The organism is Sphingobacterium sp. BIGb0165, assembly GCF_024810095.1.
In the GTDB taxonomy this organism is placed as follows: Bacteria; Bacteroidota; Bacteroidia; order Sphingobacteriales; family Sphingobacteriaceae; genus Sphingobacterium; species Sphingobacterium detergens.
This window is the reverse complement of sequence record NZ_JANUEB010000004.1, coordinates 1-115,343: the sequence shown is the minus strand read 5'-3', so window position 1 is coordinate 115,343 and position 115,343 is coordinate 1. Positions and strand designations below refer to the sequence as shown.

107 protein-coding genes and 1 pseudogene are annotated in these 115,343 nt (G+C 41.7%); 33 read left to right on the top strand and 75 right to left on the bottom strand.

Annotated features, from left to right (window positions below; genetic code table 11):
* Nucleotides 1–265: 265 nt before the first annotated feature.
* From M2408_RS09850 to M2408_RS09825, 6 genes are all read right to left on the bottom strand, one after another.
* On the bottom strand, nucleotides 266–1,045 hold the full coding sequence (locus tag M2408_RS09850) for a DUF4476 domain-containing protein (protein ID WP_259181328.1): 780 nt from the start codon (nucleotides 1,043–1,045) through the stop codon (nucleotides 266–268).
* A gap of 140 nt (nucleotides 1,046–1,185) precedes the next feature.
* Complete coding sequence (locus tag M2408_RS09845; RefSeq protein WP_259181326.1) at nucleotides 1,186–1,713, bottom strand: TlpA disulfide reductase family protein; 528 nt, start codon at nucleotides 1,711–1,713, stop codon at nucleotides 1,186–1,188.
* Nucleotides 1,714–1,914: 201 nt separating this feature from the next.
* Nucleotides 1,915–3,921, bottom strand: a complete 2,007-nt coding sequence (locus M2408_RS09840) for a BCCT family transporter (RefSeq protein WP_259181325.1) — start codon at nucleotides 3,919–3,921, stop codon at nucleotides 1,915–1,917.
* Between the two features lie 68 nt (nucleotides 3,922–3,989).
* Complete coding sequence (locus M2408_RS09835) at nucleotides 3,990–4,838, bottom strand: mechanosensitive ion channel family protein (protein ID WP_259181322.1); 849 nt, start codon at nucleotides 4,836–4,838, stop codon at nucleotides 3,990–3,992.
* Between the two features lie 351 nt (nucleotides 4,839–5,189).
* Nucleotides 5,190–6,377, bottom strand: a complete 1,188-nt coding sequence (locus M2408_RS09830; protein WP_259181320.1) for a DUF1501 domain-containing protein — start codon at nucleotides 6,375–6,377, stop codon at nucleotides 5,190–5,192.
* A gap of 16 nt (nucleotides 6,378–6,393) precedes the next feature.
* Nucleotides 6,394–7,767 (bottom strand): DUF1800 family protein, encoded by a 1,374-nt coding sequence (locus M2408_RS09825; protein ID WP_259181317.1) that lies wholly within the window; start codon nucleotides 7,765–7,767, stop codon nucleotides 6,394–6,396.
* A gap of 162 nt (nucleotides 7,768–7,929) precedes the next feature.
* Between M2408_RS09825 and M2408_RS09820 the strand changes: the two genes are divergently transcribed.
* The 3 genes from M2408_RS09820 (at nucleotide 7,930) to M2408_RS09810 (ending at nucleotide 9,147) form a co-directional block, all read left to right on the top strand.
* Entirely contained in the window at nucleotides 7,930–8,199 is a 270-nt protein-coding gene (locus tag M2408_RS09820; protein WP_244211652.1) for a thioredoxin family protein, read from the top strand.
* Nucleotides 8,200–8,270: 71 nt separating this feature from the next.
* Nucleotides 8,271–8,534, top strand: a complete 264-nt coding sequence (locus M2408_RS09815) for a DUF2024 family protein (protein WP_259181315.1) — start codon at nucleotides 8,271–8,273, stop codon at nucleotides 8,532–8,534.
* Entirely contained in the window at nucleotides 8,491–9,147 is a 657-nt protein-coding gene (locus M2408_RS09810; RefSeq protein ID WP_259181313.1) for a MarR family winged helix-turn-helix transcriptional regulator, read from the top strand. The genes M2408_RS09815 and M2408_RS09810 overlap by 44 nt, the downstream gene beginning before the upstream one ends.
* 188 nt (nucleotides 9,148–9,335) lie before the next feature.
* On the opposite strand, the gene M2408_RS09805 is transcribed toward M2408_RS09810, so the two are convergent.
* The 5 genes from M2408_RS09805 to M2408_RS09785 form a co-directional block, all read right to left on the bottom strand.
* On the bottom strand, nucleotides 9,336–11,507 hold the full coding sequence (locus M2408_RS09805) for an alpha-galactosidase (RefSeq protein WP_259181311.1): 2,172 nt from the start codon (nucleotides 11,505–11,507) through the stop codon (nucleotides 9,336–9,338).
* A gap of 82 nt (nucleotides 11,508–11,589) precedes the next feature.
* Complete coding sequence (locus tag M2408_RS09800; RefSeq protein WP_259181308.1) at nucleotides 11,590–13,281, bottom strand: RagB/SusD family nutrient uptake outer membrane protein; 1,692 nt, start codon at nucleotides 13,279–13,281, stop codon at nucleotides 11,590–11,592.
* A 30-nt stretch (nucleotides 13,282–13,311) separates the two neighbouring features.
* Nucleotides 13,312–16,725, bottom strand: coding sequence for a TonB-dependent receptor (locus M2408_RS09795; RefSeq protein ID WP_259181307.1), 3,414 nt, complete (start codon nucleotides 16,723–16,725; stop codon nucleotides 13,312–13,314).
* Nucleotides 16,726–16,730: 5 nt separating this feature from the next.
* Nucleotides 16,731–17,714, bottom strand: a complete 984-nt coding sequence (locus M2408_RS09790; protein ID WP_259181305.1) for a FecR family protein — start codon at nucleotides 17,712–17,714, stop codon at nucleotides 16,731–16,733.
* 60 nt (nucleotides 17,715–17,774) lie between these two features.
* On the bottom strand, nucleotides 17,775–18,344 hold the full coding sequence (locus M2408_RS09785; RefSeq protein ID WP_259181304.1) for an RNA polymerase sigma-70 factor: 570 nt from the start codon (nucleotides 18,342–18,344) through the stop codon (nucleotides 17,775–17,777).
* Between the two features lie 317 nt (nucleotides 18,345–18,661).
* Here M2408_RS09785 and M2408_RS09780 point away from each other — a divergent pair, with 317 nt between their 5' ends.
* Nucleotides 18,662–19,111, top strand: a complete 450-nt coding sequence (locus M2408_RS09780) for a DUF6265 family protein (protein ID WP_259181302.1) — start codon at nucleotides 18,662–18,664, stop codon at nucleotides 19,109–19,111.
* Nucleotides 19,112–19,120: 9 nt separating this feature from the next.
* The gene (gene bla, locus M2408_RS09775) at nucleotides 19,121–20,008 is read left to right on the top strand and encodes a class A beta-lactamase, subclass A2 (protein ID WP_259181299.1); all 888 of its coding nucleotides are present in this window, start codon (nucleotides 19,121–19,123) and stop codon (nucleotides 20,006–20,008) included.
* Nucleotides 20,009–20,160: 152 nt separating this feature from the next.
* Here bla and M2408_RS09770 read toward each other — a convergent pair whose 3' ends face one another.
* The 8 genes from M2408_RS09770 to M2408_RS09735 all read right to left on the bottom strand — a co-directional run bounded on the left by M2408_RS09770 (nucleotide 20,161) and on the right by M2408_RS09735 (nucleotide 28,321).
* Complete coding sequence (locus M2408_RS09770) at nucleotides 20,161–22,569, bottom strand: outer membrane beta-barrel family protein (RefSeq protein WP_259181298.1); 2,409 nt, start codon at nucleotides 22,567–22,569, stop codon at nucleotides 20,161–20,163.
* A 98-nt stretch (nucleotides 22,570–22,667) separates the two neighbouring features.
* The gene (locus M2408_RS09765) at nucleotides 22,668–23,780 is read right to left on the bottom strand and encodes a M56 family metallopeptidase (RefSeq protein WP_259181296.1); all 1,113 of its coding nucleotides are present in this window, start codon (nucleotides 23,778–23,780) and stop codon (nucleotides 22,668–22,670) included.
* 4 nt (nucleotides 23,781–23,784) lie between these two features.
* Nucleotides 23,785–24,153, bottom strand: a complete 369-nt coding sequence (locus tag M2408_RS09760) for a BlaI/MecI/CopY family transcriptional regulator (protein ID WP_259181294.1) — start codon at nucleotides 24,151–24,153, stop codon at nucleotides 23,785–23,787.
* Between the two features lie 194 nt (nucleotides 24,154–24,347).
* On the bottom strand, nucleotides 24,348–24,566 hold the full coding sequence (locus M2408_RS09755) for a DUF4287 domain-containing protein (RefSeq protein WP_259181291.1): 219 nt from the start codon (nucleotides 24,564–24,566) through the stop codon (nucleotides 24,348–24,350).
* 67 nt (nucleotides 24,567–24,633) lie between these two features.
* The gene (estT, locus tag M2408_RS09750) at nucleotides 24,634–25,482 is read right to left on the bottom strand and encodes a macrolide hydrolase EstT (RefSeq protein ID WP_259181289.1); all 849 of its coding nucleotides are present in this window, start codon (nucleotides 25,480–25,482) and stop codon (nucleotides 24,634–24,636) included.
* A 99-nt stretch (nucleotides 25,483–25,581) separates the two neighbouring features.
* Nucleotides 25,582–26,382, bottom strand: a complete 801-nt coding sequence (locus M2408_RS09745) for an AraC family transcriptional regulator (protein ID WP_259181288.1) — start codon at nucleotides 26,380–26,382, stop codon at nucleotides 25,582–25,584.
* A gap of 369 nt (nucleotides 26,383–26,751) precedes the next feature.
* Nucleotides 26,752–27,813, bottom strand: coding sequence for a serine hydrolase (locus M2408_RS09740; RefSeq protein ID WP_259181286.1), 1,062 nt, complete (start codon nucleotides 27,811–27,813; stop codon nucleotides 26,752–26,754).
* Nucleotides 27,814–27,868: 55 nt separating this feature from the next.
* Nucleotides 27,869–28,321 (bottom strand): hypothetical protein, encoded by a 453-nt coding sequence (locus M2408_RS09735; protein ID WP_259181283.1) that lies wholly within the window; start codon nucleotides 28,319–28,321, stop codon nucleotides 27,869–27,871.
* Between the two features lie 313 nt (nucleotides 28,322–28,634).
* Between M2408_RS09735 and M2408_RS09730 the strand changes: the two genes are divergently transcribed.
* Together M2408_RS09730 and M2408_RS09725 are read left to right on the top strand one after the other, a co-directional pair.
* Nucleotides 28,635–29,582: a sensor histidine kinase gene (locus M2408_RS09730; protein ID WP_259181282.1), complete on the top strand. Its 948-nt coding sequence runs from the start codon at nucleotides 28,635–28,637 to the stop codon at nucleotides 29,580–29,582.
* Nucleotides 29,579–30,292 (top strand): LytTR family DNA-binding domain-containing protein, encoded by a 714-nt coding sequence (locus M2408_RS09725; protein ID WP_259181281.1) that lies wholly within the window; start codon nucleotides 29,579–29,581, stop codon nucleotides 30,290–30,292. Before M2408_RS09730 ends, M2408_RS09725 begins: the two co-directional genes overlap by 4 nt.
* A 252-nt stretch (nucleotides 30,293–30,544) precedes the next feature.
* On the opposite strand, the gene M2408_RS09720 is transcribed toward M2408_RS09725, so the two are convergent.
* The 8 genes from M2408_RS09720 to M2408_RS09685 form a co-directional block, all read right to left on the bottom strand.
* Nucleotides 30,545–31,411 carry a hypothetical protein gene (locus M2408_RS09720; protein ID WP_259181280.1) on the bottom strand — a complete coding sequence of 289 codons (867 nt, stop codon included), beginning with the start codon at nucleotides 31,409–31,411 and terminating at the stop codon, nucleotides 30,545–30,547.
* Nucleotides 31,412–31,674: 263 nt separating this feature from the next.
* Nucleotides 31,675–32,385 carry a DUF4998 domain-containing protein gene (locus tag M2408_RS09715; protein ID WP_259181279.1) on the bottom strand — a complete coding sequence of 237 codons (711 nt, stop codon included), beginning with the start codon at nucleotides 32,383–32,385 and terminating at the stop codon, nucleotides 31,675–31,677.
* Between the two features lie 33 nt (nucleotides 32,386–32,418).
* On the bottom strand, nucleotides 32,419–33,702 hold the full coding sequence (locus tag M2408_RS09710) for a DUF5000 domain-containing lipoprotein (protein WP_259181278.1): 1,284 nt from the start codon (nucleotides 33,700–33,702) through the stop codon (nucleotides 32,419–32,421).
* A gap of 17 nt (nucleotides 33,703–33,719) precedes the next feature.
* Nucleotides 33,720–35,624 (bottom strand): RagB/SusD family nutrient uptake outer membrane protein, encoded by a 1,905-nt coding sequence (locus M2408_RS09705; protein WP_259181277.1) that lies wholly within the window; start codon nucleotides 35,622–35,624, stop codon nucleotides 33,720–33,722.
* Between the two features lie 2 nt (nucleotides 35,625–35,626).
* Entirely contained in the window at nucleotides 35,627–39,028 is a 3,402-nt protein-coding gene (locus M2408_RS09700) for a TonB-dependent receptor (RefSeq protein WP_259181276.1), read from the bottom strand.
* Between the two features lie 203 nt (nucleotides 39,029–39,231).
* Nucleotides 39,232–40,404 (bottom strand): FecR family protein, encoded by a 1,173-nt coding sequence (locus tag M2408_RS09695; RefSeq protein WP_223583145.1) that lies wholly within the window; start codon nucleotides 40,402–40,404, stop codon nucleotides 39,232–39,234.
* A 108-nt stretch (nucleotides 40,405–40,512) separates the two neighbouring features.
* Complete coding sequence (locus tag M2408_RS09690) at nucleotides 40,513–41,034, bottom strand: sigma-70 family RNA polymerase sigma factor (RefSeq protein WP_259181275.1); 522 nt, start codon at nucleotides 41,032–41,034, stop codon at nucleotides 40,513–40,515.
* A gap of 311 nt (nucleotides 41,035–41,345) precedes the next feature.
* Nucleotides 41,346–41,582 (bottom strand): hypothetical protein, encoded by a 237-nt coding sequence (locus M2408_RS09685; RefSeq protein ID WP_259181274.1) that lies wholly within the window; start codon nucleotides 41,580–41,582, stop codon nucleotides 41,346–41,348.
* 260 nt (nucleotides 41,583–41,842) lie between these two features.
* Between M2408_RS09685 and M2408_RS09680 the strand changes: the two genes are divergently transcribed.
* The 5 genes from M2408_RS09680 to M2408_RS09660 all read left to right on the top strand — a co-directional run bounded on the left by M2408_RS09680 (nucleotide 41,843) and on the right by M2408_RS09660 (nucleotide 48,877).
* Nucleotides 41,843–42,451, top strand: a complete 609-nt coding sequence (locus M2408_RS09680; RefSeq protein ID WP_259181273.1) for an RNA polymerase sigma factor — start codon at nucleotides 41,843–41,845, stop codon at nucleotides 42,449–42,451.
* Between the two features lie 75 nt (nucleotides 42,452–42,526).
* Nucleotides 42,527–43,693: a FecR family protein gene (locus M2408_RS09675; protein WP_259181271.1), complete on the top strand. Its 1,167-nt coding sequence runs from the start codon at nucleotides 42,527–42,529 to the stop codon at nucleotides 43,691–43,693.
* Nucleotides 43,694–43,845: 152 nt separating this feature from the next.
* On the top strand, nucleotides 43,846–47,268 hold the full coding sequence (locus M2408_RS09670) for a carboxypeptidase regulatory-like domain-containing protein (protein ID WP_259181270.1): 3,423 nt from the start codon (nucleotides 43,846–43,848) through the stop codon (nucleotides 47,266–47,268).
* A gap of 10 nt (nucleotides 47,269–47,278) precedes the next feature.
* Nucleotides 47,279–48,082, top strand: a complete 804-nt coding sequence (locus M2408_RS09665) for a hypothetical protein (protein WP_259181269.1) — start codon at nucleotides 47,279–47,281, stop codon at nucleotides 48,080–48,082.
* 3 nt (nucleotides 48,083–48,085) lie between these two features.
* Complete coding sequence (locus tag M2408_RS09660) at nucleotides 48,086–48,877, top strand: hypothetical protein (protein ID WP_259181265.1); 792 nt, start codon at nucleotides 48,086–48,088, stop codon at nucleotides 48,875–48,877.
* A 133-nt stretch (nucleotides 48,878–49,010) separates the two neighbouring features.
* Here the strand turns inward: M2408_RS09660 and M2408_RS09655 are convergent, their stop codons facing one another.
* Nucleotides 49,011–51,794 carry a glycoside hydrolase family 78 protein gene (locus M2408_RS09655; RefSeq protein WP_259181264.1) on the bottom strand — a complete coding sequence of 928 codons (2,784 nt, stop codon included), beginning with the start codon at nucleotides 51,792–51,794 and terminating at the stop codon, nucleotides 49,011–49,013.
* A gap of 150 nt (nucleotides 51,795–51,944) precedes the next feature.
* Between M2408_RS09655 and M2408_RS09650 the strand changes: the two genes are divergently transcribed.
* Nucleotides 51,945–52,769 (top strand): AraC family transcriptional regulator, encoded by an 825-nt coding sequence (locus M2408_RS09650; protein ID WP_259181263.1) that lies wholly within the window; start codon nucleotides 51,945–51,947, stop codon nucleotides 52,767–52,769.
* 75 nt (nucleotides 52,770–52,844) lie between these two features.
* Nucleotides 52,845–54,140 carry a serine hydrolase gene (locus M2408_RS09645; protein WP_259181262.1) on the top strand — a complete coding sequence of 432 codons (1,296 nt, stop codon included), beginning with the start codon at nucleotides 52,845–52,847 and terminating at the stop codon, nucleotides 54,138–54,140.
* A 44-nt stretch (nucleotides 54,141–54,184) separates the two neighbouring features.
* On the opposite strand, the gene M2408_RS09640 is transcribed toward M2408_RS09645, so the two are convergent.
* The 23 genes and pseudogenes from M2408_RS09640 to M2408_RS09530 form a co-directional block, all read right to left on the bottom strand.
* The gene (locus tag M2408_RS09640; protein ID WP_259181261.1) at nucleotides 54,185–54,763 is read right to left on the bottom strand and encodes a hypothetical protein; all 579 of its coding nucleotides are present in this window, start codon (nucleotides 54,761–54,763) and stop codon (nucleotides 54,185–54,187) included.
* A 62-nt stretch (nucleotides 54,764–54,825) separates the two neighbouring features.
* Nucleotides 54,826–55,341, bottom strand: coding sequence for a hypothetical protein (locus M2408_RS09635; RefSeq protein WP_259181260.1), 516 nt, complete (start codon nucleotides 55,339–55,341; stop codon nucleotides 54,826–54,828).
* 209 nt (nucleotides 55,342–55,550) lie between these two features.
* On the bottom strand, nucleotides 55,551–56,420 hold the full coding sequence (locus M2408_RS09630; protein WP_259181259.1) for a hypothetical protein: 870 nt from the start codon (nucleotides 56,418–56,420) through the stop codon (nucleotides 55,551–55,553).
* A 114-nt stretch (nucleotides 56,421–56,534) separates the two neighbouring features.
* Entirely contained in the window at nucleotides 56,535–57,092 is a 558-nt protein-coding gene (locus tag M2408_RS09625; protein ID WP_259181256.1) for a T6SS immunity protein Tdi1 domain-containing protein, read from the bottom strand.
* 129 nt (nucleotides 57,093–57,221) lie between these two features.
* Nucleotides 57,222–57,665, bottom strand: a complete 444-nt coding sequence (locus M2408_RS09620; RefSeq protein WP_259181253.1) for a DUF4274 domain-containing protein — start codon at nucleotides 57,663–57,665, stop codon at nucleotides 57,222–57,224.
* Nucleotides 57,666–57,732: 67 nt separating this feature from the next.
* The gene (locus M2408_RS09615; protein WP_259181251.1) at nucleotides 57,733–58,128 is read right to left on the bottom strand and encodes a hypothetical protein; all 396 of its coding nucleotides are present in this window, start codon (nucleotides 58,126–58,128) and stop codon (nucleotides 57,733–57,735) included.
* 5 nt (nucleotides 58,129–58,133) lie between these two features.
* Nucleotides 58,134–58,385 carry a hypothetical protein gene (locus tag M2408_RS09610; protein WP_259181250.1) on the bottom strand — a complete coding sequence of 84 codons (252 nt, stop codon included), beginning with the start codon at nucleotides 58,383–58,385 and terminating at the stop codon, nucleotides 58,134–58,136.
* Nucleotides 58,386–59,009, bottom strand: a complete 624-nt coding sequence (locus M2408_RS09605; RefSeq protein WP_259181247.1) for an SMI1/KNR4 family protein — start codon at nucleotides 59,007–59,009, stop codon at nucleotides 58,386–58,388. It lies immediately after the preceding gene.
* A 108-nt stretch (nucleotides 59,010–59,117) separates the two neighbouring features.
* Nucleotides 59,118–59,714: an SMI1/KNR4 family protein gene (locus M2408_RS09600; protein WP_259181245.1), complete on the bottom strand. Its 597-nt coding sequence runs from the start codon at nucleotides 59,712–59,714 to the stop codon at nucleotides 59,118–59,120.
* Nucleotides 59,715–59,819: 105 nt separating this feature from the next.
* Nucleotides 59,820–59,972, bottom strand: a pseudogene (locus tag M2408_RS09595) (Imm70 family immunity protein); the annotation flags it as partial.
* A 179-nt stretch (nucleotides 59,973–60,151) separates the two neighbouring features.
* Nucleotides 60,152–60,835, bottom strand: coding sequence for a hypothetical protein (locus M2408_RS09590; protein WP_259181243.1), 684 nt, complete (start codon nucleotides 60,833–60,835; stop codon nucleotides 60,152–60,154).
* 78 nt (nucleotides 60,836–60,913) lie between these two features.
* Nucleotides 60,914–61,474, bottom strand: a complete 561-nt coding sequence (locus M2408_RS09585) for a T6SS immunity protein Tdi1 domain-containing protein (protein ID WP_259181242.1) — start codon at nucleotides 61,472–61,474, stop codon at nucleotides 60,914–60,916.
* A 9-nt stretch (nucleotides 61,475–61,483) separates the two neighbouring features.
* Nucleotides 61,484–61,897 (bottom strand): immunity 70 family protein, encoded by a 414-nt coding sequence (locus M2408_RS09580; RefSeq protein WP_259181240.1) that lies wholly within the window; start codon nucleotides 61,895–61,897, stop codon nucleotides 61,484–61,486.
* 28 nt (nucleotides 61,898–61,925) lie between these two features.
* Entirely contained in the window at nucleotides 61,926–63,029 is a 1,104-nt protein-coding gene (locus M2408_RS09575) for an Imm5 family immunity protein (protein ID WP_259181238.1), read from the bottom strand.
* Nucleotides 63,030–63,175: 146 nt separating this feature from the next.
* On the bottom strand, nucleotides 63,176–63,718 hold the full coding sequence (locus M2408_RS09570) for a YcxB family protein (protein ID WP_259181236.1): 543 nt from the start codon (nucleotides 63,716–63,718) through the stop codon (nucleotides 63,176–63,178).
* 176 nt (nucleotides 63,719–63,894) lie between these two features.
* Entirely contained in the window at nucleotides 63,895–64,296 is a 402-nt protein-coding gene (locus tag M2408_RS09565) for an immunity 22 family protein (protein WP_259181235.1), read from the bottom strand.
* A gap of 47 nt (nucleotides 64,297–64,343) precedes the next feature.
* Nucleotides 64,344–64,493, bottom strand: a complete 150-nt coding sequence (locus M2408_RS09560) for a hypothetical protein (protein WP_259181232.1) — start codon at nucleotides 64,491–64,493, stop codon at nucleotides 64,344–64,346.
* A 121-nt stretch (nucleotides 64,494–64,614) separates the two neighbouring features.
* Nucleotides 64,615–65,004, bottom strand: a complete 390-nt coding sequence (locus tag M2408_RS09555) for an immunity 22 family protein (RefSeq protein ID WP_259181231.1) — start codon at nucleotides 65,002–65,004, stop codon at nucleotides 64,615–64,617.
* A gap of 472 nt (nucleotides 65,005–65,476) precedes the next feature.
* Complete coding sequence (locus M2408_RS09550) at nucleotides 65,477–65,656, bottom strand: hypothetical protein (RefSeq protein ID WP_259181229.1); 180 nt, start codon at nucleotides 65,654–65,656, stop codon at nucleotides 65,477–65,479.
* An 80-nt stretch (nucleotides 65,657–65,736) separates the two neighbouring features.
* Nucleotides 65,737–66,846: a glycoside hydrolase family 105 protein gene (locus tag M2408_RS09545; RefSeq protein ID WP_259181226.1), complete on the bottom strand. Its 1,110-nt coding sequence runs from the start codon at nucleotides 66,844–66,846 to the stop codon at nucleotides 65,737–65,739.
* A 91-nt stretch (nucleotides 66,847–66,937) separates the two neighbouring features.
* Entirely contained in the window at nucleotides 66,938–68,956 is a 2,019-nt protein-coding gene (locus tag M2408_RS09540) for a RagB/SusD family nutrient uptake outer membrane protein (protein ID WP_259181225.1), read from the bottom strand.
* Nucleotides 68,957–68,975: 19 nt separating this feature from the next.
* The gene (locus M2408_RS09535; RefSeq protein WP_259181223.1) at nucleotides 68,976–72,203 is read right to left on the bottom strand and encodes a SusC/RagA family TonB-linked outer membrane protein; all 3,228 of its coding nucleotides are present in this window, start codon (nucleotides 72,201–72,203) and stop codon (nucleotides 68,976–68,978) included.
* Nucleotides 72,204–72,783: 580 nt separating this feature from the next.
* The gene (locus tag M2408_RS09530; RefSeq protein ID WP_259181221.1) at nucleotides 72,784–73,242 is read right to left on the bottom strand and encodes a DinB family protein; all 459 of its coding nucleotides are present in this window, start codon (nucleotides 73,240–73,242) and stop codon (nucleotides 72,784–72,786) included.
* A 201-nt stretch (nucleotides 73,243–73,443) separates the two neighbouring features.
* Here M2408_RS09530 and M2408_RS09525 point away from each other — a divergent pair, with 201 nt between their 5' ends.
* On the top strand, nucleotides 73,444–73,740 hold the full coding sequence (locus tag M2408_RS09525; protein WP_259181219.1) for a hypothetical protein: 297 nt from the start codon (nucleotides 73,444–73,446) through the stop codon (nucleotides 73,738–73,740).
* Nucleotides 73,741–73,871: 131 nt separating this feature from the next.
* Here M2408_RS09525 and M2408_RS09520 read toward each other — a convergent pair whose 3' ends face one another.
* The 5 genes from M2408_RS09520 to M2408_RS09500 are packed head-to-tail and all read right to left on the bottom strand — an operon-like array spanning nucleotide 73,872 to nucleotide 82,084.
* Nucleotides 73,872–75,788, bottom strand: a complete 1,917-nt coding sequence (locus tag M2408_RS09520; protein ID WP_259181218.1) for a TlpA disulfide reductase family protein — start codon at nucleotides 75,786–75,788, stop codon at nucleotides 73,872–73,874.
* Nucleotides 75,781–77,145, bottom strand: coding sequence for a RagB/SusD family nutrient uptake outer membrane protein (locus M2408_RS09515; RefSeq protein ID WP_259181217.1), 1,365 nt, complete (start codon nucleotides 77,143–77,145; stop codon nucleotides 75,781–75,783). Before M2408_RS09515 ends, M2408_RS09520 begins: the two co-directional genes overlap by 8 nt.
* Before the next feature lie 29 nt (nucleotides 77,146–77,174).
* Nucleotides 77,175–80,420: a TonB-dependent receptor gene (locus M2408_RS09510; RefSeq protein ID WP_259181215.1), complete on the bottom strand. Its 3,246-nt coding sequence runs from the start codon at nucleotides 80,418–80,420 to the stop codon at nucleotides 77,175–77,177.
* Between the two features lie 39 nt (nucleotides 80,421–80,459).
* Complete coding sequence (locus tag M2408_RS09505; protein WP_259181213.1) at nucleotides 80,460–81,512, bottom strand: FecR family protein; 1,053 nt, start codon at nucleotides 81,510–81,512, stop codon at nucleotides 80,460–80,462.
* Nucleotides 81,513–81,556: 44 nt separating this feature from the next.
* Nucleotides 81,557–82,084 (bottom strand): RNA polymerase sigma-70 factor, encoded by a 528-nt coding sequence (locus M2408_RS09500; RefSeq protein ID WP_120257189.1) that lies wholly within the window; start codon nucleotides 82,082–82,084, stop codon nucleotides 81,557–81,559.
* A gap of 296 nt (nucleotides 82,085–82,380) precedes the next feature.
* Between M2408_RS09500 and M2408_RS09495 the strand changes: the two genes are divergently transcribed.
* The 3 genes from M2408_RS09495 to M2408_RS09485 all read left to right on the top strand — a co-directional run bounded on the left by M2408_RS09495 (nucleotide 82,381) and on the right by M2408_RS09485 (nucleotide 84,991).
* On the top strand, nucleotides 82,381–82,629 hold the full coding sequence (locus M2408_RS09495; RefSeq protein ID WP_259181209.1) for a hypothetical protein: 249 nt from the start codon (nucleotides 82,381–82,383) through the stop codon (nucleotides 82,627–82,629).
* Between the two features lie 70 nt (nucleotides 82,630–82,699).
* A complete protein-coding gene (locus M2408_RS09490) occupies nucleotides 82,700–83,770 on the top strand; it encodes an AraC family transcriptional regulator (protein ID WP_259181208.1) in 1,071 nt (356 codons plus the stop codon).
* A 69-nt stretch (nucleotides 83,771–83,839) separates the two neighbouring features.
* Nucleotides 83,840–84,991 (top strand): iron-containing alcohol dehydrogenase, encoded by a 1,152-nt coding sequence (locus tag M2408_RS09485; protein WP_259181206.1) that lies wholly within the window; start codon nucleotides 83,840–83,842, stop codon nucleotides 84,989–84,991.
* An 85-nt stretch (nucleotides 84,992–85,076) separates the two neighbouring features.
* On the opposite strand, the gene M2408_RS09480 is transcribed toward M2408_RS09485, so the two are convergent.
* The 8 genes from M2408_RS09480 to M2408_RS09445 all read right to left on the bottom strand — a co-directional run bounded on the left by M2408_RS09480 (nucleotide 85,077) and on the right by M2408_RS09445 (nucleotide 90,121).
* Nucleotides 85,077–86,915 carry a glycoside hydrolase family 2 protein gene (locus M2408_RS09480; protein ID WP_259181202.1) on the bottom strand — a complete coding sequence of 613 codons (1,839 nt, stop codon included), beginning with the start codon at nucleotides 86,913–86,915 and terminating at the stop codon, nucleotides 85,077–85,079.
* Nucleotides 86,916–87,154: 239 nt separating this feature from the next.
* Nucleotides 87,155–87,337 carry a hypothetical protein gene (locus tag M2408_RS09475; protein ID WP_259181200.1) on the bottom strand — a complete coding sequence of 61 codons (183 nt, stop codon included), beginning with the start codon at nucleotides 87,335–87,337 and terminating at the stop codon, nucleotides 87,155–87,157.
* Nucleotides 87,324–87,530: a hypothetical protein gene (locus tag M2408_RS09470; protein WP_259181198.1), complete on the bottom strand. Its 207-nt coding sequence runs from the start codon at nucleotides 87,528–87,530 to the stop codon at nucleotides 87,324–87,326. The genes M2408_RS09475 and M2408_RS09470 overlap by 14 nt, the downstream gene beginning before the upstream one ends.
* Nucleotides 87,531–88,075: 545 nt before the next feature.
* Nucleotides 88,076–88,222 (bottom strand): DUF5675 family protein, encoded by a 147-nt coding sequence (locus M2408_RS09465; RefSeq protein WP_259181196.1) that lies wholly within the window; start codon nucleotides 88,220–88,222, stop codon nucleotides 88,076–88,078.
* A complete protein-coding gene (locus tag M2408_RS09460) occupies nucleotides 88,219–88,605 on the bottom strand; it encodes a DUF6266 family protein (protein WP_259182122.1) in 387 nt (128 codons plus the stop codon). Before M2408_RS09460 ends, M2408_RS09465 begins: the two co-directional genes overlap by 4 nt.
* A gap of 55 nt (nucleotides 88,606–88,660) precedes the next feature.
* Nucleotides 88,661–89,041, bottom strand: coding sequence for a hypothetical protein (locus tag M2408_RS09455; protein ID WP_259181194.1), 381 nt, complete (start codon nucleotides 89,039–89,041; stop codon nucleotides 88,661–88,663).
* Between the two features lie 151 nt (nucleotides 89,042–89,192).
* Nucleotides 89,193–89,471 carry a helix-turn-helix transcriptional regulator gene (locus M2408_RS09450; protein ID WP_259181192.1) on the bottom strand — a complete coding sequence of 93 codons (279 nt, stop codon included), beginning with the start codon at nucleotides 89,469–89,471 and terminating at the stop codon, nucleotides 89,193–89,195.
* Complete coding sequence (locus M2408_RS09445; protein WP_259181190.1) at nucleotides 89,468–90,121, bottom strand: hypothetical protein; 654 nt, start codon at nucleotides 90,119–90,121, stop codon at nucleotides 89,468–89,470. Before M2408_RS09445 ends, M2408_RS09450 begins: the two co-directional genes overlap by 4 nt.
* 89 nt (nucleotides 90,122–90,210) lie before the next feature.
* Between M2408_RS09445 and M2408_RS09440 the strand changes: the two genes are divergently transcribed.
* On the top strand, nucleotides 90,211–91,359 hold the full coding sequence (locus tag M2408_RS09440; RefSeq protein WP_259181188.1) for an NAD(P)-binding domain-containing protein: 1,149 nt from the start codon (nucleotides 90,211–90,213) through the stop codon (nucleotides 91,357–91,359).
* 142 nt (nucleotides 91,360–91,501) lie between these two features.
* Here M2408_RS09440 and M2408_RS09435 read toward each other — a convergent pair whose 3' ends face one another.
* Nucleotides 91,502–92,449 (bottom strand): NADP-dependent oxidoreductase, encoded by a 948-nt coding sequence (locus tag M2408_RS09435; RefSeq protein ID WP_259181187.1) that lies wholly within the window; start codon nucleotides 92,447–92,449, stop codon nucleotides 91,502–91,504.
* 88 nt (nucleotides 92,450–92,537) lie between these two features.
* Here M2408_RS09435 and M2408_RS09430 point away from each other — a divergent pair, with 88 nt between their 5' ends.
* Nucleotides 92,538–93,380, top strand: a complete 843-nt coding sequence (locus M2408_RS09430; RefSeq protein WP_259181185.1) for an AraC family transcriptional regulator — start codon at nucleotides 92,538–92,540, stop codon at nucleotides 93,378–93,380.
* 152 nt (nucleotides 93,381–93,532) lie between these two features.
* Here M2408_RS09430 and M2408_RS09425 read toward each other — a convergent pair whose 3' ends face one another.
* The 6 genes from M2408_RS09425 to M2408_RS09400 form a co-directional block, all read right to left on the bottom strand.
* On the bottom strand, nucleotides 93,533–93,706 hold the full coding sequence (locus M2408_RS09425) for a hypothetical protein (protein WP_259181184.1): 174 nt from the start codon (nucleotides 93,704–93,706) through the stop codon (nucleotides 93,533–93,535).
* The gene (locus M2408_RS09420) at nucleotides 93,693–93,929 is read right to left on the bottom strand and encodes a hypothetical protein (protein WP_259181182.1); all 237 of its coding nucleotides are present in this window, start codon (nucleotides 93,927–93,929) and stop codon (nucleotides 93,693–93,695) included. The genes M2408_RS09425 and M2408_RS09420 overlap by 14 nt, the downstream gene beginning before the upstream one ends.
* A gap of 356 nt (nucleotides 93,930–94,285) precedes the next feature.
* Nucleotides 94,286–94,690 (bottom strand): DUF5675 family protein, encoded by a 405-nt coding sequence (locus tag M2408_RS09415; RefSeq protein ID WP_259181181.1) that lies wholly within the window; start codon nucleotides 94,688–94,690, stop codon nucleotides 94,286–94,288.
* 1 nt (nucleotide 94,691) lies between these two features.
* A complete protein-coding gene (locus tag M2408_RS09410; protein WP_223583110.1) occupies nucleotides 94,692–95,336 on the bottom strand; it encodes a DUF6266 family protein in 645 nt (214 codons plus the stop codon).
* A gap of 613 nt (nucleotides 95,337–95,949) precedes the next feature.
* Nucleotides 95,950–96,396: a helix-turn-helix domain-containing protein gene (locus tag M2408_RS09405; RefSeq protein ID WP_259181178.1), complete on the bottom strand. Its 447-nt coding sequence runs from the start codon at nucleotides 96,394–96,396 to the stop codon at nucleotides 95,950–95,952.
* Nucleotides 96,359–97,549, bottom strand: coding sequence for a hypothetical protein (locus M2408_RS09400; RefSeq protein ID WP_259181176.1), 1,191 nt, complete (start codon nucleotides 97,547–97,549; stop codon nucleotides 96,359–96,361). Before M2408_RS09400 ends, M2408_RS09405 begins: the two co-directional genes overlap by 38 nt.
* 274 nt (nucleotides 97,550–97,823) lie before the next feature.
* Here M2408_RS09400 and M2408_RS09395 point away from each other — a divergent pair, with 274 nt between their 5' ends.
* The 4 genes from M2408_RS09395 (at nucleotide 97,824) to M2408_RS09380 (ending at nucleotide 99,998) form a co-directional block, all read left to right on the top strand.
* Nucleotides 97,824–98,225 carry a hypothetical protein gene (locus M2408_RS09395; protein WP_259181174.1) on the top strand — a complete coding sequence of 134 codons (402 nt, stop codon included), beginning with the start codon at nucleotides 97,824–97,826 and terminating at the stop codon, nucleotides 98,223–98,225.
* 50 nt (nucleotides 98,226–98,275) lie between these two features.
* A complete protein-coding gene (locus M2408_RS09390; protein WP_259181170.1) occupies nucleotides 98,276–99,286 on the top strand; it encodes an AraC family transcriptional regulator in 1,011 nt (336 codons plus the stop codon).
* A 119-nt stretch (nucleotides 99,287–99,405) separates the two neighbouring features.
* Entirely contained in the window at nucleotides 99,406–99,720 is a 315-nt protein-coding gene (locus tag M2408_RS09385; RefSeq protein ID WP_259181168.1) for a hypothetical protein, read from the top strand.
* Nucleotides 99,721–99,773: 53 nt separating this feature from the next.
* Nucleotides 99,774–99,998, top strand: coding sequence for a hypothetical protein (locus tag M2408_RS09380; protein WP_223583104.1), 225 nt, complete (start codon nucleotides 99,774–99,776; stop codon nucleotides 99,996–99,998).
* Nucleotides 99,999–100,069: 71 nt separating this feature from the next.
* On the opposite strand, the gene M2408_RS09375 is transcribed toward M2408_RS09380, so the two are convergent.
* Genes M2408_RS09375 through M2408_RS09360 form a run of 4 tightly spaced genes read right to left on the bottom strand, consistent with a single transcriptional unit; the run spans nucleotide 100,070 to nucleotide 106,420 of the window.
* Nucleotides 100,070–101,269, bottom strand: coding sequence for a hypothetical protein (locus M2408_RS09375; RefSeq protein WP_259181161.1), 1,200 nt, complete (start codon nucleotides 101,267–101,269; stop codon nucleotides 100,070–100,072).
* Between the two features lie 50 nt (nucleotides 101,270–101,319).
* Nucleotides 101,320–102,693, bottom strand: coding sequence for a RagB/SusD family nutrient uptake outer membrane protein (locus M2408_RS09370; RefSeq protein ID WP_259181159.1), 1,374 nt, complete (start codon nucleotides 102,691–102,693; stop codon nucleotides 101,320–101,322).
* Nucleotides 102,694–102,702: 9 nt separating this feature from the next.
* Nucleotides 102,703–106,029: a SusC/RagA family TonB-linked outer membrane protein gene (locus M2408_RS09365; RefSeq protein WP_259181156.1), complete on the bottom strand. Its 3,327-nt coding sequence runs from the start codon at nucleotides 106,027–106,029 to the stop codon at nucleotides 102,703–102,705.
* Between the two features lie 16 nt (nucleotides 106,030–106,045).
* Nucleotides 106,046–106,420 (bottom strand): hypothetical protein, encoded by a 375-nt coding sequence (locus M2408_RS09360; RefSeq protein ID WP_259181155.1) that lies wholly within the window; start codon nucleotides 106,418–106,420, stop codon nucleotides 106,046–106,048.
* Between the two features lie 1,019 nt (nucleotides 106,421–107,439).
* On the opposite strand from M2408_RS09360, the gene M2408_RS09355 reads away from it, so the two are divergent.
* The 9 genes from M2408_RS09355 to M2408_RS09320 all read left to right on the top strand — a co-directional run bounded on the left by M2408_RS09355 (nucleotide 107,440) and on the right by M2408_RS09320 (nucleotide 115,292).
* Complete coding sequence (locus M2408_RS09355; protein WP_259181152.1) at nucleotides 107,440–107,721, top strand: hypothetical protein; 282 nt, start codon at nucleotides 107,440–107,442, stop codon at nucleotides 107,719–107,721.
* Nucleotides 107,722–107,785: 64 nt separating this feature from the next.
* The gene (locus M2408_RS09350) at nucleotides 107,786–108,232 is read left to right on the top strand and encodes a hypothetical protein (RefSeq protein ID WP_259181150.1); all 447 of its coding nucleotides are present in this window, start codon (nucleotides 107,786–107,788) and stop codon (nucleotides 108,230–108,232) included.
* Nucleotides 108,233–108,798: 566 nt separating this feature from the next.
* Nucleotides 108,799–108,999, top strand: coding sequence for an HNH endonuclease (locus M2408_RS26345; RefSeq protein ID WP_409049487.1), 201 nt, complete (start codon nucleotides 108,799–108,801; stop codon nucleotides 108,997–108,999).
* A 113-nt stretch (nucleotides 109,000–109,112) separates the two neighbouring features.
* Nucleotides 109,113–110,291, top strand: coding sequence for a hypothetical protein (locus M2408_RS09345; protein WP_259181148.1), 1,179 nt, complete (start codon nucleotides 109,113–109,115; stop codon nucleotides 110,289–110,291).
* Between the two features lies 1 nt (nucleotide 110,292).
* Nucleotides 110,293–111,393 (top strand): hypothetical protein, encoded by a 1,101-nt coding sequence (locus tag M2408_RS09340; protein WP_259181145.1) that lies wholly within the window; start codon nucleotides 110,293–110,295, stop codon nucleotides 111,391–111,393.
* Between the two features lie 135 nt (nucleotides 111,394–111,528).
* Nucleotides 111,529–112,794, top strand: a complete 1,266-nt coding sequence (locus M2408_RS09335; RefSeq protein WP_259181143.1) for a DNA cytosine methyltransferase — start codon at nucleotides 111,529–111,531, stop codon at nucleotides 112,792–112,794.
* 3 nt (nucleotides 112,795–112,797) lie between these two features.
* Nucleotides 112,798–113,880: an HpaII family restriction endonuclease gene (locus tag M2408_RS09330; protein WP_259181141.1), complete on the top strand. Its 1,083-nt coding sequence runs from the start codon at nucleotides 112,798–112,800 to the stop codon at nucleotides 113,878–113,880.
* A gap of 31 nt (nucleotides 113,881–113,911) precedes the next feature.
* Nucleotides 113,912–114,925: a LacI family DNA-binding transcriptional regulator gene (locus tag M2408_RS09325; protein WP_259181140.1), complete on the top strand. Its 1,014-nt coding sequence runs from the start codon at nucleotides 113,912–113,914 to the stop codon at nucleotides 114,923–114,925.
* Nucleotides 114,926–115,010: 85 nt separating this feature from the next.
* The gene (locus M2408_RS09320) at nucleotides 115,011–115,292 is read left to right on the top strand and encodes a very short patch repair endonuclease (protein ID WP_259181138.1); all 282 of its coding nucleotides are present in this window, start codon (nucleotides 115,011–115,013) and stop codon (nucleotides 115,290–115,292) included.
* Nucleotides 115,293–115,343: the final 51 nt, after the last annotated feature.

Below are 115,343 nucleotides of genomic sequence, written 5' to 3'. Positions count from 1 at the left end.
CTATCTTTTACAAGGTACCGCTCACATTTGGTTCACATAATTTCTATCAAACTACATTCCAAAGTGTAAACGCATGTATTAAAATCAATGTAATATTAAGTCATTGGTCATTAGGAACAAACTAGCGTTTTAAATCCGCCGGACGTCAACTTAAATCCGTTGGATATCAACCTAAATTCGTCCAGCCCCCGCTGATGGGATTGAGGTGCTTATAAAAAAAGCCCAACAAATATGCTGGGCTCACTGTATACCTTGAGAATTAGTTTTACCTCATTCTTTGCTGCTTTTCAATGAAGTCAAGCAGATCATTTTTATTACCCAGGAAAGTAAAGTTTCCTGTCAATGTGGAATAATTTCTTTTGTCCGAACAATTTCCGTAGGCGGCCTTGGCGACTTTCAGTTTTCCATCATCCCATTGAAAACGTTTCATGATTTCACTAATCTGTTCAACGCGAAGTGTTGTCTCAGAAAAGATCGGGTTAATTATTTTGAATTTCGCATCGTCAAAAGGTTCCCTGTTCATGAGACTGAATAAACGATCCAATTCTGCCCTGCTGATCGGTGTAATGGAATTTATCGGAGGAATCCCCATATCCGGATTATCGCCCAGATGAATAGGTCTGCCCGGTGCACCGTAAGCATAAGCCACGCCATTACCGTTGTCTACCGACGACATGTCTATTGGAATTTGAGCAAATAGATTAATAAGTTGGCTACGGCTCCGTGTATTGCGCTGGCTTCCGACTTTAAAAATCATCTCCACAAAATCACCGTTTTCATTGCGTACTGTAATCTGTCTCCGTTCCATTTCCCGCTGTCCTCTTCCACTTATCAGGGTGCTAATCGCATACAATTGATCCGAAAGTCCATCAATGGTCACTTGCAATTCCGGCCGATCATTATAGGTTACCCCATTCAAAGAAAGGATAAAGGGCTGACTGTCGGAGACAACTGTAATTCTTCCCATATTGGAAGGACGATATTGGGCTTGTAGATTAATTCCGATCAACTGAACCAGAAAAAAAACGAGGGTATATTTCAACATAAAATACAGATTATTTAAGACTATGACTCTTTCGTTCGTGCAAAGATTAATTCACCCCACAATTTTTTAATAAATTTATTTAATCAATTATAGCGCTGCATCGTGTAGCCCACTAGTAGCGCTATTTAAAGCTGTTATTCTTACTTTTTACTATATTTTTTTATAACGTTAGTGAGTACGGTTTCTGTCAGTTCGTGGTCTTCCAAGGTAGGAAATCCTTCCCAACGGACAATACCATCAGGATCTAGCAAAATGCAATGTGGTATCCCCTGTACTTCAAGTTCTTTTTTCAGCTTGCCTTTAGTATCTACAGCACTGTAATAGTCAATTTTAATTTCTTTGGCATTTTGAACTACAGTAGCCGCTTCGTCTGAAACACCAATTATCGCGAGCTTGTCCCCATATTTTTTATGCCACTCATTCAATTCCGGAATGACCCTGCGGCAAGGTCCGCACCATGTCGCCCAGAAATCAATGAGCACAAATTTGCCCTTTGTGTCCGGCGCATCAGACAGCCACTGCTCTACCTCCAGCTTTGGTGCCTTCTTATTCAAAATAGATTTTGCCCATAATTTTTTATTATTGTTGCTCTCCTGTGCATGACCAATGGTACATAACAGACAAAGGGACATCAGCGCAATAGCTTTTATTTGTGTTTTTACATTCATAAAGTTGATCATATATTTTCTACGCTAAATATAGGATTAATATCTCCTATTATTAAACCAAAAAAGTACTTAACGACACCTGTGTTGAACCCTCTACGTCGATATCGTTAAGTACTGATGTCAGTGCTTTTTGTAATAAATAAGTGCTCTTTACTTTTTCAACAGGCGAAATCCAGCGACGGTAAAAGTATCACCATCGTTTCAACTCATTTTCTTGTTTGCATTACTGCTGATAAACATTTCATTTTTCTCTTCTGAAATAATTTCCAAAAAGCGTTCATAATGTTTGAGTACATCGCTGATCAACTCGTTTTTAGTAAAGTATTGTACATCATACCCCTCACGCGCATCGCCAAAATAAGATTTAGGAAAATAGGTCTTCTTATCTGGAAGATCCGGAAGGTTTTCCTCCTCCATCACATAGTCAGAAACCACTTTAACCTGGTTTTTGACACCATATATAAAGTTGTTGACCAGATCATAGCGAATTTCAATTTCCACTCTTTTGGGATTATCCAATAGTTTTATCTTGGCTTCAATATCGTTCTGTTTAAATTCTGCCTGCAGCTCTTCGAAGGCGATCCCTACCGTAGTTTCGATAAATTGATCGACAGATTCGCGGCTTTTGAACGAAACAATTTGTTTTAGTCGATCCTTCCAAAACTCTCCAGACCAAGGCACTGTGCTTACCGAAAAATCCCGTTCATAATAGCTACTGTCGATCACCAAGGCTTTTACCAAGCTGACACAGAAAAGCAGCATAATAATGGAGAATGGCAAAGCCGTAATCAGTGTCATGGTCTGCAAGGCCTGCAATCCCCCTGTATTCAACAACATCAACGCTAGGATGGCCAACAAGGCTCCCCAAAAGACCATCTGCCATTTTGGTGACTTAATAGCATTCTTGGTGGCGATACTGTTCATCACAAATATTCCAGAATCTGCTGATGTCACAAAAAATATGATAATGATCAGGATGACCAAGTAGTTGACCAAGCCTGATAAGGGCATATAATCCAAAAATTTAAACATCAGCGCATCCGGATTATCCGCTAAAGCACTCAGTGCTCCTTTGGCGATATTGATGTCAAACCAGATGGCGCTATTACCAAAAACAGACATCCATATAAAGTTGAACAATGTTGGAATAATCAGCACAGCGGCAATAAATTCACGTATCGTCCGTCCTTTTGAAATTTTTGCAATAAATAATCCCACATAGGGAGACCAGGAGATCCACCAGGCCCAGTACAAAATTGTCCAGCTGTAGAACCAAGGTAAAGTAGCTTCATCATAGACATGGGTATCAAATGTCAGACTAAAAAAATTATTGATATAGTTGCCGATTCCCTCCGTAAAACTACCGATCAGATAAACCGTTGGGCCAAGCAGGAGGACAAACAATAACAGCACGACCACCGTAATGATATTGATCTTACTCAATATCTTCACGCCCTTATCCACCCCCGAGGTTGCCGATATAATGGAAAGCAAGGTCAAAACGCCGACAATAATGATCTGATAAGTAAAACTACTTTCAGGGACAACACCCAGTGTCTGAAGACCTGCATTTACCTGAACCACACCAAAGCCCAAGGTTGTCGTAATACCAAAGAATGTACTACACAGTGCAAATACATCAATGGCATTACCCCATTTACCATTGATTCTGTTTTTCAATAGCGGATAAAAACAACTGCGCAAGGAAAGCGGGAGCCTGTAGCGGTAGGCAAAATAAGATAGCGCCAATCCCACCACCCCGTAGATAGCCCAAGCATGGATACCCCAGTGGAAGAAAGTATAGAGCTGCGCATTCTTTGCGCGGTTGATATAATGATTTGTAGCAAATACTTCAGTCGAATAATGTTGCATGGGCTCAGCCACACTAAAATACATCAGTCCAATCCCCATCCCGGCGGCAAACAACATGGAGATCCAGGAAAAGAAAGAATATTCAGGTTTACTATCATTGCTACCCAGTTTGATATTTCCAAACTTGCTGAACATCAGGTAGACCAGAAAGATCACAAACAAGGTCACCCCCCATACGTAGACCCAGTTGAGGTTAATAAAGATAAATTCCTTGACAGTATCTAAGATATGTACTGTCAATGTTGGGAGAAATACCGATAACAGGCAGATCCCGATAATAAAGATCAGACTGGGGATAACAATTCCTTTTTTAAAAGTCGATTTGGATAAGAACACTAAATTTTATTTATATAATAGAAATAAACGGAGATTAAATCATAATCTCCGTTTGTGATTTTTAACGATTATGCGTTGCTTCTGATGTGAATGTCGCGTTGCGGAAAAGGGATTTCAATTCCGGCCTTATCCAAGGCCTCCTTACTATCGATAATCAGTTGTTCCTGCATGGTCCAAAAGTTTGCGTTTGAAGTGGAGACCCTCACGGAGAGATTGATCGCGCTGTCACCAAGCTCAGTCACCACCACCTGTGGTGCGGGCTCCTTAAAAGCGAATTCATTTTTCTGGGCAACATCGAGTAAAATTTCCTTGGCTTTTTTTAGGTCGGAATTATAGGCAACGCCGATATCAAACCAAGTACGTCTCGTACCGAGCTGGGTAAAATTGGTCACGCTACTGTTCGATAAAACTCCATTTGGAACAACCACTTGTTGATTTTGCGGCGTGGTCAATTTGGTATTGAAAATATCTATTTCATTAACGGTTCCAGATACATTCGCACTCGATGAAATATAATCACCTACACGAAAAGGCTTTAGCAACAAAATAAGAATCCCACCAGCAAAATTGGACAATGATCCCTGTAGCGCCAGACCGATGGCCAATCCGGCAGCACCGATAATCGCGACAAAAGCTGAAGTTTGTACCCCTAACTGGGTGACTACAACGATAAATAATAATATATTTAAGATCCAACTGATCAGATTGCTTAAAAATCGTCGCAGAGAAATATCCATCTGGCGCTTTTCAAAGCCTTTATCAATCATTCGCTTGATCAAACGGATGATCCACGAACCTATCAAATAAATGAGTAAAGCGGAAATTACGGCAGTAATAACACGAGGAGCCCAAGCAATCGCTGAGGAAATAAAGTTATCCCAATGTTGCTGGACATCGTTCAATTCTAAATTGTTCATAGCACTAATATTTATTAAAAATGTAAAGTAAGGGGCTCAATATAATCAAAGATTAATTATTCTTCAAACAACAGCCATTTTATTTACATTTTCAACAATCAAAGCGCATAATTGTTTACAACAATTATGAAATTAATAAGACTCCATTACCGTTAAACCAAGAGTATAGAGACAATAGATACATAAAAACGATCTTATCAATATAATCTATGTATTATTTAAAAAGCGACAGAAACCCACGATAGATCCGTTATTTGACAACAGCAAATTTGAGCTTCCGAATACGGAGCTCTGGTCTAAAAAAACAAGATTGAAGCATATGCGGTAATGGCAACCTACAGGCTTTTACCTTTAAATAAAATCATAAACACCATTCTTCCAGCCCAATATTTTGGAAGAATCTGCGCCTAACCAGTTTTTCAATAGCGTGGCATACACTTTTCTGAAATCCTCCGAATACACCAGATCTCCTGCATTAAGATGCTCCAGATCAGGCAGTGCATTGCGCAGCCCCTTTTCCTTTAAACCACCTGAGATAAAAAAAAGTTGATTTGCTGTACCATGATCCGTACCATTACTCGCATTTTGTGCTACCCTACGACCAAACTCTGAAAAGGTCATCAGCATCACCTGCTGAAAAAGACCATTTTTCTTGAGATCATCTACAAAGGCTTCTACTGCATCATTGATGGTCCGAAATAAGCCCTCCTGCCGTTGCCGCTGATTGATATGCGTATCAAAACTACCGATCTGAAGATAGTAGACCTGTGTATTAATATCCGATTTGATCAGGGAGGCGATTGTTCTGAAATCCTTTCCCAGTGCCGAATCAGGATATGGTGCCGTCGTAGACTTTACTTTGCTCTTTTCAAAGATATAGTCCGCATTGTTGATGGTTTCCCCCAATGTTTGATAGAGATAACCTACGGTTTCGTCTTCATGCTGATGATCTTCATAAAGCGACTTAAAGTATTCTTCCTGACTGGTCTGATAGAGCTTTTTAGGATCTGTAAAGGCAAAAGCCTTTTTGTGTTTTCCTTTGAGGGCGAGGCTTAGCATATCATTGACCTCCAGTGCCTGTGTGGGGTGTGTGCAGTCGTAGCAAGCCTCATCCAGGTACCTCCCTAGCCATCCACTCTCCAGATATTCGTCGCTGCGGCTTGCACTATGCCAGATATCCATGCTCCGGAAATGAGACTTGTCAGGATTGGGATAACCGACATTATTGAGCACCGCCAATTCACCATTATCGAATAGTTCTTTGAAAAAGCCCAAAGCAGGGTTAATACCAGCTTCATCCGTGAGTGGAAGCGCATTCTCCACGGCAATAGTCTGCCGTTCACGAAAATAGATATCGTTACGCCGGGGGATGATCGTATTCAGTCCATCATTTCCACCGCTCAACTGTAAAATAACCAAGACTTTCTGCTCTCTTTCCAAGGCATTGGGCAAAGCCATTGCCTTTAAGAAATTGGGCAGTAACAGAGATGCTGTTGCCAGGGAGCCTACTTTAAGAAATTCACGTCTTTTGATGATCATGGTTGTATTTTTTAGGTTAACAGAGCTGATATTCGGGCATACTCATTGTTTCAATAATTGACATTCTGCTATTTCCGGCAGCGTATTTTTTGAGTATAGGCTGTTTGAATGAAGGTTCATGCTGTAATAATAGTCCTGTAGGCTCCTTGCCCGCAAATGCAGCTTCAACCGCTGTCCAGGCGATCGTCATATTCGTATTTTTGAATCCTTTGCTGAGCTTTCGGTTTTGTTTTAAGCCCATATCCAGGTCGTCATCCTGTTGTGGGCTGAGCTCAAGCGGACGCAAGCCGCTCCATATCTGCGGTATCTGCATCCGCAGCAAGAGCGTTGAACTATCGATCCAGGCCTTTCCTGAAGGCCATCCGGCTACGTTCGGTGGGTATAACAAGAGCTGTCCCAATAGTTTTTGATAAACAATCAGGTTTTCGGGATTCTCTATTTTCATCGGCAACATACGCATAATACCAGCCATCAGTTCTATTGGCGATTTTATTTTGCTGCCAATATTTTTTGGTTCGTAAAACCAAGATGAGGTAAATATGTGATCTAGTAGCTGCTTGATATCGTAGCCCGAATCATAGAATTGTTTGCTCAGCATATCGACCAATTCATTATCTACCTGTTCATTGACCAGAAAACGATACAACTTCGCTGTAATAAATCTTGCCGTTGCCGGTTGCTCCAGGATGATATCCAGTACCTCATTTCCGTCAAAATTTCCGGTTTTCCCTAAAAATATTTTTGTCCCGGGGTCATGAAACTTCTTTCTTTCCATAAATCTGGCCTCCTTATCATAGGACCAACCTGTAAATGCACGTGCAGCTTCCCGCACATCCACTTCGGTATAATGACCACGCCCCATCGTGAAGAGTTCCATGACCTCCCTTGCAAAATTTTCATTCGGATGCCCTTTTTTATTCTGCTGATTGTTGAGAAAGTTAAGCATAGCCGGGGCTTTGGAAACGGCAAACAGCAGATCCCTAAAATTTCCCAGCGCATTTTTTCTGATCTCATTGAGAATATGTGCGCTGAAAGTTGAGTTGACCACGCGGCTGGCAAAATGCCCGTGCCAGAAAAAAGCCATCTTCTCACGCAGCTGATCCTCCGAATGAACCATGGCTGTCAGAAAATTAAGGTTGATCTCAATATTCCGTTGTCGGTTTCGCTGCTGTATTTGTTTTTTCGCTACAGCATCCAATGTTGAAAGTGCGGCATAATCAGCGTCCGTGTCCGTACTCTTGAAACTTATTGGTTCGAAGTCGCGCACCCTCGCATAGCTTTGCCAAACTTCGGCGATCGACTGCCGTTCGAAAGTGGCGATCTGTTCAAGGCTAATTCCAAATCCAGCACGATTCGCCAAATGTTTATTTTTGATAAATTCAGAAACCATTTTATTCCCGTTTATTGCTAATTAACAACTTAAATTACAAATGTTTTTGAGGCGAGGCAGACATTTAACAAACCTTAAGGTAAATTAACAATACCCACCAGTTTGTGCTAAATTTCGACATTCTGGATCAGCTACAAGTTAGGACACCTAACTAAGTTTGTATTGACAATAAGGTCATCACTTAATGATTCAATTATCATGAAAAAATCAATTTTTTATCACGCCGGCTGTCCGGTTTGTGTCAGCGCAGAACAAGACATTATTGGCCTTATCGGCGAAGCGAATGTAGAGGTTGTCAATATTGGCGAAGACCGGGCACGTATCGGTGAAGCGGAAACAGCAGGGATCCAGTCAGTACCAGCGCTGGTCACACCCAATGGAAATGTTTTACATATCAACTTCGGCGCCTCCCTGGCAGATGTAAAGGGCTAGTTGCAAAGGCTGCAAGAGCACCACTACCTTGCAGCCTTTTTTCTTGTTTTCAATCTTAAAAAATTAAAAAAATGAAAGTAACAGTTTGGGATACCTATGTAAAAAAACAAAATGGCGAAACAATGCATTTTGATATTATTGCGCCAGAATACATCCGTGAGGAGGCCATTATCCATCAAATGGGGAAAGAATACCTGGCCACAAAACAACATGCAGATTTGCAGTTAACCGCAAAGGAATGCCGCTTATGCCATCAGGAAATCGCCAGTGCGGAGATGCTGGAGAGCCTCCATGCAAAAGGTTATTTTATTATCGAAATGGAAGGTTGTGATTAGCTCCTCCAAAACAGCAGTCAGCACTCCGACAGCGATCGACCGTAAGATCGCATCTGCCCTGGAGAAAGTATCGCAGGTGATACGCACGCTTGCCTGGAAGAAGGCGACCGAACAGTCCTTCAATCCGATACAGCTGCAGATCCTTATTTTCCTGCTCCAGCATCCGGAGCAGCAGGTTAGCGTAAGTCTACTTTCCGGCACGTTTAATATCTCCAAAGCCAGCATCAGCGACACCATTAAACTACTGGAACGTAAAATGCTGATTGAAAAAGTATACGACCCTTCGGACTCTAGAAAGTTTACGATCCAGCTACTTGCGAAAGGCCGAACAAGCGCATTGGAGGCCGCTCTTTTTGACAGGGCACTGCTGTCGGGCATCGGAGAAATGGCTGCTACAGATAAAGAAAACCTCTTTTCCTCCCTTTCGCAGCTCCTACACAAGCTATACTGTGTCAATGTCATCAGTCATCAGCGGATGTGTCAGACCTGCCAGCATTACCGAAAGAAAGAAAACCTTCACTACTGTAACCTGCTGCAGCAGTATATGGCTGTTGCAGCATTACAGATTGATTGTCCCGAACATCTGGCCCTAAATAGTAGACAAAAGGCTTGAAACATAAAAAGCCCCTCCAAAAATAGAGGGGCCATGCAGCCTGTTAAAAGTACACCCTACTGTAACAGATACCACGTCTATTCTTTTGCTGGAATCTTCACCCACAGCTTCAGGATATAATCCCTATTCTAAGCGATCAACATAGTCGTTCATACCCCTGTGCTCAAGCGATACCGCATCCAGGGGATTTACTCCACCGTAAACCAACGGTAGCTCTCAGCCGGTATGGTGATAGTCATTGTTGTTTTAGCCAGATGATCTAAAGAGGCTGTTTTTACCGTCCTGTCATCAAAAGTTATTTTCGCAGCTCCCTTTAATCCCGTGTAGTAAAGAGGGATCTCAATGGTCCTTGTGATGGCAGTTTTCAACGGATTAAACAGCATCCCTAATCCCTTGTTTCCTTTTTCAGCTGCATTCACATGCAAAAAGCCATCCCAATCGCGACCATCCGCACGACGCAGATGGATCAGATCGGCATTGAGGATCGTACGGTATTTTTTATACCATTGGATGACATCAATCACTGTCTGCTTGGTCTGCTCCGTATCATAGAGACGAGGACCACGGTAGCAGGCCTGTACACCAGCACCATAGTATTGCATCATCAGCTGTTTATAATCCTCCTGATGCTCATCCAGCGGTTCCAATACCGCCTCTTTTCCACCACCCTGATAAGCTGTCAGGGGTACAAACCCCCAGCCCATGGATGGGTTCTGTTCCCAGAGTGCATCAAAGATATTCTGTCTGTTGAGGATACGCTGATTTTCACGGGGCAGTGAAAAGTTCACTTCCCGATACCCTATTCCCGTCTTATTGGAACCGTCCAAAAAGTACCAGTCCGGGGAATTAATATATACGCCGCGGGCATTCAGCCAATGATACAGCTGCTTTTGCATATTAAATTGCACCCATTGGCTATCTTCAAGCCCATGATGACCGGGGTGGCTCGTTGAAGCGCACTGATCCCCCGGAAAAGGACCATCATTTTCCCAGATATCAAATCCTGTTTTTTCAAAAAATGTTTTGATCCGTTGGGCATAACCTATCCCCCAGTTTGAGCCAAAACAAGGAGCATTTCCGAAAAACGTCCCCCCCGTCTTTCCTGTCTTCGGGTTGATAATATCATCCGCTTCGCTGATCTTGCGCGAACTAAATAAAGAATAAGCCCCTATTTTAATATTTTTGCTGTGCGCATAATCTGCCAGCTTTTTCAAGGCCGCAAGGTTACCGGCTGTTGTATCCTCCATATTTACATGGCTGCCAAAGCTCAGGATGAGTGCTTCATATCCTGTGGCAGCGCACTGGTCAATGGCGGTGTAAACCTGCTCATCTTTTTTGCTGACCAGGTGCATAAAGATTGGATTGGCAGTTGTCCATGGTGCAATGGTCCGATACATCTTTCGGATGGCCAGGCCACGGCGCTCCCGATCATAACTATCCATCAGCAGTTCCCAGGAACGGATCGAACTGAAGTTGTCCTTTGCAGCAAGCTTAATGCCTACGCCCACCGTCGGGTACACCTCCATGATCGCCGGCGTTTTTAAGTCGTAATTCACCTGTGAGGTATAGGTAGAGTCCGCTTTCCAGTGTAAAGACTGGTCACTCAAGTGATAACGCATGGCATTATTGAAAGCAAAATTACTTTCGACGTAAAGGCCGTGCTGTTTTTTCATATCCTCGACCGAACCCACCACAGCACTTTCTTCTTCAACAAGCGCCAGCTTCTCATTGATCACCTGATTGATCTGCACCGTTTGGTTACCACTGTTCTGAACAGTTACCCATTTACTTATCAGTGGGATCCCATCGTAGATGGCATAATGTACTTTTACTTCAATTCCAGATAATGCTGCGGCGGCCGGAGCAGCATAGGTAAAAGTCAGGACCTTGCCTTTTCCTGCAGCCTTGTGTGTAGACCACCACTTGTCCCCCTTCCAGGGCAGCAGCGGATCCAGTTCACTAATCTCATGTTTGACATAACTAAAATCTTCAGGTTTTGCCGTAAATGTGGGCATCCATTCTGGTCGCAGGTAAGCGCGTTCCTTCTGCCCATCCACCCCACCGACATTATACCACTTGCCGTTGAGCTGCAGCTGAGCTTCAGGCTGTACGGCACGAATCAGCTGCTGTCCTGTAGTTAAGTTGGTAAAATCATAGCAGAAGGCATTCGGCTTGATCCAAAAAGAGCGGCGCACGAGCCCATTGTCCAAGACAATATTCTGGCCGTCGACCGCAATGCGGGATTGGTACGGTGCAGCACCACTGATTAGCCAGTCCTGCGGCTTATTCTCCTTTTTCTGTGCGAATCCATTTTCCGCGGCTATGAACGCTAATGCAACTAAAAGTAACTTAAATCTCATGTTCTGTATAAATTAGGAAAGTAATCGTCGTTTCAATATCGCCCTGCAGTTATTGGAGCAGGGCAATAGTAATCGATTGGGTTTATAATCCTGCCAATGGATCAAATATACCATTTCCCCAGCCCTTTGTCTGCTGCAATTTCGCATTGCCTTGCATGGTCGCTGTAGATAAAGGTAGAAAATACATATTCTGTTTATAGATCATCGGTGAAAAATCACGTTCGGTCAAGGTATACGTATACCCTCCCGGTGCTCCTGCCTGCTGATGCAACACCAAAGCGAAGCGTTTCTGTTGGCCCACCATGATCTGATCCATGGCTTTCCATCTGCGGAGATCCCAGAGGCGTTTCTGTTCAAATGCAAATTCAATGTAACGCTCATCCCGTACCGCCTGACGCATCTCTGTCTGTCCCATTGCAGGGTTCAGTCCGTAAAGCTTGCCAGCCAGTTCGGGATCCCCGGCTGTCGTTTCGGCAATTCCCGCCCGTTTACGAATGGTTTTGAGTACATCAAAAGCTTCGGCTGGACGGCCTGTCTCCAGGGCCGCTTCAGCCATATTCATCAGCACTTCGGCATAGCGCATTTCGATAAAATCCGTTCCCGATATCTGCGAATTGGTGATATCCAAAGATTCGTCGATCGCTTTACGTGAATAATAACCTGTCAGTGAACCATTTTGCTTACCATAGGCGTAGCCATTTTGTGCATTATCATAGAGCGCCATTGTTGTTCCCAGGTAACTGGCCCCATTGTACACGATGGTCGTATAAAAGCGGTCATCCCGATTTTGCCAGCTCAGGGATGCATTACCGTTAAATTGTGGACTATTCCACTGTACTTTCTTGCCGCTTTTGAGCGGAAAGGCATCCACGAGTTTCTGGATCGGATGACAGCCGCCCGTTGCATTGGCCGTAAAATCAATGGGCCGAACCGCAGCATCCCGGTTTTGGCTGCGTCCGGGTTGTAGGTAGCGGATGGCAAAGACCACCTCTTTGTTCATCTCGGCCAGAAATAAACTTGCGTTGTTATATTTATCCACCAAGCCATAGCCATTGGAATTTAAAAACGTTAGTGCCTCCTTATTGGCTTTGTAAGCTGTCTCCCAAGCAGATGTCATATTATTGGGATTAAACTGTGGGCTGGCGCGAAACAGCAGCACACGACCTTTCATGGCCAAAGCCGCGGCCTTGGTAACCCGTCCCAGATCATCTGCAGCTATATATTTTGCAGGAAGCTCATCGGCCGCCTGGTTCAGTTCATTGACGATAAAATCAAAACAGTCCTTTGTGCTGTTGCGCTCCACGAGCAGATCCTCGGTACGCTCCTGCGGTGTTAAGATCAGAGGTACACCACCATAACGTTTCACCATCTCAAAATAGGTGTACGCCCGGATAAAGCGTACCTGTCCTTTCAGCACCTTACGTGTTTCGGGGACAATGGTACTCTGAGGCCCATCGATTTCCTTCAGGAAAATATTCATTTTCCGAATATCGCTATAGGGCCAATATCCAGGTCCACCATTATCAATAGTTGTTGTTCCGTCGATCCAACTTGTTTTTCTAGACGCTTCATCCGTAGCGTCTGCAAGACCGACATCCCAACCCGGCAGTGTCATGTATATATTGTTGACAAAGGCAGTCGCCAATTTGGGATCCGACCAGACCACAGGCTCACTGATCGCCGATAGATCATTCTTATCCAACACCTTGCTGCACGAACTCATTACGAGTACCCCAGCGGCTAATAAGCTATATAATGTGTTAAAATTTTTCATTGCTCAAAAAAGATTAATTGATCATTAGGGTTAAAATTTGAATGACAAGCCTCCAGTAATACTCTTCATAATCGGATACTGGTATACGCCATAGTCACCCGCTATTGCCTCCGGATCGGCAACCTTGATGCTGTCAAATGTCAGCAGATTGGTTCCCGATACGTACACCCGCAATCCGCCAATTCCCAGGCGTTTAGTCAGTGATTCACTGAGCGTATAGCCAATCTCCAGATTTTTCAAACGCATGTAATTGCCGTTCATCAACCAGAATGACGAAGCGTCCCTGCTGGCGCCAAGACTACTGGCACCGATGCCACCTACCCGAGGATATCTCGCATTCGGCGTCTCCGGCGACCAGCTATCCGTGAAAATACGGAGTACAGCCTGTTCGTCCCATAGGTCCGCTCGATTGGGAAACATAATTTCGCGGTTGGCCACGCCTTGGAAAAATGCATTAAAATCAAGTCCTTTCCATTTGCCACCCAAGGTAAACCCGTAGATGATTTCCGGATTGATGCTTTTTTTACTTAAGACCACATTATCCGCACTGGTAATATTACTGTCGCTATTTTTATCCTTGAGCCTTACATCGCCCAGGCTATAGGCAAATCCATTATAGGTAGGCAGCCCTGCAAGGTCAGCCTCTGTACGAGCGATCCCTTCCGATTGGTAGCCCGTAATGAAATCAATCGGTCTTCCCACACGCTGTTGATAGTCAAATGCTCCGGCCAGGACATCCCATTTTTCCACTTTATTGCGTGCAAAACTGAAGTTTCCACCCACAAAATAACTCAGGTCTTTATTGATCTGCCGATCATGACGCAGTGAGAGCTCTATCCCGTAGTTGTTGACAATACCATAGTTTTCCCTTGGCAAAAGTGCACCAAAGGTATTTGGTGTAGACGCTATCCGGGAACCCAGAATATCATAGGTATGTTTTCGAAAATATTCCAGGGAACCGCTAAGTCCGCCTTTCAAAAAACTAAAGTCAACTCCAGCGTTGGTAATACGGGTCTTCTCCCAGGTAATATCATAATTCGGCAAAGCACCAGGCATAATTCCTGCTGTGGCACCACCGAATATAGCACCTGGTGTGATCGAATAACGATTGATATAACCATATTCGGCCACATTGTCGCCACCGTCATTACCCAGTAATCCATGGGAAATACGGAGTTTGAGGTTGTCCACAAAGGTCCATTTGTCCTTAACAAAAGATTCCTCCGATAACACCCAACCTACTGCAACAGAAGGGAAAAAGCCCCAACGTCCCTTGGGTGCAAATTTTAATGACGCATCGTACCTGAAGTTTGCCTCCAGAAGATAGCGATTGTCATAGCCGTACGTAAAACGTCCTACATAGCCCAGTCGTCCTGTTTCGGTTTCACTTCCCGTCGCATCCTTATTTTCCGCGGCTGCATCACCAATGAAGAGCTGTTCGATCGAAGTCGACAGCATTTTATTGCGGAATCCGTAGAGATAAGCTGTATTACCCTCGCTCTGTTCATACAGGAAAAGTCCGGTCAACGCATGCTTACCAAATACGCGGTTATAATCCAAGGAGAGATTCAGGGTATAGGAATTATTCTGATTAAAGGATGCATAGGCACTATTTTCCCAGTCGCCCAGCTGCAAAGTCCGGATTACCTTGTCCGTTGTGATATGGTTGTGCCCACCTGTTGTTTCAAATTCGGCCACATTATATTTCTTACGGACGGTTTTATTATAATCATAGTATTTCCGGTAGTTCATCGTTGCATTGGCTTTCAGCCCTTCGATACCCGGTATTTTATAATCCAGGCGCAAAAGCCCATTGAACGTATTGCGGTTCCATTTGCTAAAGCCCGCATTGTCAATTAGTGCAATGGGATTCCATTGCTGGTAGGCACGCACATAGTTATCCCCGATTTTCCAGGGCATCATCGGTGGTTTGTTGAGCAGGCCACGATAGAGGTCAAACATTCGGTCATCATCCCCGCCGTCATAGGGCCAATAGGGTCTTGACCGCCCTTGCAGAGAGGCATCCAGGTTGAGCGACACACTCAACCTTTCGGAGATCTTCGCATCGACATTCGACCGCAGGTTATAGCGGTTATAGTCCAGGTTGTTGAAAGCCCCGTCCTGATAATAATAGCCAATGGAAGAGAAATAACGGATATTTTCGCTGCCACCATTCACAGTCAGGTCATGCTTGGTATAAACGGGATCATGCCAAGCTCCTTTAAACCAGTCGTAATTGGTCTGATTGTCCTTAAAATATTGGATTTCATCATCCGTATAATAACTTGGGTCCGTCAGTGGGAGATTATTGAATTTGGCTACCCTATTTCTATAGATCGAATGTTCATAAGCGTTCATTCTTTCGGGCACGCGGGTATAGGTATCTTTTCCCACAAAAGAGGAATAGGTGATTACGGGAGCCTGTGTACTGCCGCGTTTGGTGGTGACCAAGACGACACCATTTGCTGCCCGGGCCCCATATACAGCTGCCGAGGTGGCGTCCTTCAGAATGGAAATCGTTTCGATCTCTTCAGTACTCAGGGCTTGAAAATCATTGAGCGTACGTGGGATACCATCGATAACATACAGCGGAGCGGTACCATTGGTGGTACTTTTACCGCGGATCACAATGTCCGAACCCGAACCAGGGCCGCCACTGCGCTGGCTGGCAAATACACCATTCACACGCCCAGCAAGGGCGTTGGTGATATTGGAAGTTGGGAAGGTATTCAGATCCTTGCCCGATACGCTGGAAATGGAGCCTGTGATATTACGTTTCTTCTGATTACCATAACCCACAACAATCACCTCATCCAGGCCAACGTTGGAAGATGATAATACGATTTTTAGTTCACCTAGACTCTCCAGAATAAGTTCTTGCCGGTCGTAGCCCACCGAGCTAAAGACCAAGCGGTCACCAACAGCTGCTTTTTCTAATGCGAAACTACCATCCTCGGCCGTCTTGGTACTGGTTGCCTTGCCTAGTACGGCGACGCTGACACCACTGATGCTTTCCCCTTTTTCGTTTCTGACGGTCCCCTTGATCCCCTGCTGTTGCGCAGTGATGTTATTTGCTGCTTCCATCGTATATAGGTTTGTCGTACGACGTTCGCGGGGCGCAATGGAGTACAGCTCATTATTTAGTTTGGTGACTGTGGCCTCAGGAATCAATTCTTGCAAAAATTGCATAAGCTCCCCTTTTGACTTTGGCGTTTCAGATCCATTTGCCGAAATCTCTTTAAGCAAATCCGGGCTGTAGCTAAATTTTACGTTGAATTTTCGTTCAATTTTATTCAGCAACTGGATGATCGATTTTGACGTTTCCACACGTTGCATGGCGACTCCCCCGCGCCAGCTGCTCCCCCAGGCCAGGGCAGCAGGAGACATTGCCAGTGCCGTAAGGACAAATGTCGGCCCAGCAATTCCTTTCAGAATTTTACTCATAATAATTAGTTTAATTGGTTGGGTTCAATAATATATTTGCCGTCGATGAGCTCCACGGTACAGTTCAATGATTTACCTAAAGTATTCAACGCCAGGTCCAGGTCATTCCGCGGTATATAGCCCGTAAATGTCATCCGCGATAAATTGGTATCCGCAATTTCGATGGAACAGGAATATTGACGCGCTATTTTCCGTACCACATCTTTCAGTGCATCATTATCAAAGGCCAGCAAATTATTTTTCCAGGCATTATAGAAGACCGTATCGACCGATTTTTTTTCCATGCGCTGCTCCAAAGAGCTGAAAAGAGCTCTCTCCCCCGGTTGCAGTCGCAACCGCTGATCCGCAGTATTCACTTCGACACTACCTTTATTGAGCACCACATAAGCTTTATCCTTCCAGGCACTAACATTAAATTCGGTACCCAATACCTTAACATTCATGCCGGCAAGGGTATGCACTATAAAAGGTTTTTTCTTGTTATGAGCGACACTGAAGTAGCCATCCCCTTTGATCCAGACCTCACGGATAGAATCTATACCGAAATGGTTGGATACTTCGAGTTCTGAACCCTTGTCCAGCGTGACCGCTGTCCCATCCGGAAGCTGATAGATTTTCTTTTCGTCGGATGCGCGATAGACCGTTTTGATACTTTTGGGGATCTGCTGTACCGTAAAGAGATAGTATATTCCTGATAGCATCAACAATGAGGCAGCCACCGCCCACCACCTTCCAGGTCTGAAACGTGGATCTGCAACTGGCTGAGCTGGAATTTCCGTTTCGACAATAGCTGCAAAAATCCGGTCAGAAGCATCCGTTGTCAGTACATCTTTTTTGGAAATAAATGGGGCAATCTGCTTATATTCAGGAAAGGCATCCCTATACTGTTCCTCTATGAGGACGGAAAGCAATACATCTATTTCAGCCTGGGTACACTGCCCATGGATAAACTTAATATAAAGCGCGGTTACTTCTTGGTTGGTCATCATATTTACTCGGTTATATAGAGCTAATACAACCAAGTCACCTAGAGGGACGATCCCCTTTTTTTATTTTTTTTGAATATAATGATAAAACACTAACAATAAGCTTGTTAAATTTGCATTTACTTCCAGGTAATGGCGAATAAACTTAAGTGATTTTACCATTTGATCCTTGACCGTATTTTTGGAGATGTGCAGTTGCTCAGCAATTTCCTCATGGCTCAAATTCTCTTCGCGGCTCAGTCTAAAGATACGCTGCCGCTGACTAGGCAGCTTCTCTACCGCTTGATCGTAGATCCCTTTCAGTTCTTTATAATGGACGAGTTCTTCGACGGCATTGCTTTCGATCGAATAGTTGTAGAAAACATCGTTCAAATAAGTCTGCTGTACGACAAAAGACTTTAGTTTGTTGTAGATGGTATGTTTGGCAATAGTGAAGATATAAGACTTGATATTTTTATCGCCATCGATTGACTCCCAGTTGAGCCAGAGTTTCATAAAAACATCCTGCACCAATTCTTCGGATAATTCCCGCGACCTAAAAAAACGTAAAGCATAACCAAACACATCGTCTTTGTATTGGTCAAAAAGAGCCTTAAAGGCATGTTCTTTACTTAGGTGATCGATACTACCCATTGTTTATAAAACAGTTCTGTCGGCGAAATATAGGAGATTTAATCAAATTGCAAAAGATTAAAAGTCGTGCAATCGATTGTTTAAAATTTTATCAGATATAAGATATATCCTAGCTTTCAGCTCCGTTCCCATCTCGTCGGCAGGTAGATTCAGATCGTTTGTGAGCAAAAAAATAGGGTTACAAAGGTCTACTATTTAATTTAATATTCTCATAACCAGAATTTTTTATTAAATTTAAGCTAATATTAGCTCTATTTAATGGCTTGTGATCCCCTTGATTTTTACACCTATATTTTTAAATCAAAATAAAGAAAATAATGAAAATTTTAGTCGCAGTAGTAATTGCTTTTGTTTTTATACAATGCACAAGCAGACAAAATGAAAAATCGGAAAATTTTGATTGGTTATTGGGAAAATGGCAACGTACCAACGAAGCGGCCGGTAAAAGAACGTTTGAGAATTGGGCGAAAATCAACGATTCCACCTACACTGGTTTTGCTTTTACATTACAAAAAGACGACACCATCAATCAAGAAAAAATGAATATTATAAAGACCGATGACAACTGGAAATTGCGTGTAAAAACACCCGACGAAAAGGATTTTATTTCGTTTGAAATGAGTACTATAAACGTTGGTCAATTTGAATGTAAAAATGACTCCCTGCCATTCCCAAACAAGATTAAATATTGGCGAGATGGCGAACAATTAAAAGCAACTGTATCAGGGGATAGCCTGCAAATTCCATTCGAATTTAAGAAGCTCTAAACAATTCTGATGAAAAATATATTCCTGATCTTTACCTTGATGGTCATCAACGTTCAGCTCAAAGCACAATCGACGCAGCAATTAAAGAAACAACTACAAGAAATTATCGCTCAGAAAAATGCGACAGTTGGAATTTCAATAAAAGGCATAACAGATAAAGATACCTTAAGCATCAACGGAAATTTGAAAATGCCGATGATGAGTGTCTTCAAATTTCATATTGCACTTGCTGCGCTTAATCAGGTCGACAAGGGCAAATTAAAGATCGACCGAAAATTTTTCATCAGAAAAGATGAACTGCTTGAAAATACATGGAGCCCCATGCGGGATGATTATCCCAATGGGAATATCTACCTAACCCTGGATCAACTCTTACGGTATACGGTATCCCACAGTGATAATAATGGCTGCGATATCTTATTAAATATTCTTGGCGGTCCAGAAAAAGTGCAGGATTTTATTACCCAACAAGGTATTAAAGATGTCACCATCAAAGTCAATGAGCAGCAAATGGCAACCTGGGACAATCTCTATATTAATACCACTACACCGATAGCCACCACGCTACTTCTCGAAAAATTCTATCAAGGTAAAATACTAAAAAAAGAAACCAGCACCTATCTCTATCAGATCATGGTGGAAACATCCAGAGGAACTACCTGGATGAAGGCCGGCCTTCCGCAAGGAACAGAACTTGCACACAGAACTGGAATCTCGAATACAAACGAGCAAAATCTCAGAGCTGCCATGAATGATATCGGTATTGTGAAATTGGCCAATGGGCATCATTTTACGCTTTCGATATACCTAATGAATATTACGGAAAAGAGAGAAGACAGCGAAAAATTAATTGCTGACATCACCAAAGCGACCTGGAAATACTTTACCGACAAATAGCGCCTGTTCAGTTACGCTTCTGAAAGAGCTATCGCTGTAAATTTTGCAGGTGCATATATACCCCGCCCTAGCCCTACTACAAAAGCAATTATGAGTAAAATTAAGGTAGTAAAGCTGTTGGTAAGTCGCTCAACCAACAGCTAAAGCTTATACTAATCTTCTTTTAAGACACCACGCTGTTTTTCTTCCTCGGCGCCATTGCTTTTCTGTCCTTTTTTTATTGTTGTGCCGAACGTATAGCTTAGGTTTAATTTGATCATCCGTGTTTCAAAATTATTCCGCCAATGCTGCTGGACAATTCCGCTGTTTTGTTGATACTCATTCTTGTATGAGTTGAAAATATCCAAACAATTGAGCTGAACAGCAGCACGTTTATTGAGAAACTGCTGCCGCAGCCCCACAGTCAGGTAGGCAAAAGACGCATTGGTCACCGTCCGGTCCATACTTTTGCCCCGATAGTTGAACAGAAACATAAATGAGAAGTTTTTACTGAGAAGAAAGCTATTGTAGGATGTTGCCGAAAGACTTGCCAATCCATTACTATGTAACCAAAGGCCATTTATTTCGCCTTTAAAAGATCTTTTCGACAGCGTTGCATTTGTACTTGTGTACCACCATGGAAATACCTGTTTACCATACATCGCCTGCATGGTCATATATCTTCCATAATCGGCGTTACCCGGTAAGGTTGTAATACCACCTTGATCGATCGGAACCGACAAGCTTGTAAAATCATCCTTCGTATAGCTGTATGTAAGACCAAAAAACAATGCATTTTTATAACCGTACCATAGGTCCGCATTGTAGGATAATGCTGGTTTAAGTAAAGGATTTCCCTGCTGAAAATTGGCATTGCTAATAATACGTACCAATGGATTGAGGCTTTCATAATTCGGCCGTTCTATCCTTTTGTTTAGTCCCAGACTAAGGCTATTCTCCGAAAATTTATAATCGACATGCAACGAAGGCAATAGCTCAAAATATTTGCGGTTAAAAGCCTGCGTTTTCTCGACTTGCTCACCCCGACCATCGGTATATTCGCCCCTTAGCCCCAATTGATAAGATATTTTGTTTTTTGTGGCACCATATAACAGATAGAGCGCCGAAATACTTTCCTGATAGTTGAATATGTCCTTTTGTTGTGTTGAGGCATCCTGATATGCATTCATATTATCCGAATGCATATAACTTGTCTTCATCCCAATTTCCAGTTGTTGTTTATTTTTAAGCGGATGCGTATAGTCTGCCTTTAAAGCATAGATGGAAAAAATCCGATCTTGCGCAACCAGGCTCGTGAAATCAGCTTGCGGATTGAATGTTGTCGTCAGGTTATCCTGATTGTTGTTGTTCATGTAATGGACATAATCCAGATCGACGGCCAATTCACGTCCGAGTGTATCCACCTGATGTTGCAACCTTAATCCCGACGCAAAGTTAGTTGCCCGAATATCCACTTTGTTGGCAAATTGCGATTGGACTTCAGTTTCTCCTTGCCCATCTGATTTTATCTGCGCCGCACCATCGCGGTCAAAGAACTGAAAACCAGGTTTAACCGAGGCCGACAAGGTCGTTTTTTTGGACAGGTACATGTCCAATTCCAGATTTGGCGTATAATTGGCATTACTTCGTGTACTCTGAATTTCGGACATTGATACTCCCGTTTCCGCTCCATTTTTATCCAAAAATGAAGAGCCGATATAGGTATCAAAAAAATACTTGTTGTAATTGTAGTCCATGTTCAGGAGCAGGTTATAGAAACTGCGTTTATAATTAATGCTCCCGCCAGCATTGGCCTTTCCAAATGTACCCTTTCCGCCCCCCGCATAAACGTTACCATTCAAACCTATTTTTGTGTTACGTTTTCTTATGATATTGATAATGGCAACATTGCCGGCAACATCATATTTGGCCGAGGGCTGTGCAATAAGTTCCACCTTTTGGACATTGTTGGCGGATAGCCCTTTTAACATCCCTGCTAAAGCTTCTGCCGGGACTGTTGTCGCTTTACCGTCGATATAGATCTGTACAGATTTGCCATTCAGACTGATTCGATCGTCGGGTGTGACCGTTACCCCCGGTAATTGGTTCATTACATCCATTATTGGAGCACCCGCCCCCATCCCATTCAGGTTGACAATGATCCTGTCTACGCGACGTTCCACAAAAGCCGCTTTCGCTGCGACATCCACTGTCGTTAACCGCTTGGACATTGCGCGCATCTGGATGACACCAAGTGATATATGCTCTTTACCTGTGATATCAATAGGTTTAGAATAGAATGTGGTATAGCCCAACAGCTTCCCCTCGAGCAAGTAGCTTCCCTTTGCCACTTCGAACATAAAGTAACCCTTTTCGTCAGCAAGAACAGTAGCGATGGAGACGGAGTCCTTCCCGCTTTTTAAGGTGAGCTGTACAAAGGGTAACACAGCATTGTGCTCATCCAATACTACAGCCGTTATCTTGCTAAGTTTGGATTGGGCAGCTACATATACGCTACTGCATAACAATAGGAAAACTGACAGGCAGCAAACAGGTAAAGACCTAAAGAAGAGCAAAGTCATAATTTGGATATTTGATTACCCAAACATACAACTAATACTTTAGTTGTTAAACTAATAAATTAGCCAACACAACTAATTTATTAGACATAAAACATATATCACTGATTATCAGTTGAAAAATTTACATTAATTTGATAAGCAGATCTTACCTTTCTACCGTTTTGCTGTGCCGGATACCATTTGGGACTTTGCTTGACCGCTCTTAAAACCGCATCATTACTCAGTTCATCCAGACCTTTTACAATCTTTTCATTACTAATACGCCCATCCGCTTCCACAATAAAGTGTAGGGTCACCTGTCCCTTTTTGTCCGATACCCCACTTAAGTTTTTTATCAGCATCGTGCCAAATGCCCCCTGTCCACCTGGAAAACTTGCTTTCTGCACATATTCATCCCGATCAACCCGATTAAAACAGCTTGTACTGGAACAAAGGACCAGCATGACAGCGATGAGCGGAAAGCTAAGACCATATTTTATAAAATGATAGGGTGATGATCTCTTGCTATCCAACATCTTTACACGTGACTTCAATAGCGAGGGATTGCTTAGACTATTTACCAAGGATGGGTCCACATGAAAGTTGCGCAAAAATAACATCATCGCATATTCCTTTTTACTTCCTACGAGTTTAACTGTATATGCATCTGCGAGATATTCATGAACCAATTTTAAGCTTCTTTGATAGCAGTAGATTAGCGGATTGAACCAAAAAAACAGTCGGATCAGCTCCACTATCAGCAAGTCAAGTGTATGCAGCTGCCTGATATGCACATTTTCATGCGCTTCAATCACCTTATAGTTTGGTAGCTCCGGATTGATTACTTTCGTTCGCCAAAACGAAAAGGCCCTATCCCCTGCGGGCAATTTCAATTGCTTGCTAATTGCACAAAATTTGATGACCAGTAGGATCGCCTGAGCGATCACCCCTATCCAATAAATTAAGAATAACCATCCCATGCTGTCATGCAGTGTAGTTGTAACCTGTCCCTCATTCGCTGCGGCTAAGGTAATCGTCCATACATCTACTTTTGAAAGTTCAAAAAAAGTGGAAATATCCAGGATTGGAATCGTTAAGGAGAGAAACAGAGCAGACAGCAAGTAGATCCGATTTAACTGAAAAAAGGTTGTACGGAAGAACAATAACCGATAAAAAAGATAAAATATGCCAAGCAGAATGCTGGCCGAAAGCAGATAGAATTGTCCTTCCATATTATTAATCCTCCATTTTATCAATCATCTTCAGCAATTGCTCGGCATCCTTCATATCCACCTTTTTTTCACGGACAAAAAACGAAAACATATCCTGTACTGAACTGGAGAAATAGTTGTCCAATAACTTCTCCGTCTCGTATAGCATGTATTCTTCCTTTGTAATGAGCGGATAATAACGATGTGTTTTCCCAAATGCTTCGTAAGCGATTACCCCTTTGTTTTCTAAAATTCTGATGATCGTAGAAACCGAACTGTAGGCTGGTTTAGGATCTGGCAGTTCACTGATAATTTCTTTAACAAAGGCTTTTTCCAATTTCCATAGTACCTGCATCAACTGACTCTCTACTTTGGTTAAATCTTTAATATCCATCCATTTATTTTTTATTAAACAAATATCAGCTAAAAACTTAGTTGATGCAACTAAGTTTTTAATTTTATTTAAAAACTTCCATCCGAGCCAGGAAATGCCTAAAAAATCTACTGATAACGGATTGCAATGTAAAATACTAAAGCACTGTTTAGAATGGTCTTTGATTCAGTGGAAAACGATCATACAATTTATGTTTACTCACGTTTCCCCGTAACATAGGCATACATCGCAGTGGCATGTCCATGACCTAATTCGAAATCCTCTTTTAGCCAATTAACGATTTCGGTTGCCTTTATTCCTTTTTTTAATTTTCCCTCCTCAGTAAACCCTTTTTCAATAGCTAGCTTTTCAAAATCAACGCGGGACTTTCCCGTCTTTTCTTCAATATTTTTAATATAGGTTTGAAATGACATAATATTTTATTTTTTGTTAATTTATACTTTAAAGTCCACATTTTTCGAAATTTCCTTCAACAATCGACTACTTCAGGAATTCGCTCAATCTGTTTATGATAATATCCCAATCATTATCATTAAGTTCATGTCCGGTACCATTTAATTTCAAAAGTTCCGAATTTTTAATCTCCGATAATAGTTTGTCCGTATGTCCAAAATGCCATATTTTATCATCAGAACCATGAATAATCAATGCTGGTGATTTGATCTCACTTAACCGATCATAATAGACCTCCCCTCCTTGTAGTAAGGCATGGTTAAACATACTGCGGTAATTTATGGATCTATGAAAATCCGCCCGAATTCTTTTTTCTTCTTTTGCATAGTTTATTGTTTTTTTGCCAGCCATCAGATGCGAACTTTCCAGCATATAATTTACTGTAGCCTTTTCATCATCCCAATTTACATGTGTTGCTTTGAGCTGAAAGTCGATCACCTTCTTATCCATTTCGGGAACTTTGGGATCAGGTGTACCCCATGGTCCAGTAGACATTAAAACGAGTGAACCAATCCGTTCAGGATACTTGATCGCTATAATTTGGCCGATCAAACCTCCTAAAGAAATTCCCATTATATTTGCTTGTCTGATATGATATCCATCTAAAATATGAATTGCATCATCGGCAAGATCCTCAATACTGTAAGAGATGGAACCTGGTTTTCCTGTTGTTGATTTTCCGACATCTCTGTTATCGTAACGAATGACAAAAAAACCTTTTTGGGATAATTTTTCACAAAACTCCTTATCCCAATATAATAGCGAAACAGTTGCCCCAGCTATTAATAAAATCGCTGGATTTCCCGGTTGTCCAAAATGCTCTGTATAAATGGAAATTCCATTCTTGATAATTGTTTTTTCAGGATGTGATTTCATACAACTATTTATTAAAATGATAATGAGTAAAAAATTCCGATTCTTTTCATTCCCAAAAGTACCATCAGCTTACAAATTAGGATTGTATAAATTCGACATTTATTCTTTTACGAATAATGACAAGTCCTCAGAAAAATAGGCTACCGGCTTTTTACCGGTAAAAGCTCTAAATTCTCTAATCATATGTGATTGGTCAAAATAACCAGCCTGCAATGCTACTTCGGTCAATGACAAATCTTGATTAATGGCATTCTCAATACTTTTTTCAAAACGGACAATTCTTGAGAAATTTTTAGGAGAAAAGCCTGTCAATAACTTAAAGTTACGTTCAAACTGCCGCTGAGATAGAAATTGTTGTCCGAGAACTTCTGTAATTTTCATGCTCCCCTTATGAAAAACAATATGCTGTATTGCAGCAATGGTATCCTCTAGCCTTGGTGAAAATTTATTTATCCTTTGTTCTAGATATTCCGTGATAACAGCGACTCTTTCTTGTGTATTTACACAGTTCAAAATCTTTTCCTCTAAAAAAACACCATCCTTCCCCAATAATTCAGCTATTTCAATATTTTGATTCGTAATTTCGGATGTAGGAAGGCCAAAGAGAAATGGTATAGCATAAGGTTGAAAATAGATTCCGAAGACACCTACTTTTTGTTCGGCGGACAGCTGGCAAAAGGTATCTGTTTGCGACTGAAAACCGCTATTGAACAAATTGGTTACTTCATGATTTTTGGAAATTTTCATTCCCGGAATATATTGAAATGCTAATTTCGGATATATCGACGCTACAGATGAATGCTGGTACAAAGACGTTACTTCAAAATCGGCTTCAAAATTCCAGAAAAAGCAAACAAAATGCTTGATACTTTCCTTAGGATATACTTTTTCGTAGTTCATCTTATCGTATTTAGAACGTGAGAATTTACGAAAATTAATCACTAGAAACAAAGGGAATAGCTCAAAATGGATATGGAGGAGCGCCGATACTTACATTTCCGGCAAATGCCAAGGGATCTGATTTAAGTTCTTTGATAGGCATAAAGAATGTGATTCCTAAAGGTGGAAAAGGTGGAAGCATAAAGTTCGATATTATTGTGGAAAGGAGATAAATTGTCATATAAGCCGTATATACAGCCCATGATAGTTAATAAATCCCAAAAATAACCCAGTGAAAAGCACTGGAACCATGACGGTTCCAGTGCTTTTCTGTATTCATGTAAGATACACTTGCTTTGGTTTCCCTTGGTTTTTTGTGACAGTTAGTTACTATTTTACAAGACTGCTATTCATTACAATCTGTCTGATTTTTTTTTCAAAAAAGTAAACGATATCCGTATTTCTATCATACGTATTTTCCAAGATGATTAAATTCAGTTTTTTAGCAGGCACATAAATCTTAAGGCTTACAAAGCCTAATCCCCTTCCTCCGTGTCCAATATATTTTATTGGTTCTTCTTCGTTGATGTTCACTCCATATCCGTATTTCGATTTCTTTTCACTAAAGGTAAAATCAGGATCAATGTTTGTCGAATTTACCATAGCAACATAAGATGTTGTTTTCAGTATTTTGCCATTATGAAGTTTTGTGTCCCAAATGTTTAAATCAGTCACATTGGAGATAATGCCTCCGGTCGGTATGAAATTTGACCAGGATTCATTGGTAAAATTCAAGGTTTTAAAATCTACGAAACTAATGGAGTCTTTTGATCGCACATATCCATTGATAAGCCCCTGGTTGGTTTTGCCTATTTCATAGCAGTAAGTATGTTTCATTTTTAACTCCTTAAATAAACTATTTGCTACGTCTACATATTTTCTTCCAGTAGTGCTTTCAATCAATCGTCCCAATAATCCATAAGCCGGATTGCTATAGTAAAAGTCTGTACCCGGTTTAAATGCCAATGGCTTGTCGAGACTCACAATACCTGCTGACATATTCAGTAACTGATGTACCGTAACTGTATCAGCCCATTGTTGTTTTAGGTCAGTCAGATAGGTTCCGATTGGTTTGTTTAAACTTATATTACCCTTTTCAACCTCTTTTAAAATTAAAACTGCTGTGATTTGTTTGCTATTCGACTGAATCCTGAAATTGTCTTCTAAGCTTATTGGCACCTTGCGCTCCATATTGGAATATCCAAATGCTTTCGCGTATTTCGTCTTTCCATCTTCTGTGATCAGAATAACGCCATTAAAAGTTCTTGGGTTTGCAGTTTGAATTAAACTGTCAATTTTGGAAGAATAGTCGTCTATTCGTTGACCATAAACACTAGAACTAAGAAATAGTGTCGCGAAAAAAAAGGCTAAAAAATTAATTGTTAGTTTCATCGTTTTTTTATTTAGGATAGGCTGTATAATTGCCGCTAGGACTATTTTTACAAAACTAATTTATACAAAGTTTCGAAAGTCCAACTTTACATGTGTGTTCTGTATTTTGAAATACTGTACTGCGCAATATATTCCATGCAACAATTGGAAGCAGACTGATGTAGTCGGCCAATAATCGTTTGGGATATTCAATCGCATTGGCAGCCTGTGCTGCAATATTGGTGGTATTGATGCTAACAATTCTTAAAATACGCTTTTGTTTGTTGTCAGGCTCTATTCCTTTGATATGATCTTCTAATTCCCCTATCGTAGATTGTCCCTCGCTCGTATAACATCGATCTACGTGTATCTCCAAAGCAAATCTAAGCATGACGGAATCCCAGTTGTCCTGTTCGTCCAATGTATCGGGGATTTCCTGCTGATCGACAACAATTTGTGCGGATAGGGAAAACTGTTCGGATAATCTTCCGAACACAAAAACAAAAAGACATAAAGCTAGCGTTTTCATAAACTGTCATTATATTACAGCAACAAATATAAATCGAACAGCATGTGGTTGTATCGGTGATTCAACACATAGAGCAATACTTTTAACAGGCGGTATAATTCATGCCACAGGATGATCTGTTGACCCAAATTACCTTTTTGCTGAATAAATGATACTGTTTATTGAAATACCGCCAATATTAGTTCGGATCTCTTTTGAGATCGGTCTGATATCACTATTTTTAGACTCTTATATCTACAGATCAGATATGTTCAACAGGAATATTTTTTTTTGGTACCAGCTATCGGGATGGTTCATTGTTTATATACTATTTATGCTATATACCTATCTACGTATAGGTGATGCACTTTACGCTGTGGCCATCGCTACCGTAGCTTTCCTTTCGTTTGCGACCATTGTGTACACTTACACCTTATTTTTATACCCTAAATTGTACCATGCAAATAAAGTATCGTTTTCCATCACATTGCTGCTCACTTTTGCGCTGGTATCATTTATCAGAATATTTGTGGAAACTCACTTTGTTGCTCTACTTTTTAGTGGTAATTCTTTTTTTAACAGCAGTACGGCTCATATTTCTTACGTATTGGTGACCAATTTCATTGCGCTGGTGCTGGCGGTCTTACTCAAACATGTTTCTATGTCCTTCATCATTATGAAAAAACAGAAAGAGATGGAAAGAAAACAGCTGATCACTGAAATGAAATTGTTGAAAGCCCAGCTGCAGCCACACTTCCTCTTTAATTCACTGAATAATATTTATTATGAAACCTACAAGGAAAGCCCAAAAGCAGCGCTGCTGATCGAGAAACTCTCGCAGATTATGCGTTTCTTTCTAGAAATCAACATGAAGGAGAAAATCCCAATAGAAACAGAGATCTTGTTTATAAAGAATATCATGGATCTGGAACAGGTACGTTGCTATAATCCGATCGCTATTGAAATAAATAGTAATGAAGAGGCGGGAATATTTGTACCACCCATGCTGATGGTTCCTTTAGTTGAAAATGCGCTCAAACATGGCATAGACAAAACAAGCCCTGATAACTATATATTTATTGAAATACAGATAAGAGCACAGCACATTTCTTTTCTTATCAGAAACAGACTTCATCCTGATCCATATAAAGTTAATCAATCGGGAACAGGGCTAAAAAATCTGGAAGAAAGATTGACGCTGCTTTATGCAGATAATTATAAACTATATAGCTCCCAGAAAGGGAGCGAGTTTATAGCAACCTTAATGATCCCGAAAACATGAAAATAAAATGCGTAATAGTAGATGATGAGCCTAATGCAGCCAAGCTTTTGGAAGATTATGTCAGCCGGATTCCATTTCTGGAACTTTGTGGTGTTTATTTTGAAAGTGAAAAAGCAGTCCTAAATATCGGTCACAACAATATTGATCTTATTTTTCTGGACATTAACCTACCGGGACTCAATGGACTGGAACTGGCAAGTATGCTCCCTCCGAATACTAAAATTATTTTTACCACTGCTTATTCGGAATATGCAGTTGATAGTTATGAAAAAAATGCGGTTGATTATCTCTTGAAACCCATCTCATTCAACAGGTTTCTTTCAGCCATTACAAAAGTGAAGGATCAGTTTGCACAGCCGGATGCCAGTGTTCCCACGCTTCAATCCGAAGATCAGCAGGATTCATTTTTTATAAAAATAGGCTATGAAACAGTGAAGATCAATTTTCGTGATCTGAAGTATATTGAAGGCTCCAGAGAATATGTCTTCTTGCACACCATCCAGGGCAAGCAGATGTGCTATAAAAGAATGAAGGAACTCGCCGAACGCCTGCCGGAGTCCTTTGTAAGAGTGCATCATTCTTTTATTGTCAACATCAATCATATCAGCAAAATCGATGCACTACACATCTTTATCCAGGAAGACAAGATCCCTATCGGGACAACTTACAAGGATATTTTTGCTGGTATTATTAAAAATAGATCCATTTAGCGCAACAACAGGACCATGTTTGCTGTGAAAACGGAAATGGAAATTGTCAATAAACAAGGGCCAGAACTATTGAAAAAAGCATCCGAAGAATAGAAACAATCTGTTTAAGGATATAGCCGTGGAAATCCTGCGGCTATTTACTTATATATTGATAATTAACTTTCCCATCTTTAGATACATCTCTTCATCGTCAAAGGGACTGATCGCCTTCGCTTACCACAAAACAGTCAGCCTTGCCTGCAATCTGCACCCTTAACTAACAGGCTCGGCATGCACCCAATAATGAAAAACATCACTCTCTTCACGCTTCCGGTACAACAAGGCAATATTGGATTTCTTTGTTTTCCAGATTTTCAGCACTTTATCTTTCGGTATCGATGATTTAAAAAGTTGCTTAAACTGTTGGTTTAAAACCGCTTCATCACCTTCAAAAGCTGCTTTCCCATACAACTGCGTGATATAGGCTGAAAGCGCCGCACGTTCGTTATCAGCCAGGTCAGGATTCGGTTTCCTAAAATCTGTGGAATCAAATGTGACCGTGAGTGTGGAAGATAATACATGATCGCTATTTCTATTCAGAACCTGAAACTCATAACCCAAGGTGCCATTGCTTGTGTAGCCTGTATTTTGACCTAGATTTTTAACCTGATCCCAACTGACATTCAAAAAATCAGCTGAGGCCGCAATATTCACGTTCATCGAATCCCTTACCAGCCTATTATTGTCCTTATAACCCGATAAAAAGATTTTATAAGTACCAGGAAGGTAGAAATGATGCCCCCATTCCGATGTAAAAGAAAAACCACCCCCAAACCTGCGTAAAAGGCTAAACTTCTGATAGTTACCATCAATTTCCCAGATAAGTGAATCCAGGTCGTTATACATCAATGGTACCGCAATCGATTCATTGGGTCCTTTATATGTGCTGTCCTTTAAGGTGAAGATCACCATATCATAAATACCTGCATTTTTAGTGTTTGCAACAAGATGCAATGGTCGCTGGCTTACTGTCTCTTCTTTGGTTTCCTTATCATCGTCTTGGCCCAACTGTTCGTATTTATCTGAACAGCTAAAGACAAGTAAAGTCGAAAAAGCAAAAACACTTAAATATTTTAACATAGAAATATAAATTACACAATAATTAACCGGACCGTAAGATCCGACAAACCTATAAAATATTTCATTAATTAAGTAATAAAAAAGTATTAATTAAACAACAAAACGCTAGTTTAACAGGATAACTTGAAAATAATTGGTATCAGCAACAAAAGATCAAAACAGCTACTAGCTATAATTTACATAAAAAACAGCATCGCAATAACAGCTAGTAGGATGCTGTTTCAGTAAATTGAAACAGCATCCTACTAGGTTAATCTGCAAGGCTAATAACTGACCACCTTCTCATTGGTCTGGAAATTATCCAAGGAGAACATGGACTTTTTATAATAGCTGACAAAAGAAATACTTCCTTTGGGCTGGATGTCAGTGGGAAACTCCACAGCGAAATCCAATGGCGCCAAGAAAATTGAATCACGCTTATTATCTGATCTATCAAAATATACCCGCGTCCCCTGTAATGGCGAAAAACCGCTACCTACGGTCTCAACGAAAAATAGAGCCTGTTTTCGGCCACTTGGCGAAGTCGTAAAATTGTTGAATACCCTATTGAGGCTCAAGACCGTCGCACCGTAACGTTCACCCTCCACGGATGTCGTTGCTGTCATCGCCTTCGAACTGTCTCCTTCTGCACTAAAGCCACGGGCACTGACCGTATAGCGCGTTTCCTTCAGTTTGTCCAGAAAGATATTTTTTTCTTTTCCGATCTCTGAAGCTGCAATATTATAATACAATGTGTCCCGCAGTGCATTTAAATCATTGGTTACAACCAGGCGTACCCGCTTTATCTTTGGATCGGTGCTCAAACGCATATGCACCTGAGCTCTCCCGTTGCCGGGATATATTGCCAATGAATCCAATGCTCCGGGATAGTAGCGCTCAGCATTCTCCAAATAGGCCTTATAATAGTGATCTTCCTTCTTACAGGCTGCCAGTCCAATTATCAGCGCAGCTATATATATTATTTTTCTTTTCATAATTTTCACTCATTACTATTAGATAATCATCTGCTAACGTTGTCCCCAGAGGGTGATCTCGGACATGATAATAGCAGAAGGATTTTTGTCTGAAGCTTCAATACCATTCCATGTACTCAATACCTTGATACGGATATAGCGGTTCTTATAACGTGGGTCTGCAGGGTTCACATCCGGAAAATCCCATTCTTCACCTTGTTTTACATAATTTTTGTCATCCGTTGTGGCAGCCTGTCCGAAGGGTAATCCCGAAGGTCTTATACTTTCGAAAGTTCCCAATAGAAACCATTTGTCAAAGCTTGGGTCATTCATATCTGGATTGTTTGATCCCCATACCTGGAATTTTTTCACATGGGTGGTCGTATAAGATCCATTTAAATCAGACATCCGTGGCCAGGTTTTGATACGGCTTAGGATAGACTGTGCGCCAAGATCAATTGAGAAAGAAAAAGGAATTGGTGTCGATGCAAACCAGGCCTCATCTCCATGTGATGTCATCTTGTTATCCCATAATGTTTTATATTTCAAACTACGTCCGCCGTAAGTTCCATTAAACGTATCCCAATCTCCGCCGATGGCACCTACCGCAATCTGGGTCAGCTGCCAGGTATCTTTCGGAATCAATATTTCTTCCAGTGGCGCCAGTTCCTTTACGATGGTATCCGAATTATTGCGCCATTTATCTTGAATAAATACCCCAAAAGTGCTCAGGCCTTCGCTTATACCGCGTACACGCAAGGTCTGCGTTTCCAGGCTCGTATAGGCTGTATCAATATTTTTCCAGTTGTTTTCCGCATCCTTTTTCATAACAATGACAACCAGCGGTTGTTTCTCTTTATTGTCAATGTAAATATTGACTCCGCCATAGGTGGAATTAAATTTTGAATCATTTTTCAGGCCCTCCGAGATCAGTCGATTATAAGGTGTAGCGACGTCGACTGTTACGACAATCGGCTTGGACGCGACCTCGCCAACACTTACAGAATAAAGTTCGACATTATATCTGCCCGCAACAGAAAATCCTTCCACCCGAAGCGAATCCTTGTACTGGGTAGATTTAGTCTCTACACGACTGCCGTTGTTCAATACATAGACCGCTTTTACATAGCGGAAATCCTTGTCTGTAGGAAGGTCATATTTGATTACAGCAGCACCGGCCAATGCATAGGTACGCACATTTGTCACCTGCCCCGCTACTGCGCCCTCTTTGATCGGCTGTATCCCCACATCCTCCTTACAGGCCTGGAAAAGAGCAATAGATAGCCCCACAAAGATCAAAAGTCTAAGTAATCCTTTTGTGTTATATACTAAGTTCATATTCATTATTTTAAAAACTACCATCCATAATTTTGAACCATTTTGGGATTTCTACGCAACTCTGCGCGGCTGATCGGCCAAAAGTAATCCCGCTCTGTAAAACTCGGGGAATAGAATACCATCTGTCTGTAGTAAAGGTTGGGGTTTTGCTGATTCACATCATTGCCCACGACCTCCTTGCTCAATTCCTCCGTCCCATCTTTCCAACGGCGTAGATCCCAAAAACGCTTACCTTCAAATGCGAGTTCGATCGTCCGCTCATCCTTTATGATTTTCCGCAAACCATCCTTTGTCGCGGGGCGGCTTGGGTAGATTGAGTACTCCTGCCAAGCTGCTTCTACCCCTTTTAGCCCTGCTCTGGCACGTACTTTATCAATATAAGATATTGCTTCCGCCGTTGGGCCGTTCACTTCGTTAAGTGCTTCGGCATAAAGCAGGTAAAGGTCTGCCAAGCGGATCACTGGAGCAATGAAGGATACAATACTCATTGAATTGGAAGCCCCAAAGGTATTTTCATAGTTCACATACTTTTTAACACCGTATCCCGTGACGTTATAGTAAGTACCATTGTTTATCCCCACATTTCCCCCCAGCCTATAAAAGGTACTAAAGGCTCCTGCTTCTGTGGCGTTGCTCCGCATAAAATAGCGTCCACCATCGAAAGAGATATTGCCATAGAAACGTGGCTCACGGTCCAAATGTAGGCGAATAGTCTGGTTGTTGAGGGCCACATCATATTGGTATTTGGGATCGGTCACGTTGACCACCTCAAAACGTTGGCTATAAGGATAACTTTTGTCCTCGTCTATGGGTACTCCATTGGCGCTATAGTATTTAGCGATCATATTCTGACTAGCCGAAAGAAAGGAACGAATACTTGCATTCGACTGTGTATTGGCATCCCATCCGCGTGGCATATAGGATAGCTGAACGTCGTTGCTGATCAGATTATTGGAGTAAAACCAGAGTCCTTCCGTATTATCTTTATTTTGGCTAAAAGCCAATCTCGAGCTCAGCTGTGCGATAGCCTCAGGACGGGTGATGTTAACTCCGGGAGGCGCTTGCCAGACAAATAGCGACTTCCCTCCCTGCTCAGCTGCTTCAATAGCCTCCCGGCATGCATTGGCGGCACTGATCCATTTCTCAGCCGAATAAGTGGTATTAAAGAGCTGCTTGCCGTTCTGATTTTTGATCGTCGCCACCAACGATTGGTTGCCATTGAACAGCGGACTTGCAGCGTACACCAGTACTTCTGCTTTGATTGCCTTAGCGGCTATCCGGTTCACACGTCCCATTTCGGCATTTACATCAACCACATTGGGGTCAAGAAACTCCATGGCACCATCAATCGTTTTGATAATATAGGTAAACACATCATCGACCGGCTGCCGCTCAACGGCATAGTTTTCCAAATCCGACCCTACCGGGATAAATTTGTCCATGATAGGAATAGGTCCATAACGTTTCAACAATTCATAATGATAAAAAGCTTTGAGAAATGTTGCCTCAGCTTTCCATTTATCACGTTCTTCGATAGGCATATCCGGTACCTGACCGATACTATCTATAAAGATATTGCAATCCGAAATACCGCGCCAGAGACTGGATGTACCATCCCATTCGTTGAGCAAAGGGCTATCCGCATTCTGTGCGCCACGGAGAATGTTTTTACCGGCAGACGCAATCTGTTCATTTGTCCATATCTCTCCGGCACCCATAATGGCGGGGTTAGCATTGTAACCACTAAAATTAGGCATGGCATTATAACATGTAGCCAGATAGCGTTCGGCCATTACCCTACTTGCAAAAGCATGTTCGAGTATCGGTACATTATCCGGTACGACATCTACATATTTACTGCAGGATGCGCTGGCAATGACCAATAACACACCAATTAAATATTTTGTAATTTCTCTTTTCATAATTAAAAGCTTGCATTAATACCAAGGTTAAACACCCGTTGTAGCGGATAGCCCAATCCGTTACCACCGAGCTCAGGATCCCACATTTTGAAACTACTGAATTTCAGCAAATTGGTTGCGCTGGCATAGACTCTAAACCGCTGAAATTTATAGCGTTTGGCGACTGCCGGATTTAATTCAAATCCCAGTTCGACCTGTTTGAGACGAAAGACATTACCATTACGCATCCAAAATGTACTTGTCTGCGTGTTATTCGCCATCGGCGTACTACTCAATCGTGGCCATAGGGCATATGGATTTTGGTTACCTTCTGACCAATAGCTGTCTGCCCACACCTGTAGCACGGCATTCGGCGCCGTTACACTGCCAAATGGAGCAGATCCGGCATAAGTCGGATTGATAAACAGGGAGGTCTGCGCCATGCCTGCAAAAAAGAAAGAAAAATCAAGTCGTTTATAGCCCGTACTCAAGCCAAAACCATAATTGATCTCGGGAGTTGTCGGCAATCCAATAGGCACCATATCATTGGAATTAATGACGCCATCTTTATTGATATCCAAATATTTTATGTCCCCGCCGAGTACCTGCTCAGAAAAAGTTTGTGCCGGACTGTTGCGTACTTCATCGTCATCAATAAACAATCTTTCAGCAACATATCCTCTTTGCTGTGTGGCACTTAGGCCAATCCTACTTAAGTAAGGGTATTCGTATTGCGGTTCTTCGTAATTAACGTATTTACCAGTCGCGTAAGTAAAAGTACCCCGGGCCTGAAACCATAGGTCGGAGTTTACAGATTTTGAATAGTTCATTTCGGCATCAACACCCCGCGAACTATACTTGCCAACATTGGCCAGGATATTCGCCGAATAACCTGCCGTAGATGGAATGGAAGCTCTCGTCTGCACGATATTCGAGCGCTTTTGGTTGAAATAGTCAACAGTCAATTTAAATGCGCTTTTAAAAAGCCCTAGCTCAAGACCTAGGTTGGACTGTCTGGAAATCTCCCAGGTGATGTCGTTGTTCTGGTATTGTCTGATATCGATACCATTGATCGTTCGGCGGGTTTCTCCGGGCATCCCCCATGTATAGGACTGATTCCCCGAATTGAGCTCTACATCCGAAAGATAAAAGAAGCGGGAACTAGTCGCAGAAATCACGTCATTTCCCACCAGACCGTGTGTAGCCCTCAATTTAAGGAGTGAAACAACATCCCGGTAGGGTTCCATAAAGCTTTCATTCTGTACATTCCAGGCAAGGCCCGCTGATGGGAAAAATCCCCAGCGATGTTTATCTGCAAAGCGTTCTGAGCCGTTATATCCAAAGTTAAATTCTGCGGAATACCGTTTATCGAACGAATAGGTAAACCGTCCCGAATAGGAAACATTGCGGTAAGGCAATGTATTCAGTAAAGATGGGGTACGGGTATCAGGCTCCACACGGTCCTGGATTGCTGTTAAAAACATTCCGCTGAGCGCGTGTTTGCCAAATGTACGGTCATAGAGGATCTGATTTTCCAGACGGAAGATAGCAGCGTTGGTGCGATCTGCGGGGCTATAATCCAGATATTCTGTTCCCTGCTCAGGATTGAGTGGATTATAATAGGGCGAATGGCTTGCGTCATACCCCATAAACTCATAATAGAAAGGTTTGTACTGTCTATTTTCGGCGAAATAAGAATTACGCGTCACGTTGAGCATGCCACGATAACGGAGCCCCTCCGTCAGGAAATCCAGTTTTTGATTCAATTCGACAGAAAGCACAATATTGCTGCGCTTGTAGTTTTGGTACCCCTTTACCACCTCGGCATAGGAGTTTAGATAACGTCCATCCTCTGCATTTCCAAACATAGGGTGCCGGATATAGGATTGTTCTATTCCAGGTCTGTATACAGGTTGAAAAAGAACCGGGTTTGAACGCAGGGCATATCTGAATGCATCAGCTCCCCCCACAATCGGACCACTGTAATCCTGAAGATTGGCCAATGCTCTTACCGCAAGAGTGGTCGACTTGGTCACATTGATATTGATGTTGCTCCGAAGGTTATACACCTTGAAATCAACATTGTTATTGAAATTATTCAGGGGATCCACTTTGATCAAGCCAAAGTCCCTGGTCATATTCCCACTGATATTATACTGCGCAATCTGACTTCCTCCGGTAATAGTCAGGTTATAGTTCTGGGTATTGGTTTTTTCTTTGATCAACATACCGAGCCAATCGACAGCGGGATAGGCATAGGGATCATCTCCAATTTCTGTACGGGCAATTTTTTCGGGAGAATATAGGTTTCGACGTTCTGTCAGCGGGTCGCGGGTCATATAGGCCTCATTCTGCATTTTCATCCAGGTGACCGGATTTGCGATCTTCACCTTTTCTGTGGGTGCCGACAGGCGTTGATCCACGCGAAAATTAAGACGTGCAGGGCCCTCTTTCCCCATTTTGGTCGTCACGAGCAATACACCATTCGCTCCTCTAGAACCGTATACGGCCGCCGCTGCGGCATCCTTCAGCACCGAAAAGCTTTCAATATCATCCACAGGGATCCTGGCGAGATCATTCGCGGTAACCTCCATATTATCAACCAAGATCAGCGGCGAATTATTGACACCGAAGCTCCCCACACCGCGGATAAAGAAGTCTGCATTGTCGAGCCCCGGTTCACCACTGCGCTGAAAAGAAATCATCCCCGCAACCCTACCCTGTAAGGCTGTGGTAAGATTGCTACTTCCGGTACGCAACTCGCGCGGAGATACGGTAGTAACCGCACCGACCACACTCTCCCGCAAGGTTTTTTGACCAAATGCCGTCACGACAACTTCATCCACATAAGCCGAAGACTGCTCTAGAATAATGTCGATTTTAGTCCGTCCAGCGATTGGAGCCTCTTCAGTACGATAACCTACCATTTTGAATACCAGTACCTCCGTGGCAGGTACCTTGAGAATATAATTACCGTTGAGGTCCGTGGTCGTTCCTACACTAGGTTTGCTTTTGAGATGGATGGTTACACCGGGCAATATGGTACCGAGGGAGTCCTTGACCGTACCTGTCACTTGCACTTCACGCTGGATCGTGCTGCTTACCATACCCGGTGAGGGGTTCTTTTTCGTAGGCTTCGGTACGATGACAACCGTCCCTTCGTACATTTGATAATCTAAAGGCTGGTTTTGCAATAATTGTTTTAAAGCAAGTTCCAACGGTACTTTTGTCAAATTGATATTGACACTGGAAGCCTTCCTTAAGGTAGCTTCTTTATAAATAAAGCGATAACCTGTCTGCGCTTTAATTGCTCCCAAGGCATTTTCCATCGTTGAATTGTTCAATTTAAGGCTAACTTTCTGGGCCAGACCTTTTGAAGCTGCACTCAACGTCCCCATAATTACGAGAAATACAGTAAGTTTCATGGTTAGTAGTGTTTTGAACAGCATATGGCTACGCCATCTGACAAATAGATTTTGCCATATATACTTAAATTCCATACATTTGATTAGATAAGGTTTTACTTGTAATTGTGTTAGTACTATAGTTCGTTTAGAACCTTATATACTGACTGGGGGTATTCCCGTACCTCCAGTTTTTTTTAAGATTCTTTGGTATTGCATGTTGATTACTTTATCATGGACCTCCTTTTTGATTTTATCACTAATGTTCTATTGTTGATCTGGATATCCAGACCGGTTACCCCTTCCAATACCGCACATACCGCCTGGATAGATTCGGTTCGTTTGATTCCCCCTTGATATTTTTCTTCACTGACCGCATGTTTATATTCGACATCAATATCATACCAACGGGCAACCTCGTTCATGATACTCTTGAGGTCTTTTCCGTCAAAATAGAAATAACCTTCCTTCCAGGCGAGGGCTTCTTCTGTATCCGCTTTTACCACAGTGATCTGTCTATTGTTGATCAATGTTGCGTTTCCTTGACCGATCAATACCGACTCGTCCGCGACACTTACTTTTATCTTCCCTTCGGTCAGTATGGTCTTGATCTGACCTTGTTTGAGGTGCGTATTGATATTAAAAGCTGTACCCACCGCCTCAACAGTAGATTCGCCCACTTTTACGCGAAATGGCTTCGAAGGATCCTTTGCGACCTCAAAAAAGGCTTCGCCATTAATCGCTACGCGTCGTTCACTGCCCGTAAATACAGAAGGATATTCTATTTCAGAATCGGCGTTTAACCAGACAACTGTTCCATCATTTAACTGAACACGATAGGTCCCACCAACTGGTACACTAAGTTTATGGATATGTACCTCGTCTTTGCTTGTCGTTGCATAATCCAATTGGTTATCGGTTATTTTCATCAGATTTCCACCTTCGCGGATTGTCGTACTGTCGTTCCCTCCTAAGCGTATCGTCTCGCCATTTGACAAGGTCAACACGGCCTGCTGTTTTCCCGGAAGTACATTTTTATTTATTTGAGCAACTAGGGGTGCTTTTTCAACTCCGGAAAAATACGAGACCGCCCAGACTCCAAGACAGAGGGCCGCGACAATAGAAGCTGCCACCAACCATCTTCCTTTTTTTTGTCGCTTACGATATAAGTGAGCCTTGGCTAAGGTAGATTCCCACTTGAGCTGAATATCATTGTTCATATGCGCATTCAGCAGTTCGCGAATTTCGTCCTGTTTGACCTCTTTATTCTCCAACCAGATCTTTATCCGTGGATACGATACCTGAAATTGCTGCAACTCCAACAGTTCCTCAGCGGTTATAGTTCCACTGAGGTACCGTTCCATTAATTGAGCTATCCTTAAATAATTTGATTCCATAATTTAAATATATGAGGTCATGTATCCGTTATAGGCACAGGAAAAAGACGCCATCTATTAACAAGACGCGCGAGCAGGAAGAAAGGATGACAAGAAAATTAAAAAAAATTAAAACAATAGGATTTTGATGGAACGCAACACCGGAAACAATACTTTTTTAATTGTTGCCATAGCCCTGCGTTTTTGGGTTTTGACCGTATTGATCGAAATTCCGTAGCTTTCAGCGACCTCCAGATTCGATTTCTCTTCTATGTAAGCCATTTTGAAAATATTCTGACTGGCCTCGGGGAGATTACGGATTGAAGCATAGAGCTGGTTAATGGCTTCGGCATAAATGATATTTTCCAATAGATCTTCATCGGATATTTCAGTAGCCGGATTGACCTGACGATAATTATGGATTACCTTTACTTTTCGGAGATGACTTAGCGAAGCATTCTTGACCATCGCATAAATATAGGATTTGGCAGCTTGGGTATCTTTTGGAAGGACAGTATCCTTGTCCAGCAATTTAACAAACACATCCTGTACAATATCCTCCCCAGTCTCGTTACTGCCCACCAAACGGCACGAAAGTTCTACGAGCCCGTAATAATTCTGCTCAAATAGTGCTTTTATATTATTTTCCATTAGGTTCGACGGCATGAAACTGAACTGGTTAAAATCGATTACTTTCGGTGGTTAATATAGTAATTTAAAACTATATTCATACTATTTTAACAGGAAAGGCTTCGCAATTTTTCAGTCTGTCCTATGAATAGAATTGATCCCTGTATAACCATAAGCAAGGATCAATTCATTCCGGGATCAAGTATCGTCGATCATCGTACCGATTGGCCCGGTTATCTGCCGGGGCTCCCGATCGTCTATGCGGGCAAGCAAAAAGCGCCGAATTCATGCGGGCGCTATGAAACGTTGGCTGCCTTAAATCAAAGCGCGCTTTATGCGCCTTCGGTTGCCGATAAAAATGCAGCCTTAAATCCCCTGATCGTGATCAGATTCAGAATCGCGGCTTCATCACGTTTTTGGGTCCGTACCGTGATCGTACATAGTTTATCCTGTAAGTCTGCCGAAATATATTTTAGATCAGCAATATGCCGACTGAGATAGGTTATTAGATCGGCACGTTTGGCCAGCACCTGGGCCGAAACAGCAAAGGTTAGTAAGTAATATTTCATTTTTCCCTATATTTTTTGATCCATGACGAAATTCATAGCTCCACACCGATTGTCCCGATCAGCTTAGACCATATGCTCGTTATTTAGCGTAACAAATATAAAAATTTTTGACCATTAAACAACAATAGTCAAAAGTAAAGAATAAAAAAATGATAGTGCTCCAGCGCTACAACAGATCAAATGAATATTAATAATTTATTAATATTCGTAAAACGCAGAGGTATAATTGCCTATCTATATTTGGTCTTTGCTTAATTATCATGGCTAATTATGAATTTACAGCGCTTACAGATCAGGAACTGCTCGATTTGGTTCAATCGGAAGACAATAAAGCCGCTTTTTCCGAACTCTATAACCGCTATTGGGAACCTTTGATCAATCTTGCAGGGAAAAGGATGCTCTCCCTTGCTATGGCAGAGGAAATCGTTCAGGATGTTTTTGTCAATTTTTATTTACGGCGGAAGGAAATCCAACTCAGCCATTCCCTTTCGGCTTACTTAAAAACAGCGATTAAATTTCAGGTCTTTAAAACCTATCGGGCGCAAAAGATCCAGGATAAATATATCGAAACAGTAGCCTACAGCGGGTATACCGCTCCTATTCAGCCCGACAATATCCTCGAGGCGAAACAAATCCATGCCGAGATTTTTCAGATCACCGAAAAAATGCCAGCCACCTGCAAAGAGGTTTTTCTATTGAGTCGTTTCGAAAAACGTTCAAATCAGGATATTGCCGACCAATTGAACATTTCTGTGGCTATGGTCCGTAAGCACATTACGAAATCCATGAATATCATGCGCAGCGAAATCAAAGAACATCAAATGGATATTTTCTATCTGGTGCTGCTGTTGTATATGTACAAAAATTAAGTAAAATCATTTTTTTTGAAATTCCTGTTCCCGCTTTTGAATACTTAGGGTACTAGTTAGTATAAAGCAAAGGAAATGGACGATCAAAATCAACAGATACTCGATATACTCGCTAAGTACGAAGCAGGAACAATAACCGAAGAGGAGCTGCTGCTGCTTGAAGATTGGTACGCTTCATTTGAAGCTAATCCAGATCTCATCGATGGTTTAAGCTCCGAAGAGCGTGCGGTCAGAAAAAAACAACTGGAGGAAAAGATCTTCGACCAGATTGATCTGGAGACAGCCCCCGTAGCAGAAATGTCCAAAAAGCGATTTTTCCTGAATCCGGGTAATAGGCTATGGCAAGCTGCCGCATCCTTAGTTCTCCTTTGTGCAGTCTCATTTTACATCTTCCAGAAGCAGGCTGACAAGCTGCCCATCAGTACCAAAGAGCAGAGCAGCACCATCAATCCCGGAACGGATCAAGCCACCTTAACACTCGGTAATGGTGAAAAGATCCTGTTGGATAACTCCAAAAACGGGGAACTCAGCGCCGAAGGTAACATTCATATCAACAAACTGAAACCGGGCAATCTAGTTTATACAGCCAGCAAAAAGGTCAGCAAGGTGCATTCCAATACACTTTCTACCCCGCGGGGTGGCAGATACCAGTTGACCTTAGCCGACGGCACCCAGGTCTGGTTGAATGCACAATCTTCGATCACCTACCCTTCAGCCTTCCAGGGTTCTTCGCGGGAAGTGACGATCACCGGTGAAGTGTACTTTGAGGTGGCGCACAACACTGCCATGCCCTTCCGGGTGAAGTCTGAAAATCAACTGATCGAAGTGCTAGGCACACACTTTAACGTCAATACCTACAACGCCAAATCTAGTGCCAAAACGACCCTCTTAAGCGGCTCCATCGCCCTGACCAATACCCATCAACGCATTATCCTCAAGCCTGGTGAACAAGGCATTGTCGCCGCACATTCGATGTCCGTAAAAAATGTAGATCCCGCTGAGGTAATCGCCTGGAAAGAAGGGTATTTTGACTTTACGGATGCTGATATCGGCAGCGTTATCGACGAACTGGGGCGTTGGTATAATGTGGACATCCACTATAATGGCACCGCAACAAATGAAACCTTTACAGGAAGAATACCGCGGTCCTGGCCTTTTGAAAAAGTATTGAATCTATTAAAAACGTTTAAAAGCATTCAGGTAGGGATGCAAGGAAGGAGGCTTATTGTAGAAACAAAATAACACACAACCTAATGTCTAATTCCAAAAAAAGCCAATAGTGGTCGTAACACTACTGGCCTATAGCCGGAATAGGCAAATGAATTTCTCGATCCGATTTAACACATATTTCAGCTTAACAAATGTATAAAAAAAATACAAAAATACTATTGAAAATGAAGCTAACCACCTTCATGACACTTTTTGGCATGCTACAGATCAGCTTTGGGGCGATAGGACAAAACATCAGTCTCTCCGAGAAGAAAAGCTCCCTGGCCAAAGTATTCAAAAAAATAAGTACGCAGACAGGTTATGGATTTTTAGTAGAAGGCAGCCTTCTTAAAATGTCCAGACCGGTCACGATAGAAACCCGAAACACTGATATAAATAGTGTACTGGCAGAAATTTTCAAAAACCAACCGCTGACCTTTGTACTGAAGGACCAATCCGTGATCGTTTCGGCAAAGAAAACAGCCGTTATCCCCGTTTCACTATCCCGGAGCACAGACAAAATCGGAACGCAACAACAGGGAAATATCAGCGGAAGGATCACAAACGAAAATGGTGAAGCGCTCGCAGATGCGAGTATCACTGTGCTCCAAACTAGCCAGTCTTTAAAAAGTAAAGCCGATGGAAGCTATACGTTGAATATCCCCGCCGGAACCTATACGATTGAGGTCAGCTACATTTCCCATCAGACAAAAAGGATCACCGACATCGTTGTCCATGCCGGGAAGCAGACCAACCTAAGCGTCGTTTTAAAGGATGTGGTCAAAAGCCTGGAGCAGGTCGTTGTCACAGGAAGTTATAAACAGGAAAGTATTGCTTCCTTATATACCAAACAAAAAAATGCAGCGACGATCTCCAACGGAATCAGTCGCGAGCAAATAGCCGTTTTACCGGACAAAAACGTTGGTGAGACCTTAAAACGCATCTCTGGTGTCAGTACCAATGACAACCGTCGTGTCGTTATCCGGGGTATTGCCGAACGGTATAACCTGGCCATGATGGATGGAGCCACCCTCCCGAGTACCGATGTCCAGGTACGGGACTTCGAATTTGATATTGTACCGAGCAACCTGATCGACAATGTCGTTATCCACAAGACTTCATCGCCAGATCTGAGCTTTGGTTTTGGTGGTGGACTGGTCCAGATCAATACCCTGGCTATTCCAGTCAAAAACTTCACCTCCTTTTCGGTGGGAAGCAAGTATATCAATGGGTCAACGGGCAAAGATTTCCTGGGCTACGGCCGTGGCGGCTGGGACTACCTGGCATTTGACGATGGCACGCGGGGCAATTTCCCAAGGGATTTAACCGTATTCAACGGTATCAATTATGATCCCGCCAACCCTTATAAACCGGTGCCTGAAGGCGTGACGCCTTTTACACCCGAAATGATCGCTGCGCAGAACAAACGCATCGGCGGATTAGAACGTTTGGGTACACGAAAATATACCGCCCTACCCGGGCAAAACTATCAGTTCAGCCTGGGGCGGAGTTACAATACAATGAAAGGTATCTTTGGATTTGTAGGCTCAATCAGCTATCGAAATGAACAGTCTATTGATAACATCTCCAATTTTGAAAGGGGCAATTGGCAGAAAGTCGAGGGGACAACCTACGATATAAGCACTGGAAAAGAAATCCATCCGACGACCTCCATGCAGTACAACTTTAATTCGAGCTTAAGCGGATTGATCAACCTGGGCTGGAACAGCAAAAATCACAAAATAACCTCCCGCAACTTTTATTCCCGCATGTTCAACAATCAGTTTTCTGTGATCCAGGGCTGGGGAAATGATATCGGCCACGATTCGAGACCTGCCATCCGGGAGTATGACCGCCCCAAATTTATCAATATGCTCCAGAATAGGTTGGACGGAGAACATCGCTTCGGCAATTTTAAGCTAGAATGGAATGTAGCCCGCAATCGCCTGAACAACCTGGAGAAAGATGCTACCGAGGCCTGGATCGCCCCGATTGGCACCCTGAATGACACCATTTACAATGTCGTCCCTTCGCACTATGCCAATGCCGGAGACGGGACGTTTACACGTTCCGAATACCATTATACGGAGACCAATAAAATTGCTGAAGGCGCATTGAGCTACCAGACGAACTGGTTCGGTCAAAAGCAAACCCTGAAAGCCGGCTATCAGTTTATGGATCGGCATGGACTTTTTGAATGGGTCTCCCTGCCAATCGTTTCGGTCGGAGCCAATACCTTCGCCCCCGTAAATACCTGGTCTAAATACCTGGAGTTTAAGGATCCGTTGCATGGGATGTTCTATTATCCAGCCGCGTTCTCCATCAGTGCCTATGAAGGGAAAAATATCAACCAGGCTGTCTATGGAATGATGGACAACAGGTTCAATTCCTGGATTCGACTGACCTGGGGATTACGTGCCGAATACTTCAAGTATAAAAGCTTGCAAAACGGCGATAATGACTTGCAGATGGATGCACGCACCATTGCCATGCGTAAGCAACGCTTTGTCGATCCAAAAACCGGAAAATTGGTGGGCATGACGGCAGATCCCGAAACCGAAGAGAAAACCTGGCGCTATCTTCCATCGGCGAGCCTGACATTGACGCCATTACAGGATTTCAATATCCGGATGGCCTATTCGCAGTCGGTGGTACGCCCCGCATTGATTGAAAACTCCAGAATGGTGCGTCAGGATCCGGCACTGGGCGGAGCTTACCGTCGGAATGAAGGCGTCCTGTCTACCGTAATTGACCACTATGATATGCGTTTGGAATGGTATCCTTCCATTGCGGAAGTCATTTCTATTGGATTTTTCTATAAATATTTTCAGAACCCGATCGAGTTGTACCAGCAGATGATGGATTCCTCACACCGCATCTATGTAACCACCAATAACTCGGAATGGGCCAAAATAAAGGGACTGGAATTTGATATCCGCAAAAACTTAGGATTTATGCTACCGGGCTCCCTATTGGAGAATTTTAATTTTAGTGGAAACATCACGCTTCAAAACTCAGAAGTACAATCGGCCGAATTCCGGTCCAAGGGCATCGGCACCGATAAATATGGAAATACCTTTGAATACCGGGAAAAACAATTCCTGAAAAGTAAGCGTCCGCTCTATGGACAGATACCTGTAGTCTATAATGCGGCATTACAATATGCCGGAGACCGCTTAGGTGCTAACGTGGCCTTCAACCATATGGGGTATAAAACCTTTATGACTGCCATGAGTGAAGACCTGATCGAATACGAGCGCCCCCGGAATCAGCTAGACGCGCAACTGAGCTACAAATTATTGAAAAATAAAAATCTGGACCTCAAACTGAACCTGAGCAATCTGTTGAACAGTCCATTCCGTTTTTATGTAAACAGACCCGAAACGTTCAAAGTGCAAGATCGATGGAAAGGCTTATCAAATTCCGAGTGGCCGACCCAAGAGTGGGATGAGATCTACGAATGGAAGTTTGGCTTTTCCCAAAAATATGAGGAAGGTTACTACGAGACCTCCGAGGATGGAACCAAAAAGACACGCGTAGGCGACAAAGAAACCTTCAACCGGAAAGTGGGCAGCTCCTTTAGCCTATCCATCGGATACACATTTTAAATCAACCGTTATGAAAACAAAAATAATCTTAACAGCCACGGCGATCTCCTTTTTTCTGCTCTTCACCCTCCTGTCGTGCAATAAAGGCGGAGACGATCTGCTGTATCATTCCAATGTACATATGATCAATTTAAGCGGTTACAATAACAGCAATGAGGAACTTGTTCTTCAATTGGATACATTTAGCGCGACAGTGACGCCAGCCTTTAGCAAAATCGCTTTCGGGGCGAATTATAATTTCAATGACCCAGCCAAGCAGCACTTAAAATTTACCATGAAGTCCAAAGCGACCGATAAAATTCTTTTGGAAAGAGAAATCAGGGCCAACGACACAGCGGTCTCGACAAACCTCAATATTATCTACATGGACGGAAAAGTGGCCGATTTTCCAACGCTTCCGGCACCAGTAGAGGGCAAAGTGCAATTAATCTATATGCTCCAGTCCAATATTTTAAATTACAGCGAACCCGTGGATATTGTATTTGGGAAATACTATTTTACGCCCAAAGTGTTTGAAGAGGTCATCCGGATCAAAAACTTAAAACCCAATGAATTCTCCCTGCCCATTACTTTTGATCCATTTCCGTTAGGAATACAGGATTACAAAGGGGAAAAAACGTCGGTATTATTTCGGGCCTATATTTATAAAGCTGGGACAAACATCCCCTATACGGAAGGATCTCCATTTGAATTTAGCCTGCTGACCTCGGGTGCGCCTGTACCCTCGCCCACAAAAGCCATTTCCAAGCTGTTTATCATCAACGAAGCTCCGCTTAATAATATTATACGGTTTAATAAGGTTTTAGAATTATAATTTATGAAAAATTTATTGACAAAGACATTTTTCCAACCTATTACGGTCCTGCTGATCAGCATTTCCTTCTTTTTCAGCGCCTGCAACAAAGACACTATTGAGGTAGAACGTGCAATGCATATTCTGATCAATGGCTATAATGGCGGTGAGCACCCTTTAGTGATCGCGATTGATACCACCGTTTTTGATCATAAAAATGGTGATTTTATCATTCAACCCCAGAGCAATATTCATTTTGCTACTGCTTATAGCTACAAAATACCCAAAAAGAGATTTGTTACTTTAACCGACACGTTGACAAAGAAAGTGGTCTATAGTGCTGAATTGCCTGAAAACACCATCAAAGTAAATTTCAATTACCTCTATTTTGATGGAAAGGTACAAGCAGTGGTCCCTCCCGCTGCGGACCCCAATATCAATAAATTAGGCTTTTACATTTATGATAAAAGCATAGATTTCCCGATTGATATTTCTTTACAAAAGGTCAATGCAACTTCGGGCGATGTCCGTAAAGAGTACATTGCAAAAAATGTGCTTCCCGGAAGATGGGTCTATGTCGATTATCTGCCACTCAAGGATTTTGACAAAAACGTCGATCTGATGAGTGCCACAGTTAATTTCACAAAGGCCAATACAGATGAATGGGCTTTTGAAGGCGATGAAACAAAAAGTAAGTTGCCCGCCGGCGGATTCTTTTTCCCAAAATTGAACGACAAGGGGAAAGTTCAGCCCTATTTTATTGCACCCAACGTGCCGAACCAAACATTCAGCCGACTTTTCTTCTATTTGGATTAACCGGATCCAAGGGTAATCATTGTCGAGCAAGCGCGTCTAGCCCAGGCGCACCTGCTCGACAATTGTTTTTTTGAAAATGGAGTCTATCCGTCATCGCCCTTAGCACCAGGCCAAGCCACTGTTGTATGCTACCTTAAAAATGGTATACGCCAGGCTGCAATTCAAACACCCGATAATTATCTTCAGTTGCTAACGAACGGATCCTTTTTTCATCCGGCAGCAACTGTATATGATCTTCCTTTGGAATCTTTAGCGTGGCTGTCGTATTGGGTGGAACAGCTATTTCCAGCTGCAGCTTGCCTGCCTCCCTTTTCCAGTGGACTTTGATCAAACCACCCGGAGCCCTAAAGGCTGTCTTCACCCAGCTGATAGGCACATCCCCGCTTCCCGGCACCTGTATGACAAAGGAGCGATATCCCGGGCTCAAGGGTTTTATCCCAGCCAGCCCATCGATATACCATGCACCGGGATATAAAAATGAACTATGGAGGAGCGAATGCCCCGGAAGGTCTTTTTCCCACATTTCCCATATCGTTGTGGCTCCATTGGCCTTCATATATCCCCAGCTGGGGTAGGTTTCCTGTTTCAGCATGCTATAGAGCAGATCATGACGACCGACGGACCGCAAGTACTTGAACAGTAATGCTCCACCAGTGATCCCCGCATGAATATGCCCCTGATGCTTGACCAGGACATCTTGCGCCAACTGTTCAAGAATTTTTTCCCTATCATCCACTTTGGCAACTTCCGACAACAGGGCCAGCGCCTGATTCGCCATGGAGCCGTCAGCATACAGATGCGTTTTTGTGTTGTAAAATAAGCGGTTAATGGTATCCGTTGCGAGCTCTACCTGTTTTTCCCATTCCTCTGCCTGCTCCTTTTCGCCGATCGCCAAAGCAATCCGGACAGCTGTCCGCAGGTTGTATACCCTGTACAGGTTATTGAAACAAATGTTTTCAGCTTTGTTGTTGTTCATTCCCTCCGCGGTCGCATTAGGCCATAACCAATCCCCCAAAAAGTCCCAGGTACCACCATAGGGTTGGAGGATATGATCATGGACATGCGTATTGATGTACGCGATCCAGGTCCTGATCAGATTGAAATTGTTTTTTAATATGTTCAGGTCACCATAGTGCTGATAATGAGTCCAAGGGAGAACAACGACAATTCCGCCCCAGGCCGGACCACCACCACCCCAATAGGTAGGAGCAGTATGCGGAAGTATGCCATTATTGAATATACGGCCACTGGTTTCTTTCTTTCGGGCCCAGGATGGATCGTTCATATCGCCCACCATAGATTCTGTGCCCTGCACATCGCGCCAGTCCTGCATCCATTTTTCATAGAATGCCGCCATATTGAAGTTGGCCATACCAGTTTCTGAGGTGGCATGCGCATCGCCACCATAGCCCATGCGCTCGCGTTGCGGACAATCGACGATCATTCCCCCCAGGGAAAGATTGCTGTACGTCCATACGATACGGTCATAGATCCAATTCTGTAAACTATCTGAACAGCTAAATTCAGTCACGGGCGTAAATCCGGTGCGGATGGCCCAACCTTTTATCGCGCTCAGCTCAGGCTTTTCCTTTGCACCACGGATTGTAATCCATCGGCCAGAACTATAGTTGAATCGGTTTCTGAACGTACCCTGCCCTGTTGGCCCAACGATATAGGCACTTCGGTTTTTAAAGGTCATCTCCTCCTGTGCCCGTTCGGAATAGAGGAAATCAATGCGTTTACCCGGACTACCTTTGACGTTAATCTCGGTCCAGCCCGCAAAATTAACACCCATATCAACGCGATAATCACCATTGGGTAGGGATGTTATACCTACGGGATGGATTTCTTTAAAAAGGACATTGTCTTCGACAGCCTGGGCCGATAAAACAAGCTTAGGCTGAAACTCCTTTGCATGCTTCCATGATTTATCCGAAAAGTCCGGCGAAGCCCAATTGGGAATATCTTTATTTGCGTCGAACAATTCACCACCAAAATTATTCGGAGACCAATTGCCCAGGAGTTTGTTGGGGCTAGGATGTGTTTTCCAGCTTTTGTCCGTTGTGATCAGGGCGAGCTGTTTTCCACTGGTATCGTACAGGCGGGCCTGGGCACGAAGAATGGGACTTCGGGGTTTGTCCGCTGTTGCATACGGTGCATAGATGGACCAGCCGGTACCAAGCCAAAATGCGATCGTATTCTGCCCCCGGTGCAGATAAGCTGCGATATCATAAGTGACATAACGGGCCCGCTTGCTATGATCGGTCACTGCGGGTGTTAAAATCGGGTTTCCGATTTTTTTCCCATTGACATAGATTTCGTGAAATCCGATCGAGGCCACGTAGATCCGGGCTTCCGCCACGTCCTCCGTCAGCGTTATCGTTTTCCTGAACCAAGGGTCATCCAGATTACAGTCTTTCATCTTCGGGTTATAGGTATCCCCTGTCCCTATCCAGTTGGATGTCCAGTCCTTTTGGTCAAATAGCGCACTGGTCCATTTTGCGATCGGACTATACGGGGATATTCTCCCCTGTTCATCCTGAATGGCAACACACCAAAAATAGCCCCGGTCTGAAGTCAGTGGTTTACCTTGATACAGGATATGTTGCGTATCGGATGATTGAATCCAACCGGAATCCCAGCATTCCCCCTTTTTGCGGGCCAATGCAGCAGAGTCTGTATTGACGAGAATCCGGTAAGCGCGCTGTCGTTGGCCATAATCATCGCTATTAGTGGCCTGCGGTAGCCAGCCCAGCCGCGGTTGCCTTTGATCTACACCCAGCGGGTTTGTGCGGTATTCACAGGTCAGCTGATCGGGAACAATGGATACACCAGATTTTTCAGCGGCCCACATTGTCTGACCATAGAAAAAACATAAAAAAATGCTATAAAATACTTTCTGTATGTGCATGTTCATTCCGTTCTTCTTTTCAATAACTGATTACCAAGCCAACAATCCGTCCAGACTACAGCATCCCAAGGAGATACAATTTTCCCGAAAATTTTCTTACAGCACTGATTGGACTTTGTTAAATTTACGCAACTAATTGATTTAAAAAAAAATCCGATGATCCTAAAAGTCTATCAGCCTGAGAGCCCAATATTGAAGCGCTATATCGAATGCTTCTATATCCTGGAGAAAACTGCAGCCGAGAAGCCCATTACCTATTTTACCTTTCCCAGTATCTACAGCATTGTTACCATCAGCGCACAGACCAGCACCTTCGTCACAGCGGATAAAATCATCACAACACACTGTCCCACTGCCCCCATAGAGACCAACCTTGTCTGCGATTTTAATCAACCCGTCCTGATCAGCTACGACGGCAAAATAAATGAAATCACGACCTACTTCAAGCCACTCGGGTTAAATGCTTTTATAACAGATGACCTGCGGCATTACACTGCTGGAACCTTCCCCGATTTTAATCCTTACGACGATTATAAAGAGGCCATGACCAGCATTCTTTCCCTGATGGATCATCAGGAGCGGATCAAGGCTCTGGAAGCCTATTGGATCTCAAAACTACGCCCTTTTGCTGATCCGCTGCTGGAAAATGTACTCGGCGAAATGCTTGATACCGACAACCTGAATCAATCCATAACCACATTGTCGCGTAAAATCGGGCGATCACGGACAACGATCAATAAACATTTTGATCAGCATATCTGCAAGAGCCCGTCGCAGTTCAAAAAAATAGTCCGGTTCCGGGCAGCCATTCAAAGCCAGCTGGACAACAAAGACAACCTAGGTCTATCCTATCATGTCGATTATTTTGACCAGTCGCACATGATCCGTGATTTTAAAAAATTAACAGGTTTTACACCAAAAGTTTTCTTTTCCAAAATAGCAGCCCTTGAACGGGATGAGATCAAATGGATTTTTATTTAAGGGGTTTACAAAAATACAATGACAGCGTTTTTTTTAATGGTAACATTGCTGCGTAGTTAATTGATGCAACAGTCCATGAAGCTTATCCTATTCGTTATCCTCTGTCCGATGCTGGTTTTTGGACAACAAAGTACATCGGCCAAACTAGCCCGCTATATGCAGGCACAGCTTGCCGTGAATAATTTTAGCGGAACAGTCCTTGTACAGAAAAATGGCAGGGTGTTACTCAAGAAGGCCTACGGTCAGGCCGATTATGAATGGCATATCCCCAATACCGTAGACACCAAATTTCAGCTGGCATCGGTCACCAAACAATTCACCGCGACTGCGATCCTACAATTGGTCGATCGCGGCCAGTTATCCCTCGATGATAAACTCAGTAAATTTTTCCCAGATTATCCAAAGGCAGACAGTGTCAGCATCCATCAATTGTTGTCGCATTCATCAGGGCTGGCCATGGGTTTCAAAGAAATCGCTTTATCCAGCATCAGCAGCGATTCGGCCTATGCCGCCATCAAAAAGATTCCTTATGAGTTTTCACCCGGCAGCCAGAGTGCATACAGCAACATCGGTTATTATCTATTGGCAAAGATCATTGAAAAAGTTTCAGGAGAGCGTTATGCAGCTTTTTTAAAGAAAAATATATTTGAAAAAGCCGGAATGAACAATACAGGCGTCAGCAACAATGATACGATCGTGTCCAAAAAGGCCAAGGTCTATTACCGTGGCGCGCATGGTTTTGTTCATAATCCTTATATCAACTGGCAGATCAATCTGGGTCATGATGGCGTTTATTCGACAGTCGAGGATTTGGCACGATGGGACCGTGCGCTCTATGGAACCACTGTTTTATCTGCCGAAATGAAGAAGAAAATGTTTACACCCCATAAATCCGAAAACTGGGGCTATGGATTTATCATCAACCCCTTTTATAACCATGGGCATCCACTGATTGCGCACGATGGTGGTTTTTTCGGCACCATCACTTCTTTTAACCGCTTTACAGATGACAAGCTATTGGTCACAGTCCTTTCCAATAATGAGTCCCACTCCCATCTCATCGCTTATGGGCTTTCGGCTATTGTATTTGGAAAAGATGTCGAACTCCCTTATCGGCATCATCGTGCTCCGGTGGATTCCACCTTGTATAAGCGCTATGTGGGTCAGTATGATCAGGTTCAGATCCTCCATATTGACGGCAAGCTCTATTACAATGACGCCGAAATAGAGCTTATCCCCGAGTCCGAAACAAAATTTTTCAGATCCGACGATAATGACAGAACCATCGAATTTGTCAGGGACAAGACAGGTGTCTACAATACGATTATCTTAACAAAAGCCGGTGTAAAGGAAACTCACAGCAAGAAATAGTCCCGCTTTACCTTTTCCTTTGTAGCTGTAAAAATAAAAAATCTTTAATTCATCATTTTATTTAGTGCATCGGAATATGTAGCGGAAAGCTTTCCTTTGTTTTCTTCAAAATTTTTCTTCGCCTTAGCCAAAACAGGTAATTGCTCCCAGATCCCGTTCATCTTAAAGTTGAGTTTGTTTTTCGATTTGAGTCCCTCCATCACTGGTATTGCTTTGTCGAAGTTGCTTCCTATCAGATAACAATACAACAGATCTGTCTGTAATGCAATCTTGATCTCCTCATTGGCAACTCCTGTCAATTCCTTTTCAAGGTATTCGGCGATCTGAGCGACTGCCGCAAAACTGGATTTGTCAACTTTATTTTTATCGTAGGCTGATTTATTGATACCATCAGCAAGTAAGATCAGCTTATCGATCTGCTCATTATATTCAAGCTGCTTAGGGTCATTCTTATCCTTAAATCTTGTAAAGAAAAGACTCCCTGTACTCTGGAATCTCATTTGTTTTTTAGTAATGTTTCGGTTCCAGAAGGCCGCAATCTGGTTATGGCCAATTAAATTATCGAAAATACTAAGTGTCATGCCTTCATAATTCTGTTTTAGGAACGCCAATGATTGTAGCATCGCATCTTTTTTATTTGGAAAAGTAGTCGCTATTTGAGCCATCAACTGATCTCCTTCAACAATCAGATCTGCGAGTCCCCATCAGTATATTGAGCCACAATTGTATCCGCTTCAATAACTTTGTTATCAAAGGAATTGATATAGGTTACTTTTAAGGGAACATTTAGCACGAAAGAATTTTTAAAAATATTCTCCCAGGCGTTCCCGCTTTTAGTCGTAATGCCCTCTAGTGTCATCGGTAAAAACTCCACCCGGCACAAAAGGATACCTGCTCCTGTTTTCTGCGTCATTTGGAGATTACCAACTACCAAGGTATTATTTTTTGCATCTGCCCGTATTTTCTCCGTACGCATTGCCGTAATATTTACCGACGTCAGCTCTTTACCTTCCATCACAAGATTGATTTTTGTGTTGTCAGGATTGATCTGGAGATTGTACTCCAAAAACTCATAGGAAAATGGTTCTTCGGGATAACTCACGAAGGAACTGGTCTTCGTTTTATTTTCGACCTTAATCTTTTGCGCATGGACAGCCATACATCCAAAAAGTAAAAATAGAATTGTAGTGATTCTTTTCATAAAAAATGTAATCAATAAAATGTGATAACTGAGAACAATGAAACACAATTCTATTGTTATTCAACAATAATATTTACAATTCGTGACAACAATTTTAAATCCGACGAAATAAAAAAATATTTTATACAGTAGCCTCCAAAATAAATTTTAGCGTATAAAATTCACCAGGTTGGGGAGATTCCACTTGCAGATGTTTGTTACCAGCAGTATTATTGTCCTGTAAGCCTGTTTAATAAATCTTGTTCTTTTTTTCCTAATGTTCGTATTTGTTCGGCACTTTTTAAACAATCAATCGCTTTGTTTATACTTGTCAATTTAGATTTTTCGGTTTTGTCGGATTTTGACTTTACAACAAGTTTATTAGCTTGTCCAATAAACTTCTGATAGTTCTTCCAATCTTTTTCGGTCAGATGTGCAAAAGGATCAACTTTTGCTTGTTTGGGTTTTATGTATTCCAATACAAAATCAATTTCCTGCTGTGTTGCTATTTTGGAATTAAATTCTCTGAAATTTACGAACTCTGGCAAATTTTCTTCAAACCATTTTTTTGCCTTTTCAGTAAGATAAATATGTCCGGCACTTTTGCTGATAAAAATATCGTTACCTGTCCAGGAGTTTTCAATAATGAAGAGCTGATCTCTTCCAGACACGTTCTTTTGCTTTCTTCCAATCAAAGTTTCTTTATCTAATTTCAAACACCAGATTGCTTCCATTTTTTCGGCAATTTCAGCATTATGCTTTCTTGTGGAAATATAATTTTCTGGCTCGCCTCCAGCTGGATAAAGCTTGGGCTCATCTGCCTCCAAATCCCAATTTTGCCAATCGATATCTACTATTTTTTTGAAAGTTGTATTGATGAATTGAATTCCTTTCAAATCAGATTTTTCTAATTTTTGCTTGGTACTTTCAGAAACTAAAATCATATCCCACTTTTTATAAATTGCAGGAACAAAAGGACCTGCACGTTCTATATATATGATTTCGCCATTATTTTCATCAGGGTATGCAAACCCTGTAAACAAGATATTTCCATAATCGCCCCAGGGCATTTTTTTGTTTTCAAATGTGTAAAAGTTCATAGTTTATTTGTCAGTTGGAGATTTTGATACCAATTAAGTTTTTAGATTGTGCCCATGTTCATAATTTTGTAAAAGTTACAACCTGTCATAAAGACGAACAGTTAACTGTCTAAATTATTGAATTTTACCCAAAGTGTGGGATATAATCGATGCATACTCTTTAACCTTGACAGTTCTTAAGTTTTGGCTTTTCTCAGATCCTCCCAATCCAAGTAAAGGCTGATAGCCAAAGCATTCATCTGATGTTAAATCACCAAGGATTTCTTTTGCTTCTAAATATTTGTTGTATGGTAATTTCTTATCCAGAAAGCCTTTGTCAGTCATTTTCAAATCAAAGAATACATTTGCTTTTCTCCCAAGAACTTCTTGTCGGGAATGGTTAACATCAACATAAATAACGCTGGTATCCTCCCAAATGTATAATCCGGCAAAACTATCTCTAGCAAAACAAATCGACGGTTCCTGTAAGGGTACATATACCTCATCAAGAATTTGTTTATATTCAACAGGATTTACAGTCCATAAAAAACCATTCATATAACTTCCTGCCCCTTTTTCTATAAATGAAAATAAATCTTCAGGAAGATGTTTTTGCACTGAATTCAATGCATCTCTTGAAATTTCTTGCTTATTCTGAATCTCTCCAAATACCGCTACAAATTTTTCAAACATTTTTTTACTTTAAATATTTTTAATACTGATACCCTGTTTAATTTGTTTTACATCATTAAATGCAAGAATTAATAAATACTACCTTTTTAGCTTTTCATTAATACATTTGAAATATCATAAAGTATTATATTAATCATACAATGCTTCGATTTTATCGAATAAATTTTCAGGCATTCCTTCAATATATCCCTCGGGATATGGAACGTTTTTACCCTCCAATTTATGAAGTAACTCTTTAGGTATAGATTCTTTTTCTGGCCTAGGAAGGTAAGAAACCCAATTATCCCCCTCATCGCTTTCAGGATCAAATGCTAAAGATTGATGATGATAATAATTATTTATATATCGCTCTTCAATTAATTGTTTATCACGGAATCCTTTTCCTGGAGCGGATTTCCAATAGATCATCAAGATGGTAGCTTTATCGGTATCAGGGTTATCAATTAACCATTTTAAAAACTGTTTATAATTGTCCCAGTTCCAGTCCATGACCATCTGATGCCAGATTTCGGTAGTTTGTGCTCGAGCGAAATCGAGAATTTTGTTTACGGCTATTGTTTCTATTTCTTGCATAATACAAATTTTAATGACATCTAATTGGACTACTAGAATGGTTTTTTTTACTTATAAACCACAAATTTTAGCAAATTAGACAGTTTCTTATATCTCCTAAAAATACTCTTTTATTTAGAAATTTTATTGTATCCGATTCTATCTTATAGAGTAAGCCAAATGAGTAAGCTGAGTCTTCGTTAACATTATATATTTGAGAGACAATAGCGTCAAAATCACCATCATTTAATTCAATTGTCTCTTTATAAATTAATACTACTGTTTCTTCATCCATACCTTCTATTTCTTCGGTAGCCAATTCAATTGCGTCATCTAGTGAATCAGCTATAAATTTCTTAATATTATTGTCCACGAAATATATAAAAGGTGAGTAATCAATGCGTTTTTGTATATACCCAATTGCGATTTCTTCGGCTTTTTCTATCTCTACCTGAAGCTCTTTTTCTAATTCTTCATATTGCATAGTTTCTATTTTAAAATTGTTATTTTAATTGGTGGAGGACTCTTCAATGCAGCTTCTAAACCTTTTGAAGGGCCTTGATCTTTAAATACCCATTCTACGTCCCAACCCTTTTCTACAAGTTTTTTATCAAATTCCAATTCTCCTCTTATTTCTTTACTATATGGAACTTTTCTACTTGAATAATCTTTAACTTCAACCGCCTTTTTATTTTTCACATCACCAATATCCAAATTTCTTTCCTCTTGCCTTTTTTTCACTTAAATTGGATTACCGTTTTCATCCATTATTAATGGAGGCAACCCATTTTTTTTACGAGTTTTATTCATTAATTCAAGCATTCTGGGAGATATTTTAGAAATTTTCACAGAAGGCGGCTCAATCTGAACATTATCGCTCTGTTTTAGATTTGAGATGAATTCTTCAAAAGAATTGGCTAATAAATAAACATCATCACCGACATTACCTTCGTGATACCAATAGAATATCTTACCTAAAGTCGTTCTTTCCAATGAATAAAATATAATATCTCCTGCAATGCCTTCACAAATAGGGAAAAAATCTTCCTGAATAAAATCCTCTTTGTGATATTGTTTAATAATTGAGCTTACAGAATTTTTTGATTCTCCAAAACCAAATATCATTCCTACTGGAACACTGAGATCCCTTTTACCTATAATACGCGGCAACTGAATCAAATCAGTTAATTCGACATCATTTTTGAAAAAAGAAAATCCATAATCAAATAAAAATTCTAACAGAACCTCCTCAATATTAGAATAATTTACCTCAGAGAAATTTAATTCTTTTTCAGTAATTGCGTTTGCTCTTTCCGGCGTATAATTAACACCGCCCAATTGATTTACAGTGGTTTCAATTTTCATATTTCGGCGTTTTATCTTCTATATATCTAAAATACACGACCTGAATATTAAGAATTACATTTATTGCTCACTACCACAGAATAAATAAAAAAATCTTATTCGGGAACTCTATATTACATTTCTGAAATTATCTATTGGAGGTAAACCTACTTTCTTCCTTTTCACATTAATTTGTTCGAGTTCATCATCTAAAAGAGGTTTTTCATCGGAGTCGTCCTCTACTTTGATGAAAAAATCATCAATAAAATCATGCAATGTGTTCGCTAAAAAGTAATCATCATTATCACTTTCATGGTACCAATAATAAATTTTCCCGTAGGAATCTTCCTCTAAAGAATAGTAAATAATATCACCTGGATATCCTTCAAATAATGGAAAGAATGCGACGGTTATTTGATCTGGCGAAAAATATTGATTTATTACTGAAGGTATACTTTTCTTTGAGCCGCCCCATCCGAATATTGTTCCAATTTCTATCTCTCCCGATTGTAGAAATCCTGGCTTAATATTAATTTTTGCATAAACATCTTTAATAAACCTACTATTACCAAATTTGCTAATAAATTCCGTAATCTCAATATCAGGAATTTTACCCATTATTGAATTTACAATAGATAAGTCTTTATTTTTTGATGATTCTAAATCTTCATTGCTTAAAAATTTGACACCTCCTAAATCTTCAATTTTATCAAATAAATTACTCATGATCTTAATTTGCTCAATAAGGACATTATGAATCATACAACATCCTATTATTATCAATTATTTTTCAATTGGAGGAATCCCTTTTTTAACAAGCTGTCTATTGACTCATGCAAGTGCTTCATCATCAGATTCTTTCAATTTTTCAACAGATTCTTTTTCTGCATCTAGAATTTTATCTGGGGATAACTCTCCGTTATATAGTTCTTTCATTATAAACGGATACTTCGTCCCCCATTTATTATCTTCCAAATTATATAAGCAATCGTAGAAAAGAAAGAATTTAAAAAGCTTCGTGCTCCTATTTTATAAAACATAGGGCCTGTTTTTAATCCTACTATTTCTATTTTGTATTTAATAAAAAATAAATTAGATACAAAAAGTCTGTATTTTAGCGCAATACTTTGCTGAGTCTCTAATATAAAATCTCTGGAATGTAGTTATCTTTCAATTCCAATTTTAGTCCATTCATCAATGATTGGCCAAATCTCCACATCTAGTTTTGGTGCTTTGGTATGCCACCATATAAATCCTTTTTTCTTATCATTGGCCTTAAGATCTATTGAAGCATAATCCCCCTTTCCATTATCAAAAAGTCCTACACAATTACTTAACTCAAAAGGCAATGTTTCTACACTAATTTCTTCTAAAATCCCCCAATCTTCGTCTCCTAATATTACTGTATCTTCAATCGGTAAAAGTCCATTGGATTGTGAAGCATAATATAACCAACCATTGTGTAAATCGTTATAAACATCTTTAAAACTATCGGGAAGAATTTCAAAATATTTAGGCACTTTTTTTTCAATTGGATTATAACCAATATAATAAGCATTATCACCTTTCAAATTCCTTACTGTGTAAAGTAAAGCAAACTGTTCATTTATAGCTACTAAGTCAACATCCAACAAATTGATATTCAAGAAATAAGTTGTTGATTGAAATTGATAAGGAAACTTTTTCCACTGATCCAGAATAATTTTCACTTTATCTGATATTAGATTTTCGGATAATGCCTCACTCCAGAATTTTGGCAAAGTTGCAACCTGTTCTTCATTTAGAGAACGTAAATCTAATATTTCTATTGTGGAATTATATTTTTTAAGATATTCGATTTTTTCCATTGTTAAATATTATAAAATAAAGCAGTAAGATATTCGCACCTATATTTTTGAATAGCGACGAACGGTTAACTTTCCAAATTATTCAATTTTTCCTAACGCTTGGGCCACAATAGAAATATGCTCTTTTAATTTTACCTTTTGCAAATTCTCCGCTTTTTCTGCTCCCCCTAATCCTAATAATGGAACATAACCATAGCACTCATCCTTTGTGACTCCGCCAAGCTTCTCTTTTGCAGGTTGATAGTTTTCCAAAGACAACTCTTCCGAAAAGTACTCCCAATCTGTCATTATAGAATTGAACAAAATATTAACTTTTCTTCCTATTACCTTTGAAACACCATGTCTGATGTTTATATATACCACACTGTTATCTTCATAGGTATACATTCCTCCGAAAGCGTCTCTAGCAAAACAGATTGATGGCTCCTGAACTGGTGTATAAATTTCTTTTAAAATCGGCTCGTATTCAATTGGATCAACGACCCATAAAAAGCCATCCATATAAACTCCGGACCCATTGGAAATAAATGTAAATAGTTCATCTGGTATTGAGTTTTTTACTCTAGCAAGATGATCAGATGGAATTTCAATTTTATTCTCAATATTTCCGTATTCTTCAAAAAATTTTTCAAACATCATTTTTATACTTTAAATACTTTTAATATAGATACGCTGTTTAATTTGCTTTGCATCATTAAATGCCCTGATAAACAAATCAAAAATATCTTCGCCATCCGAGGTGTAAAAATAATTAGATAAGCTTGTAATTCTATCTGCAATTTTATCTCCCCAAGGTGGTTGCATTTCTAAATTATCAATATCCCAAATAACACAGCTGGGAGCATATTCTTTAAATGTCTCTTTAATTTCAGCTAATTCTTTTTCTACATTCGGAATATTATCTAAGGATAATTCACCTTGATATAATTCCTTCATTAGAAAAGGATATTTATTCCCCCAATTATTATCTTCCAGATTATAAGCAATGGTAGAGAAGAAAGCATGTAAAAAACTTCCTTTTCCTATCTTATAAAACATTGGACCTGTTTTTAATCCTATCATTTTTATTTTATATTTTATAAAAAATAATCTAGATAAAACTAAGTTTATACTTTACCACAATACTTTGCAACCATTCCGGTGTAAAATCTATGGAACGTGGGTATGTTTCAAATTCATCTGAAAATATATCGGGTTTCTGCCAAATATCTGGAAGTGCAGACATGTTATCATAATTGAAGTTAATGCTGAAATCAGAATTTTTATTGACAAAAATAGTATATCCAAACCAAGCCCCTTCTTTAGGCGACTGTTCATACATCAAATTTTTAATTCCATCCATAACATCTACTGCCGAATCATCATCATCGTACAGGTAGTATTTCAGATCAATTTCATTCTTTTCCTCTTCATTATCAAAGTAAAATCCCCTCATTGCCAATCCTTCTTCCAGGCATTCCCCTACTAATTCAATTTTTGTCCACTGTGCACTCTCCACAGAATTATCTAAATCATTCCTACATAATTCAATCACTCGCCTAATTTTATCTATGATCTCATTAGTCTGGAATGTCTGTGTTCTTGTAAAAATTTCGGTTGTCTCACTTTCAGTAGCATCTGTATATTTAAAAGGTAATACTGGACTATCTGATTCATTCGTTAGTTTATCCACAATATCAAGATACCAATTCCAAAAATGCTTTCTTTTGGCCACATCACCTTCATCTACAAATGGGTTGCCTCCAGCATAAGCAATTGATGCACAAAAATCAGGGTTCCACACGTCCCAGTCAAAACTATTGTCATCTTGTCCCTCATAATCGTCAATGTCAAGAATTTGCGCCGCTTCACCAATGATACCTCTACTCAAAGAAATAATACTCAATCCCGGTAATCCAGATTTGGTATCTGAAACATTCTCAAAATAATTTCTAAATTTATTTTGAAGTTCTTCAATATGTTCTTTACTTCCTTTACCATCATATAAATATTCCTGAATTTCCTGTAGTAAAATTTCAAAATTTACATCCTCTGAATTGTCTAATTTCCAAATAGGTAGAACAAACTTAACACACTCAAGAAAAATCTTGTTGGTAATGTCAGCACTACTAATCTTTTGCATCAAGGATACCCTATATTTTAACTCCAGATGCCCATATGGATTTGCATCTATAACACTTTTCAATTCATTCATAAAATCACGTTCTAGCTAAAGATAACTTTCAATCTTGCTTTTCAATCTATATAGTTTTTAAATAAAGTGTTTTTTTCACAATAACTGTTATCCTGTATATGGTTTCTTAGCAGTTACATAAAATAATCTTCTACATTTTCGTTAAATTACCACTTCCAATGTGTATCATCAATAAATTGCAATGAATGGCTGACACAAAATCTACGGATATAATCTAAAAAATCAGGCAAATCTTTTATCTGGTCTTTTGGGAACACTAGATAGTGACCGACTATAAGTTTAATAAATATATTATCAGCTGTTTCAGAAACATAACTAAAGTTGTCATAGTTATGTTTTGAACTTGCCATAGATCCCACAATTTCAAGATAGGTATCTTCAAAAGTTACGGTAAACTGATTCCCAAAGAGATTTTTATGTTCATCTGCTTTTACTAATTTTTTAAAGGAGCGCAAATAAAACCACCGCTGAAATCTTGGGAAAATAATAACAGCAATAGCACCGACAATAGTAATAAGTAGTGAAAGCTGTTTGTTGAAAAATAGAAATATTATAGCAAACCCAGTCAAAATAAATATTAAAAGCTTTTTATTCGTATGTAGTAATTTTTGAAACTGCTGAGATTTTGAATTAGTGTACAGCAAACCATCAAGCTCTAATTTTTCTGTTCGGGTAAAAACTAATTTCATCTATAAGAATTATTAAGGTTAATATTGCCACGGTTCACACATAAACACAACGATTTTATTAACAACCATTTATAAGCCATCTTCTTTTCTACTTCGTTTATACGGCTGAAGTCGTATGCGAAGAGCATATGCCTTTTTTGAAAACCTGATAACTCAAAATACATAATTGAATAATTTTAATCACCTTCAAACATGCCGATATATTTTAAACCATTATACTGTTCTTTATAAGGTTTAGAGACAACCAAGTCCCCATCAGCATACCAAAATATTGCATTTGCTTTTTCGATTCCAAACTCTTCGCAAATACACTTAATTTTATCCCATTCATCTGGATCAGTTGATGATTCTTCCAGTATTTTTTCAAGAGAAACCTCTTTATCAAATCTAGGGATTATCCCGATGAAGTCTTCATCGTACCATACTTCTCCAATGTCCTTACAAAATTCACACAATTTGTAATCCGGATCCTCAAAATCCCCTTCTGTAGAGTAATCAAGCTCAAAATATTTTTGGTACTCTTTTTCTGCCGTAAATGTGGTTCCTATCCACACATGAATCTTATTATACCTTTCCATTTTTAAAATAAATGTTGACACTATATTTGAGATTTACCAAAAACAAACTACAAGGAACTATTGTAAAAACCGATGTAGAATAGCGATGATCCTATATCTTTTGAAAATTGACTAATCCCATCTTCCTGATTAAAGTATTCAAAATACTCTTCATTATCCTTATCGATCTGTCCAAGCCATATGTGGACTTTTTTCATTCTTTCAACGGCGCTTATATACATATATTTTAATGATAGAATTAAAATTATCAGTCAATATTTTTTAGTTCTTTCGTCAGATTCTTTATCTATATAGGGAAGATCCCCCCTTCACTTACTTCTAAATCTGAAATTCGCCTATATAAAACAAATCATTATATTGTCTTCCAATCTCTGGTTTCGGTAATTCAGCATCTCGATAATAAAACATCGCATTTGCTTCTGCAATATTTAACTCTCTGCATTTATCAACTATTAATGCTTTAATCTTAGAGGAAGGTATTTCATGTAAGATGCCTTCAACAGATACAGGTTCATCCTTATAGTCCAGTCCTATAAAATCATCTCCGTATGACTCGCTGAATGTTACCTCCCTACAAAATCCACACTTTTCGAAATCCTCACCTTCTTCACTATCATAAAACGAGTCTAGATTAAAATACTCTTCAAACTCCTCTAAACTTTTATCTGTTTTTCCTATCCAAAGATGGATTAATGACATTCTATTCATCTTTTTAATAAATATTGAAACCGTATTTAAGATATCATTATTTTATTTTTCCACACCAAACGTTACTCTTCTAAAAAAATCGAATAGCACTGTTGTTTTACTGCTTTTGGATTTCACCTCGATTATAGCCCTGATCGAAAACCAAATTCTACTTAAATCTATGCTATTTCTCCATCACAGATAACCAAAATTTTATATTCGAAAACCATCCTTTACGATTCGTTATATATGAGCCATTATTAACGACTTTTTTCATGGATCTATTTTGACAATAAAAATAGGTCTTTTGTCAATTGCAGTCCAGAACATTCTAATATCCGTCTTAGATCGTTTTACAACCGTGGTTCTTTTCGCAATTAACACTGTCGATATCGGTGTAGTGTACAATTAAATTGATGGATCAGGAAATTCATTGCAAAAATGCTATTCATGAGGATAAAAAACGTCTCCCTAAATAGCGAGACGTTTTCCATTACTTCTGTTGTTTTTTCTGACGCCAATACCGCCCCAGCAGTCGGCTTGTGACAAAGCTGACAAGCGTGCCCAGTGACGCTGTCAGTATCGTGCTAAGCACATCATCCAGTGATAAACTAGACCAGATGGAACAGATGGTACCACCAATGGCCGAGATACGGATATCATTCAGTTTCATCGGCTTCGCTCCTTTCTCCGATTCTCGCCCCGTTGGCCCGTATGCTTTGATCCGGACCGCCTAGCTCTTTCGCCGGCGGATCAGCCTGCTTTTCGGGTGAGCAGCGCATTGACGCACCACATATAAGCCGCCTGACCGTGGTAATCGCCGCTGTGGCGGGGACGATCATAATAATACTGTTTATCATTCTTTTTGTTGGTGCCCACGCAGATCTCCGAAACCGCGCCTTGATCGTCCACATAGCTGGCCAGCGCCAGCCAGGCACGACGGGCCACAGGACCATACTCTTTTGCACCGAGCCAACCCTGTTTTACACCCGAAATGATTGCATAGGCAAACATAGCCGACCCGGATGTTTCGGCCCAGCAGTCGGACTCGTCAATCAGCTGATTCCACATACCACTTTTGCGCTGCTGTTGTTTTAGACTCTTCATCATCGTACGGTAGCTCTTCAATATACGTGGCCGGTCTGCATGATCCTGTGGGAGCATATGCAGCAACTCGGTCATGCCAGCTGCCATCCATCCGTTACCACGGCCCCAGTAATAAGGCACGTCTGGTGCATGATAAAACAAGCCGTTGGGGCGCTGTAATTTATCCAGATAAAGCACCATTTCTTTGGCTGCGCGATCGAGATATTTCGATTCACCGGTCGCTTTAAACGCGGCAGTTTGTACGATCGTAATCATGTACATATCGTCAATCCAGAGTCGGGTCTGCCAGGAGTATCCTTTTTGCGCCCAGTCCTTCTCGGCCTGACTGGCATTTTGTGGCAATTCCCATTGCGTATCGGCGTAGGGCAAGCCAAGGTCCAGGTAGCTTTTATCTTTGGTCAGCTGATAAAGCCGCAACGGAAGACTCCCGAACATATTTAAGTCGACGTGATTTTTAATGGGCAGCAGCTGCGGCTCACTTGCCCTTAATTTGGAGAAGCGGTCTTTCATGGCCTGCATCAACTCCTCATCACCGGTTAAGTGTGCATAGTTAATGGTACCCGTCCAATAAAACGTCTCCGGATAACTGATCCACTTCCCAGCGTGCAACATATGCTTGCCTGCCATGAAACGATGTGCAATGCGGTATCCTACTTCCTTGGGGTCCGCAGCAGCCGGAAAATTTGCCAGATCGGCCTGTGCCATTAGATAGTTAACAGGAAGCACCCATAAAAACAAAAGGATTTTCTTTATCATACCAAATCATTTTATGTTTTAAATTACTGTGTTTAAAAAAATCCTGAACCGATCTTCAAGAGAGCGGATCGGTTCAGGAGCATCGATAGGACTAGTCTGCTGTTGCTTCATCCGCAACGGCATCCTCCCATTTATCCCATACCGGAGTAGCGGGGTTATAACCGTCGTAGCCATAATTTTGCTTTAACTGGCCTTTAATGTTGGAGGTAATCGCCACATTTGGAATCGGCCAGTACATATTCTTTTTGTCCATGGTATACTTGATATCACTTAGACCGGTTGCATTGACATGAATAATGCCTTTATTATATAAGCTATAATGCACGATACGCTGGTACCAGTAGCTTCCACCGATCGCATCGGTACCATTCTGTTTGTCGAAATTGTCCAGATTGTATACGTTTCCCCATTCATCAGGTTTACCACTGCGTGCCAGGCAGAGCGATACCCTTTTGAGCTCCACATTGCGCCATTCCTCCCAGTAGAGTTCACGGGCTCTTTCGTTCATGATATCCCCAATGTTCGCGGTCCCCTGATACAGTTCGGTACATTTTGCGCGCTGCCGCACGGCGTTTAGGTCGTCTTTGATCGTCCCATCGGCCGGGTTGATATAATATTTAGCTTCGGCGCGCAAGAGGTAAGCCTCGGCCAGGCGATACAGGTACCAGTCGGCAACACTGCCATTGGTGGCCCCGCGTGAACCATCCGAACCACTGATATTGGCCTCACTAACGGGATCATCCAGGAAAAATTTATAGTGTGGCACATCGTACCAGCGGCGGATGGAGTCGCTACAGAGGAGTTTACCCGTTTCGGGATCTTTCAGCGTGACAGGTTTTCCAAAATCCTTTGAAGCCTTATTGTTTACCTTGTAGTCTTCCATCCGCACCCAGTTTCCCACTTTGGCGCTGTGGCGCAGATCGCCCTCATCTTGCTTACCGTTTACAGCCCATACCCCCTTCGATTGGAAAGATGTTGGCCGGAAAGTCGCGATACCGCGGCCAAACGCGCGCATATAGTCATATTTTGCATTATAATCCCCACTGTTGCGTTTGATGTTCAACAAGGCCTGTTTACCATCCGTTGTCTGTATGCGGGTGTCAAACACAAAGGGATATAAGATCCGCATGGTCAGCATTTTCACAAAAGACTCCGCATCGGCACCCCGGTTAGGCATCCCCATGATCACCTCGCGGTTGGCCGGAATCAATTTGTTTTCAGGACGGTGCATATCCCAGATGACGTTACGCGTGATGGGCCAGGTCTGCGCCTCGCCCCCATCATTGAATGTTCCGAAGCTTTCGGTCATCAGCGCATAACCCGATTGATCGATTAGAATATCGGTCTGTTCCTTTGCTTTCTGATACGCTCCCAGGGCCAGGTAACATTTGGCCAGCAACATCCGGCAGGCCCCTTTGTTGATCATGCCAATCAGGTTCATATTTTTCTGGTCGGGCACCCATTGTACGGCAAATTCTAGGTCTTTGGTAATCATCTGCAGAATGGCCTCACGTTTGGTGCTCCGATAATTTTGTTTGGGCACATCGATAATGGTCGTAACCAAAGGAACATCGCCGTATTCAAAGACCAAGGCCATATACCGGAATGCACGGTGAAAATATGCCCGCCCTTTGTAGGCATTTTTATCCTGTTCGCTCAAGGTCTGCACCTGATCCACATATTTGATAATGGTATTGGCATAACTGATGCCTTTATAAGTTTCCTCCCACAGGTACCACATACTATTGGAGCGGTCGAGGTTCTGCAGACTGGAGTTGTCGCTTGTCGGGGTGAGCATATTGGCCACGTCCGCCATCATGCTGCGTTTGTCCGTATTGCTGGCCACCATCAGTTCAGAGAAGATGTACTCCGTACCGAGGGTCAGCATCTCATTATGATCCGTGGCCCAATACCCCTTGAGGTGGCGGTCACAGATAGCCATGGCCGATAGCAGTCCAGACTCGGTATTAAAGGTTTCATTGGGCAAATAGATAGACAGCGGATCGGGCTGTAGAAATTCTTTCGAACAGCTACTTATGGTCAGCGCAGCAGCAAGTAGGATGACGATCCCCCTGTTACGGGATCTGGATTTATTTATTGTCAAGTTCATAGCGATCAAATTAATCAGGTTATAAAGATAAATTCACACCAAAGGTAAAGACCCGCGAAGCCCAGGAACCCGTCTCCGGGTCACCATACTCCCATTCTTTGGTCCAGGTGGCCACATTGCGCAGGGTGCCATACAGCTTCACCCTGTTCAAGTGATATTTGGATGTAAATGCCGATGGCAGCGTATAGCCTACAGAAATATTGTCGAGGCGGATGAAAGAACGGTCGTAAAGCCGCTGTGCCCCCTCGGCCCCGATGGGTCCTTTGGCCTCAATACGGCCATAGCGTTCTGTGGGGTTATCGGGCGTCCAGTATTCCTTCGCTGGCAGGTTTGCCAGTCCATAAGCCATCCGTCCGCCATCATCATCGTTGTTCAGGTAATTGCCCGACAGGCTTTTGTGCCCCATATACGAATAGATATTAAACGAAAAGCTAAGGTCTTTCCATAAAGTCAGCTCATTACGCATCGACCAGCGGAAACGCGGATCGGTCTGTCCCAAAAAGACCTTGTCGTTGTTGTTGTACACCGGTTTTGTACCGTTGGCATTGACCACATCATCTGCCGTATAAACATTGGCCACTTTGGGGTCCCCGGGTGCCTGCCCATATTTGGCCGCGTCGGCAGCTTCATTGGCCTGCCATATGCCCGTCACATGGTAGTCCCATATCGTGCCGATGGGCTGACCGATAAACCAGCCATTCGAAATCTCGTCCATTTCCTTACTGCCGACCACGTTCCCATTGGCATCCAGCACGTCTTCGTAGTTCTTATACAGATGCACAATCTGGTTCTTATTGTACGAGAAACTGAAAGTGCTGGACCATTGCAGCGTCTCCTTTTTGAGGTTGACCGTATTTAAGGTCAGTTCAATCCCTTTGTTGTCCACCTGTCCCAAGTTGGTGGTGATGCGGCTAAATCCTGTAAAATTGGGCAGCTTCTGCTCCATGATCATATCGTGGGTCTGCATCAGGTAGTACTCCAGCGTACCCGAAATCCGGTTCTTCAAGAAGCCGAAGTCGAGGCCAAAATTCCATGCCGTGGTCTTTTCCCATTGCAGATTGGGATTGGCCAGGCGGTCTACCATCAGGTACCGATACTGGAGGAGTTCGCCGGCCGAATTGAGGTAACCATGCATTTTGCCGCTGCCTGAATACAGGTTGGCAAGTGCCAGGTTGGGATCAGCAAGCTGTCGATTACCATTTTTACCGTAGGAAACACGCAATTTTCCATAATCCATCACATCGGTCCATTTGAAGAATTTCTCTTTGGTAAAGTTCCAGGCCAGGGCCAAGGAAGGAAAGGTCGCATACGGATTGGAGGTCCCAAAGGCCGAGTAGCCATCCCGCCGGATGGAAGCCGTAAGCATATAGCGGTCGTCGTAAGAATAGAATAAACGGGCCAATAAGGCGTCCGCCGTCTGGTGCGTGTCGTAGCTATTGAAGCTGCTGTTTTCCTTCGAGCCATTTTCGGTATTGTGAAAGCCCAGCGCATCCGAAGGTAAAATATTACGGGCCTCAATGCGGTCTTTCCAGGACTGCTGCTCCTCCGCTTCCTGCACCAAAGTCAGCATCAGGCGATGCTTGCCCGCAAAGGTCTGCTCCCAGCTGATGGTATTGTTGAGCGACCAGTCGAAGCGTTTGGTCTGCTCGCGGTTTGCCCCACGATCAGCGGGGTTAGATCCGGGCAGCTCGGCCGACATAAAATAGCGGTCGTGGAAATACTGCAGGCGCGGCGACGCGTTGAAGGAATAGGTTATGTTAAAAGGTAGTTTAATTTTCGCATTGAAAATGGAATTAAATACCGTATACCCTTTGTCCAGTTCGAGATATTTCTTCTGAAAATCATAGTTATAACCGCGCTGGCTGAACTGCTCGCTGAGTGGATATTGCAGGGGATTGCCGTTGGGATCGGCATAATCGGCGTAAGGGCTGTTGCGCAGTGTCTGATCCATATCGATATCGATGTTACCGTCGGAGCGGTCCTGAAAATTCACATTGGCGCCCAATTCCAGCCAGTTGGTTACATGCGCATTGATTTTCATGTTGGCGCGGGCAGCCTTGTATGTATCGCTGACGACCGTACCCTCATTTTTGAGGTACCCCATGGATAGGTAATAGTTGACCCTATCGCTGGCACCACTGACGCTGGCATTATAATCCTGGTTGAAACCCGTGCGAAAAGTATGGTCGGCCCAATCTACCGTTTTTCCGTCCAGAAAGTTCTGCAGTGCATTTCCCTGCAGGCCCAATCGGCGGCCCCAGATACTCTGGTCAGATTCGCCATTCTGATTGGTCGACTGCGCGCGCCAGGCATCGAGTGCTAAAGATGAGGGCAATTGGCCGGGATTGAGGTAAAAGCCATAGGGCACGGTGAGGTTTCCGTTGTCGTCACGCGTTTGATAAGCCCCATAGATCCCCGTCGTCGGATCGATGCCGTAGGTATTCTTGGTATACCAGTCTTCCCGATGCTTCATATAAGCTTCCGGGCTGAATCTTTTGCGGTATTCGCTCAGTTGGGTAGCACCCGCATTCATGGTCATATTGATGGTCGGCTTCCCCTGCTTGCCCTTTTTGGTACTGATGATAATGACACCACTTGCAGCCTTGGACCCGTAGATGGCCGCCGCAGAGGCATCTTTTAAGATGTCAATCTGCTCGATATCATCCGGATTGATTTCAGAAAGCTCACCATAAAAAATCATCCCGTCAAGTACCAGCAAAGGATTATTGTGCCCGCTGTTGCTATCGTAAACCGAACGCTTACCACGCACCTCAATGGAGCCACCGCCTTTTGCGGAGGCATCATAACCGATATTCATCCCTGCCGAACCACGGAGGATATCCTGTACGGTTTTGGGGTTTTCATTGGCAATGCGATCCGGATGAATCTGCAATACCGAGCCCGTCAGATCCTTTTTGCGCATGGTACCATAGCCCACTACGACCACTTCGTCCAGCTCACCGGTGGCGGAAGTCAACTGCACATTGTAGACTTTGGCTGGCGTCAGGTCAATTTCCTTGCTCTTGTAGCCCAGCAGCTTGAATACCAGTTTTTTTGCATCCAGGGGTACCGAAATGGCATAGGTACCATCAGCTTTTGACGCGGCACTGATGTTACTGCCGGGCACATTGACTGTCACTGCGGCCAGCGACTGGCCATTGCTATCCGATATCTTACCGGTAATTTCGCGGTTTTGTACCTCCAGGCTGACCATTGAATCGGAGGGCACATTGGCTTTTAACGCCATTGCAGGAGCAGCCAGTGAGACTAGACAGAGCAAGCAGGAACAGGGCATCCATTTGCCAGCTCCAAAGCGATAAAAGCGATTTTGTTTTAGCTTACAATTGTTTCTCATAAAGAAATATTCACTTTAAGTGATTTAGAAATTTTATAATTGGTTCCCTCATATTAAGGGATTTTAACTGTAAAAGTGAAGATTAGCCCTTAGAAAAATAGGACTCGATCGTATCAAAAAAGTATTATTTTGTCTCAATAACACGATTTTCAATATAAAAAATCAATATGAGTTGGTGGTTGGGTACGGAATTGTACCAGAAACTTCCAAAAATCAGCGCAGGTAAAATTTAACTACAACGTTTTCGTAATTTAACTATAACGTTTTCGTATTTTTATTATTACAGAAATATACAGCGCTAAAGAAGTCCTATGTGGGATCAAATGAGACGCTCTCAAAGCAAGCCTTTGGTCACTTGCAAAATGTTAAACCTATCTTTCAGATAAACATTGAACATCACATTGGGATTATGGAATAATTCACTTGTTTAATGACTTAAAGCAGGATGTGCCTTAATCTTCCGTGCCTATAGCTACACAATAAACTTTCTGATACTCATCATATAACCTAGATGCAGCCCTTCATGAAAATTATTCCATTCGAAGGCATCGTATATTGAAGTGAGATGAAAGCCCGTCCCCGTAGTGCGTTCATGGTAGGTCACAAACTTTTTGTTGTTAAAATCACTGATCGTCGGTTCTATCTGTTCAAGGAGCAATCTTTTCAGCAAGTCGGCTTCCTGTTGCGCTACAGGTGCAGTAGGCTTTGTTCCGGACTGGTAGTTCAAAAAGACTTCCTCGGGAATGTGTCCTGCAACATCAGATCCAATATAAATCAATTTATGCTGTGTGGCAATAATATGCCCGATATTCCATATGAGGTTGTTGCTGAAGCCATCAGGAATGCGATTGAGCTGTTCCAAAGAATAGTTTTCAAAGAATTTGAGGTAAGCCATTCGGCTCGTTTTCCATGCGCGAAAGAGTGATTCCATGTCTTGTTAACTGTCCGTGTTTTGTGAACAAAAATAAGCTGAATCTTTAAAACTTTCAAAGCCTATTTACGGCAATCGGATTCTATACACAAATTTCTTACAAAGGGGACCCAAAGATGCTGATTCGTTTTTTATTGAACTTTTTGATAAGAGTATTGTTCATTTTAAAAGGAATATGGTTCAATTTTTAAAGAAGAACGTATGAAAGCACAAATCGGACTGATTATCACGGCAGTTGCTGGAGCAGCATTGCTTGTATACAGAAGCTGGAAACAGCGTTCTGTACAGGGATCAACAGAAAAAACAGATCGCAAAGAGACGGGTAATCTAACGAACCCGCCCTCTTGGTACCGCCCGCTTAAAATGCCCGACATCGACAGCATCGATATTGTGTCATTGCAATATGCCCCCCTCATGGTATCGCCCAGCAGAAATGATGCAGCGCAAGGGATCAACAAAAACATTGCGTATTATTCTAAAGGCAATAGACATCAATAAGGTAATATCACAAAACCTTATTGATGTCTTATGATCCTGAACAGCGAGCAGGGCTGCAGCTCATTGTGCTAATTATTCATTCCTTTGCTTGAGCTGGCTTCAGGCAAGCGGAGCACTGTCAAAACAACAGCCTATTGCTCCAATTCTTTCAGGTATTCGATCATGGCATCGAGGCTTTGTAATAGCTTTTCACCTTCAAAGCCCACCTTTCGAAAACGAATGTTTCCTTTTTTGTCCAGGATCAACGTTGTCGGAATTGACGTGATATCCAGCTTGCTACTGAGCTTTTTATCTTGGTTGTAATAAAATGGAAAATCAAATTGGGGATTGGCCTGCGCCCATTTGTAGGCGTCGTCCCAGCTATTTCCACTGCCCGAATTGAGTACAACGAATTTCACTTGCGGGTCGTCCGCATATTTTTTGTACACCTGATGTAAATAGGGAAAAGAGGCAATGCAGGGCTTACACCAGGTGGCCCAAAAATCAATGATCACAATCTTGTCCATGAGTTCCGCCTTAAGCAATGGTTTCTTGTCCATATCAACTAGGCTGATGTCTTCTGGAAATGGCGTATTACTGATGATTTTCTGAAACTCCTCATAATACCCCTGTTTCCATTGCTTGTCAAGCTTGTTAAAATAAGCTTGCCGTTCAGCAGCATTGCCCATCCCTGTTTTAACGAGCGCGCCGTCGAGAAGCTGCCGGATCTGTGGGTCAAAAGGAGCATGCCGATAGGCTGCCCCCAACAGGGGTATAGCACTTTCTGGATCATTCCACTGCTGATACTGCAGGGCAACGGCCCGCAGTAGCGCAGCCGATTCAAGTGAAGGGATGCTTTTGGCAAACCATTCTCGGGCTGCTTCGGGCTGATTTAGCTGCGCGGTTATCAGTCCCTGATTGGCCATAATTTCAGCTTTTATCGCCCTGAGTTTATCGGCCTTGGCCGGATCGTGGGCAATTAGATAACCCGTTTCCGGGAAATAACGTATTAGACTCACGGGGTAGGCCGCAACACTATCAAGTAGATATAAATTGAGTTTGGATGCATCCTGCAGCATCAGCTTATGATCCAATAGCTGTTGCACATATTCATTATATGTGCGCCATTTATAGGGATCTTGTTCCCAACGGGTAATCAGGGGCAGGTATTTCCGGGCCTGTACGCTGTCGCCGTGGCGCACGTAGTAGGTAAAAAGATATTCGTAAGCGCTGCCATAGGCCGCCTCATTATCGGCCGTTTTGAGGGAAAGAAGCTCCCCTATCTTCGCGACCACGGCAGTGGAATCCTGCTCGCGAAACAGCTTATTGAGCCGATAAGACAGCCCGATCTTCTTGTTGGGAAACTCGTTGACCACGACCTGACGGATCGAATCCAGTTTTTGGTTTTGGCCAAGTATCAGGTAGCCCATGGTCACCTTGTTGAGGTTACCTTCAACGAGTGGATTGCTTCTGAATTTCTTTTCCACCACGGCCAAACCCTTTTTCAACAGCCGCGCCTGCTGAGCCGGACTACCGGTTTTCATCTGTAGCGCAATCAGACGGAGCTGCGCCTCATAGTTGTCGGGATATAGACCCAACTCTTTTTTGAGGTAATATTCCTGTGTAGCAACGATATGATCCGAGGTTTTATCCTGAATAGGTACGCTGTAGGATTTTCCCAGGTAATTACCCGCGATCAGTTTCCCCTGTTTATAGACGTAGATCTCATATTGGCTGCTATCGCTTGCCTGCTGTACAAATTTCTTGTCTTTGTCGGCGATCGTAAAGCAGGAAAAGTTGGCGTAGGCGGGCAGTTTAAAGCGCACACGCCACAGTCCACCTTCTTGCTGCATGGGCATCCGGCTCGGAAATTCATAAAAATTTGAATAGTTGAAATCCACGAAAAACGGCCCTGCACGATGAGCAGCAGCAGATTTACCCGGATCAAAGCTGATGGTCACGGTATCACCGGCCGCTGCTTTTTCCGGCGTTATGCTGACTTGTGCCTGCAACAGCAGGCTTGCCTGGAGCAGGCAAAGCAGCAAGGCGTATTTGAATGGCTTAATCATTCTGTTGGAGGTTAGCATTGGTGATTAAAATAGCACTGGCGATCGGTATTTTGATGTCGCTTTCAATAAAGTCTGTTTTGACCTTTGAAAGTACAGGCAGGGCCCTGTTCGTGCGGACCAGGTCAAACCAACGGTGGCCCCATTCACCGAGCAGCTCCAGCTGGCGTTCTTTTTCAAGCGCCAGGGCGATGCTCGCCTTGTCCATCGTTTGCGGTAGCGCGACAAGGCCTGCACGCTCACGGATCTGATTGATATCCTGTAGTGCCGCCTGCAACTTATTTTGGTTGAGGCGTGCCTCGGCACGGATCAGATACTGCTCGGCAAGGCGTAGCACGGTATTGTATTCGGTAACAGGTGTGCCTGTGCGCACCTTGTACTTATAGGGCATATAAAGCGTCTTATTACTTACAACATAAGGTTTTAACCACATGGCTTTACGTAAGTCATTCTCTTCATAGGCCGCCACCGTAGTATCATATACCTGATAGTAACTCCGTGCTGTAGCTACTGCAGGAACGATGCTGAAACCTTCCCAGGTGTTGACCCCGGCAGTAGAAAGATTAACGGTCTGCAGCTGCCAGATCGCCTCTTTGCTCGTTTTCAAAAAAACAGTATTTAGATCACGCGACAGTTCATACCGATTATCAGCGATGACTTTGTCAGCCATCTCTTCGGCATTGGCCCAGTCTGCATGATAAAGATATACCCTGGCCAATAGCGCGTCAACCGCTTTTCTATTTGGGCGGGTACGCTCATTGCCCTGATAGGCGTCAGCAATATCGGCAGCAGCTTTCTTCAGATCTTCCACCATGAACGCATAGAGCTCCTCCCGGGAGGCAGGACCTTTTCGGTTGTTGGCCTCCAGATCTTTTGTATCCGTGATCAAGGGCACTTTGTTGAAGAGGTTGCTCAGGTAGAAGTAATTGAACACCCGTGTAAAACGGGCTTCAGCCGATAGCTGTGCCTTTACCGTGCTGCTGAGTGCCGAAGCTTCAACTCCCTCGATAATCTTATTGCTGTGATTGATATAGCTATAAGGTTGCGACCAGAGCCGATCGAGATAAGAGGTCGCCGGACTTAGTTTATTGTATTTGTACTCATCGTAGCTTGTAAAAGCTGAGTTGTAATCGTCGGCCAGACTGGACAGCACAATGGTCATCAGTCCACTGGCGAACTGGTTATTGTAGTTGTTCATACTGGTATAGAGTCCGCCCACTGTTGCTGTGGCCGTCTTTTCGTCACTGAAGGCCGACTCTGCCGCCACTTCTGTCTTGGGTGGATCCACTGCCAGGAATTTATTGCAGGATATGTTCATCAGTGCTGTCGCAAAAAGGCTGTAGATGATATATTTGTTCATGGGATAAGTCTTTAGTCGTTTTATGATCATTAAAAAGTGAGCTGAACCGCAAAAGTATAGGTACGCATCGATGGTGTGGCGCTGTTCCGTACCGAACCAAATGGATTGACATCCGAAAGATACGTGCGGTCAAAACCCGGCATCTCCGGATCCATCCCCCTAAAGCTTGTCCAGGTAAAGAGGTTCTGCGCATTGAATTGTACCAGAGCCCGGCTGATATTGATCTTCTGGCTCCATTTGGAAATATCATAACTGAGCGATACATTTTTTAAGCGGATAAAAGAAGCATCGTCCCATACAGCCGATGAATACCGGTAGTAATTGCGGTAAGCCACGTTGGCTTCGTTGGCGCTATTGGCGGTAGCGCGTGGCACATCCGTCACATCTCCCGACTGCTGCCACCGGTCCAACACATATTCGTCCAGATTGGCCAATCCGCCAATGGTCGTTGCCTGTGGGCCATAACCAACCGATGGTCCCTCCTGTTTGACAAACTGAAATAGGAATCCAAGGCTCACACTGCCATAACTTAGATTATTGCCAATACCACCGTAATACTTGGGCAGCAGTGAACCCAAGGTCACATAGTCATTGAAATCACTGATCTTCCCATCGCCATCCACATCCCGGAATTGAGCGACCCCGGTTTGCGGATCCACTCCGGTAAACTGAAATCCACGGACGATACGTGTGGACTCGCCAATGACGTATCGCCTCGCATCACTGCTATTTTCAAGTCCAGGATATTCGAGCAGGGTATTGGATGGAAAAGTAATATTGAAATTGGTTTTCCAGCTGAACTTCTCTTTTTGGATATTCACACTGCTCAGCTCAAACTCCAAGCCCTTATTTTCGATCAGTGCCGGGGTATTACCAAAATAGGAATTATAGCCCGTCTGCGGCGCGAGCACGATATTGATCAACTGATTATCCGATCTATTGTTGTAATAATTGGCTGTGAGGAAAATACGGTCCCTGAAAAAGCCAAGGTCGAGGCCCAGTTCTTTCTTTTTAATTTCTTCCCATCCAAAATTGGGATTAAACACCCGTGTCGGATAAAGCCCGGTGATGCCCTGATAGGCAAAGCCCGTTCCCCAGGTATCCAGGTACTGGTAATCTCCGATCTGGTCATTGCCCGTCACCCCCCAGCTGGCACGCAGTTTCCCGAAGCTAAGGATAGACTGATCTTTTAAAAATTCTTCGCTACTGAATACCCAGGCGGCACCAATCGACCCAAAATTACCGTACTTATTGTTGGGCCCAAAGCGGGATGAGCCATCCCTTCGGTAGCTGGCATTCACAAGGTACCTATCCGCATAAGCATAATTGATACGACCAAATGCAGACTGGTAGCGGTAATCCGCATACTGATTGTTGCGGATCGCAATGACACCTGCGGCAGCCATGTTGGCTAACTGGGAATCACTTGGATAACTGCTACCATCCAGGTATTTACCTTCACTGATCCGCTGCTGCCAGGTACCGCCCAAAAGGAACTTAAATTCATGTTTGCCAAAGTTTTTGCTGTAATTTAATTGCGGCTCAACGATGTAGGACTGATAATCCGAGTTCCCGTAAGAGGCCGTTGAGCCTGTACTTGTCAATGGATTAAATCCGGCATTGGGCAGCAGACGTGTCTGGTCCATGCTTTTGAGGTTATACCCTACATTGATTTTAGCGACCAATTCGGGCAAGATCGCGTACTCGGCTGAAAAGTTGGCGAGCAGGGATTTTGATTTAGAAACACTCGACCGCTCCATGTAGGCGGCTGGATTCTGTAAGCTCTGCTGAAACCAATAATAGTCTCCCTTTTCATCGTATAGGGGATAATTGGGCGCCAGGTTATAAAACTGAGCAATGTCCGTTGGCACTGTATTGTTACGGTCCAGGTTGAGGTTGAAACTGCTATTGAGTTTAAATCGTTGATCTTTGGACTGCGTAGACAGATTCAACAGCGCGCCCCCACGCTGATAATTTTGATTACCGGGCAAGGGATCACCCTGGCGATTGAAATTGGCACTGGCCAGGTATTGGGTATATTCGTTTCCGCCGGAAAATGACAACTGATACGTTGAGAAAGGAGCACTTGCACCATAAAATTCTTTTTGCCAGTCACTGTAAGCGGACTGATCCCAGGTCAGTAGATCCGGCGCATTATCTGCCGTCGCTGTCCAATTATCGTTTTTAAATCCTTCCTTACGGATTTCCAAATATTGCTCCGTGTTGAGCATCTTGAGATTTCGAATGGCTTTACCGGAGCCGATATTGGCATTAAAATCTATTTTAAGTCCGCTTTTATTTCCCTTTTTCGTGGTTATCAGGATCACTCCATTCCCACCCCGGGAGCCATAAATGGCTGTTGCATCGGCATCCTTGAGCACATCGATCCGTTCAATATCCTTTAGATTGATCAGGCTTAGCGGGCTTTGATTCCCATTGGCCGAGGCAAACTGATTCATGCTTTCGTCCGAAAATGGGATACCGTCAATAATGTAGAGGGGACTACTGCCATTGCTCAGTGAATTGACACCACGCAGCTGCACCTGAAAAGAGCTGCCCGGCAGCCCCGAATTAGAGGCTATATTGAGTCCGGCCACGCGACCCTGCAATGCCGCTAAGGGGTCCAATACAGGTTGGGTCTCTATTTCCTTGCTGGTCACGCTGGATACCGAACCTGTATTTTTGCGTATCGAAGACGTACCGTAACCGATCACCACCACTTCATCCAGGTTGCCAGGATCGATCTCAAGACTTATGTCAATGATGCCGTTGCCCGCGACCTTAACTTCCTTGCTGCGGTAGCCAACATAACTCAAGAGCAGTATATCATCCTGCTGCAGTCCATTTAAACTAAAACGGCCGCTGGCATCGGTAACCGTACTGACGACCTTGTTTTTAACACGGACACTTACCCCTTCAAGCGCTGTACCTGAAGCATTGCTGACCCGACCACTGATCGTAGCCTGCTGGGCTTTGCCAACTGCTTTCCCCTGAAGCACGATGGTGTTTTTGACAATTTGATAACGGATACCTTTAGCTGAGAATGCCTGTTTAAGTAGTTCAGGAATATTGGCATTGCTCAAATTGACATCAACATTCAGATCGGGGCTAATTTCATTGGGATCATAAACAAAGCGATAATAGCTACGCTGCTCGATAGCTTTGACGAGCTGTTTAAATTGAACATGGTTGGATGGCTTGTCTCCCTGCTGGCTAAAGGCATAGCCATTGACATGCATCAGCATAAATAGCAGTGTTTTTACGGACTGTTTCATAGGGTATTTAGATTGAAAATTCGTTTGTTTCTTCTTTGGTTAGGGAACAAGTAAGAGTCTGTCCTTGTCTATTTTATAATTTATGCCGGCGAACCGCAATATCTTCAGCACTTCCTCAAAGGACTCTTTTTTGCTGATTTTTCCGCTAAGCACTTTATTTTTATAGACAGGTGACAGGCTATAGGTAAAATTGTACCAACGGGCCAGGTCAGCCAAAATCTCAGGAAGAGGTGTCTGATCAAATTCAAAGTAACCATCTTTCCAGTTGGCAGCATCCTGCTGCCTGTTTTCTTGCTGCAGCTGGAAGTCCCCATTCAGCACATTCAGCTGGATGATCTGTCCAGGTAGCAGGATCTCCTGCAGGCCGGCATTGCTGACACGTATTTTTCCTTCGTCAAGCTGCGTGGTTAAGAGCTGACTATCATTGGGGTATAACTTGACATTGAAAGCTGTCCCCAGGGCTTCAATGCTCGTCTTGCCTACATGAACAATAAAGGGCTTCGCTTTATTTTTAGCCACCTTAAAATAGGCTTCACCCTCCAAGAATACCGAGCGCTCCTGTAGATTGTATCCCGGTCCGATTTCCAGCTTACTGTCTGCATTTAACCACACTGTCGTACCATCCGGAAGTTCCATCTTGAATTCTTGCCCCTTTTTGGTCTTGATTGCCACTTGATCCCCCTTGCGCTGCTCCATCAATGCCGGGCTGAACAGCTTCTTTTCGTCCAGGCGGACCACTTCATTTCCGATCAGCAGATCGGCCTGGAATTGACCGACACTAAAAGGCAGTGGCTCTGGGGATCGCTGGCGCCCAGAAAAGAAATACATCGCTGCTCCTGCCATCAAAAAGAAAACAATACTGGCCGCGACCTTCAGGTAGGCTCTCCTATGGCGATTGGCTCGCAATTCGGGCCCAAAAATATGTTGTTGGAAATAGCGATCTTCGGCAGCCAGATCAAGTTCCGGGATATCTTTTGCGTTATTTGTCTTGCTAAGCTGATTGTACCAACTTTCGACAAACGCAATTTCCTCGGCGCTGCACATACCCTGCTGATACTTCTGCAGTAATTGTTTCGATAATCGTTGTTTCATAGGTTCTATCCTGTTTACAGTTTAGAAGACAGGATAGCGCCCGCTTAGTGGTAGAAAAAAATGAAAATAGTTCGTATTTTTTTTCTTAAAACTGTCAACGCATTGTATATCTGCTTTTTGACAGTCTGCTCAGAGATATCAAGTTCCTCGGCGATCTCCCGATAACTCCGTTGCTCGAAACGGCTTTTTTTGAAGATCAAAGCCATTTTGCGCGGCAGCTTTTCAATCGCTTGATCGATCTGCTCGGCTAATTCTTTCTCCCGCAGCAACTCGTCGGGCATAATTTCAAGGGCTGGGGCAGCATGTTCAAGGTAATGTTCATATTTACGTCCCACATCTTGGCTTGCGATGCGGTTGATCACCAGATTACGGGCAGAACGAAAGAGATAAGCCTGATACGAATGCTCGATTTCCAGCCGCTCCATACGGTCCCAGAGATTTGCAAATATTTCCTGTACAATATCACGGGCCTCGTCCCGATCATTTAACATCCGGAAAACATGTACATACAACTTCACCCAATTTTCTTCGTAAAGCTGGGTAAACAATTGTCTGACATGTGCTACATTCATTCTGATGGTTTAGTTACTGTTGATCACTCAAAATTAGGCTTTATTTTTAGGAAAGTCAATTTATGATGGATTTCTAATAAAACCAGTAGAATAATGCAACCAAAGACCGCCTTTTGTTACATTTAATTTATTCGCAATCTGAATCACGATGGATAAACCGATCGTCGAACCTTCACACTTTAGGCCCCGGAACCCATAAAGAAGATCCATTTTCGTTCAATTGTAAGGATGTTGATAAGGCCATCAACTAAACGAAGCAAAGCCTATTTCCCATTTTTTTCGTATCTTATCTCACTATGAAAATAGTAGACATCACAAAAGACACTTTAATCAGTGCTCAGAAAGAAGGATTTACAGTTTTAATCACCAAATTTAATTCAGATCCGTTAAACCCAACCTGGATTGTCGATAAGGTTGAAAACAGCAAAATAGAATCTAGCAAAAAAATGCTGAGCGAAAACTACCAGCTATGCTATTCCATTAAAGAAGCTATTATGACCATCGATAGCCGTCCCTTTATCGGAAAATTACAGCTGAGCCATTAATATCGTTTGATCAATTTATAATTCAATACGCAATCGGAAGAATGTGTTGTTTCACTAACCTGTTAGAAGGATGCAGCACAACTGGATGATTACGGTAAAATACACGCGCGAGGAAAGGCAGCCAGAGGAGGCTGCCTTTTCCGTATACCTGTCGGAAAGCTACGGCAGATCCCGAGAAAATGTCATATGCATGATGCAGCAACGCTGTGGGGCTGAATTTAAAATCCCTAACTTTGCCCTTCTTTTTAAACAACAGCAATTTTTGATGGAACGATTACAGCTTAAACAACAGATCAAAAAAATAGAAGATGAGAAACTATCTTTCCGGGTATTTGATCTGGATGCTGAACATATACATGCCTATACAGAACCGCATCAAAAAGATCACTTTTGCATTTTAGTGATCCAGCGCGGCGACTTAAAACTACAGATCGAAGACCGGCAATACATCCTGAACAGCAGCCGGATTTCGGTTATCTTCCCCAACCAGGTCCACGCCATTCAGGCCATTTCGAAGCAGGTGACCGGCAAAATCATCTTATTTGAAGAGGTATTATTCTGTTCGGATATCCTCAAAAATGAGTTGAGCCCCTATAACATCAACCTTTCGACCCAGCTGAATAACACGGTCCTATCCGCAACGGAATTTGCCGAAAGCATACATACGATCCAGCTGATCAAAAATATCTATGAACATCCGAGTTTGGTCCGCAAGGAAGAAGCACGCTTTTACATCAAGATCTTTTTGCTCAAACTCATCGAATCGGTACACGGTCAGCATCCCGTCCTGGGAAATAAGACCGCAGACCAGCATCTGTATATCGAGTTCAAAAAATTACTGCATGAAAATTACAAAGAACAGCGATCGGTGCAGTACTATGCCGACCAGCTTCATATCACCCCCAAAAGGCTAAATGCCATCAGCAAAAAACACTGCGGCGATACAGCGATCAATACCATTCACAAGCGGATCCTGACCGAAATCAAACGCCAGCTGATGTTTGCGGACATTACTCACAAAGAAATTGCCTTTGATCTGGGCTTCAACTCTCCGGCGGCACTCAACAAATTTGTGAAAGCAAAACTCAATGAAACACCCACCCAGCTACAGAACGAGCTGGCTCAAATGTATAACACGTAGGCCCGTTTGTGTAATAACTGAGCCTTATGGCCGCCCTATCTTTGCGACATAAAATTTAAAGATAGAAACATGAGCAAATTATTTATTGCAGGCGAAGTATTCCATGGTGCGGGAAGCCTTGAAGAACTGAAACATGTAAAAGGTAAAAAAGCTTTCATCGTGACCGGAGGAAATTCGATGCGTAAAAGCGGAACCTTGGATAGAACAATTGCTTTTTTGGAAGAAGCAGGTCTTGAAACATTCGTTTTTGAGGGTGTAGAGGAAGATCCATCCTCGGCGACAAGTTTCAGGGGAGCCGAGGCGATGCTTGCCTTTCAACCGGACTGGATCGTTGGCCTTGGGGGCTGCTCGGCTATTGATGCCGCCAAAATGATGTGGGTATTCTACGAACATCCGGATGCAGATTTCGATGCATTGGTCAAACCCTTTACGGTCCCTAGCTTGAGAAACAAGGCAAAATTTATCGCGATTCCATCCACGAGTGGTACAGGTACCGAAACAACCGGCCTGGCGGTCATCACTGACCGGGAAAAAGGCGTCAAATACCCTATTGTCTCTTACGAACTGACACCCGATATCGCTATCGTGGACGGCGAAGTCTGTGCTTCCATGCCCGCGCATATCACTGCAAATACCGGTCTGGATGCGCTGACCCACTGTGTGGAAGCCTATGTATCGAATATTGATGACAATTACGCTGATGTACTGGCCAAAGGCGGTCTAGAGATCGTTTTCAATAATTTAAGAGAAGCGGTCAGCAACCCAACAAACATCCGGGCCCGCCAAAATATGCACGACGCATCCTTTATGGCCGGTCTGGCATTTAACAATGCCTGGTTAGGTATTGTTCACTCGCTCTCACATCAGGTAGGCGCATTGTACGGTATTCCGCATGGCGCTGCGAATGCGATCTTCTTACCCAATGTCATCCGTTACAATGCCAAAGTATCTACGCGTTTTCCTGATTTAGCGAAGGCGATCGGCAAAGAAACTGCTGAGGAACTGGCACAGGCCATTGAAACGCTACGTGCTGAGGTCAACAATATTTCGTCCATCAAAGAATTTGGTATTTCCAAAGCAGATTGGGAGAAAAACATCGATTACATCACAAACAACGCGTTGCTAGATCCATGTACAGGATTTAACCCACGGGTTCCGGTATTGGAAGAGCTCAAAGCCATCTATAATGCTTGTTACGAAGGTGTTGTTTTTAACGGTTAATACATGCTGAGTTGATAAGCTGAGCGCACTACAACATCGTGCGCTCAGCTTATATATCCAGGAGCTACCCAGGACTGAGCTACGGCTATTCCACCGGATACAGCCTTGAAATTGAACTGATTTTTTTCTTTTTGCCTATTCTTTCGCTGTTACGGATGATTGCCTGATTTATCCCGTTCACTTTCTTCATGTCGAACTTTTCCACCTGCCGATCATAGGTCACCAACCCGTTTATTTCATGCTCCACATCTGAAGTTTGTGTAAAGATCGCACAGCTTAAACCGCTGTACAACATACGCTGTTCAATCTCATTGAGCAGGTAAACGTAGGTATCCGAGAGTATATCCCTATTGATGAGGATCTCGTAAGCGTTATTTGCCACAGGCCACATATGATCGCGCACAAAAAGACCCTTTCCTCCGAATTCGCCCAACGATGCAGCCCGATTTTCGTCCGGTTGCGGAAATGCTTTATCTTCCATCTTTCCATAGTGGTGCCTGTCCACAAAGTCGCCGTTACCGGGATCACCCTGTGCAGGCCGATATCCGGGGGCGTAATTATACCCCGAATTGCCGTTTACTAAGCGCGTAGGATCATATGCTTTTGTCCATTTGGTTATATCTGCCACTTCAAATGCTCCCCAGTTTTCATTGAAAGGCACCCACGTGACGATCGAGGGAACACTAACTAGCTGATCCATCATTTGCTTCAGTTCGGTCCGAAACTGTTTACGTACCGCTACCGAATCCGTATCGTCCGGATACCACAGGTTGGGCATATCCTGCCAGACCATTAAGCCAAGCCGGTCACAGTGATAGTACCAGCGCATGGGCTCCACTTTGATATGTTTACGGATGACGTTAAATCCAGCCTTTTTCGCCAGTTCAATATCGTACAGCAAAGCCGCTTCGGTCGGTGCCGTAAAAATGCCATCAGGCCAATAGCCTTGATCAAGCACGCCGATCTGAAATTGAAATTTGCCATTTAACAAGGTCCTATTGATGCCGTCCACCTTACCGATACCGATGGAGCGCATCGCGAAGTACGAGTCTACCTGATCCACTGTACGCCCTTCTTTATCTTTAAGTTCTACTTTCAGCTGATAGAGAAAAGGATCTTCGGGGCTCCATAAATGTGGATTGCTGATATCGAGATAAAATGCGTTGTGATCCGTTCCTGTCGCTGTCGCCAGCTGCTTTTTATCCGAATACGCGGTGGCAACCACCCTGAGGTCTTTGCCTTGGGTGAGCGCCGTTAGCTGCAAGCGGTTATTTTTCAGCTCAGGGATCAGTTTCAGCTGGGTGATGTATTTTTGCTGTACAGGTTCTATCCAGACTGTTTGCCAGATGCCGGAGCTAAACGTATAATCACCTTTATCACCATTCTTTCCAGATGCTGTTTTACCATCATTTGCGTCGTAGGCTCCAACGACAAGGCTATTGTCGCCCGCCTTTAGAAAATCCGAAATATCCAGGCTAAAAGCGTGGTATCCACCTGTATGATCACCCACCTTTTTACCGTTAACAAAGATCACCGCATACTGATCCACCGCACCGAAATGCAATAAAATACGTTTACCCTTCCATGCGGATGGAATGGTAAGAGCACGTCTGTACCAGAGAAATTTCTCCCCGCTCCGGGCAATTCCGGAGAGTTCCGACTCGGGAGCAAAAGGCACACGGATTGATTCGGTTTTTGCCGGAAATGTTGGTGGAGCGCCAGCTTGACGCGGATCTTGCAGCGAACTGCCGCCCATGTAATCCCATCTTCCGTTGAGATTTTGCCATTCGCTACGCTGCATTTGCGGACGCGGATATTCCGGCAGCGGTGTCTCGGCTTTTAATGCCTCGGCCGTCCAGGGGCTGGGCAGTGTAAAATCAGCTAGGGATTGCGCTTTTGCCACTTCGAGTGTTAAGTACGCCATGAGTAGGATTATCAGTCGACATTTCATTCCGTTCATCATTTCAATTCAGTTATAAGCGAAGGTTAGTTTATAACTCAAATATAAGAAAACAAGCAACTAAATCGAATTATTAATCAATAAACAGCGTAATTGGCCGAGATCCACAACCAGGGCCAGGAAACAATACTACGGCAATAAAAAAGGTCGAGACCTTTAATCCCGACCTTTCAATTAAAACTAATCCAGCCCTCCCATACTACTTAAAGTTTCTTATTCCCAGCCTTTTTATTCCAGCGTCCCAGGAGCCTGCTTGTCGCAAAGCTCACGATGGTACCCAGTGCAGCGGTCAATACCGTCTGCAGCACATCACCCAGAGAGAGACTTGCCCAGATGGAACAGATGGTACCGCCAATCGCAGAGATACGCATATCATTGATTTTCATCGGCATCACTCCTTTCCTCCATAGCCCTATCGCCTGGATCAGCATTACCATCCGGCTGATCAACACTTTCAGGCGGCGGCTTATCCTCTTCCAGGACTGTTTCCAATACGCCTAGCCCCACAGCAATATATTTTAAGATATTCACTGCTCTACCCGGCAGTTTGAGCGGCGCTGCGAGGACCACCTGCAGCACCTGCCCGATTTTGTTTAAGATTTTTTTCATACATATTTGTTTTTAAAGAGACTGGATGAACGGTCAAAGCCTTATATTCCGACTGACCGTCATCCAACCATCCCCCTCTCTATTCGAGCAATATGAGAGGACAAAGAATTCAAAGCATAGCATTTCGACTGCCTATCGCTGACGCAATATGACGGTAACATAAATCACTGTCTGAGCGAAGCGAGTTTGATTTATGCCGTCAGATTGCTAAGAAGATGGCACAAAGGAATGCAGCGAAAAATTCATGTCCTCCCATTGCTATCGAATATTCAAATACACCTCATCCCCCATATCCCACAGACTATACACCAGTGCCTTAAGTTTCGCTAAAGACATATAGATATAATCCATTCTACCTTAATTGGTTAATGTAACGACTGGAACTATGCAGCCTTGCAGTTCTTTCGATGCATTGTTAGCAGCATGGATCAGGATCGCCTCTCGACCGAGCACGATGGGGATATCAATTTATTCGCCATGCTTGGGGTAGCGCCGTTTTTCCAATTTATACTGCCCTATGGGATACAGCTTATCAGTGGGATATTATTTCGGTCGGGCAGCTCGATCGTATGGCAAATTTCTTCGCCTTGATAGGTGATGGTGCCGTTAGTTCCCTGTGTTCCATATTTCCGTTGGAGCAGCAGGATATGTTTTGTTTTCATATCGTTGAATAACCCAGATATTTTGATCGTGAATATTTGTTGCTTTTTCTATCTGACAGCAATAGATAAAGATGGAATCCATCCTCGCGGAATCCTTCGGGTATCGGCACACTTACGCGCTCCTGCTGGCGTTGCCAGGTCTGCTCATTGACGTAGGCATAGCCCTTCTCCACCTGATAGACGCAGAGGATCAGCTGGTCGTCGCCATTCACCAATCCTGAGTAGGTCATTGTATGGGTTACCTCAATGCGGTCGCTGTAGCGATGTACTTGCGCGCGCAGGACACCCCACAACGAACCTTCACTGAGAAGGACCAGAGCAGGATCCACGACAGGTCCACCCTCTTCATGTCTGATCGCTACTTTAAGTAAATATCCGAGAATTCATTCATCCACATAGGTCTACACAGCTATTGAGCTTATGCACCTTAATCTTGCGTCATTCTTCCATATGCAGTCGAAACCGCAAGATAAAGCGGCTTTCCCGTATATCACTTTCCATGATTAATTTTGATTGATTTAGAACGTATTTAAAACCCCTCTCCTTCCCATTAAGGCGCAGCTTTATCGAATCTTTCGTAAGCGTATAACGACCATTGCCATCACCCGATTTAAATGTTCCATCTGGCAAGAATTGCACTGTTTCATTTTGAATGGAATCAAGTCTATCCCTGGAGCCTTCATGTCTTGTATAATCAAAATTCAAATAGGATCTTTCCTCGGCAACAAGCTTCCATTTTTTATGGATAGGATTTTGTTGCGTATTAAAGGACAGCAATAACACAGTAGACAGTCCCTTTAAATAACCATATAATTTCATCCTAACAAAAATATTATTTCCAATAAAAGTAATTTTTACACCGAAGGAGTTCTTTTTCGTCCAGTATACTATAATTTATTTTCATCATACACGCTAGAGAGTGTCCGTAAACTTAGAAAAAATGTAGAGGATTAGCAAAACGAATGGAAGCTTACGCTTTCATTTTTCCGGGAGAAATTCCAAATTTCCTTTTGAATGCCGAGATAAAATGTTGCGAGTTTTGATAACCGATGTGATAAGCTACTTCATTAACATTCATATTGCCATCTAGCAGTAAGCTTTTTGCTGTCTGCATCTTTAGGTCGATAATATATTGATATACCGTATATCCGAAAATCTCTTTAAATCCCAGCGCCAATTTTCGCTTATTTATACCGACCAATTGAGCCAGTCTTGAAATTGTGACAAATTCATTCAGATGCTCTTTCAACAGTTGTCTGGCATGGTAGATTCTATCTTTATCAGATTTCTTAAATGAAAAAGTTTTTTTTCGGAAAATTGTCTTTGCTGTTGTAATTGCAATAAAAATAACTCTGTCATCTTAGCCTCCAGAAACAAGGTTTTCATTTGGCCTGAATAGGCGGTATTTGTCAATTGCGAGACGATAGCATACATCTCCGGCGTAATAGCAAAGGGAGTATTTGAAAACATTCTGGAAGAATGCGGACAGAAATCTCCCATTAATTTTTCAAAATGCGAAAAGCCGATTCTTATTTCATAAAAACGAGCTTTTTCAGCTGGCGACATCAAAATTTCCTGCTGTTGACTACTTTGAAATCTCAACATATGATGACCTGTTTTTAACAGTACATTTTCATTTTTTTTCAACAATTTGCTTTCTCCCGAAAGGCAAAAATGCATTTCAAGCACCTCGCTATCAATATTTACGCAAACGTCTTTGCTATCAAATAAGGTATAGTCGCAATGAATGAACTGTAAGTTGTCAAAGCTTGTTTCCAAAAAAGAGAAATGACCGTCTGAATTACATCCTATTATATTTTCCTTTTCAGTGTACGCACTAAAAAATCCGTTCTGTAAATTTTCCCGTTCAATAAGAATACTGTTTGTTTTTTGCTTCATCACGTAGTTTTTAGTTCGGATTACGTTACCCGTTTACTTCTGGATAGTGTCAACTTTGAATAAAGTTAAATAATATTATTTTGCATGTTATGGATTTAGCACAAGAAGTCATTATCATAGGTACCGGACAGGCAGGGCTGTCTGCCAGTTATTTTCTTCAAAAGGAAAAGGTGAAGCATCTCGTATTTGAAAGTAATAAAATAGGTTTTTCGTGGATTTCACAGCGATGGGATTCATTTAAGATGAATACACCGAATTGGATGACCTCACTGCCTGGAGCAGACATCTGCGAAAAACAGCGTGAGGATTTTATGAGTCGAGATGAGTTTGTCTCCTATCTAAAAAAATATGTCAATACATTTCAACTCCCCGTACAAGAGGGTTATAAGGTTGTTAACTTTCAGATAGAAAATAAAAAATTTGTCGTTACCACTACAAATAATGGACAACAGGTACAATGGCGGGCGAAGGCTGTCATTATTGCTTCGGGCATGATGAACAAGACCAAGCTACCTTATCTGTCCCTATTGATTCCTCAAAATATACTACAGCTACATGCGTCAGCCTATAAAAATCCGGAGCAATTGCCCCAAGGGAACATTCTGATCGTTGGTGGCGCCCAATCGGGCTGTCAGATCGCCGAAGAATTAGCCTTGGCAGGTAAAAAAGTATATATGGCCAGTAGCAAAGTACCTCGTGCCCCTAGGCGCTACAGAGGAAGAGATGTGATGGAATGGCTGAATATAATGGGAGTACAAGACATCACTGCAGCACAACTCCAGCAGAATCCCAAACTCAATGCGACACAGCCGCAAAGTTCGGGGATGGGACAGCGTGGACATACCATCAGTTATCAGTCCCTAAACCGTATAGGCGTCAAAATTTTGGGAAGTCTGAAAGAAATAAAAGGTGACTGTTGTTATTTTGAAGACAATGCCAAAGAGCATATCCATTTTGCCGACCAGACATCAACATATATCAAAAATAGTATAGATGAATTTCTCAAAGATCATCCCGAAATTATCCATGCCGGTGCAGAACCAGATGACGCAGACTTACCAGATAAGGTTAGTGTCTCAGCCTCGGATATTGTCAAGTTACTTCTTCCCGATGAATATATTAGCACAGTCATTTGGGCGACAGGATTTGGTTATGATTTTAGCTATATCGACAGCAAAGTATGTGATGAAATGGAAAAACCCAAACATTTCGAAGGTAAAATAATAAGCGGATTATAATGTGTCGGTTTTCCTTGGTTGAGAAAGAAAAAATCGGGATTGGTATTTGGTGCTGGCGAAGACGCACAAAAAATAGTGCAGCAGCTTTTAGAAGAGATAAATTAGGAGATAAAGGGCAGGATTTGCCCTTTATCTATGTTTTTTATAAAGTCACGACCACTTTCCCAACAGTTCGTCCCGTTTCTATTTGCAAATGTGCCTGAGCCATTTCATCAAAATCGAACACATGCGAAACGTGTGGTTTTAATATACCTCGTTCCAAAAGAGAAGCTATAATATCCATATCTTTTTTACTGGAATATACTGCCATAAAATAGCAGGCATGAAGTTGCTTTTCCTTCGCTTTCTGTTCATCCTCGTTTGTGTATCCTGAATTTAAGGCTACAATGGTTCCGAATGGCTTTAATACTTGTACGGATTTTTGAAAGTTAGCCCCTCCAATCGCTTCTACTACAAAATCAAGATCGTGTAGCACCTCTTCAAATGGCGTCATTCTGTAATCAAAATATTCATCAGCTCCTAATCCCAAAACAAAATCCCTGTTTGGGGCAGATGCAGTGCCAATCACATGGGCTCCCAAATATTTGGCAATCTGTACAGCAAAGTGACCAACACCACCTGAAGCAGCGTGAATTAATACGCTATCTGTTGATCTCAGTTTTCCATAACTATCAAAAGCTTGCCATGCCGTTAAGGCAGCCATTGTACTAGCCGCTGCTTCAATATGCGTGATGTTTTTGGGTTTCAGCACTAAATGATCAGCTGGAGCTGCCACGTATTCGGCGTAAGCTTTTCCATGACCTACAAAATTGACCATACCAAATACTTCTTCCCCAATTGTAAATTCGGTAACATCTGTTCCTATTTCCACAACTTCTCCCGAAATATCCCAACCTAAAATTAAAGGATCAAAATGTGCCAAATCTTCTGCCAAAGGAGCTTGTCGATTTCTTACTTTACAATCTACTGGATTAATACTTATGGCTTTCACTTTGACCAAAACCTCATTAGCCCTAATTAAAGGCTTTTCAATCTCTTTGTAAAGGAGATTTTCTGTATCTCCAAACTCTTTTAAAACTATCGCTTTCATTTATACTTACGTTGAATTACACAAAATTAGCCCTATATAGCACCAATTAACAGGTATATATCGAGTACATTTGGGTATATTTGCATTTATGGCAAGAGAAAATATTTCTAAATCGCTGGAGGTATATTATGAAAAAGTAAATTGTTGTCCACTTCGGGATCGACAGTTTAATTTTTTTGAATTTGTATATGTACTATCTGGGAATGGCGTACATGGCATCAATGGTAACGAACTTCCGTTTGAGCCCGGTGATCTTTTTCTCATCCCGCCAAATGATTACCATTCATTTAATCTTGATCGTATTTGTGAATTTATGGTTATCCGTTTCGGAGAATACTATGTGCGAGAATATCAATGGAAAAGTATTGATCATATCGAATGTCTGTTATACAATGCGTCGGATTTATCTGGATCTGTGTTGATCAACCAAGAAGATAAGAAAATGGTTAGCTCATTGATTGAACACTTACAACAAACGCTCATCCAAGAATCTGTATATACGGAAGATCTGGTTCGGCATTTAGTCAATGCTTTGATTGTCATTGCTGCACGAAATATTGCCATTATTAAACCCAAAAATATAAGTCCACATGCAGACAATCGTATTTTGCAGATATTGGATTATATTCAAGAACATATTCGTTATCCAGCACGTTTGACAATCGCTGTCATAGCGGAAAGATTCGATCTTTCTCCAACTTATTTGGGCAGCTATTTCCGTAAACAATGCAATGAATCCCTTCAGCAATATATCTCCTCGTATCGAATCAGGCTTATTGAACATCGCTTACGTTTTAGCGATAAAAGAGTGCACGAAATAGCGGATGAATTCGGTTTTGCAGACGAAAGTCATATTAATAAGTTTTTCAAGCGACACCAAGGAATGAGTTTAAAGCAATACCGTGATTCAGCTATTAAAGTTGCTGATTGATACTTGGAGATGCATTACCCAATGTTGTATCGACAAGTATACGACTGGCGTGTCCCAAGCGAATATCATTGACGGAATTGAAAGGCAAATTGGACTTAAACAAGTAAAGCGCACTGCAGGAGCGCGCTTTACTCAGTTAATACCATCAAGTATCATTTTCGCCCCCTATTGTTCCATCTACCGATCATGCGGCTTGTGGCAAAGCTGACAAGCGTACCTATAGCCGCAGTCAGCATCGTGCTAAGCACATCATCCAGTGATAAACTAGCCCAGATGGAACAGATGGTACCGCCAATCGCAGAGATACGCATATCATTGATTTTCATCGGCTTCGCTCCTTTCCTCCATAGCCCTATCGCCTGGATCAGCATTGCCATCCGGCTGATCTATCCCTTCGGGTGGTGGCTTATCCTCTTCCAGGACTGTTTCCAATACGCCTAGCCCCACAGCAATATATTTTAAGATATTCGCTGTCTTACCCGGCAGTTTGACCGGCGCTGCGAGGACCACCTGCAGCACCTGCCCAATTTTATTTAAGATTTTTTTCATACATATTTGTTTTTAAAGAGACTGGATGAACGGTCAAAGCCTTATATTCCGACTGACCGTCATCCAATCATCCCCCTCTCTATTCGATCAATATAGGAGGGCTAGGAATAGTATGGCTTCATCAATAATCGAGGACAGAGAATTGAAAGCCTAGCATTTCGACTTCAATCCACCCAACAACAGCTTCGATAAATATGAAGGGCCAGGAATAGAAAATATAGCGTTCTGACTGTCAAGCTTTGACGGGATCTGGCGTCAATATGAATCACTGTCTGAGCGCAGCGAGTTTGATTCATATAGCCAGATAACTAGAAAGATGACACCAAAGAATGCAATGATCTATTCCGGCCCTACATTTATCGAATATTCAAATACACCTCATCCCCCATATCCCACAGGCTATACACCAATGCTTTAAGTTTTGCTAAAGCTTTACCACTGTAATCACCAGTACCTTCACCTGTTAAGGTCGTTACCGGTGCGATACAGCCATGTAGCTCTTTCATCGCATTGTTAGCTGCATGGATCAGTATTGCTTCACGGCCCAGCACATTGGGGATACCGATCTGCTCCCCATGTCTGGGGTAACGCCGCTTTTCCAGCCTGTACCGACCGACAGGAATACAGCTGATCCGAGGGAGGTTGCTAAGATCTGGCAATTCAATCGTATGGCAGATATGCTCCCCCTGATAGCTGACGGCTCCATTGGTTCCCTGTGCTCCATACTTTCGTTGGAGCAGCAGGGTGTGTTGGACAGCCATGTTAGCTAATGGTCAGTTCGCCCAGGTGGAAACTCGGTGAAGTCTTGACACCATCCCGATGGCCTGTAAAGACCCAGCCTTCGAGTACATCACCCGCGTAGCTTGCCGGTAGCGTGAAACTCAGATTCGCTGCCGCCCTTGTCGAAGACTCCAGAATACTGAAGAAATTCTTGTTCTTGTTGTACATCAACAGGATGACCGAATCATCAGCAAAGGAGTTGTATTTGTTGAGCTCCGGTGCCCATGTCAGGGCAATCTCCTGCGGAAAAGGTTCTGACCATTCGGGCGCCATCAGGTTGGACAATGAGCCTTTCGCAATAACGATCTTTGAATAATCGATTTCCAGCGTTGGGTAAGTACCCGTCACTCCACCATTGTTCATCAGATATTGCAGCGCCTTGTTGTAACCCGTTGCTTTTCCCTGCAACTTGTCCGAATAGCCCAGGTTGAGCAGATCCATGATCGGCGACAGAAAGGCTACCGCCATTGCAAATTTAGCCCGTTGGGCAATCTGTCCTTCACTTGCTTTTTTGTTTGAGATCTTGGAGAGTGAGCGTACATAATCCACTCCTCGCCAACTACTTCCTATTACACTTCCCACTTTCCCAGAGTAGGCCCCGTGTATTCCTTTTAAGAATCTTGCCATGATTATACATGTTTGATTTATAAACAATTACGACTGTCATGAGCAGTCTTTGTTTTGCTAGCAAGAGCTAAATTAGGAGGACTTTTGGTCTTAAACGAAGAAGTACAGGGATTAATTTTATATGATTGGGAGCACTGTCATTGCCTGTCAGATTACAGCAATAGATTGAGAGTTTGATAAGAGATTGGCGCAGCCATTCAGGGAATTTGGCATTAGGAAAGACCTGGAATTTACCATCCCACGAGGTCGGTGGCCCGGCTACTATTGGGGTAGTTATTGGCTGCCCTTCGGGCCCTGCTCGACTCGGGGTGCGGACAGGTTCGGCTCCGCCTCGGCTGCTGTTCGGGTACTGTTCGGCTGGAAGTCGAAGCCGAGCCGAAGAGCTCTCGAAGCCCACCCGAAGGAGACCCGAGCATGGGCCGAAGCTGCCCCGAAGCGGAGCCAAGCGAGGGCCGAAGCGCTGTCGAAAGCGAGCCGAATATCGGCAGGAATGTGCCGGTAAATCCAGCACATAACCCGGCGATTGAAAAAATAAAAATATATTTTATAAACCCGCATTGGCAAAATGCCCAATACTAAAAAGGGAGCCGAATGGCTCCCCCTTGAAAACAAGTTAAATCCGCCCCTTCCGCCTACTCTCTTCAAGCTGCTGATGCAGGTCCGACGGGTAGTAATAATGCCGTTTGCCAAGCTTCCTCGGCCTGAGCTTTCCCTCGCGGACCAGCCGATAATACTTCGATTCAGAAATACCCAATTTATCGAGTACATGAGCGATATCAAGCATATGTTCCAGTTCGGCAGGTATTTCCACTGTTCCTGCCGGAACTTTATTCATTTCTTCTGTTATATACTTCAAGATTGCTTGCAGCAAAGAAGATATGACCTCCAAAAGGTCACATATGCGGTTCATTAAATTTAACATAACCATGCAATTAGACATGCTGGTCGCCGAAACGAGCCGCTTCACACAATTGGCATTGTACAGGGGCCCCATCACCACAGCGTTAAACAATACATCCATTTTAAGCCAGATTAAACTCTTCCTCCAATTTTGTTTCATCCAGCGATTTTAATATTCCCCAAAAATCTTTTAAGTTTTTGCTGAGGTCACGGGAGGGCGTGATCAACCTTTTGAGTTTGTCCTCCGGCAACCATCGTTCCAGTTTCTCCTTTATCTCAGCATTGAGTTCCAACTTATTAGGCCGGTTTACTGGCACCCGAAAGTACAACATATTGACATACACCCGCGCCCGTATTTTGACCAGCCAGGGATTTTCCTGCAGCTCTTTGGTGGTCACGTCTATCCGGCAGAATTTGCCATCATGCATATACACATCCGCGGTACGCTGTTCTTTATAGATGATCACAGCATGCAGACATTTTATTGTCGTATAGTCTATTAACTCTTCAATCTTCCATTTGCGCAGCAGGTACACCATCAATGCAGGTCTATCCCGATCCCGCTTCCATAAATCCAGTAGTGTATCCTGTGATACCATCTCATTTTGATGCCAAAAGCCTATCGCTGTTGGAGCGATTTCCTCCAATGGCGGCTCCATTAAACTTTCATCCAACTGAACTACCATATTTTGACTTTCATCTGCAGCCTGATGCTCCCCAGATTGTACCCCCGTCGTCAATAACAGTACTTCAGTAGGAGGAGCTACAGGCTCTGGGATAGTCTTATGAATTTTAAGCTGCCCAAATAGCGGCAATTGCAGCAATGCCCATCCGGGAAACCAGTGGATAAACAGTATATAGCCGACCACTATCGGAAAGAAAAACCAGAAGTCAGTAGTCAGGTAAGCATAAGAAAACAAGATCAATCCTGGCTTATCGGGCAGTAAAACTTCAAGTATAAGCCCATGAATGGCCAGGATAATGCCTAACGAGTACAGCATATAGATGATAAAATTCAGCTTAGCGTTCCCTGTAAATCTTCGACGGTTTACCAAAGCTGTATGTATATATTTAATCAGAACGGCATAGACCATCAGCAACAATATCGTACCGATCCATACCGATATAAAGCGCTTACTTGCCATACGCTCAGCCACATCAAGCCCTGCAGATCCCAGATTTATCCACAGTGAGAAGATGCTGCAAAAGAAAATATAAACCAGGTAAAAGAATATTCCGCTCTTTTGTCCAGCAGTATCATTTAATAAATACGAAAATCCCCCTTTACTTTTCTTTAATTTTTCAGGCCACATAATTGTTAGATAGTCTTTAGGTAATTGGCTTTAAAGCAAATAAACACGTGTTTTAAGGAGTATTATCGCATCACACTACCATACATCCCCCTCTTACCAGGATCACCCCTGCAAAAAACACTTATCTCAAATTTACAAAATTTCCTTTAATTACCAATTTATTTCGATTTGAAACATTCCGTCAAAATTTACGGAATCCTGTCATATCTGATCCAAGGGCTTGCTTTTCGCAGTATTTGAGGGTTTATTTGTGGTTTTAATCTAACAGAAAAATATGAAAAGAACATTTAACACGGCAGGTGTATTCGACCTGCAAGAAGAAGTATTGACAACCATTTTTGACGACCGTCTTGCCATCATCAATTTTGTGATGAGCGATTTTGCGGGTTTTATGCTGACCTACTTTGACCTCAGCCTCAGTCAGATCCAATATCTGAATAATATGTCCACCGCACTCAAAACAGCACTTAGCATCGGTATCGCCGATAGCTGGATTAACAATCTGCCTGTCGATTTCCAAAAAGAGAGCAGTTCGGCCGATGAGGAGGAAGATACACCCAAGGACATCATCCTATCACGATACAATTCATCCAGTAACCAACCTTTCGCCAACAGCTTATTGCCGACAGGTTATTTTTCTATCCGCATTGTTTACCGGAATACAGCATACCGCTAGTCCATGTTTCTCCGAAACAAACATGGAAATTCTCCAAAATCAACAGCTATATGTCATCCGAGTCATTCAAGTTGATAGAAGCAGAAATGGATTTTGTGAGCAAGAGTACGCTCACAAAATCCTTTATTCAACGGCTACCAGGTAGCCGAACAAGACTGCTCAGCAATAACCAGATCAGTATTTATGAAGAATATTTAAAAACAGGCAATCTCGAGAGTTACAGTTACCTCATCGAGGCCAGCACCTCTACCCAGATCAGTTTTGAGATCCTAAGCCCACAGACCCACCTACTTTATCACTTGGAGGGGCGGCAGCCCGTGCATTATCATCAGCCCCAGGTTCAGGAAGAGTTTCACCTCCGTCCTTTTCATGGGGCATTTTTCTATGCCCCCATTACGATTATTACCTTACATTTTGAGCCCGGCAAGTATCATATCCAAGGGTTTACATTACCCTTGGAGCTGCTCGACCTGAATGGTTTGTCAGGCTTTGATTATTTGGACGAAGTTGTGGCTGCCAATAGGCAGCAGCATGTGCAATATCGCGTAAGCCTCGATTTTGAGGCCATGGAACATACTCGACGTATCCTCGGCGAGCTAAGTATTGAATTGCTCAAAAAGCCCCTGATCCCGAAATTATGTATCCTAAAAAAAATTCAGGAGCTGCTTTATTTGAGCAAAGACAAAATGCTCAAAGCAAAGGGCTTATTGCGCCACCCCGATCTGATCGTACGTCTGGCACGGGAGCTGATCAGCACCCGGATCGCCGAAACTGACGGACCTGTGTTGATCAGCCATATTGCCGAAAGCCTATTTATTGAATCTCAGTATTTAAATTATCTCCACAAGGAGCGCTATGGGCTACCGATCAAAGCGTATAGTAGTCAGGAGCTATTGAAAAAAGCCAAACATTGCCTCGGACAAAAACTATCGATCAAAATAACCACCAGCCGATGTGGCTTTAGTGACCAGTCCAGCTTCTGCCATTTCTTTAAGGGACATACCGGCCTGACGCCGAGTGAATACATCAGATCGATATTGCCGCCCAAGGCTGGAGATTAATTATGGGTTTGACCAAATCAAAGTCTGTATTCAATCAAAAAACAGGACATTTTTGCCTCTATCTTAGGATTAATGAAATATATACCCCTAGGACTGGGTGAATTTAGAAACAAAAAAGTATGACAGGGCAAGAGCATATACAGCGTACAGAACGAGTCAGGATGCATTCTTTAGACGAGAAACCATTCGCCGTGGATTTGAGAACCCCATATCGGCAGTGGCCATCACAATTGTTGCACTTGAAGTATTCTGGTCCTTCAAAGATGAACCTCCTGCGGTCAATGACCTGCTGCTGTGCCGGCCCTGTACGTGACCGGCATGGACGCAGGTTTACGACATTCCCGCGAGGCGGTACGATACAGCATTTACTCAAAAAGGGGTGGCATCGTAAGGCGTTTCAGCCACATCCGACAGGATACTGTGAAACCAGATAAATCTCAGATGTATCTGATTAACTAACAAGATTTGACTATTAAAATTTTGCATCATGGCATTATTTCAATTAGACATTCAAAGCGCTCCTACTAGTCCAGCGAGCTACTCTTTGGTTACAGGAACGCCTCCAAGCTGTTCGGGTAACCAACGAATCTGTACAATAACTGCAACAGATAATGGTAGCGGAAAGCCGATTATAGACGTAGCTGTTTTAACCAATATGGTTAATGCTTTGAATTCGCACAGCAACACAGGTGGTGTTAACCTGAAAACTTAAATTTCGTGGAATACAACTTGTTGAGAAATGGCCGAAGCTCTAACTTCGGCCTTTCTATTAAAATTAATACACTACCGGATTTCCTTTATTTGTAACGACAGTATACTCTTGGTCGTTTTCTGTAATGAGAAATTATTTTTTTTCAAGGCAGCACGTAAACCATCAAAATCCGATACATTTTCTGTCTCGATCAATTCCATCTCATTTCCCGCTATTAAAATCGGTGGAAGTTGTGGATAATTGATCTCAAATAATGTTAACCAAAATTTTAAGGGCATCCCCTCTTTTTTCGCATCTCCGCCGTTATTCTTTTTCTTCGTTATTTTTGCGACCTGCCATACCTCTGCAGGTAAATCAACCAGTGAGACATTTAGGCGCAATCTATTTGCCAGATCAGCTATAATAGCATTTATCAACTCTTCTTTCCCCATCGATATCGGCCAAACAGATTCGTAGGTAAAAGCATTATTTTTCATCCAGAGGGATTGCGATTCGTCCGTAGGCTCAATAAAATGAGTTGAATCTGCTACAGCTAACTTTATGCGCTCCTTTTTCATCAGCGGTAGCTCCCGGATGGAACCGTATAGATATAAAAATAACGGAATAGGCGTCACATTGACAGCGCGAAAGCGCACCTGCTCGCCAACACTGTCTAGCGTGTATTGCAGTTTAGCGCCATTCACGTAACTATCAAAACGACTGTAAAATCCGTCTCCCATTATTTTTCCGGTCGTTTCCGACACGAAAAAATCATCCTTTATTGGCCATTCCTTCAAGTCTTCGCTTGATAGTGCCTGCTGTATATTCTTTTCAGTGAGCATATCCCCAGCTGTAATAGCGAGTACCTTGTTATTTTTGATCCAGACCAGGTGTGACACCCCTTGGTGCGGAAACAGATTCTTTAAGTCCCGATCTTCTACAACGACGGGAAGCGTATTTGATTTTGTGTAATCATTTTTGTTCCAAAAACGCTCTACCTGTTCTTTCTTTTCAAAGGTGACCGGAACAATCTTAATCCGGTTGCCAAATAGTTGTTGCAATTTCTGATTTTTCGGAAGCGCCTCAATACAGGAGCTACAGGAGGTCATCAAAAAATCCAGTACAATGAGGTCAGATTTTACCGAATCCCATACAAGTGTTGGCGAGGTATTTCTGATCACAGGAGACATCGTCGGGAATGCCATCGTCTCCCCCAACTTCAGTCCTTTTGTTTGTCCCAAAAGAAGTAAGGGAAAATAGAGTATTACTAAGCTTATAAATCTTTTCATCATGTATTTTTTAAAGTTTTGGGAATGGAATTTCCCATTGTTAAACCTATTATCTAGCGCTCATTTTGAATTATCGAAGGAGTCGTCCCCACTACCGTCAGGGGAATCGGAAAAGCATACCGCAGGTCGTTTGGCCTCAACTCGTACGTTGCTCCATTTATATGTCGCACCAAAGTCCGGGCAAACGCAGTCTCTCTATTCAAGCGCTTTAGATCCATCCAAGTCAGATTACGTAAAATGAGTGATTTTTTCCGCTCCTGTATCACCCTGCCCAGTGCCATATCCCTTTCGGTAAATGTAACTGGCGTATATTGACCTGTCCTCCATCTCCGCAGCAAGAGTTTGTTTAAAACCTCCGCGCCTTCGGCAAGTTTATTGTTACGCACCAGCGCTTCTGCCAAGGATAAGTAAATCTCATCTATTGCGATCCCGGCAAACGAAGCACTATTTTGCTCCCCATCATACTTGCCCTTAAAAGCATAGCTCCCATCCGCATTTTTATCAAAATACAATACCTTCCGCAAATCATTACTTTCGTAAGAGTCATATAAAGCACTATTTATTTTAGACACTGCAGCATTGAGCATTGGACTGCTCGTCGTTATGGCATGAAAAATCACTTCCTTATTAAACTGGGCAAATGGCATAGCAGAAGATTCGTTGATACCGTTATAATCTATCAATTCATCGGTGTAGGAAAGCACCTCTCTGGTCGCTTGCTCTGTCAGCGCATAATCCCCAACCACGAGCCCTAGCCGGCCTATGACAGCTAGGGCCGCTACTCGTGTCGGTCTTGTTTTTATCGTTGTATGTGTAGGAAGTAAGGGCACCGATTCGACCAGGTCGGATTTAATCTGCGCGTAGGTGTCCTTCAAATTTGATCGTTCAGATACATAATTGACCGCAGGATCATTTCGCAATACCAAGCCCAGTGTATTTTCGGCATTAACCTTATCATACGGAAGGGTAAAGACGTCTGCCAACTGCATTAATGCAAATGCACGAAAAAACAGCGCACTTCCCTTAATCCGATCATAGTCAACCGGATCCTCCTCTCGGACTATATCTTTCAGCACCGCCAACACCTGACCAGCCACCTGAATAATTTTATAGGGCCCCCGCCAGTTGTTCAGATTGGTATTAGCATTTGCGTCCCATAGATAAACATCTTTTTCGCCTACCTGTGTAATGGCATTATAATTTACGTCATCCAGGTAATAATGATCAGCGCCAACCTCCCCAATCACGGGATAGGTATAGTTCATTTCTGACCGGTTGTCGAGCAAGGCCTCACAATCAGCCAAACTCGAGGGCACCACCATTTTCTGATCAGGTTTTACATCCAAGTATTTGGTACAACCAAACTGCAGTGTAATAAACAAGACAGCAACCAATGCCTGCATTGTCTTTATATGTATTCTATTCATAACCTTATTTTAAAATTTAACATTCATCCCCAGCGAATACGACGTTGGCAAGGGAATAGCATCGCGATATTCCGGATCCAGTCCCAATTTATTTGCCCGCCACAGTATCCAGTTGATATTTTTCACAAAACCATAGATCGAGAGGTTTTTAATTCCCCTGATTTTATTGAAGGTATAGGAGAATGAGAGATCCTGTAACCTTATATTATCTCCTTTTTCCACCAGCACACTACTTTTACTATAAAATTCATCCCGAAATGGATCTATTGGATAGACTAACGAAGGTACATTGGTATTCAACTCATCGCCGGGTTGCTGCCAGCGTTTTTCATAATCCTGATGTCCCACCCAATATTGGCCGACCCGATCTTCGGAGAACGACTGCCGAAAGAAATAATGGCCTAAGCGAGCCTGAATATTGAAAGAAAGGCTCCAATTTTTGTAATTGAATTCGTTCGTAATATTGCCATAATAGACAGGTAAGCCGGGACCGATGTATTTGAAATTTTCCAATGGCCCATACAGGATATTGAAATAATCTTTGCTTTCTTCCCCTTTATTGAATCCGATGGGGTCACCTGTATTAGGATCTAATCCACCAAATGGGAATGCAAATACCGACCCCGTGTCATAGCCTTTCTGAAAAAAAGTATTTGCTGTACCAGAGTTGGTGATGTATTGCGTAGCAAAGGGCAATGAAATATTATATTCAATCACCTTGGTCCTATTTCTGTTCATCAACAATCTAGTCTTCCAGTTGAAATCAGCGGTCTGCATATTGACACTATTTAAGGTGATCTCAAATCCCTTAGCCTCCAATTCGCCCCCATTTTTCATGATACTTAGAAAACCTGTTGTCGGATCCACCGGCGTACTGGTGATCAGGTCAATCGAATTGCGACGGTAATATTCCATACTACCATTGAGTCTCCCCTTTAGCAAGGAGAAATCCAGTCCCGCATTAATCGTTTTGACCCTTTCCCAAGTTAGCGAAGGGTTGCCGGGTGACTGCAATGTCGCATTCTGCAATCCCGTCAGGTAGTCACTTCCATTAAAATAAATCAATGGGCGCCCTGAGAATCCCGGATTTACCTGCCCCGCAAATCCGTAGGAAACGCGCCATTTCAACTGGTCTATCCAATCCACAGACCGCATAAAAGGTTCCTTTTCCATCGACCAGGCCAAACCCGCAGACCAGAGCGGCTGCCATTTTTGATTGGCTTTGACACCAAATAGATTGGATGCGTCCTGCCGGATATTACCCGAAAAGATATAGCGGTCCAAAAAGGTATAGTTGGCACTACTGTAATAAGAAACAAAACGATTGACCAGTTTTTCCATGACCAGCCCCGAGTGTATCGTACTACCACCATAGCGTTGGTTATAGATCGGATTGAGCGATACAAAATCCACTTGTACACTGGTCAGCTTATCTGGATCATAGCCATACAGTATCATCGAATTATTATCGTAATATTTCTGTCTGATCTCCGACCCACCCAGCCAGATCAATTTATGCCGCCCATCCTGCCAGTCCATCGTATAGTTTAGCTGCAGCCGTGCTGTCTGGCTACTGGTATTGCTATTTTGATTGTGGAGCCTATCGCCCACCGGGATGGGACGCTTTAGGATCTGATTGTCATCCCACTGGGTATATAGATTTATCATATTGCGCATGGCATACGAATTGATCCCAAGCCAGTCCGAAACACGGTCTTTGACATTCTCATAGCTATACATGCCCTGAATATCAAAGCGGGAGGAGAGCTTGTAGCCCACGGACAGATTCACCAGCAGATCAGTAGGATCAGTCCATTGCTTGTTTGATCCCAGTTCCTTTAAGGGGTTATATGTCCAGTCAAGCAGCTTACCGTTGCCTGCGGTGTCCCTATATATTCTACTGATCGGCACCGCATCAATTGTGGTCGGATTTCCATGCTCATCTACCAGACGCATATACGGCAGTACCGGTAGATTATCCTGCAAGCCATAGGCAAGACGCTGATCGGTAGAAAAATCCTCAGAGTGAACTTTTGAATAGTTTATATCAAGATTGATGTCCATTTTCTTGAGCGGTTTTATTTTCAACGAAGACCTGACCGTCTTTCGATCATTAAAAGATCCAATGATCTGATTATTATTGCGATTATAACCACCCGAGATGCTATAGGAAATATGCTGGTTGCCTCCCGAAAACTGTAGGTGATACTGCTGTGCAAAAGCATTACGATAGACATACTTGTTATAATCGTCCCGTACATCATAGGTCCGGTATTTTGCTATGATTGCCTCTGCAGTTTTGCTATCCACCCTACCCTGCCTGACATTGTCCAATAGCTCCACCACCGGAGATACCGTCTGATAGCTATAGATGTCTTGCAATTTATAGTCGTAGTAACCATTCTTAAACAAATAAGTCTCTAAGTCTATGTAATCGCTACTTTTCATAAAAGGGAGCGCATAGATATTCGGCTTATTATTGACGGTTACACTACTATTGAAATCTATGCTTGTAGGTGCATTTAACTTTCCCTTTTTTGTAGTCAAGACAATTACACCGCCCCCGCCATAGGTCCCCCAAAGGGAAGTCGCCACGGCATCTTTCAAGATGGACACACTTTCAATATCATTGGGATTGATATCTCTCAGATCTCCGTCATATACCACATTGTCCAAAATAATGGTACGGGATGCCGATCCCGATACCACGCTCCTGCCACGGATATCAAAGTCAAATCGTTTACCATTGGTGTATTGCGCACGGTCTAGGAGCTCATTGTCCTTATCAAACCGGACTGCATTGCTGATATTCTCAAGCCGGTCCATTATATACAGGCCCACGCGTTTATTTAACGACTTATTGTCCAGCAATTCAAAGCTGCCAGCAGCCCTTTCTTTCGGGATACGCTGCAGCCCAGTGCTCACTACCTCTACCTCTTCCAATTGATTCTCCAATGGTATCAGTTTTATAGCCAATGATACCCCAGCCGTATATGGCAGTTCTAAGCGCTTGAATCCCACATGGGAAAACGAAACTTTACCTTTCGGATTGGAAACCTGCAATGAAAACGAGCCATCCTTATTAGACGAGGCTCTCCCCTTTTCGCCTTCGACACGAATGGAAACACCTTGGACAGGTTTACCGTCGACAGACGATACCACAGTACCGCTGATGGATAACAACCCATCCGCCCCGCTGTCCTTGCGGGGCGTCTGAGCTGATAAACTAAACATAGAAATTAATAAAAACACGATTACAAATAATGTAATCTGTATGCATGGAATATTGACTACCTTATCCAATAAGGCAGCTAACGATTTTGATTGTTTCGTCATCTACTTATTGTTAAGGTTAGTCTTTTCTTAGACAGAAAAAATTATGGATTCTTTTACTGACGGCTAGTTCAGCCCGGCTTATCTGTGTAGTATCAGCATCGAAGATATCTACATCATTGATATTACTAGGACTTGTGTGTATCGTAAAATAAGCGATCAATAAGCGGAATAGATCAGCTAAGAACACCTTCTTATGGCAGATTACATAGAGTTCATCCATGTAATTGCTGTCAGTGTGGTTTTTCAATAGTAAATGCAATGTATTTTGGATACCGATGAGATCATACTTTTCCCAAAAGTCAGTGATCTTTTTGATGGGATCGTATTCCGCATCATGGATTTCATAGAGTGCAAACTCTAGGGCTAACACATTTGAATATTTTTGATTCATTTTTAAGGTTCATAAAGATGACTTTGGCTATGTCCTATCGTTTGAATCGGACATACCTTCCCCTATTGCAAAAAAATTTGCATCCAAAGAGGTGTCATTGCAGGGAATTCACAGTCCTTGCAGGTGTCACAAATTAAGAATTAACAAAATCCCGAAAAGCGCCTCAAAAAGATTACAAAGCATTGATTAGGGGAATATTATGGCGCTTCCTGTCGGGAAAGATAAAAAACCGATCCGCGCTTTATAGAAAAACTATACAAAAATTCCTTTATTTATTTGGAACAATAAATATTAAATGCTAATTTTAAGTTATCGACGCTTGAATAGAGCAATTAAATTTATTATTAACCTGATCACTCGGGAATGTTGTATACAAACAGATCGGAAAACCTTGGACAAGGGAGTACTTTTTTGTATCCTATCGGCATGTTACAAACCTGCGATAGCAGCCCTCTCCTGTTTTGGTTTTTAGTGATTTAAATAAACTATCCAGGCGAACGAATTACGTTCTTTATGGGAATAGTGTCGGCAAACCGAGGGCTTACCTCCTGGAGGTGACCTATGGTTTTTTTGTGGGTGTTTTCTTTCCGTTTTATCATAATTTTATTTTGGTTATGTAAAACGATGAAACTCCGAAAGCTTGAGGAAGGACGTATTGGTTGAAATAACCAATAGGGCGAACCTTACAGCTTTATGATTGAGGGAAAACCGCCAAGCCAACCCCTGCAGTCTAATCTACAAGAGATTTATCTGCTTTGCCTTCATAAAGACTCACGTAAAGTCCGCCCTATTGGGTATTACGTATCTGTAAAGATAGAAATATTCCAATAGAAATGGCGAACTCACGATCATCTCGTAGGCAAACTTGGCGGTTTTCTCAAACGAGAGACATCGTTGCTGTGAAGATATCATCTTCCCATAGTTGTCGCTAATTACTATAACAAAGATAATAATAAATTCCATACTATTCGCTAAAGCGAACGGTATTTTTTTAAAATAAAATATTGACAATAAAAATTATGGCAAAAACTGAAGCTATAGATCAACTTAACAAAGAAATATGTTTGTTCATCAAAAATAAATTTTTCACCCCCTTTAAAATTGAAGGCCAAGATACTAGCTTAAATAAATACGCTAAAGCATGCAATTTGTCTTCTTCAACAATTTCTAAAATAAGTGATGAAAAAGGATATAATATTCCTGTTTCCACAATTCATATAATTGTGGAGTTTGAAAAAACTGATTTAAATGAATTCTTCAAAGAATTTTCAGATATACTAAAATCTAAGAAATTGTCATAACAATTCATTCATCTGAATTAAAAATAACTACGTTTTTAAATATATAAACCCTTAATAAAGAACTATGATAGATATTGATTTAAAAAACAAACTTACTGAATTAAAAAAGGCGGTCAACGAGTTTGAAGATGAGTATGGTGGACCTGGTTATAAAAATCAAAAATCAGATTTTAAAACCGATTATAATACTATAGCTTCAGCTTTAGTGAAATTAGCTCCCGTTAGCGTCTATCAGCTTTTTGATTCGATGGGTATAGATAAAAGCCTCTTTTCACAAACTATAATTATTGTTACTGAGGAAATAGGCGATAAGGAAGTTATTAAAGGGAAAAACGGTTGTTCCATCATAGCTACTTTACATTTCTTAGAAAATCAAGATCACAATAAAACGCTGAGAGATAATTTTGAAACTGAAAAACACAAAGAATTATTTCTTGCCATCGAAGAACTCGTCGATGATACTTTAAAAAAAATAGAACAATTTGAAGCAAAATACCCAAAAGATGTCTAACATCAGAATATTAATGAGAAGAGGAAAGACATATCGAGGCTATTTATGAGATGATTAAGGAGGTTACACCTTAGCTTTTGGGAAAGGCAAACAAAGTCATCGATTAAATTTAAACTGAGGTAATTTTGAGTTATTATAATTAAAAAATCATAATACCAAACAAATAACAACATGACACAGGTAAAAGAAAACGTTCATTCTCGATAAATTACATCAGAGGATTATAGTCCTGGATTAGAAGACATTAACAGAGTGCAATATTTATTTACAATAAACCTTCAGAAAGACAAGGAGATATACAATCAATATTTTAAAATTCGAGATTTCGTAAAAAAAACTTGATCGGTAGTACAGTAGAGCATTTGAACTATTTATTGATTCTATAACCACTAATCATGAGAACACTTTCCAAGAGATCATTAACATAGTTAACAATTATAATAGAGAAGAAGGAGAAAAAGAAAGGCTGATTTTGACTCGCCTTGGCCAGGGTAGATTCAGAAATAGTCTTATAAAAAAGGGAGATGGCTGTGCGATATCAGGCTTTCTAAATTCATCATTATTAGTTGCATCTCATATCGAACCTTGGTATATATAATAGCAACGAGAAAGTTGACCCCAAAAATGGATTGCTACTTCTTCCAAACTATGATATACCTTTTGATAGGAGCTTAATCTCATTTGACAATAACGGTATGATTTTAATATCTGAGTTATTTTCTGACACTGAGTTATTTGGAATAAAAAAATCTCTAAAAATTAAATAGACGAACGCAGTAAAAAATATATGGAGTACCATAGATTGTATATATTTAAATAAACAAATTAAATATTGTATAGATAACTATATGAATAATTAACATATAAATTAAGAAACTTTATGAAACTTATTAACAGAATTTTTGATAAACGTATTAATGCTTATAATCTTCTATTTGAAATTAATATAAACCAGTATTTCAAAATTGCTACAGAAATAATTGATAACAATGAATTTCAAAGAAGAAGAGTTAAGTCTTCCTCAACAGTTTATAGTCTTTTAAAGAAAGACCTGCTTGAAGGCTGTATAATACCTCCTATTGTGCTAGCTTTTTCTGATAGGCACGCCGAAGATCTGAATGATGCATCTGAATTTGAGATAGTCGAGTTGATTGAAAGTAAGCACAATAAATTAATTATTCTAGACGGCCTACAAAGAACATATACAATAAGAGACCTATATAAAGAGCTAGAAGCATCTGCCGATTTTGAAAACTTAGACAAACTTAAAAATCAACATATACGTATTGAAATATATCTGGGAATAAACAAAATCGGAATTCTTTATCGAATGTTAACTCTTAATACTGGTCAAACTCCAATGTCAATGAGGCATCAGATAGAAATATTATATTCTGATTACCTTGAACAAGATTTAAATGGAATTAAGCTGCTAGTGGAATCCGATGATAGACCCGCAAGAAATAAAGGAGAGTACAAATTCAAAGAAATAGTAGAGGGCTTCAACTCCTACTTAGATCGTGACTATTTGCCGATGGATAGAAATTCATTATTAGAAAACATTGAAAGTCTTGAAAAATTATCTTCAGAGAACCAAACATCAGACCTATTTATAGATTATTTAAACACATATAACCATCTGATCAGTGTCATAGAAAAAAAATCTAATAATTGGTTGTTTAAAGAAGATGAATTTGAGCCCCAGCTTTCAGGCCAACCTTTTGGTAAAAGCGCAGATAAGTTATTCAATCGACCTCAAACTATGACGGGATTCGGATCTGCAATTGGAAAACTAATTGACTTCAAAATCTACAAAACAATATCCGAAGTGTCAGGTTCATTTGAAGACATTGATTTGGGAGATGTTAATATAACTTTCTCCAATTTTATTGTAAAAATGGAAAATATTCGAAAAGTAGCAAAGAAAATTGGAAATGATCAAAGAATGTTTTTACATCACGTTTTCAGAGAATTATTTGATAAAAAAGGGGATTCCTATTTAGACCTTAATAAGTCTATAGAAGAGGCATATTCAAGTTATTTACGAAAAACACAGTAATATGGCCGTTGAATATCAAGGAAAAATTTTGGATGAAATTTCATTTAAGAATACTGAAGCTGGCAACTTCTTTGTTCTATCTGACGCTAAAAATATCAATTCGGTTGAAATTGAATATCTTCCGATCCTAGAAAAAGAATATATAGTCAATGATTATGAAATCGTTTTATTTGAGAATCAATATTTAAATGCTGAAAATGACGTTTTTCAATTGATAGCAAAAGATGAAGACCTTAGAATCGGGTGGATCTTTCCTTTGTCAAATTTAGATGGCATTGACCACGACCACTATGAGAACATTTTTTTAAATAAATATAAATTCGTTGCGTTTCAATTGCTCCTATTATCAGAAAATTTTAAAGTAGAGGCCATTAATATTAATGAACAATTGAGAATCACTGATTGTCGTAAGGATAATCCAATAATTGTAGTATTATCAAAATCTTCAGTAAAAAAGATCGAAGGATTCTCAATTGAAAATTATCTTCCAAGTCTATCTAAATATGGATACTATAAAAAGAATGCTTTTAACAATGGGAATAAGTTAGCCTCAAAAGAACTATATTGTATTAAAAAATTACGCGGAAAATTAAAATTAAATGTTCATAAAGCAAAAATTGAATTAACTACAAATAAGTTTTTCAGCGAATTATTTAACAAAAATTTAAAATATTTAGACCATCACTTAATCAGGTTTCATCTTCTCTATCAGATTATTGAACATTTAATAACCGAATCATTTGAGAAAGAATTTGATGCACTTATTCAACGATTCCAAGACTTAAAAATGCTTAAAAATGACTTTATTGAACAAATAAATAATATAAAAAAGGAAAGGTCTAAAATAAGAGACATCATAAAAATGTTAAAAACACATCAAAAAGATTTTGATGAGATCGCGCTCAGACGAGACTGTGGTCTTCTATTTGAGCATTTTAATATTGACCAAAAGGAAGATTTAGGTGATTTAATATATGATGTAAGGAATTTAGTAACTCATAATTATAGAGCGATTAAATCTGAACAGCTTAATCATTTAGAATCTATAACTCATCAATTAGAATTGTTAACTATCAATCTCTTCGAGCACTATAAAGCTTAAGTTAAAATTGCTCATTTTAAACTTTCTATTCTATTACCAGATATTTGCAATTCTAAAAATAGGATTGCTTTAGCTTCTTCCAAAAAATCGTTATCTTGCAGCAACCTGAAAGAAGACAGAGGAAGTAGCGAAAAAATGGAAATTGTAGATAAAATATCTTTAAAATACTTAACAGAAAGACGTAATAAAGTGAATACCAAAGATCCAGAGGATTATGGGGAATCTGCTTTGACACACTTTCTGCATAATAATAAAAATGGAGTATCCTCTTTCTTCAAAGAGGATGCTATATCTTTCACTCAAGAGGCCCTACAACAGCTAAAACCAAAAGAAGAAATTTCTTATGAAATAGCGCACAAAGCACTGCAAACGGATCTCTTTGCTCCTATCGAAGTGCCATTTTTGGCAGTCAAGAAACCAAAATTTCAGTTTATTGACCTTTTTGCCGGAATAGGTGGGTTTCGCCTGGCATTCCAAAATCTGGGTGGAAAATGTGTCTTTACAAGTGAATGGGATAAAGAAGCTAAAAGAACATACTTAACAAATTTTGGTGAATTACCTTTCGGTGATATTACCAAAGAGAAAACTAAATCTTTTATACCCGATGGATTTGAGGTCTTATGTGCGGGATTTCCTTGCCAAGCTTTTTCAATTGCTGGAAAACGTGGTGGCTTTGATGATACGCGAGGAACTTTGTTTTTTGACGTTGCTGAAATAATAAAACGCAAACAACCCAAAGCGTTTTTTCTTGAAAATGTAAAAGGATTAAGGAGCCATGATAAAGGCAGAACGCTAGAAACAATTCTTTATGTGCTACGTAATGATCTCGGTTATTTCGTACCTGATCCACAGATTTTGAATGCGAAAGATTATGGCGTACCACAGAATCGTGAAAGAATATTTATTGTAGGATTTCATCCCAGTACAGGTATTGACTCTTTTAATTACCCTAAACCAATAGACAAAACCGTTTCATTTGCTGATGTTAAAGAAGCCGATGTAGTTCCTACAAAATACTATTTATCAACGCAGTATTTAAAAACATTGGAAGAACACAAGGCTAGGCATGCCAGTAAAGGAAATGGTTTTGGATTTGAAGTAATTGCCGATAACGGGATCGCCAATGCTGTGGTCTGTGGAGGAATGGGACGTGAGCGTAATCTAGTGTTTGACAACCGTATTACTGATTTCAACCCTACTACGAAAATAAAGGGAGAAGTCAACCGTGATGGAATCCGAAAAATGACCCCTAGGGAATGGGCCAGGCTGCAAGGCTTTCCAGATGAGTTCATTATTCCTGTTGCCGATGCTTCGGCTTATAAACAATTTGGAAATTCGGTGGCTGTACCTGCAATCCAGGCAACAGCGAGAGAGCTTTTGAAAACTTTAAAATTCATATAGGGTATGCTTAAAGGTAATAAAGGGGAATGGAGTGAACCATATGCTCTATTAAAGCTTCTTAGTGATCGTAAACTAGCTCTGGGAGATGAAAATTTCAGAGCTATCGAAGACCTCTTCTATCCTATTTCTGCCATAATTCGGCACGAAAAAGATCGTAATGTAAACTTTTCTTATGATGGAAATATTATATTAATTAAAGATGAAGTCAACGCCTATTCTATTCCGATCAGCGAATTTGAATATTACGCAGAATTATGCAAAAGGAGGATTCAAGAAAAAAAGAAGGAAAAAGGCGCTTTTTCAATTCCAGAAATTGAAATGTTTCTCCAATCCTTTTCAATCCATAGTTTAAAAGCCAAATCCAAAAATAAACATGATATTACAGTCCAAATTGAAGATCCTAAGACTTTATTTGCACCAACTCTGGGATTCAGTATAAAATCACAATTTGGTGCTCCATCTACTTTAGTGAATGCAAGCGGAGCTACCAACTTTTCATATTCGTTGTCAAGTAATTTGCCAGATGAGGACATTAAAGTTTTCGAAGGACTCAGACTATTTGCAGATAAATTTGAATTTCTTAAAAATAGGGGGATATCCCTTGAATTTGAAAGAGCTGAAAGCATTTTATTCCAAACCAACCTTCAGACTATTGACTTTAATTTTGAAAAAGTCTTGGGGGATGTACTTCTCGCATACTTTGGAGATAGGAATTCAAAAAATAAAACTGTCAAAAATCTAATTCAAAATATTACAGCTGCTAATAAATATGGATACAATACGCATATAAATTCTGAAATCTATGAGATGATGATGAAGAAATTTCTTGTAGAATATGCCTTAGGTATGCGTGCAAATGAAGTATGGAAGAGAGATTATCAAGCTAGTGGTGGTTATTTAGTAATTAGAACCGATGGAGAAATTCTATGTTATCACTTCTATTTTTTAAAGAAATTTGAAGAATATTTATTTGACAATACAAAGCTAGACACTCCAGATCTGAAGAAGCATGGTTTTGGATCCATTTATGAAAAAAATAATAGGCAATACCTCAAACTAAATCTTCAAATTAGATTTATGAAATAAATTTCATAAAAATCTTTAGAATAAAAATCAATTGGAAAAAAGGACTAATATAAGCGATATCGCGAAGGCGCTGAACCTTACGAAATCTACAATATCACGTGCACTCAACAATGTACCTACAATTAGCGAGCAGACCCGGCAATTGGTTCTAGAAACAGCAAAAAAAATGAACTACCGACCCAATAAGCTCGCTTCTTCTCTTTCCAATGGTCGGACGAACATTATTGGTGTTATTATTCCCGATGCTAAAATAGAGTTCTTTTCTAAGGTTATTGCCAGTATTGAGCAAACTTTAAAGAAAAAAGGATACAGTATTTTATTATACCAAAGTAATGAATCTGTCGAATCTGAAATAACAGGAATCAATTCAATGCTGGAGGCCCAAGTAGATGGTTTTATTATATCGATGTCACTAGAGACAAATTCCTTTGAACACTTTGAAAAACTTATTGAAGAAAACAAACCTTTAATTCTGTTTGATCGAATACACCCTTCTATTGATTGCTCGTCTGTATCTATTGATGATTATAAAGCTGGTTACCTTGTCACCAAACATCTTATAGATCAAGGGTATAAAAATATTGCAAACATATCTACCCACCATAAGGTTCATATTTTCAATGAACGATTTCGTGGCTATTTGGATGCAATAACAGAAGCAGGAATTGATATTCAGGAAGAATACAAAATATTTGGAGAACTTTCTCCAGAAGGTGGAATAGCAGCCGTACAACAACTTTTGTCATTGCCAATAAAGCCAGATGCAATAATTGGAGGTGACGATTATGTGGCTTTGGGGGTATTAAAAGAGTTAAAATCACAACATATTATTCCTCCTCAAAAAGGTGTAATAGGTTTTTCGAATCAATTGTTCGGAAAATACTTGTCGCCTAGTCTTTCCACACTCGACCAAAAACCTGAAATTGTTGGTGAACAATCAGCAGAACTTCTACTACAGCATTTGAATTCGAAAGTAAAATTATCTGCAAAAAAAATAGTAATCGAACCTGAGCTCATTATCAGGGAATCTTCGAGGAGAGGTTAGAAGTTTTTAGAACCGAAGCTTTAAGCCTATACGTTCCTATCTCGGAATATTCCAATATACCAGCCATTATCCCTAAATTTGAATAATGGCAAATTACAATGACGAAAACGACAGGATTCATGTTCCTCGCTTTGAGGAATCTGCAGGGTTTTATACGAACTCGAAGCGGAGCTACAATATGTCCAAAATCAGAAGCCGTAATTCCAAACCAGAACTTATCCTTCGAAAAGCATTGTGGTCAAAAAATATTCGTTTTCGCCTTCATGACAAATCTCTTCCAGGGAAACCAGATATTGTAATAAAAAAATACAAACTGGCTATATTGTATATATCGGTGCATAACGGGCCACTTGTATCGGCGATATAGGTCCACTTGTATCGGTAATTGCGGGCCAGTTTAAACAAAGTATTATTTTGC

What these genes read in the sequence shown, in the direction of transcription:
- M2408_RS09850 (WP_259181328.1), bottom strand. Translation starts at nt 1,045, where the DNA reads ATGTTGAAATATACCCTCGTTTTTTTTCTGGTTCAGTTGATCGGAATT.
- M2408_RS09845 (WP_259181326.1), bottom strand. Translation starts at nt 1,713, where the DNA reads ATGAATGTAAAAACACAAATAAAAGCTATTGCGCTGATGTCCCTTTGT.
- M2408_RS09835 (WP_259181322.1), bottom strand. Translation starts at nt 4,838, where the DNA reads ATGAACAATTTAGAATTGAACGATGTCCAGCAACATTGGGATAACTTT.
- M2408_RS09830 (WP_259181320.1), bottom strand. Translation starts at nt 6,377, where the DNA reads ATGATCATCAAAAGACGTGAATTTCTTAAAGTAGGCTCCCTGGCAACA.
- M2408_RS09825 (WP_259181317.1), bottom strand. Translation starts at nt 7,767, where the DNA reads ATGGTTTCTGAATTTATCAAAAATAAACATTTGGCGAATCGTGCTGGA.
- M2408_RS09815 (WP_259181315.1), top strand. Translation starts at nt 8,271, where the DNA reads ATGAAAGTAACAGTTTGGGATACCTATGTAAAAAAACAAAATGGCGAA.
- M2408_RS09810 (WP_259181313.1), top strand. Translation starts at nt 8,491, where the DNA reads ATGCAAAAGGTTATTTTATTATCGAAATGGAAGGTTGTGATTAGCTCC.
- M2408_RS09805 (WP_259181311.1), bottom strand. Translation starts at nt 11,507, where the DNA reads ATGAGATTTAAGTTACTTTTAGTTGCATTAGCGTTCATAGCCGCGGAA.
- M2408_RS09800 (WP_259181308.1), bottom strand. Translation starts at nt 13,281, where the DNA reads ATGAAAAATTTTAACACATTATATAGCTTATTAGCCGCTGGGGTACTC.
- M2408_RS09795 (WP_259181307.1), bottom strand. Translation starts at nt 16,725, where the DNA reads ATGAGTAAAATTCTGAAAGGAATTGCTGGGCCGACATTTGTCCTTACG.
- M2408_RS09790 (WP_259181305.1), bottom strand. Translation starts at nt 17,714, where the DNA reads ATGATGACCAACCAAGAAGTAACCGCGCTTTATATTAAGTTTATCCAT.
- M2408_RS09785 (WP_259181304.1), bottom strand. Translation starts at nt 18,344, where the DNA reads ATGGGTAGTATCGATCACCTAAGTAAAGAACATGCCTTTAAGGCTCTT.
- M2408_RS09780 (WP_259181302.1), top strand. Translation starts at nt 18,662, where the DNA reads ATGAAAATTTTAGTCGCAGTAGTAATTGCTTTTGTTTTTATACAATGC.
- bla (WP_259181299.1), top strand. Translation starts at nt 19,121, where the DNA reads ATGAAAAATATATTCCTGATCTTTACCTTGATGGTCATCAACGTTCAG.
- M2408_RS09770 (WP_259181298.1), bottom strand. Translation starts at nt 22,569, where the DNA reads ATGACTTTGCTCTTCTTTAGGTCTTTACCTGTTTGCTGCCTGTCAGTT.
- M2408_RS09765 (WP_259181296.1), bottom strand. Translation starts at nt 23,780, where the DNA reads ATGGAAGGACAATTCTATCTGCTTTCGGCCAGCATTCTGCTTGGCATA.
- M2408_RS09760 (WP_259181294.1), bottom strand. Translation starts at nt 24,153, where the DNA reads ATGGATATTAAAGATTTAACCAAAGTAGAGAGTCAGTTGATGCAGGTA.
- M2408_RS09755 (WP_259181291.1), bottom strand. Translation starts at nt 24,566, where the DNA reads ATGTCATTTCAAACCTATATTAAAAATATTGAAGAAAAGACGGGAAAG.
- estT (WP_259181289.1), bottom strand. Translation starts at nt 25,482, where the DNA reads ATGAAATCACATCCTGAAAAAACAATTATCAAGAATGGAATTTCCATT.
- M2408_RS09745 (WP_259181288.1), bottom strand. Translation starts at nt 26,382, where the DNA reads ATGAACTACGAAAAAGTATATCCTAAGGAAAGTATCAAGCATTTTGTT.
- M2408_RS09740 (WP_259181286.1), bottom strand. Translation starts at nt 27,813, where the DNA reads ATGAAACTAACAATTAATTTTTTAGCCTTTTTTTTCGCGACACTATTT.
- M2408_RS09735 (WP_259181283.1), bottom strand. Translation starts at nt 28,321, where the DNA reads ATGAAAACGCTAGCTTTATGTCTTTTTGTTTTTGTGTTCGGAAGATTA.
- M2408_RS09730 (WP_259181282.1), top strand. Translation starts at nt 28,635, where the DNA reads ATGCTATATACCTATCTACGTATAGGTGATGCACTTTACGCTGTGGCC.
- M2408_RS09725 (WP_259181281.1), top strand. Translation starts at nt 29,579, where the DNA reads ATGAAAATAAAATGCGTAATAGTAGATGATGAGCCTAATGCAGCCAAG.
- M2408_RS09720 (WP_259181280.1), bottom strand. Translation starts at nt 31,411, where the DNA reads ATGTTAAAATATTTAAGTGTTTTTGCTTTTTCGACTTTACTTGTCTTT.
- M2408_RS09715 (WP_259181279.1), bottom strand. Translation starts at nt 32,385, where the DNA reads ATGAAAAGAAAAATAATATATATAGCTGCGCTGATAATTGGACTGGCA.
- M2408_RS09710 (WP_259181278.1), bottom strand. Translation starts at nt 33,702, where the DNA reads ATGAACTTAGTATATAACACAAAAGGATTACTTAGACTTTTGATCTTT.
- M2408_RS09705 (WP_259181277.1), bottom strand. Translation starts at nt 35,624, where the DNA reads ATGAAAAGAGAAATTACAAAATATTTAATTGGTGTGTTATTGGTCATT.
- M2408_RS09700 (WP_259181276.1), bottom strand. Translation starts at nt 39,028, where the DNA reads ATGAAACTTACTGTATTTCTCGTAATTATGGGGACGTTGAGTGCAGCT.
- M2408_RS09695 (WP_223583145.1), bottom strand. Translation starts at nt 40,404, where the DNA reads ATGGAATCAAATTATTTAAGGATAGCTCAATTAATGGAACGGTACCTC.
- M2408_RS09690 (WP_259181275.1), bottom strand. Translation starts at nt 41,034, where the DNA reads ATGGAAAATAATATAAAAGCACTATTTGAGCAGAATTATTACGGGCTC.
- M2408_RS09685 (WP_259181274.1), bottom strand. Translation starts at nt 41,582, where the DNA reads ATGAAATATTACTTACTAACCTTTGCTGTTTCGGCCCAGGTGCTGGCC.
- M2408_RS09680 (WP_259181273.1), top strand. Translation starts at nt 41,843, where the DNA reads ATGGCTAATTATGAATTTACAGCGCTTACAGATCAGGAACTGCTCGAT.
- M2408_RS09675 (WP_259181271.1), top strand. Translation starts at nt 42,527, where the DNA reads ATGGACGATCAAAATCAACAGATACTCGATATACTCGCTAAGTACGAA.
- M2408_RS09670 (WP_259181270.1), top strand. Translation starts at nt 43,846, where the DNA reads ATGAAGCTAACCACCTTCATGACACTTTTTGGCATGCTACAGATCAGC.
- M2408_RS09665 (WP_259181269.1), top strand. Translation starts at nt 47,279, where the DNA reads ATGAAAACAAAAATAATCTTAACAGCCACGGCGATCTCCTTTTTTCTG.
- M2408_RS09660 (WP_259181265.1), top strand. Translation starts at nt 48,086, where the DNA reads ATGAAAAATTTATTGACAAAGACATTTTTCCAACCTATTACGGTCCTG.
- M2408_RS09655 (WP_259181264.1), bottom strand. Translation starts at nt 51,794, where the DNA reads ATGAACATGCACATACAGAAAGTATTTTATAGCATTTTTTTATGTTTT.
- M2408_RS09650 (WP_259181263.1), top strand. Translation starts at nt 51,945, where the DNA reads ATGATCCTAAAAGTCTATCAGCCTGAGAGCCCAATATTGAAGCGCTAT.
- M2408_RS09645 (WP_259181262.1), top strand. Translation starts at nt 52,845, where the DNA reads ATGAAGCTTATCCTATTCGTTATCCTCTGTCCGATGCTGGTTTTTGGA.
- M2408_RS09640 (WP_259181261.1), bottom strand. Translation starts at nt 54,763, where the DNA reads ATGCTACAATCATTGGCGTTCCTAAAACAGAATTATGAAGGCATGACA.
- M2408_RS09635 (WP_259181260.1), bottom strand. Translation starts at nt 55,341, where the DNA reads ATGAAAAGAATCACTACAATTCTATTTTTACTTTTTGGATGTATGGCT.
- M2408_RS09630 (WP_259181259.1), bottom strand. Translation starts at nt 56,420, where the DNA reads ATGAACTTTTACACATTTGAAAACAAAAAAATGCCCTGGGGCGATTAT.
- M2408_RS09625 (WP_259181256.1), bottom strand. Translation starts at nt 57,092, where the DNA reads ATGTTTGAAAAATTTGTAGCGGTATTTGGAGAGATTCAGAATAAGCAA.
- M2408_RS09620 (WP_259181253.1), bottom strand. Translation starts at nt 57,665, where the DNA reads ATGCAAGAAATAGAAACAATAGCCGTAAACAAAATTCTCGATTTCGCT.
- M2408_RS09615 (WP_259181251.1), bottom strand. Translation starts at nt 58,128, where the DNA reads ATGCAATATGAAGAATTAGAAAAAGAGCTTCAGGTAGAGATAGAAAAA.
- M2408_RS09605 (WP_259181247.1), bottom strand. Translation starts at nt 59,009, where the DNA reads ATGAAAATTGAAACCACTGTAAATCAATTGGGCGGTGTTAATTATACG.
- M2408_RS09600 (WP_259181245.1), bottom strand. Translation starts at nt 59,714, where the DNA reads ATGAGTAATTTATTTGATAAAATTGAAGATTTAGGAGGTGTCAAATTT.
- M2408_RS09590 (WP_259181243.1), bottom strand. Translation starts at nt 60,835, where the DNA reads ATGGAAAAAATCGAATATCTTAAAAAATATAATTCCACAATAGAAATA.
- M2408_RS09585 (WP_259181242.1), bottom strand. Translation starts at nt 61,474, where the DNA reads ATGATGTTTGAAAAATTTTTTGAAGAATACGGAAATATTGAGAATAAA.
- M2408_RS09580 (WP_259181240.1), bottom strand. Translation starts at nt 61,897, where the DNA reads ATGATAGGATTAAAAACAGGTCCAATGTTTTATAAGATAGGAAAAGGA.
- M2408_RS09575 (WP_259181238.1), bottom strand. Translation starts at nt 63,029, where the DNA reads ATGAATGAATTGAAAAGTGTTATAGATGCAAATCCATATGGGCATCTG.
- M2408_RS09570 (WP_259181236.1), bottom strand. Translation starts at nt 63,718, where the DNA reads ATGAAATTAGTTTTTACCCGAACAGAAAAATTAGAGCTTGATGGTTTG.
- M2408_RS09565 (WP_259181235.1), bottom strand. Translation starts at nt 64,296, where the DNA reads ATGGAAAGGTATAATAAGATTCATGTGTGGATAGGAACCACATTTACG.
- M2408_RS09560 (WP_259181232.1), bottom strand. Translation starts at nt 64,493, where the DNA reads ATGAAAAAAGTCCACATATGGCTTGGACAGATCGATAAGGATAATGAA.
- M2408_RS09555 (WP_259181231.1), bottom strand. Translation starts at nt 65,004, where the DNA reads ATGAATAGAATGTCATTAATCCATCTTTGGATAGGAAAAACAGATAAA.
- M2408_RS09550 (WP_259181229.1), bottom strand. Translation starts at nt 65,656, where the DNA reads ATGAAACTGAATGATATCCGTATCTCGGCCATTGGTGGTACCATCTGT.
- M2408_RS09545 (WP_259181226.1), bottom strand. Translation starts at nt 66,846, where the DNA reads ATGATAAAGAAAATCCTTTTGTTTTTATGGGTGCTTCCTGTTAACTAT.
- M2408_RS09540 (WP_259181225.1), bottom strand. Translation starts at nt 68,956, where the DNA reads ATGAACTTGACAATAAATAAATCCAGATCCCGTAACAGGGGGATCGTC.
- M2408_RS09535 (WP_259181223.1), bottom strand. Translation starts at nt 72,203, where the DNA reads ATGGCGTTAAAAGCCAATGTGCCCTCCGATTCAATGGTCAGCCTGGAG.
- M2408_RS09530 (WP_259181221.1), bottom strand. Translation starts at nt 73,242, where the DNA reads ATGGAATCACTCTTTCGCGCATGGAAAACGAGCCGAATGGCTTACCTC.
- M2408_RS09525 (WP_259181219.1), top strand. Translation starts at nt 73,444, where the DNA reads ATGAAAGCACAAATCGGACTGATTATCACGGCAGTTGCTGGAGCAGCA.
- M2408_RS09520 (WP_259181218.1), bottom strand. Translation starts at nt 75,788, where the DNA reads ATGATTAAGCCATTCAAATACGCCTTGCTGCTTTGCCTGCTCCAGGCA.
- M2408_RS09515 (WP_259181217.1), bottom strand. Translation starts at nt 77,145, where the DNA reads ATGAACAAATATATCATCTACAGCCTTTTTGCGACAGCACTGATGAAC.
- M2408_RS09510 (WP_259181215.1), bottom strand. Translation starts at nt 80,420, where the DNA reads ATGAAACAGTCCGTAAAAACACTGCTATTTATGCTGATGCATGTCAAT.
- M2408_RS09505 (WP_259181213.1), bottom strand. Translation starts at nt 81,512, where the DNA reads ATGAAACAACGATTATCGAAACAATTACTGCAGAAGTATCAGCAGGGT.
- M2408_RS09500 (WP_120257189.1), bottom strand. Translation starts at nt 82,084, where the DNA reads ATGAATGTAGCACATGTCAGACAATTGTTTACCCAGCTTTACGAAGAA.
- M2408_RS09495 (WP_259181209.1), top strand. Translation starts at nt 82,381, where the DNA reads ATGAAAATAGTAGACATCACAAAAGACACTTTAATCAGTGCTCAGAAA.
- M2408_RS09490 (WP_259181208.1), top strand. Translation starts at nt 82,700, where the DNA reads ATGCAGCACAACTGGATGATTACGGTAAAATACACGCGCGAGGAAAGG.
- M2408_RS09485 (WP_259181206.1), top strand. Translation starts at nt 83,840, where the DNA reads ATGAGCAAATTATTTATTGCAGGCGAAGTATTCCATGGTGCGGGAAGC.
- M2408_RS09480 (WP_259181202.1), bottom strand. Translation starts at nt 86,915, where the DNA reads ATGGCGTACTTAACACTCGAAGTGGCAAAAGCGCAATCCCTAGCTGAT.
- M2408_RS09475 (WP_259181200.1), bottom strand. Translation starts at nt 87,337, where the DNA reads ATGAAAATCAATGATATGCGTATCTCTGCGATTGGCGGTACCATCTGT.
- M2408_RS09465 (WP_259181196.1), bottom strand. Translation starts at nt 88,222, where the DNA reads ATGAAAACAAAACATATCCTGCTGCTCCAACGGAAATATGGAACACAG.
- M2408_RS09455 (WP_259181194.1), bottom strand. Translation starts at nt 89,041, where the DNA reads ATGAAATTATATGGTTATTTAAAGGGACTGTCTACTGTGTTATTGCTG.
- M2408_RS09445 (WP_259181190.1), bottom strand. Translation starts at nt 90,121, where the DNA reads ATGAAGCAAAAAACAAACAGTATTCTTATTGAACGGGAAAATTTACAG.
- M2408_RS09440 (WP_259181188.1), top strand. Translation starts at nt 90,211, where the DNA reads ATGGATTTAGCACAAGAAGTCATTATCATAGGTACCGGACAGGCAGGG.
- M2408_RS09435 (WP_259181187.1), bottom strand. Translation starts at nt 92,449, where the DNA reads ATGAAAGCGATAGTTTTAAAAGAGTTTGGAGATACAGAAAATCTCCTT.
- M2408_RS09430 (WP_259181185.1), top strand. Translation starts at nt 92,538, where the DNA reads ATGGCAAGAGAAAATATTTCTAAATCGCTGGAGGTATATTATGAAAAA.
- M2408_RS09425 (WP_259181184.1), bottom strand. Translation starts at nt 93,706, where the DNA reads ATGAAAATCAATGATATGCGTATCTCTGCGATTGGCGGTACCATCTGT.
- M2408_RS09420 (WP_259181182.1), bottom strand. Translation starts at nt 93,929, where the DNA reads ATGAAAAAAATCTTAAATAAAATTGGGCAGGTGCTGCAGGTGGTCCTC.
- M2408_RS09415 (WP_259181181.1), bottom strand. Translation starts at nt 94,690, where the DNA reads ATGGCTGTCCAACACACCCTGCTGCTCCAACGAAAGTATGGAGCACAG.
- M2408_RS09410 (WP_223583110.1), bottom strand. Translation starts at nt 95,336, where the DNA reads ATGGCAAGATTCTTAAAAGGAATACACGGGGCCTACTCTGGGAAAGTG.
- M2408_RS09405 (WP_259181178.1), bottom strand. Translation starts at nt 96,396, where the DNA reads ATGAAACAAAATTGGAGGAAGAGTTTAATCTGGCTTAAAATGGATGTA.
- M2408_RS09400 (WP_259181176.1), bottom strand. Translation starts at nt 97,549, where the DNA reads ATGTGGCCTGAAAAATTAAAGAAAAGTAAAGGGGGATTTTCGTATTTA.
- M2408_RS09395 (WP_259181174.1), top strand. Translation starts at nt 97,824, where the DNA reads ATGAAAAGAACATTTAACACGGCAGGTGTATTCGACCTGCAAGAAGAA.
- M2408_RS09390 (WP_259181170.1), top strand. Translation starts at nt 98,276, where the DNA reads ATGTCATCCGAGTCATTCAAGTTGATAGAAGCAGAAATGGATTTTGTG.
- M2408_RS09385 (WP_259181168.1), top strand. Translation starts at nt 99,406, where the DNA reads ATGACAGGGCAAGAGCATATACAGCGTACAGAACGAGTCAGGATGCAT.
- M2408_RS09380 (WP_223583104.1), top strand. Translation starts at nt 99,774, where the DNA reads ATGGCATTATTTCAATTAGACATTCAAAGCGCTCCTACTAGTCCAGCG.
- M2408_RS09375 (WP_259181161.1), bottom strand. Translation starts at nt 101,269, where the DNA reads ATGATGAAAAGATTTATAAGCTTAGTAATACTCTATTTTCCCTTACTT.
- M2408_RS09370 (WP_259181159.1), bottom strand. Translation starts at nt 102,693, where the DNA reads ATGAATAGAATACATATAAAGACAATGCAGGCATTGGTTGCTGTCTTG.
- M2408_RS09365 (WP_259181156.1), bottom strand. Translation starts at nt 106,029, where the DNA reads ATGACGAAACAATCAAAATCGTTAGCTGCCTTATTGGATAAGGTAGTC.
- M2408_RS09360 (WP_259181155.1), bottom strand. Translation starts at nt 106,420, where the DNA reads ATGAATCAAAAATATTCAAATGTGTTAGCCCTAGAGTTTGCACTCTAT.
- M2408_RS09355 (WP_259181152.1), top strand. Translation starts at nt 107,440, where the DNA reads ATGGCAAAAACTGAAGCTATAGATCAACTTAACAAAGAAATATGTTTG.
- M2408_RS09350 (WP_259181150.1), top strand. Translation starts at nt 107,786, where the DNA reads ATGATAGATATTGATTTAAAAAACAAACTTACTGAATTAAAAAAGGCG.
- M2408_RS09345 (WP_259181148.1), top strand. Translation starts at nt 109,113, where the DNA reads ATGAAACTTATTAACAGAATTTTTGATAAACGTATTAATGCTTATAAT.
- M2408_RS09340 (WP_259181145.1), top strand. Translation starts at nt 110,293, where the DNA reads ATGGCCGTTGAATATCAAGGAAAAATTTTGGATGAAATTTCATTTAAG.
- M2408_RS09335 (WP_259181143.1), top strand. Translation starts at nt 111,529, where the DNA reads ATGGAAATTGTAGATAAAATATCTTTAAAATACTTAACAGAAAGACGT.
- M2408_RS09330 (WP_259181141.1), top strand. Translation starts at nt 112,798, where the DNA reads ATGCTTAAAGGTAATAAAGGGGAATGGAGTGAACCATATGCTCTATTA.
- M2408_RS09320 (WP_259181138.1), top strand. Translation starts at nt 115,011, where the DNA reads ATGGCAAATTACAATGACGAAAACGACAGGATTCATGTTCCTCGCTTT.